This window comes from Nonomuraea sp. N2-4H, from assembly GCF_045291505.1.
Lineage (GTDB): Bacteria > Actinomycetota > Actinomycetes > Streptosporangiales > Streptosporangiaceae > Nonomuraea > Nonomuraea fastidiosa.
The window spans coordinates 4088458-4203800 of record NZ_CP147987.1 but is presented as its reverse complement, the minus strand read 5'-3'; the positions used below and the strand labels follow the sequence as shown (position 1 = coordinate 4203800).

Annotated in this window: 95 protein-coding genes and 1 pseudogene (2 of these 96 only partly in view); 40 read left to right on the top strand and 56 right to left on the bottom strand. The window is 72.7% G+C overall.

Features of this window, described 5'->3' with window-relative positions:
- On the top strand, positions 1 to 943 hold the 3' portion of the coding sequence (gene pgi, locus WBK31_RS19475; protein WP_364053419.1) for a glucose-6-phosphate isomerase. Its footprint begins 689 nt before the window's first position; 943 of the gene's 1632 nt are visible here — the last part of the coding sequence; its start codon lies beyond the left edge, outside the window; it ends in the stop codon at positions 941 to 943.
- A gap of 1 nt (position 944) precedes the next feature.
- Positions 945 to 2408: a glucose-6-phosphate dehydrogenase gene (gene zwf / locus WBK31_RS19470; RefSeq protein WP_364053416.1), complete on the top strand. Its 1464-nt coding sequence runs from the start codon at positions 945 to 947 to the stop codon at positions 2406 to 2408.
- A 369-nt stretch (positions 2409 to 2777) separates the two neighbouring features.
- On the opposite strand, the gene WBK31_RS19465 is transcribed toward zwf, so the two are convergent.
- Both WBK31_RS19465 and WBK31_RS19460 read right to left on the bottom strand, forming a co-directional pair.
- Positions 2778 to 3122, bottom strand: a complete 345-nt coding sequence (locus tag WBK31_RS19465) for a spore germination protein GerW family protein (RefSeq protein WP_364053413.1) — start codon at positions 3120 to 3122, stop codon at positions 2778 to 2780.
- Between the two features lie 196 nt (positions 3123 to 3318).
- Positions 3319 to 3441 carry a hypothetical protein gene (locus WBK31_RS19460; RefSeq protein WP_364053410.1) on the bottom strand — a complete coding sequence of 41 codons (123 nt, stop codon included), beginning with the start codon at positions 3439 to 3441 and terminating at the stop codon, positions 3319 to 3321.
- A 495-nt stretch (positions 3442 to 3936) separates the two neighbouring features.
- On the opposite strand from WBK31_RS19460, the gene WBK31_RS19455 reads away from it, so the two are divergent.
- Positions 3937 to 4563 carry a LysE family translocator gene (locus WBK31_RS19455; RefSeq protein ID WP_406675358.1) on the top strand — a complete coding sequence of 209 codons (627 nt, stop codon included), beginning with the start codon at positions 3937 to 3939 and terminating at the stop codon, positions 4561 to 4563.
- A 171-nt stretch (positions 4564 to 4734) separates the two neighbouring features.
- Here WBK31_RS19455 and WBK31_RS19450 read toward each other — a convergent pair whose 3' ends face one another.
- The 3 genes from WBK31_RS19450 to pulA all read right to left on the bottom strand — a co-directional run bounded on the left by WBK31_RS19450 (position 4735) and on the right by pulA (position 9415).
- On the bottom strand, positions 4735 to 5457 hold the full coding sequence (locus WBK31_RS19450; RefSeq protein ID WP_364053404.1) for a VIT1/CCC1 transporter family protein: 723 nt from the start codon (positions 5455 to 5457) through the stop codon (positions 4735 to 4737).
- Positions 5458 to 5972: 515 nt separating this feature from the next.
- Complete coding sequence (locus tag WBK31_RS19445) at positions 5973 to 6653, bottom strand: hypothetical protein (protein WP_364053401.1); 681 nt, start codon at positions 6651 to 6653, stop codon at positions 5973 to 5975.
- Positions 6654 to 6781: 128 nt separating this feature from the next.
- Positions 6782 to 9415 (bottom strand): pullulanase-type alpha-1,6-glucosidase, encoded by a 2634-nt coding sequence (gene pulA / locus WBK31_RS19440; protein ID WP_406675508.1) that lies wholly within the window; start codon positions 9413 to 9415, stop codon positions 6782 to 6784.
- Between the two features lie 319 nt (positions 9416 to 9734).
- Here pulA and WBK31_RS19435 point away from each other — a divergent pair, with 319 nt between their 5' ends.
- From WBK31_RS19435 to WBK31_RS19410, 6 genes are all read left to right on the top strand, one after another.
- Complete coding sequence (locus WBK31_RS19435) at positions 9735 to 12332, top strand: hypothetical protein (RefSeq protein ID WP_406675357.1); 2598 nt, start codon at positions 9735 to 9737, stop codon at positions 12330 to 12332.
- Between the two features lie 57 nt (positions 12333 to 12389).
- Complete coding sequence (locus WBK31_RS19430) at positions 12390 to 14627, top strand: hypothetical protein (protein WP_406675356.1); 2238 nt, start codon at positions 12390 to 12392, stop codon at positions 14625 to 14627.
- A gap of 63 nt (positions 14628 to 14690) precedes the next feature.
- On the top strand, positions 14691 to 18083 hold the full coding sequence (locus WBK31_RS19425) for a phosphodiester glycosidase family protein (protein WP_406675355.1): 3393 nt from the start codon (positions 14691 to 14693) through the stop codon (positions 18081 to 18083).
- A gap of 250 nt (positions 18084 to 18333) precedes the next feature.
- On the top strand, positions 18334 to 19479 hold the full coding sequence (locus WBK31_RS19420) for an amidohydrolase family protein (RefSeq protein WP_364053386.1): 1146 nt from the start codon (positions 18334 to 18336) through the stop codon (positions 19477 to 19479).
- Between the two features lie 149 nt (positions 19480 to 19628).
- Positions 19629 to 21014 (top strand): M20 family metallopeptidase, encoded by a 1386-nt coding sequence (locus tag WBK31_RS19415; protein WP_406675354.1) that lies wholly within the window; start codon positions 19629 to 19631, stop codon positions 21012 to 21014.
- 168 nt (positions 21015 to 21182) lie between these two features.
- Positions 21183 to 24071 carry a glycoside hydrolase family 2 TIM barrel-domain containing protein gene (locus WBK31_RS19410; protein ID WP_406675353.1) on the top strand — a complete coding sequence of 963 codons (2889 nt, stop codon included), beginning with the start codon at positions 21183 to 21185 and terminating at the stop codon, positions 24069 to 24071.
- 258 nt (positions 24072 to 24329) lie between these two features.
- Here WBK31_RS19410 and tuf read toward each other — a convergent pair whose 3' ends face one another.
- Positions 24330 to 25499 carry an elongation factor Tu gene (gene tuf / locus WBK31_RS19405; RefSeq protein WP_364053378.1) on the bottom strand — a complete coding sequence of 390 codons (1170 nt, stop codon included), beginning with the start codon at positions 25497 to 25499 and terminating at the stop codon, positions 24330 to 24332.
- Positions 25500 to 25769: 270 nt separating this feature from the next.
- Positions 25770 to 27065, bottom strand: coding sequence for a UDP-glucose dehydrogenase family protein (locus tag WBK31_RS19400; RefSeq protein WP_378788220.1), 1296 nt, complete (start codon positions 27063 to 27065; stop codon positions 25770 to 25772).
- Positions 27066 to 27442: 377 nt separating this feature from the next.
- Between WBK31_RS19400 and WBK31_RS19395 the strand changes: the two genes are divergently transcribed.
- From WBK31_RS19395 to WBK31_RS19365, 7 genes are all read left to right on the top strand, one after another.
- Positions 27443 to 29311, top strand: a complete 1869-nt coding sequence (locus WBK31_RS19395; protein ID WP_406675352.1) for a S9 family peptidase — start codon at positions 27443 to 27445, stop codon at positions 29309 to 29311.
- Entirely contained in the window at positions 29272 to 30600 is a 1329-nt protein-coding gene (locus WBK31_RS19390; protein ID WP_406675351.1) for a serine hydrolase domain-containing protein, read from the top strand. Before WBK31_RS19395 ends, WBK31_RS19390 begins: the two co-directional genes overlap by 40 nt.
- A 14-nt stretch (positions 30601 to 30614) precedes the next feature.
- Positions 30615 to 32249, top strand: a complete 1635-nt coding sequence (locus WBK31_RS19385) for a PucR family transcriptional regulator (RefSeq protein WP_406675350.1) — start codon at positions 30615 to 30617, stop codon at positions 32247 to 32249.
- Positions 32250 to 32339: 90 nt separating this feature from the next.
- The gene (locus tag WBK31_RS19380; protein WP_406675349.1) at positions 32340 to 33914 is read left to right on the top strand and encodes an ABC transporter substrate-binding protein; all 1575 of its coding nucleotides are present in this window, start codon (positions 32340 to 32342) and stop codon (positions 33912 to 33914) included.
- Positions 33911 to 34852 (top strand): ABC transporter permease, encoded by a 942-nt coding sequence (locus tag WBK31_RS19375; RefSeq protein WP_364053360.1) that lies wholly within the window; start codon positions 33911 to 33913, stop codon positions 34850 to 34852. Before WBK31_RS19380 ends, WBK31_RS19375 begins: the two co-directional genes overlap by 4 nt.
- Complete coding sequence (locus WBK31_RS19370; protein WP_364053357.1) at positions 34852 to 36675, top strand: dipeptide/oligopeptide/nickel ABC transporter permease/ATP-binding protein; 1824 nt, start codon at positions 34852 to 34854, stop codon at positions 36673 to 36675. Before WBK31_RS19375 ends, WBK31_RS19370 begins: the two co-directional genes overlap by 1 nt.
- The gene (locus WBK31_RS19365; protein WP_378788230.1) at positions 36672 to 37337 is read left to right on the top strand and encodes an ABC transporter ATP-binding protein; all 666 of its coding nucleotides are present in this window, start codon (positions 36672 to 36674) and stop codon (positions 37335 to 37337) included. The genes WBK31_RS19370 and WBK31_RS19365 overlap by 4 nt, the downstream gene beginning before the upstream one ends.
- Here the strand turns inward: WBK31_RS19365 and menC are convergent.
- The 11 genes from menC to WBK31_RS19310 all read right to left on the bottom strand — a co-directional run bounded on the left by menC (position 37327) and on the right by WBK31_RS19310 (position 47759).
- Positions 37327 to 38427, bottom strand: coding sequence for an o-succinylbenzoate synthase (menC, locus tag WBK31_RS19360; protein WP_364053351.1), 1101 nt, complete (start codon positions 38425 to 38427; stop codon positions 37327 to 37329). The genes WBK31_RS19365 and menC overlap by 11 nt on opposite strands.
- Complete coding sequence (locus WBK31_RS19355) at positions 38424 to 39188, bottom strand: GNAT family N-acetyltransferase (protein WP_364053348.1); 765 nt, start codon at positions 39186 to 39188, stop codon at positions 38424 to 38426. Before WBK31_RS19355 ends, menC begins: the two co-directional genes overlap by 4 nt.
- A 176-nt stretch (positions 39189 to 39364) precedes the next feature.
- Positions 39365 to 40528, bottom strand: a complete 1164-nt coding sequence (locus WBK31_RS19350; protein ID WP_406675348.1) for a cation:proton antiporter — start codon at positions 40526 to 40528, stop codon at positions 39365 to 39367.
- On the bottom strand, positions 40486 to 40950 hold the full coding sequence (locus WBK31_RS19345) for a cation:proton antiporter (RefSeq protein WP_406675347.1): 465 nt from the start codon (positions 40948 to 40950) through the stop codon (positions 40486 to 40488). The genes WBK31_RS19350 and WBK31_RS19345 overlap by 43 nt, the downstream gene beginning before the upstream one ends.
- Before the next feature lie 394 nt (positions 40951 to 41344).
- Positions 41345 to 42529 carry a M24 family metallopeptidase gene (locus WBK31_RS19340; RefSeq protein ID WP_406675346.1) on the bottom strand — a complete coding sequence of 395 codons (1185 nt, stop codon included), beginning with the start codon at positions 42527 to 42529 and terminating at the stop codon, positions 41345 to 41347.
- The gene (locus tag WBK31_RS19335) at positions 42526 to 43428 is read right to left on the bottom strand and encodes an ABC transporter ATP-binding protein (protein WP_406675345.1); all 903 of its coding nucleotides are present in this window, start codon (positions 43426 to 43428) and stop codon (positions 42526 to 42528) included. Before WBK31_RS19335 ends, WBK31_RS19340 begins: the two co-directional genes overlap by 4 nt.
- A 2-nt stretch (positions 43429 to 43430) precedes the next feature.
- Positions 43431 to 44204 (bottom strand): ABC transporter ATP-binding protein, encoded by a 774-nt coding sequence (locus WBK31_RS19330; RefSeq protein ID WP_364053336.1) that lies wholly within the window; start codon positions 44202 to 44204, stop codon positions 43431 to 43433.
- Complete coding sequence (locus WBK31_RS19325; RefSeq protein ID WP_364053333.1) at positions 44201 to 45079, bottom strand: ABC transporter permease; 879 nt, start codon at positions 45077 to 45079, stop codon at positions 44201 to 44203. The genes WBK31_RS19330 and WBK31_RS19325 overlap by 4 nt, the downstream gene beginning before the upstream one ends.
- Positions 45076 to 46101: an ABC transporter permease gene (locus WBK31_RS19320; protein WP_364053330.1), complete on the bottom strand. Its 1026-nt coding sequence runs from the start codon at positions 46099 to 46101 to the stop codon at positions 45076 to 45078. The genes WBK31_RS19325 and WBK31_RS19320 overlap by 4 nt, the downstream gene beginning before the upstream one ends.
- A gap of 75 nt (positions 46102 to 46176) precedes the next feature.
- Complete coding sequence (locus WBK31_RS19315; protein ID WP_378790224.1) at positions 46177 to 47133, bottom strand: ABC transporter substrate-binding protein; 957 nt, start codon at positions 47131 to 47133, stop codon at positions 46177 to 46179.
- A complete protein-coding gene (locus WBK31_RS19310; RefSeq protein WP_378788239.1) occupies positions 47103 to 47759 on the bottom strand; it encodes an ABC transporter substrate-binding protein in 657 nt (218 codons plus the stop codon). Before WBK31_RS19310 ends, WBK31_RS19315 begins: the two co-directional genes overlap by 31 nt.
- Positions 47760 to 47848: 89 nt before the next feature.
- Here WBK31_RS19310 and WBK31_RS19305 point away from each other — a divergent pair, with 89 nt between their 5' ends.
- Positions 47849 to 48508 carry an Lrp/AsnC family transcriptional regulator gene (locus tag WBK31_RS19305; protein ID WP_364053324.1) on the top strand — a complete coding sequence of 220 codons (660 nt, stop codon included), beginning with the start codon at positions 47849 to 47851 and terminating at the stop codon, positions 48506 to 48508.
- A gap of 415 nt (positions 48509 to 48923) precedes the next feature.
- On the opposite strand, the gene WBK31_RS19300 is transcribed toward WBK31_RS19305, so the two are convergent.
- The gene (locus WBK31_RS19300) at positions 48924 to 49259 is read right to left on the bottom strand and encodes a hypothetical protein (protein ID WP_378788243.1); all 336 of its coding nucleotides are present in this window, start codon (positions 49257 to 49259) and stop codon (positions 48924 to 48926) included.
- A 660-nt stretch (positions 49260 to 49919) separates the two neighbouring features.
- Between WBK31_RS19300 and WBK31_RS19295 the strand changes: the two genes are divergently transcribed.
- A complete protein-coding gene (locus tag WBK31_RS19295; protein ID WP_364053318.1) occupies positions 49920 to 50702 on the top strand; it encodes a hypothetical protein in 783 nt (260 codons plus the stop codon).
- Between the two features lie 656 nt (positions 50703 to 51358).
- Positions 51359 to 51874 (top strand): hypothetical protein, encoded by a 516-nt coding sequence (locus WBK31_RS19290; RefSeq protein WP_378788245.1) that lies wholly within the window; start codon positions 51359 to 51361, stop codon positions 51872 to 51874.
- Positions 51875 to 52003: 129 nt separating this feature from the next.
- Here WBK31_RS19290 and WBK31_RS19285 read toward each other — a convergent pair whose 3' ends face one another.
- The 5 genes from WBK31_RS19285 to WBK31_RS19265 all read right to left on the bottom strand — a co-directional run bounded on the left by WBK31_RS19285 (position 52004) and on the right by WBK31_RS19265 (position 57575).
- Positions 52004 to 53716, bottom strand: a complete 1713-nt coding sequence (locus tag WBK31_RS19285; RefSeq protein WP_378788247.1) for a CotH kinase family protein — start codon at positions 53714 to 53716, stop codon at positions 52004 to 52006.
- 10 nt (positions 53717 to 53726) lie between these two features.
- A complete protein-coding gene (locus tag WBK31_RS19280; RefSeq protein WP_364053309.1) occupies positions 53727 to 54404 on the bottom strand; it encodes a DUF4956 domain-containing protein in 678 nt (225 codons plus the stop codon).
- Between the two features lie 5 nt (positions 54405 to 54409).
- On the bottom strand, positions 54410 to 55315 hold the full coding sequence (locus WBK31_RS19275) for a polyphosphate polymerase domain-containing protein (RefSeq protein ID WP_364053306.1): 906 nt from the start codon (positions 55313 to 55315) through the stop codon (positions 54410 to 54412).
- A 65-nt stretch (positions 55316 to 55380) separates the two neighbouring features.
- Positions 55381 to 56862, bottom strand: coding sequence for a sensor histidine kinase (locus WBK31_RS19270; protein ID WP_378788249.1), 1482 nt, complete (start codon positions 56860 to 56862; stop codon positions 55381 to 55383).
- Positions 56862 to 57575: a response regulator transcription factor gene (locus WBK31_RS19265; RefSeq protein ID WP_378788251.1), complete on the bottom strand. Its 714-nt coding sequence runs from the start codon at positions 57573 to 57575 to the stop codon at positions 56862 to 56864. The genes WBK31_RS19270 and WBK31_RS19265 overlap by 1 nt, the downstream gene beginning before the upstream one ends.
- Positions 57576 to 57657: 82 nt before the next feature.
- Between WBK31_RS19265 and WBK31_RS19260 the strand changes: the two genes are divergently transcribed.
- Positions 57658 to 58446, top strand: coding sequence for an aminoglycoside phosphotransferase family protein (locus tag WBK31_RS19260; RefSeq protein WP_364053297.1), 789 nt, complete (start codon positions 57658 to 57660; stop codon positions 58444 to 58446).
- Here WBK31_RS19260 and WBK31_RS19255 read toward each other — a convergent pair.
- From WBK31_RS19255 to WBK31_RS19245, 3 genes are all read right to left on the bottom strand, one after another.
- Positions 58424 to 59224: a carbohydrate ABC transporter permease gene (locus tag WBK31_RS19255; protein ID WP_406675507.1), complete on the bottom strand. Its 801-nt coding sequence runs from the start codon at positions 59222 to 59224 to the stop codon at positions 58424 to 58426. The two genes, WBK31_RS19260 and WBK31_RS19255, sit on opposite strands and share 23 nt — an antisense overlap.
- A gap of 102 nt (positions 59225 to 59326) precedes the next feature.
- Positions 59327 to 60226 carry a sugar ABC transporter permease gene (locus WBK31_RS19250; RefSeq protein WP_364053291.1) on the bottom strand — a complete coding sequence of 300 codons (900 nt, stop codon included), beginning with the start codon at positions 60224 to 60226 and terminating at the stop codon, positions 59327 to 59329.
- A gap of 8 nt (positions 60227 to 60234) precedes the next feature.
- On the bottom strand, positions 60235 to 61554 hold the full coding sequence (locus WBK31_RS19245) for an extracellular solute-binding protein (protein ID WP_364053288.1): 1320 nt from the start codon (positions 61552 to 61554) through the stop codon (positions 60235 to 60237).
- A gap of 414 nt (positions 61555 to 61968) precedes the next feature.
- Between WBK31_RS19245 and WBK31_RS19240 the strand changes: the two genes are divergently transcribed.
- The 6 genes from WBK31_RS19240 to WBK31_RS19215 all read left to right on the top strand — a co-directional run bounded on the left by WBK31_RS19240 (position 61969) and on the right by WBK31_RS19215 (position 71014).
- Entirely contained in the window at positions 61969 to 64416 is a 2448-nt protein-coding gene (locus WBK31_RS19240) for a glycoside hydrolase family 3 N-terminal domain-containing protein (protein ID WP_364053285.1), read from the top strand.
- Entirely contained in the window at positions 64400 to 65419 is a 1020-nt protein-coding gene (locus WBK31_RS19235; protein ID WP_364053282.1) for a LacI family DNA-binding transcriptional regulator, read from the top strand. The genes WBK31_RS19240 and WBK31_RS19235 overlap by 17 nt, the downstream gene beginning before the upstream one ends.
- Before the next feature lie 430 nt (positions 65420 to 65849).
- A complete protein-coding gene (locus WBK31_RS19230) occupies positions 65850 to 66920 on the top strand; it encodes an NAD(P)-binding domain-containing protein (protein ID WP_378788258.1) in 1071 nt (356 codons plus the stop codon).
- Positions 66921 to 67459: 539 nt separating this feature from the next.
- Complete coding sequence (locus WBK31_RS19225) at positions 67460 to 69208, top strand: DJ-1/PfpI family protein (protein WP_406675344.1); 1749 nt, start codon at positions 67460 to 67462, stop codon at positions 69206 to 69208.
- Between the two features lie 115 nt (positions 69209 to 69323).
- Complete coding sequence (locus WBK31_RS19220) at positions 69324 to 70838, top strand: serine/threonine-protein kinase (RefSeq protein WP_406675343.1); 1515 nt, start codon at positions 69324 to 69326, stop codon at positions 70836 to 70838.
- The gene (locus WBK31_RS19215) at positions 70829 to 71014 is read left to right on the top strand and encodes a hypothetical protein (protein ID WP_406675342.1); all 186 of its coding nucleotides are present in this window, start codon (positions 70829 to 70831) and stop codon (positions 71012 to 71014) included. The genes WBK31_RS19220 and WBK31_RS19215 overlap by 10 nt, the downstream gene beginning before the upstream one ends.
- A 714-nt stretch (positions 71015 to 71728) precedes the next feature.
- Here the strand turns inward: WBK31_RS19215 and WBK31_RS19210 are convergent.
- The 3 genes and pseudogenes from WBK31_RS19210 to WBK31_RS19200 all read right to left on the bottom strand — a co-directional run bounded on the left by WBK31_RS19210 (position 71729) and on the right by WBK31_RS19200 (position 74308).
- Positions 71729 to 71914 carry a hypothetical protein gene (locus WBK31_RS19210; protein WP_378790286.1) on the bottom strand — a complete coding sequence of 62 codons (186 nt, stop codon included), beginning with the start codon at positions 71912 to 71914 and terminating at the stop codon, positions 71729 to 71731.
- A gap of 90 nt (positions 71915 to 72004) precedes the next feature.
- Positions 72005 to 73257: pseudogene (locus WBK31_RS19205) on the bottom strand (sugar ABC transporter ATP-binding protein); the annotation flags it as partial.
- A gap of 250 nt (positions 73258 to 73507) precedes the next feature.
- A complete protein-coding gene (locus WBK31_RS19200) occupies positions 73508 to 74308 on the bottom strand; it encodes a DeoR/GlpR family DNA-binding transcription regulator (RefSeq protein WP_364053267.1) in 801 nt (266 codons plus the stop codon).
- Positions 74309 to 74472: 164 nt separating this feature from the next.
- Here WBK31_RS19200 and WBK31_RS19195 point away from each other — a divergent pair, with 164 nt between their 5' ends.
- The 5 genes from WBK31_RS19195 (at position 74473) to WBK31_RS19175 (ending at position 81690) form a co-directional block, all read left to right on the top strand.
- Entirely contained in the window at positions 74473 to 76998 is a 2526-nt protein-coding gene (locus WBK31_RS19195; RefSeq protein WP_364053264.1) for a PA14 domain-containing protein, read from the top strand.
- Positions 76999 to 77156: 158 nt separating this feature from the next.
- Positions 77157 to 78224: an ABC transporter substrate-binding protein gene (locus tag WBK31_RS19190; protein ID WP_364053261.1), complete on the top strand. Its 1068-nt coding sequence runs from the start codon at positions 77157 to 77159 to the stop codon at positions 78222 to 78224.
- Positions 78211 to 79776, top strand: coding sequence for a sugar ABC transporter ATP-binding protein (locus tag WBK31_RS19185; protein WP_364053258.1), 1566 nt, complete (start codon positions 78211 to 78213; stop codon positions 79774 to 79776). Before WBK31_RS19190 ends, WBK31_RS19185 begins: the two co-directional genes overlap by 14 nt.
- Complete coding sequence (locus WBK31_RS19180; protein ID WP_364053255.1) at positions 79769 to 80740, top strand: ABC transporter permease; 972 nt, start codon at positions 79769 to 79771, stop codon at positions 80738 to 80740. Before WBK31_RS19185 ends, WBK31_RS19180 begins: the two co-directional genes overlap by 8 nt.
- A complete protein-coding gene (locus WBK31_RS19175) occupies positions 80737 to 81690 on the top strand; it encodes an ABC transporter permease (RefSeq protein WP_364053252.1) in 954 nt (317 codons plus the stop codon). The genes WBK31_RS19180 and WBK31_RS19175 overlap by 4 nt, the downstream gene beginning before the upstream one ends.
- A gap of 87 nt (positions 81691 to 81777) precedes the next feature.
- Here the strand turns inward: WBK31_RS19175 and WBK31_RS19170 are convergent, their stop codons facing one another.
- From WBK31_RS19170 to WBK31_RS19125, 10 genes are all read right to left on the bottom strand, one after another.
- Entirely contained in the window at positions 81778 to 82692 is a 915-nt protein-coding gene (locus WBK31_RS19170; protein WP_364053249.1) for a pirin family protein, read from the bottom strand.
- A 23-nt stretch (positions 82693 to 82715) separates the two neighbouring features.
- Positions 82716 to 83837: an MBL fold metallo-hydrolase gene (locus tag WBK31_RS19165; RefSeq protein ID WP_364053246.1), complete on the bottom strand. Its 1122-nt coding sequence runs from the start codon at positions 83835 to 83837 to the stop codon at positions 82716 to 82718.
- A 395-nt stretch (positions 83838 to 84232) separates the two neighbouring features.
- A complete protein-coding gene (locus WBK31_RS19160) occupies positions 84233 to 84943 on the bottom strand; it encodes a DUF3152 domain-containing protein (protein WP_364053243.1) in 711 nt (236 codons plus the stop codon).
- A 115-nt stretch (positions 84944 to 85058) separates the two neighbouring features.
- On the bottom strand, positions 85059 to 86459 hold the full coding sequence (locus WBK31_RS19155) for an NAD(P)/FAD-dependent oxidoreductase (RefSeq protein WP_406675341.1): 1401 nt from the start codon (positions 86457 to 86459) through the stop codon (positions 85059 to 85061).
- Between the two features lie 91 nt (positions 86460 to 86550).
- On the bottom strand, positions 86551 to 87483 hold the full coding sequence (locus WBK31_RS19150; RefSeq protein WP_364053237.1) for a zinc metalloprotease: 933 nt from the start codon (positions 87481 to 87483) through the stop codon (positions 86551 to 86553).
- Positions 87484 to 87621: 138 nt separating this feature from the next.
- A complete protein-coding gene (locus WBK31_RS19145) occupies positions 87622 to 90360 on the bottom strand; it encodes a sugar-binding protein (protein ID WP_406675340.1) in 2739 nt (912 codons plus the stop codon).
- Positions 90361 to 90375: 15 nt separating this feature from the next.
- Positions 90376 to 91176 carry a carbohydrate ABC transporter permease gene (locus tag WBK31_RS19140; RefSeq protein ID WP_364053231.1) on the bottom strand — a complete coding sequence of 267 codons (801 nt, stop codon included), beginning with the start codon at positions 91174 to 91176 and terminating at the stop codon, positions 90376 to 90378.
- Complete coding sequence (locus WBK31_RS19135; protein ID WP_364053228.1) at positions 91173 to 92051, bottom strand: sugar ABC transporter permease; 879 nt, start codon at positions 92049 to 92051, stop codon at positions 91173 to 91175. The genes WBK31_RS19140 and WBK31_RS19135 overlap by 4 nt, the downstream gene beginning before the upstream one ends.
- Positions 92048 to 93445 carry an extracellular solute-binding protein gene (locus tag WBK31_RS19130; RefSeq protein ID WP_364053225.1) on the bottom strand — a complete coding sequence of 466 codons (1398 nt, stop codon included), beginning with the start codon at positions 93443 to 93445 and terminating at the stop codon, positions 92048 to 92050. The genes WBK31_RS19135 and WBK31_RS19130 overlap by 4 nt, the downstream gene beginning before the upstream one ends.
- A 3-nt stretch (positions 93446 to 93448) precedes the next feature.
- Positions 93449 to 94663 carry a PfkB family carbohydrate kinase gene (locus WBK31_RS19125; protein WP_406675339.1) on the bottom strand — a complete coding sequence of 405 codons (1215 nt, stop codon included), beginning with the start codon at positions 94661 to 94663 and terminating at the stop codon, positions 93449 to 93451.
- A 131-nt stretch (positions 94664 to 94794) separates the two neighbouring features.
- Between WBK31_RS19125 and WBK31_RS19120 the strand changes: the two genes are divergently transcribed.
- Both WBK31_RS19120 and WBK31_RS19115 read left to right on the top strand, forming a co-directional pair.
- Entirely contained in the window at positions 94795 to 95553 is a 759-nt protein-coding gene (locus tag WBK31_RS19120; RefSeq protein ID WP_364053218.1) for a DeoR/GlpR family DNA-binding transcription regulator, read from the top strand.
- A gap of 10 nt (positions 95554 to 95563) precedes the next feature.
- The gene (locus tag WBK31_RS19115; RefSeq protein ID WP_364053216.1) at positions 95564 to 96904 is read left to right on the top strand and encodes a 6-phospho-beta-glucosidase; all 1341 of its coding nucleotides are present in this window, start codon (positions 95564 to 95566) and stop codon (positions 96902 to 96904) included.
- Between the two features lie 62 nt (positions 96905 to 96966).
- On the opposite strand, the gene WBK31_RS19110 is transcribed toward WBK31_RS19115, so the two are convergent.
- Positions 96967 to 97614, bottom strand: coding sequence for an SDR family oxidoreductase (locus WBK31_RS19110; RefSeq protein WP_406675338.1), 648 nt, complete (start codon positions 97612 to 97614; stop codon positions 96967 to 96969).
- A 23-nt stretch (positions 97615 to 97637) separates the two neighbouring features.
- Here WBK31_RS19110 and WBK31_RS19105 point away from each other — a divergent pair, with 23 nt between their 5' ends.
- Positions 97638 to 98330, top strand: coding sequence for an HAD family hydrolase (locus tag WBK31_RS19105; RefSeq protein ID WP_406675337.1), 693 nt, complete (start codon positions 97638 to 97640; stop codon positions 98328 to 98330).
- A 62-nt stretch (positions 98331 to 98392) separates the two neighbouring features.
- A complete protein-coding gene (gndA, locus tag WBK31_RS19100) occupies positions 98393 to 99817 on the top strand; it encodes an NADP-dependent phosphogluconate dehydrogenase (RefSeq protein WP_406675336.1) in 1425 nt (474 codons plus the stop codon).
- A 4-nt stretch (positions 99818 to 99821) separates the two neighbouring features.
- Here the strand turns inward: gndA and WBK31_RS19095 are convergent, their stop codons facing one another.
- From WBK31_RS19095 to WBK31_RS19085, 3 genes are all read right to left on the bottom strand, one after another.
- Entirely contained in the window at positions 99822 to 100616 is a 795-nt protein-coding gene (locus WBK31_RS19095; protein ID WP_364053205.1) for a thioesterase family protein, read from the bottom strand.
- Positions 100617 to 101462: 846 nt separating this feature from the next.
- The gene (locus tag WBK31_RS19090; protein ID WP_406675335.1) at positions 101463 to 101813 is read right to left on the bottom strand and encodes a VOC family protein; all 351 of its coding nucleotides are present in this window, start codon (positions 101811 to 101813) and stop codon (positions 101463 to 101465) included.
- Between the two features lie 67 nt (positions 101814 to 101880).
- Positions 101881 to 102546 (bottom strand): L-2-amino-thiazoline-4-carboxylic acid hydrolase, encoded by a 666-nt coding sequence (locus tag WBK31_RS19085; RefSeq protein WP_406675334.1) that lies wholly within the window; start codon positions 102544 to 102546, stop codon positions 101881 to 101883.
- 236 nt (positions 102547 to 102782) lie between these two features.
- On the opposite strand from WBK31_RS19085, the gene WBK31_RS19080 reads away from it, so the two are divergent.
- The 4 genes from WBK31_RS19080 to WBK31_RS19065 all read left to right on the top strand — a co-directional run bounded on the left by WBK31_RS19080 (position 102783) and on the right by WBK31_RS19065 (position 104943).
- A complete protein-coding gene (locus WBK31_RS19080) occupies positions 102783 to 103889 on the top strand; it encodes a helix-turn-helix domain-containing protein (RefSeq protein ID WP_406675333.1) in 1107 nt (368 codons plus the stop codon).
- A gap of 297 nt (positions 103890 to 104186) precedes the next feature.
- The gene (locus WBK31_RS19075; protein ID WP_364053193.1) at positions 104187 to 104618 is read left to right on the top strand and encodes a type II toxin-antitoxin system PemK/MazF family toxin; all 432 of its coding nucleotides are present in this window, start codon (positions 104187 to 104189) and stop codon (positions 104616 to 104618) included.
- Positions 104615 to 104749, top strand: a complete 135-nt coding sequence (locus WBK31_RS19070) for a hypothetical protein (RefSeq protein WP_406675332.1) — start codon at positions 104615 to 104617, stop codon at positions 104747 to 104749. Before WBK31_RS19075 ends, WBK31_RS19070 begins: the two co-directional genes overlap by 4 nt.
- Positions 104746 to 104943, top strand: coding sequence for a hypothetical protein (locus WBK31_RS19065; RefSeq protein WP_406675331.1), 198 nt, complete (start codon positions 104746 to 104748; stop codon positions 104941 to 104943). The genes WBK31_RS19070 and WBK31_RS19065 overlap by 4 nt, the downstream gene beginning before the upstream one ends.
- Positions 104944 to 105062: 119 nt before the next feature.
- Here WBK31_RS19065 and ptsP read toward each other — a convergent pair whose 3' ends face one another.
- Genes ptsP through WBK31_RS19025 form a run of 8 tightly spaced genes read right to left on the bottom strand, consistent with a single transcriptional unit; the run spans position 105063 to position 111612 of the window.
- The gene (gene ptsP / locus WBK31_RS19060; RefSeq protein WP_364053187.1) at positions 105063 to 106718 is read right to left on the bottom strand and encodes a phosphoenolpyruvate--protein phosphotransferase; all 1656 of its coding nucleotides are present in this window, start codon (positions 106716 to 106718) and stop codon (positions 105063 to 105065) included.
- A complete protein-coding gene (locus WBK31_RS19055) occupies positions 106711 to 106992 on the bottom strand; it encodes an HPr family phosphocarrier protein (RefSeq protein WP_364053184.1) in 282 nt (93 codons plus the stop codon). The genes ptsP and WBK31_RS19055 overlap by 8 nt, the downstream gene beginning before the upstream one ends.
- 11 nt (positions 106993 to 107003) lie before the next feature.
- The gene (locus WBK31_RS19050) at positions 107004 to 108008 is read right to left on the bottom strand and encodes a zinc-dependent dehydrogenase (protein ID WP_364053181.1); all 1005 of its coding nucleotides are present in this window, start codon (positions 108006 to 108008) and stop codon (positions 107004 to 107006) included.
- Positions 108005 to 108430, bottom strand: coding sequence for a PTS sugar transporter subunit IIA (locus WBK31_RS19045; protein WP_364053178.1), 426 nt, complete (start codon positions 108428 to 108430; stop codon positions 108005 to 108007). Before WBK31_RS19045 ends, WBK31_RS19050 begins: the two co-directional genes overlap by 4 nt.
- The gene (locus WBK31_RS19040) at positions 108423 to 108731 is read right to left on the bottom strand and encodes a PTS lactose transporter subunit IIB (protein WP_364053175.1); all 309 of its coding nucleotides are present in this window, start codon (positions 108729 to 108731) and stop codon (positions 108423 to 108425) included. Before WBK31_RS19040 ends, WBK31_RS19045 begins: the two co-directional genes overlap by 8 nt.
- A 3-nt stretch (positions 108732 to 108734) precedes the next feature.
- Complete coding sequence (locus tag WBK31_RS19035; RefSeq protein WP_364053172.1) at positions 108735 to 109844, bottom strand: PTS mannitol transporter subunit IICB; 1110 nt, start codon at positions 109842 to 109844, stop codon at positions 108735 to 108737.
- Between the two features lie 32 nt (positions 109845 to 109876).
- A complete protein-coding gene (gene pfkB, locus WBK31_RS19030) occupies positions 109877 to 110854 on the bottom strand; it encodes a 1-phosphofructokinase (RefSeq protein ID WP_378788282.1) in 978 nt (325 codons plus the stop codon).
- Complete coding sequence (locus tag WBK31_RS19025) at positions 110851 to 111612, bottom strand: DeoR/GlpR family DNA-binding transcription regulator (RefSeq protein WP_406675330.1); 762 nt, start codon at positions 111610 to 111612, stop codon at positions 110851 to 110853. Before WBK31_RS19025 ends, pfkB begins: the two co-directional genes overlap by 4 nt.
- Before the next feature lie 102 nt (positions 111613 to 111714).
- Here WBK31_RS19025 and WBK31_RS19020 point away from each other — a divergent pair, with 102 nt between their 5' ends.
- Entirely contained in the window at positions 111715 to 112611 is an 897-nt protein-coding gene (locus WBK31_RS19020; protein WP_406675329.1) for a hypothetical protein, read from the top strand.
- 93 nt (positions 112612 to 112704) lie between these two features.
- Here WBK31_RS19020 and WBK31_RS19015 read toward each other — a convergent pair whose 3' ends face one another.
- From WBK31_RS19015 to def, 4 genes are all read right to left on the bottom strand, one after another.
- Positions 112705 to 113073, bottom strand: a complete 369-nt coding sequence (locus tag WBK31_RS19015; protein WP_364053160.1) for an MmcQ/YjbR family DNA-binding protein — start codon at positions 113071 to 113073, stop codon at positions 112705 to 112707.
- Between the two features lie 75 nt (positions 113074 to 113148).
- On the bottom strand, positions 113149 to 114642 hold the full coding sequence (locus tag WBK31_RS19010) for a pyridoxal-dependent decarboxylase (RefSeq protein WP_364053157.1): 1494 nt from the start codon (positions 114640 to 114642) through the stop codon (positions 113149 to 113151).
- Complete coding sequence (locus tag WBK31_RS19005) at positions 114635 to 115285, bottom strand: helix-turn-helix domain-containing protein (protein WP_364053154.1); 651 nt, start codon at positions 115283 to 115285, stop codon at positions 114635 to 114637. The genes WBK31_RS19010 and WBK31_RS19005 overlap by 8 nt, the downstream gene beginning before the upstream one ends.
- Before the next feature lie 7 nt (positions 115286 to 115292).
- On the bottom strand, positions 115293 to 115343 hold the 3' end of the coding sequence (gene def, locus WBK31_RS19000) for a peptide deformylase (RefSeq protein WP_364053151.1). It continues 483 nt past the right edge of the window; only the last 51 of its 534 coding nucleotides appear in the window; the start codon falls outside the window, past its right edge; its stop codon occupies positions 115293 to 115295.

Here is a 115343-nt window from a genome sequence, read left to right as displayed (position 1 = left end):
CGAGGACGCCGTCGCCAAGCACTTCGTCGCCGTCTCCACCAACGCCGCCAAGGTGCAGGAGTTCGGCATCGACACCGCCAACATGTTCGGCTTCTGGGACTGGGTGGGCGGCCGCTACTCCTACGACGGCGCCATCGGCCTGTCCCTGATGATCGCCATCGGCCCCGAGCGCTTCCGCGAGATGCTCGACGGCTTCCACACCATCGACGAGCACTTCCGCACCGCGCCGTTCAAGGAGAACATGCCGGTGCTGATGGGCCTGCTCGGCATCTGGTACACCGACTTCTTCGGCGCCGAGACCCGCGCCGTGCTGCCCTACAGCCAGCGGCTCCACCGCTTCCCGGCCTACCTGCAGCAGCTCACGATGGAGTCCAACGGCAAGTCCGTACGCGCCGACGGCACCCCCGTCACCGCCACCACCGGCGAGATCTTCTGGGGCGAGCCGGGCACCAACGGCCAGCACGCCTTCTACCAGCTCCTCCACCAGGGCACCCGGCTCGTGCCCGCCGACTTCATCGGCTTCGCCGAGCCCTATGAGGACCGCGAGGGCATGCACGACCAGCTCACCGCCAATCTGCTGGCCCAGACCTCCGCCCTGGCGTTCGGCAAGACCGCCGAGGAGATCGCCGCCGAGGGCACCGCGCCCGAGATCGTGCCCCACAAGGTGATGCCGGGTAACCGGCCCACCTCCACGATCCTCGCGCCCAAGCTCACCCCGTCCACGCTGGGCCAGCTCGTCGCGCTCTACGAGCACATCGTGTTCGTCGAGGGCACCATCTGGGGCATCGACTCCTTCGACCAGTGGGGCGTCGAGCTGGGCAAGAAGATGGCGCTCGACCTGGCGCCCGCGCTGGTCTCCGACGAGCCGCCCACCTCCTTCCCCGACACCTCCACCGAGCAGCTCATCCGCCGCTACCGGGCGCTGCGCGGAAGGCGCGTCTGACATGGGAACCGGTCAGGCGGCCCCCGGCTCGGGGGCGACCGGCCAGGCGGGCCCGGCCTCGGGGGAGGCCGGGCAGGCGCGGGTGACCTCGGCCGGATCTGGTCGTGCGGGGGCGCTGGTGCTGTTCGGCATCACCGGCGACCTCGCGCACAAGATGCTGCTGCCGGCCCTCTACCGGCTGACCGCCGCCGGTCGGCTCGACCTGCCGATCGTCGGCGTCGCCAAGACCGACCTCGACCTCGACGGGCTGCGCGAGCGCGCCCGCGAGACATGCGGCGGGGTGCGCGACGCGGCGTTCGACCGGCTGGCCGGCAACCTGCGGCTCGTCGCCGGCGACTACGGCGACCCCGCCACCTTCACGCGGCTGCGCGACGAGGTGGCGGGCATGGGCTTCCTCGTCCACTACCTCGCCGTGCCGCCCGCCCTGTTCGCCCCCGTCGCCGAGGGGCTGGCCGGGGTGGGGCTCAACCGCGACGCCCGGCTGGTCGTGGAGAAGCCGTTCGGCCACGACCTCCAGTCGGCGCGCGAGCTCAACGACCAGCTGCTCAGGCACTTCGACGAAGACCACCTGCGCCGGGTCGACCACTTCCTCGGCAAGGAGCCGGTCGAAGACCTCATGGTCTTCAGGTTCGCCAACATGCTGCTCGAGCCCATCTGGAACCGCTCGTACATCCGCAGCGTGCAGATCACCATGGCCGAGGACTTCGACGTACGCGACCGAGGGGCCTTCTACGACGCCAACGGCACCGTACGCGACGTCGTGCAGAACCACCTGCTGCAGCTGCTCGCCCTGCTCGCCATGGACCCGCCGCCGTCCACCGACGCCCGGGCCACGCTCGACGAGAAGTGGCGGGTGCTGCGGGCGGTCAAGACCATCGACCCGGCCGACGTCGTACGCGGCCAGTACACCGGCTACCTCGGCACCGAGGGCGTGCGGCCCGGCTCCACCACCGAGACCTTCGTCGCCCTGCGCGCCTACATCGACAACTGGCGCTGGGCCGGCGTGCCCTGGTGCATCCGCTCCGGTAAGGCCATGCCCATGACCGACCTGGAGGTCGTCGCCGAGCTGCGCCGGCCGCCGGTCACCATGTTCGACGACGCCCATGCGCCCGCCAGCCCCAACCTCATCCGGTTCCGGCTGCAACCCGACGCCGGGGTGACCTTCGACCTGCTGGCCAAGGAGCCAGGCAAGCAGCGCACCCGGCCGGTCCCGGTCAGTGTCGACTTCACCAAGGAGTTCGGGCCGATGGACGCCGCCTACGAACGCATCCTCGCCGACGCGGTGAGCGGCGATCCGCGCAGGTTCCTCAGATTCGACCTGGTGGAGGAGGCGTGGCGGATCGTCGCGCCGGTCCTCGACATGACGGAGCCGCCGTTGCCGTACGAACCGGGCACCTGGGGCCCGGCCGCCGCCGCGAAGATCGCCCCGGGCGGCTGGCACGAAATCTCCAACAGCTTCGACTGACGACCGATCACCCGCCCCGCACCGGGCACGGGGCCGCCGGGTCCGGTGCGCGGGCTGATCGAACCGCTGGGCGAGGATCTACCGCACGCGTCGCGGATGGGCCGCCGACTGGTCCGTCGTGCATGGGCCCCTCCCTGATGTGCCGTGCATGAGGGCTGGCGGTCGGTCGCGCAACGGGGTGCGGAATCGTCGACATGGCATGATCGGTGGGTGGCCGCCGAGCCCGCCGACAGCGTCGGTAGAGCGCCATCGGCGGGGCGGTGCGTGTGCCGGCGGAGTCGTTCAGAGCGCGGCGCCCGGAGTGGAGCGCGGCGCCCGGAGTGAAGCGCGGCGCCCGAAGAGACGCCGCCCTGCCAACGCGCCAGGGTGTCAGTGCTTGCGGCGGCGCCTCTTCAGGATCGAGCGCAGGGTCAGCAGCAGAACGACCGCGACGAACTGGCCGCCGATGACGATGCGGTTGACGTCGACCGCAGGGCGCCAGGAGACCTCACCGTCCTTCAGGACGAAGACGCCTGCAGGACTGGCGCCGAAGCCGAAGCCCCCGCCGCCACCACCGCCGACCTCGCCCTTCTCGCCCTTGCCTGCGCCCTGGCCCCCGCCGCCGCCCTGAGCGACCCTGGCGACCGGGATGACGACGATGTCGCCGTGCCGGACCGGTTCGCCGAAGACCCGGCTCACCGTCGCGGTGTCTTTCGACTTCTCGACCAGTTCCATGATGTCCATCCCTCCATCGTCTCCCCAGGACGCCACCCCGTCGAACCTGGGACGCCGCGCGTCGAACACCGCATGCCAGGCGGATCGAGCCATCGGGCGCCGTCGCCGAAGTGGTGGCAGACGCCTACTTCGCCGCCGCCCACCCCGCGCCGGCGGCGTGCGAACGCGCAGCCGCCTGCGGTCACGCCGCCTGCGGTCACGCCGCCTGGGCCACGGCGATTCCGCCCACGGCGGCGGCGCGCACGGTCACGCCGCCCACGCTCGTGGCGCCCACGGTCACGCTGCCCACGCTCGTGGCGCCCACGGTCGCGGCGCGCATGGGTCGCGGCGCCTGCGGCCAAGGCGGTCAGGGCCACGGCGCCCACGGCCAAAGCGCGCACGATTACGGCGGTCAGGGCCTCAACGTCCGCCACCCCACGCGCCTTCGGGGCGGTTGGCCACGACTTCAATCCCTATCGCCCTGCTCGATGGCGGCTTCGACGCGATAGGCGCTGTTTCCTCCCCTCCCTCGTTCCGCCCTCGTCTGGGGCGGAGTGGGATGCAGTGGGGCAGTGGGCGTCTGCGCCTTCTCACCTGAGCCCCAGGGCTAGTGCTTGGTCGTCACCATGCCACGAGCACGCTGAGGGGCGCAGAGGGGGACGTCGATGCTTCCCGGCGCGGGTGTTGCGGGGTTCGGCGCGGAGATAAGGGCCGGTGCAGAGACGAGAGCCGGTGCAGAGACGAGAGCCGGTGCGGAGACGAGAGCCGGTGCGGAGACGAGGGGCGGTGCGGAGACGAGGGGCGGTGCCGGGGCGAGGGTCGTAGGGTGAGTGGTATGTCGGCGGTAGCGGAGATTGTGGCGTTTGGCGGCGTGGTGATGCTCGGGGCGATGTCGCCCGGCCCTGACTTTGCCGTGGTCGTGCGGCGTTCGGCCGTCTCGGGGCGCGTGCACGGCATGGCGGCCGCTGCCGGGATCGCCCTGGGCGTCTTCGCCTGGGTGGTCGCCGCCGCCACGGGTGTCGCCGCGCTGCTCGCGGCGTCCGCAGCCGCGTTCACCGTTGTCAAGGTGGTCGGCGCTGCCTACCTGCTCTACCTCGGCATCCGGTCGCTGCGCGCGGCCTGGCGCGGTGGCGGCACCCTTCAGCGGGACGTGGCGGACGCGGGCGGGCGAGGGCCGGGGGCCGCGTTCATGGAAGGTTTTCTCACGAACGTGCTCAACCCGAAGGCCGCGCTGTTCTTCGTGGCGCTGGTGCCGCAGTTCCTCGGGGCCGGGGTGCCGGTGGCGGCGCTCTCGGCGGTGGCGCTGGTGGGGACCGTGGCGTGGTTCCTGGTGGTGGCGAACGTCGTGGGAGCGCTGCGCAAGTTGTTCGCCCGGCCGAACGTGCGGCGCGCGATCGACGGGTTGACCGGCATCGCGCTCGTCGCCCTGGGGCTCAAGCTGGCCACCACCACTCGCCCCTGAACCGCCCTAACGCCTCGCCCCCTGAACCGCAGTGACGCCTCACCCTCTGTACCGGGCGTGACGCCTCGCCTCTTGAGCCGCTATGGCGCCGCCCCTCCATCTCTGCCCCGCCGTCTCCGCGCCGCCTTCCGGCGCTTGCCCTAGAGGAGGCTCGGCTGATGTAGAGCGGGGTCAGGCGATGGTGACGCCTAGGAGGTGGCCCAGGCCGAAGGTCACGGAGGCGGCGCCGACGCCCAGGGCGAGCTGCCGCAGGCCGCCCAGCCACCACGGACGTGCCGTCATCACCGCCACGACGGCCCCGAACCCGAACAGCGCCAGCACGCTCACCACCAGCGCCACCATCAGCCCGGACGCCCCGAACAGGAACGGCACCAGCGGCACCAGCGCTCCGGTGGCGAAGGCGCAGAACGACGATCCGGCGGCCACGTACGGGGACGGCAGGTCGTCGACGTCCACCCCGAGCTCTTCGCGGACGTGCACCCGCAGCGCCTGCTCGGGGTCCGCGGACAGCCCGTCGGCCACCCGTTCGGCCAGCTCGGCGTCGAGCCCGCGCGACCGGTACAGCGCCGCCAGCTCGGCCCGCTCTCCGTCCGGGTTGCGGGCCAGCTCGCGGCGCTCGACCGCGATCTCCGCCCGCATCAGCTCGGTCTGGGACTTCACGGACGTGTACTCGCCCGCCGCCATGGAGCACGCCCCGGCGATCAGCCCCGCGAAACCGGCGAGCACCGCCCCCTGCCCGGCCCCCGCCGCGCCGACCACTCCGGCGATCAGCGCGAAGTTGGACACGAGCCCATCCATCGCCCCGAACACCGCCGGCCGCAGCCACCCACCGGTCACGTCCCGGTGGCTGTGGTGCGCCTCGGGGGAGTGGGGACGAGCGAGCTCGATGGTCATACCTTTTCCTCCCCTTTTGGATCTCTCGCCTTGAATGTGACATAGGCGGCGCAAGATCCGCAACGAAGGAGAGGCTTGCCTGACCTGCGGCATTAGGGCTGATTGTCGCTCTACGCGCTCGCAAAGTCTCTCAAGGTGATCGGGGTCGGAGTGCGCGGCTGAACGTGAGCGGGCAGCGGCGAGCGGGGGCCTAGGGGCCGCTGAACGGCGGTTTTGCGCACGCGGGCATGGCGCGCCTGGCCGGACGGGGGTGGAGAGAAGCAGGCGCTCCCAGGCGGTGCGCCTGGCCGGGTGAAGTGGCGGGTGCGACCAATGTCACCCCGCCGGCCGCGCCCTGGGGCGGCTGAGCGCGCGGGTTCAGCCCGGGAGTGGCGCGGTGCGGACGGGGGTGGCCAGGCTGCGGCTGAATGGTCGGCCGTGGTCCGGGCCGGCTTGCGGTGCTTGCGGGCCGGCGCATGGCAGCGAGCATGACGGCGGCGGGCATGGACCCCGGGCCCCGGGCGACCCCGGAAAGGTCAGGCGTGGGCCGGGGTTCGGGCCGGGAGGTCGATCAGGGTGGTGGGCTGGGGCCGGGAGGGACGGATGAGGGCGGTGCACTCCTCGATCGTCTCCTCCAGCAGCTTCCGCAGCAGCCCGTCGGGGTCGGGGATGCACGCCTGCACGATGCCGACCACGGCCAGCTGTACGGCGTTCGGGGCGGCGTACCGGCGGAAGCCCTTCTCGGTGATGCGGGCGGCGCGGCTGAAGCGGCGGGCCTGCTGGGCGGCGTGCGGGACCTCCGCCATGGCCTGCCGGCTGCGCTCGCTCATGCGCCCGGACGGCGCGCCGTCGAGCCTGGCCAGCATCTCCTCGGCCGCGAGCACCGACACGGCCAGCGCGAGCTGGCGTTCGGCGGCGGCCACGGGCAGCGCAGTAGTGGCGCAGCGCAGCGCGATGTGGGCGTCCACGCGCAGGTCGTCGCTGACCAGGCCGATGATGGACGGCACGAGCGGGACGAGCTTGGCGCGGTTCTCGTCGTCGGTGTTGTCGTTGACGAGCCGGGCGAGCGCGGCCAGCAGCGGGTGCGTGCAGGCCGGGTGGTCGCTCCAGCGCTCGCCGGCCAGGTAGGAGGCGAGTTCCATGAAGCAGGCGCCGCGCTTGGGGTTGCGATGCCTGCCACGGGAAAGGACCGGGAGGTGATCAAAGTGATTGTTCACGGGTGCTCCACTGCTCCACGCGATCGCCGTCTATCCAGTCTGCGCCGTCGTGCGGCTCATTGCCAGTGATGCGATGAACGTTCCCTCTACCCCGTGAGGTCACACTCCAACCCGCACTGACCGGCATTTCATGCCGGCTCGACGAAAACGGCGACCGTGCGGGCCGGGACCGTCAGCGTGCCGGTGGCCGGGTCGTACGAGGACTGCCGCACGACGGGATCGGCCGAGTTCGCCTGCACCGGGTGGAGCCGCACACCAGGCCTCGCCTGCCCCGCGGACGGCGGCATGGCCTGGGTCTGCGTCCACGGCGTGGCGTTGAACACCACCGTGACCGACCGCCACCGCTCGTCCAGGCCCGAGGTGTCCACGTGCATGGCGATCACCCCGTCGGCTGAGGCGGGGAACGTGAGCCGCCGCCGCACCTCCTCCGCCGACCCGAGCGAGAAGGCCGGCGTCGACCACCGGATGCGCAGCAGCTCGCCGAACCCGGCGCGGGCCGCGCGGATCTCCGCGCAGCCGGGCCGCAGCGCCGGATCGGCGAGCAGCGGCCGCGCGTACGGCCAGCGGGCCTCGTTGTCGCGCCGGGGAGGCAGGCCCACGCCGAAGTTGTTGCCCTGCGCGCAGTCCCACAGCAGCCGGTTGAACCAGTCGCCGGAGTCGTAGGAGTTGCGGTCGAGCGACTTCGAGCGCAGCCGCTCGCTGCCCGCGTGCACGAACACCATGCCCTGCGCCAGCACCGCCATGGCCAGCGCCAGCACCTGCATGCGCACCCGGTCGGCCATCGGCGTCTGCTGCGGCAGCTTGTACGCAAGCGCGTCGTAGAGCGTCTCGTTGTCGTGCGCGTCCACGTACGCGACCGCCTCGCCCGGCTCGGCGGCGTACCCGGCGGGCATGCCGTTGTACCAGATGTCGCGGGCCGCCCGGCCGGACGGCAGCACGTAGTCGGCCAGGCCGCCGGTGAGCCCGATCCTGATGAGGTCGGCGTAGGCGGCCAGCCGCTCCCGCTGCTGCTCGGGGCCGCCGTTGACGGGGGCGCCGTTGGGCGCGCCGGCCAGGCCGGAGCCGTAGCCCTGCACGCGCGGGTCGGCGTCGAAGGGCGCGCCGCCGCGCACCGCGTCCCGCAGCCGGTCGTTGAACGTCGCGATGCCGGTGCCCGCCATGTGGGCCTGGCTGGCCTGCAGGAAACGGGCGTCGCCGGCCACCTCGCCGAAGCTCCAGCCCTCGCCGTACAGGATGATCGACCGGCCGTCCACCCCGTCGGTCTCGGGCGTGAGCGCGTCGAGGGCGCGGCGTACGGCGAGCATGTTGGACAGCGGGTGGTGGCCCATGAGGTCGAAGCGGAAGCCGTCGACGCGGTACTGCCTGGCCCAGGTGACCACCGAGTCGACGATGAGCTTGCCCATCATCATGTGCTCGGGTGCGGTGTTGGCGCAGCAGGTGGAGGTGGCGAGCGAGCCGTCGTCGAGGCGCCGGTGGTAGTAGCCGGGCACGACGGGGTCGAGCACGGCGGTCGAGTAGGTGTGGTTGTAGACGACGTCCATGACGACGCGCAGCCCCGCCTTGTGCAGCGCGGCCACCATCGCGCGGAACTCCCGTACGCGGTTGTCCGGATCGGTCGCGTACGAGCCCTCCGGCGCCGTGTAGTGCAGCGGGTCGTACCCCCAGTTGTAGGAGTCGACGGCGGCGGTGCGGGCGATGATCTCCTGCTGCCGCTCGGAGTCGGGCGGCAGCGCGGCCAGCTCGCCCGCGGGCGGCTCGGTGCGGTCGGCGCGGCGCTCGGGGACGGTGGCGAAGTCGAACACGGGCAGCAGGTGCACGTGCGTGACCCCGTCGGCGGCCAGCCTGCGCAGCTCGCGCATCCCGGCCGAGTCGAGGGTGAAGGCCGCGTACGTGCCGCGCAGCTCCTCCGGCACGGTCGGGTCGGAGGCGGAGAAGTCGCGGACGTGCAGCTCGTAGACCACGGCCTGGTGCTGCGGCACGGGCGGCGGCGCGGCGTGCCGGTCCCAGCCGGGCGGCTTGAGCGCCGCCCTGGACAGGTGGACGAGCCTGCTGCGGCGGCCGTCGGCGGTGACGTCCACGCTGTAGGGGTCGGTGACCTCGTTCGTGACCACCGCCCCGGCCTCGGGCGAGTAGACGGTCACCAGGTACGTGTACTCCAGCCCCCACCACGCGGGCGGCCCGTGCACCGACCACACGCCGGTCTCGTCGTCGCGCTTCATGCGGTGCACCCGGCGCCCGCCCGGGCCGTACAGGGCCAGCTCGACCTTCCGCGCGGTGGGCGCCCACACCGAGAGCTTCGGGAACATCCGCCCCGACGGGCCGAGCACGGCGTCGGCGGCGCCCGCGTACAGGTCGTCGAGCACGCCCGCGATCTGCACCCCGGTCACGGCCGCGACCCCGCCCTCGGCGTCCCGCCGCACGGCCACGACCTGGCCGCGCAGCGCCTCGTGGACGAGGTCGATGTCCGCGGGGTCCACCTGGAACGCGGGATGGCCGGCCAGGTGCGGCCACCGTACGCGCTGCTGCGCGGTGAGCCTGCAGGGCAGCAGCCGGATCAGGCCGGACCCGCATTCCTGCTCGCCGTGCCGCAGCGGCACGTCGCCGGGGTGGAAGACCAGGAACGCGCCCTCCTGCGAGTTCGGGTCGCCCGGCCACACCACCGTGTCACGGTCGATCCAGTGCGCCCGGGCCTCACGCAGGCACTCGCCGTCCCTGCCGGCCGGCCGCTCCTGCGGCGCCTCCGCGTCGTCACGTCTGCGAATGATGTTCCTCAGGCTCCCCGCCCCCTCGGTGAACAGGCATCCCGCGCTTCTCCACGTCCCCCTCGCGTGTGGACGCCTCTGCGGGTCGTCGTTCCCACCTGAGTGAAAGCGAAGCGAAGCGTCCGGAAAACCTCTCCTTAGGGCCGCTTGCCGGAAGTTTCGAAAAAAGTAACGTTGACCTGGTCTTTCGCACTCCGCGCTCTTCATGCCTGCAAGGTCCGCCAAGCCCGGTGGCACGCGGGATGAGCGCGCGCGATCGCGCCAGATCGATCACTTTGTGTATTTGACCGATTACCTAAAGTGATTAGATGCTGGGTTGATGGACGGATTCATCGACGAGACCTGCGAGGGTGTGACCGAGCTGCGCGTGCACGGCGTCTCGGGCACGCCGCCGTCCGGCATCCTCGCCCACCCCCACCCCAGGCTCGTCGCGGGCGACGGCACCACCGGTTTCTACCGCCGCTGGTGGGAGGGCGGTCCGCCCTCGGGAGACCACGCCGACGTGCCGGGCGTACGCCACCGTGAGGCCTACGCCTGGGGCAACCTCACCTCAGGCGGGCGGGCCATCGCGCTGTGGCTGCTCCTGCTGCCGTTCTCGCTCGCCAACCTCGCCTACTTCATGCTGCCCAGGCCCGCCCGCGCCCGCCGGCTGCGCCACGTGACCGAGGCGGGGCAGCGGCTGTTCGCCCTGCTGCTCACCGGCACCCTGATCGGCGCGGTCACCAGGACCGCCGTCGACGTCATCGGCTGGCAGTGCACCGCCGCCGGTCGCGCCTGCGCCGCCGAGACCGCGCCCTCCTGGGTGCGGTGGCTCGCGGTCATGTGGGGTGACGAGCCGTCCAGGCGGCTGGCGGTCACGTCGCTGGTGCCGCTGCTGGTCGTGGTGCTGCTGTGGTGGCTCGCCCGGCGCACCTGGCGGCGCGACGAGAACACGCTTCCGCCTGGCGGGCCCGCGACGCCCGTACCGGCCGGTGGGCCCGCGGCGGCGGTCCCCCCTGCGGGTGGCGTCCCGGCCCCGCGCGCCCAGGCGGACGACGCCCCGCCCCCATCCGCCGCACCGGGCGGGGGCGGGGCCGCGGTCCCGGCCGCACGCACGACGAGCGCCGCGGCCACGAGCGCACGCGTGAAGGGCGCTCCAGGCACGGGCGTCTCCACCGGACCGGGGAGCGGCGCGGCGGGAACAGGTGTGCGGGGGAGTGGGGTCGCGTCGGGTCCGGGCGTTTCCGCGGGGCGGGCGAGTGTCGCGGCCGGAGTGGGCGCGCGGGCGGGCGGGGTCGCGGCGGGCGCGGGGGAGCGGGCGGGTGGCGGGCTGTTGCTGGGACGGCCGCGGCTGTGGCACGGCGGGGCGCCGGTGTGGCGGCTGCGGGTGGTGCACGTGGCGTTCGCCGTGGCCTCGATCGGGGTCGCGGTGGCCGCGCCGTTCGCCGGGACGGCGGTCGGGCTCGTGCTCACCGTCGCCAACGCGGCGGTCCTGGTGGTCGCCGCGGTGCTGGTCACGCTGCCGTGCATCGCGCGCCGGGTCGATCCGCACTCGGGACGCCGTACGCCCGTCCTGCTCGACGTCGCCTGCCGGGCGCTGCGGGTGGCGGCGCCGGTGGTGTTCCTCGCCACGGCCGGGGCCGCGCTCGCGGGCCTGCCGCCGGGCGACGGCGGCACGCTCGCCTGGCAGCTTCCCGGCGTCGGCATCGGAGCCTTCCAGTACGCGCTCACCGTCGGACTCGGCACCTTCCTCCTGATCACCACGTTCGTCCTGGTCCGCGCCGACCGCCGATCCCCCTCCGAGCCGGGGTCTCCGAGCGACGGGGAGCCGCGGGCGATGATGGGCATGGCCGCCTGGTTCTTGCTCATGGTGGCCGTGGGCAGTGCGAACGTGCTGGCGCTCGGCCTGCTGTTCTGGACCGCCGCGTTCTTCGGCGTCCCCGGCACCGCCGCCGAGCCCGGCCCGCTGGAGCGGGCGCTGCTCATCGACGACTCGGCCTGGTGGACGGCCGCGCTGGTGCCGCTGCTCGCGTTCGGCCTGCTCGCGCTCACGGGCGTGCTGTGGCTGATGCGAAAGACGGCGGCGGCCCGGCTGGCACCCGAGCTGAAGGCGTACTACGACCAGCGCGACGACGCCGAGCGGGTCGCCGCCGCGTGGGCGCTCGCCGCGCTCACCGACCGGGCCGGGCTGGTGCTCGGCGTGCTCACCGCCGTCGGCGCGGCGGGCTCCGCGGTGGTGGCCGTGCTGCACTGGCTCGGGCCGTTCACGCCGGGCGGCGGGGTGGCCGGAATGCTCGCGTCGGCGGGCAGCTGGACCATGGTGGCGGCCGTGGCGGCGCTGGTGCTGGTGGCGCGGCGTACGTACCGCGACTCGCGGCTGCGCAGGGCGATCGGCGTGCTGTGGGACATCTGCACGTTCTGGCCGCGCGCCATCCACCCGCTCGCGCCGCCCTGCTACACCGAGCGGGTGGTCCCCGAGCTGGTCTCCAGGGTGCGCAGGCTGGCCGCGACCGACCGCGACCAGGTCGTGCTGTCCGGGCACAGCCAGGGCAGCGTCATCGCCGCCGCCGTGGTGCTGCAGCTCGACCCGGCGACCCGGGCGCGCGTGCGGCTGCTCACGCACGGCTCGCCGCTGCGCCGGCTCTACGCCGCGTACTTCCCCGCCTACTTCGGTCCTGCGGGTCTTGCGGCGGTACGCGAGGCGGTGACGTGGTGCAACCTCTACCGGCTCAGCGACCCGATCGGCGGCCCGGCGTTCCGCCGCGTCGATCCCCTGGCGGGCGGGCGGCCGGACGGCGTCGACCGGTTCTGCTGGGACCCGCGCCGTCCAGGCCCCGGCGAGCCGCTGCCGGAGACGCGCTGGCACACCGCGTACTGGCTGGATCCGCTGTACGACGAGGCCCTGGACAGCTTGATCACCGTCACTCCCGCCGTCTGAGCGTCCCGCGCTGTAGGGTGGCCCGCGGTCCGAGTCGGTGAGCCATGGGGGCTGACGGTGCGGTGGGTCCTGCTACTCGTGCTGGTCGCGGGGTCGTGGGTGGTGCCTCCGGCGGGGGAGGCGGCGGCGCAGACCGTGGCTGGTCCCGCCGTGGAGTCCGGTGAGCAGGCCCGGCGTTACGAGCGGGAGGCGCCCATCGGAGCGGCTGCGCCCACCGGAGCGGTCGCGCCCACCGGGGCCGCAGCGGCGCCCACCGGAGGGGTCGCGCCGGGCGGCCGGGTGGCCTTCATCGGCGTGCCCGGCCTCATGTGGGACGACCTCGACCCGCGCGACACCCCGCGCCTGTGGGAGCTGGCCGGGCAGAGCGCGCTCGGCTCGCTCTCGGTCAAGGCCGTCGGCACCGTCACCTGCCCGTACGACGGCTGGCTGAGCGTGTCGGCGGGCGTGCGCTCGGCCGTCGGCCGCCACTGCGGGCTGCCGCCGGAGCCGATCTCCACGGGTCCGGGCGCGATCGTGCCCGAGCTGCCCGAGCTGATCGGCACCACCAACGCCGCGTTCGCCGGCACGCTGGGCAGCGCCGTGCACGCCGCGGGCGGCTGCACGGCGGCGATCGGCAGGGGCGCGGCGGTGGCGCTCGCCGACCGGGAGGGCCGGGTCGATCTGTACGCATCGGAGCCCGCCAGGCTGCCCGACTGGTCGCGCTGCCGGGTGCTGGCCGCGGACGTGGCCGCGCTCGTGCAGCCGTACCTGGTGGACGGCAGGCTGCCCCGCGAACCCGAGGTGATCTCGCCCGAGCAGCGCCGCGAGCTGGCCAGGCAGGCCGACACCGAGGTGGGCGCGGTGCTCGACCGGCTGCCCCCGGACACCGAGATCGTGCTGGCCGGCATCGGCGACCACGGCTCGGTGCCGCACCTGCGCGTGGCGATGTGGCAACGGCCGGGCACCGAGGCCGTCGCCGGCGAGGCGGGGCCGTCGATCGGGGCGGGCTCCACCATGCGCGACGACCTCGTGGTGCTGCCCGACATCACGCCCACGATCCTGAACGCGGCCGGCATCGCGCCGCCGCCCGGCGTCGTCGGGGTGTCATGGCGGCTCGGCGAGCCTGTCACGCCCGCCGACCTGGTCAGGGCCGACGTGGCGGGCACCAGCGTGCGCGGCATGACCGGCTGGTTCTTCACCGCCTTCGCGGTGGTCCAGGTGGCCTTCTACGTCGCGGCGTACCTGCTGCTGTCGCGGCGGCGGCACCTGCGCCTGGTCGGGACGGCCGCGGTGGTCCCGGCCTGCGTGCCCGTCGCCACGTACGCGGTGAACGTGCTGCCATGGGACCGCAGCCCCTACCCGGTGGCGACGCTGATCGGCGCGGTACTGGCCGTGACGGCGGTCATCGCCGCCGTGGCGCTGCTCGGCCCGTGGCGGCGCGACCCGCTCGGCCCGCCCGCCGCGGTCACCGCGATCACCGCGGGGGTGCTCGTCGCCGACCTGCTGACCGGCACGACGCTGCAGTTCAACAGCCTCATGGGCTACACCGCCGTGGTCGGCGGCCGCTATTACGGGCTGGCGAACATCCCGTTCGCGCTGCTCGTCACCTCCGTGCTCATGGGCTCGGCGGTGGCGGCCGAGCACCTCGCACGGGCCGGGCGGCGGCGCGCCGCCGTGGCCGGGGTGGTCGTGCTCGGCGTGGTGGCGATGCTGCTGGCCGGCTGGCCTGGCGTGGGCAGCGACTTCGGCGGCGTGATCGCGTTCGTGCCGGGCATCGCGGTGACCGCGCTGCTGGTCGCGGGACGCAGGGTGTCGCTGCTGAAGCTGGCCGGGTTCTGCGTGCTCGGCGGTGTGGCGGTGACGGTCATCGCCGTGCTCGACCACCTGCGCCCGCAGGAGGCGCAGACGCACCTCGGCAAGTTCGTGGGTCAGGTGCTCGACGGCACGTTCCTGCCGGTGATCGGGCGCAAGCTGGGCGCGATGCTCAACACCCTGCTCTCGCCCAACCTCATGCCGATCGTGCTGGCCGGGCTGATCTTCCTGGTCTTCGCCGTGCTGCGGCCGGGCAAGGTGAGCGCGGGCGTGGTGCCCGCGGCGTTCGCGTGGGCGCCGATGCTGCGGGCCGGGCTGCTCGGGGCACTGGCCAGCGGCGTCATCGGCATGCTGGTCAACGACTCCGGCACGGCGGTGCTGTCGATGGTGGTGGCGCTGGCGGTGCCGCTCGTGCTGCACGTCGGCGTCCGGCTGCCGGAGGTGGCCGGACAGGAGGAGCCTCCTGAAGACGCGGTGGGGGAGCGGGTCGGCCTCAAGATCTGAAATTTTCTTTTAGTTCATGCCAAAGTCTTGAAACTTATAACCACGAGCGATTGCATTCGGGTCGTGCAGACCCTCCGATTGCTGGCCGCCGCCGCGCTCGTGTTAGGCCCCGTGGCCATCGGCACGCCCGCGCAGGCCGATCCCGTCTCTCCCGCAGAGGACGCGCTCCAGGCGTCGTCCTACCCCGCTTCCTCCACACTGCTCGCCAAGGCCACCGGGAACCGGCGGCTGGAGACCGCTAAGACCACCCGGCCGGTCGCGCCCGGCATCTCGCTGACCTCGTTCGACACCTTCGACGAGCTCGGCTGGCTGCGCGCCGACGCCCTCACCGCCGACCTCGGCAGCGCCAAGGCCGACTACGTGTTCTCCGGCGAGGTGTCGAAGACCGAGCCGCTGTCCGGCCCGGCCAAGCGCAGCCGCGCGGTCGCCGCCGTCAACGGCGACTTCTTCGACATCAACAACTCCGGCGCGGCCCAGGGCATCGGCGTGCAGAACGGCACGCTCATCCAGTCGCCGATCGCCGGCCACGAGAAGGCCGTCGCGATCTCGGCCGACGGCGTGGGCCGGGTCATCGAGATGTACTTCGAAGGCACCGCCACCCCATCCGGCGGCGAGCCGATCACGCTGACCCAGTTCAACCAGATCATCCAGAAGGACGGCGTCGGGCTGTTCACCCCGCTGTGGGGCTCGTACACGCGGGCCCGCGCCGTCGAGGGCGCCACCGCCGTCGCCGAGGCCGTGCTGGTGAACGGCGTCGTCTCCGAGGTACGCGACGCCGCCGGCAGCGGCCCCATCCCCGCGGGCAGCACGATCCTGCTGGGCCGCGACAAGGGCGCCGCCGCCGTGGCCGCGCTCAAGCCGGGCGACACGGTGGACGTGACCTACCGGCCCAGGCCCTCCGACGGCGGCCCGGTCAAGGCGGCCGTCGGCGGCAACTGGGTGCTGGTCAAGGACGGCGTCGTGCAGAACTCCAGCGACCCCGCCGCCCACCCGCGCACCGCGGTCGGCTTCTCCGCCGACGGCAGGAAGATGTACCTGCTCACCGTGGACGGCCGCCAGGCCGACAGCCGCGGCGTGACGCTGAACGAGCTGGCCGCCATGATGAAGGAGCTGGGCGCGGCCAACGCGCTCAACCTCGACGGCGGCGGCTCGTCCACGATGCTGGCCCGCGAGCCCGGCTCCGCCGAGGTACAGGTCGAGAACAGCCCGTCCGACGGCGGCGAGCGCCACGTGCCCAACGGGCTCGCGCTCTACGCGCCCGAGGGCAGCGGCAAGCTCAAGGGCTTCTGGGTGGAGACCGCCTCCGACCCGGCCAAGGCGCCCGGCGTCGGACCGGTCGCCGGCGGCCGTCCGGACCGCGTCTTCCCCGGCCTCACCAGGCGGCTGACCGCCGCCGGTTACGACGAGACGTACGGACCCGCCGCCGGCACCCCGTCCTGGCGCGCCAAGCCCGCCGTGCACGGCGTCGTACGCGACGGCAGGTTCCACGCCCTGGTGCCCGGCCAGACCACGGTCACCGCCTCCCGGGGCAAGGCCCAGGGCAGCATCGAGCTGACCGTGCTCCAGCCGCTGGAGCGGCTCGGCGCCACCGCCGACCGCCTCGGCATCGCCGGCCAGGACGGCACCGCCGTGTTCGGCGTCGTCGGCTACGACCGCAACGGCAACTCGGCGCCCATCGAGCCCGCCGACCTCACCCTCAGCTACGACAAGAACCTCTTCGAGGTCACCGCCGCCGAGCACGGCTACTTCACCGTCAAGGCGCGGCAGGCCGGCGGCTCCGGGCTGATCACCGCCAAGGTCGGCAAGCTCACCACCGCCGTGCCGGTGACCGTCGGGATGGAGGACAAGCAGGTCGCCGACTTCGAGGACGCGGCGAGCTGGACGTTCTCCGCCGCCCGCGCCACCGGCTCGCTGTCGGCCGGGCCCGGCCACGACGGCGGCGGGCTGAAGCTGTCGTACGACTTCACCACCTCCACCGCCACCAGGGCCGCCTACGCCAGCCCTCCGGGCGACCTGGTGATCGAGGGGCAGCCGCAGGCGTTCGGGCTGTGGATCAACTCCACCGGCAAGGGCGAGTGGCCCAGCCTGGAGTTCTACGACGCGCTCGGCCAGTCGCAGATCCTGCGCGGGCCGTACATGACGTGGACCGGCTGGCGCTACGTCGAGTTCACCGTGCCGCCCGGCGTCAACTACCCGCTCAAGCTGCGCCGCTTCTACGTGGCCGAGACCAAGGCCGACGCGCAGTACACCAACGAGATCACGATCGACGGCCTGGTGGCCAAGGTGCCGCCCGCGGTGGAGACGCCGCCCGCACCCAAGATCACCGACCCCGTGGTCAAGGCGGACGTGGCGGACATGCCGTGGCGGTTCGCGGTCATGTCGGACGCGCAGTTCGTCGCCAGGGACCCGGACAGCGACCTGGTGAAGAACGCGCGCCGCACGCTCCGCGAGATCAAGGCCGCCAAGCCGGACTTCCTGCTCATCAACGGCGACCTCGTGGACGAGGCGTCGCCTGAGGACTTCGCGCTGGCGAAGAAGATCCTCGACGAGGAGCTGGAAGGGAAGCTGACGTACCACTACATCCCCGGCAACCACGAGGTGATGGGCGGCCAGATCGACAACTTCAAGGCCGTCTTCGGCGACACGTACCGCACCTTCGACCACAAGGGCACCCGCTTCATCACCCTGGACACCTCGCGCCTGACGCTCAGGGGCGGCGGCTTCGACCAGGTGGCGATGCTGCGCGACCAGCTCGACAAGGCCGCCAAGGACCCCTCCATCGGGTCCGTCGCCGTGGTGTTCCACGTGCCGCCCCGCGACCCCACCCCGGGCAAGGGCAGCCAGCTCGGCGACCGCAAGGAGGCCGCGCTCGTCGAGGACTGGCTGGCCGCCTTCCAGCGGGAGACCGGCAAGGGGGCCGCGTTCATCGGCGGGCACGTCGGGACGTTCCACGCCGAGCACGTGGACGCGGTGCCGTACTTCATCAACGGCAACTCCGGCAAGAACCCCGCCACCGCGCCCGGCGACGGCGGCTTCACCGGCTGGTCGCTGTGGGGCGTCGACCCGGTCAGCAAGGCCGAGGCCGAGCAGGTCAAGCGGAACTGGTTCACCGACGCGCCCACCTGGATCGGCACGCAGGTGCGCCCGCACGTGGACGAGCTGACGCTCACCGCCCCGGCGAGCGTCGCGGTCGGCAGGCCGGCCACCGTCAGCGCGTCCGTCGTCCAGGCGGGGCGGACCGTCCCCGCCGCCTACCCGGTCTCGGTCGCCTGGTCGGGCTCGCCCAACCTGCACATCGGCGACCGTACGTCGGCCAAGCCCCGGCACGTCGCCGTCCTCGACCCGGACACCGGAACGCTCACCGCGCTGCGGCCGGGCAAGGTGACGGTCGCCGTCACCGTCAACGGCGTCACCAAGAAGGCCGAGGTGGCGCTGACCGCCAGGGCCGCCGCCTGACCCTTTTCCCGCTCCGCAGGCCCCTGGGAACCCGCTCCCGGGGGCCTGCCCCGCGTCCGGGAGCGGGGTGGCGACGAGTTCTGCACACCGGGCAGGGCCTGCCCGCGTCCGGCGGCGGGGCTGTGCCGGACCTCGGGGTCCGCCCACCCGTCCGTCCCGCGCCCGGCTCGCGGTCGTGCGTGTCCGCGTGTCCGCCTGCGCAGAGCGGGTACGAGATCGTTTTGGCGCCGTCTGATCGAGAGGACCGCCGATGTCGATGGAGCTCGAACTCGTGCCCGCCGGGCTGGCCCATGCCCTTGAGGACCTGCTGCTGGTCGATCACCACGTGCACGGGGCCACCTCGCACGACCTGTCGCGCACCGCGTTCGAGGACCTGCTCGGCGAGTCCGACCGGCCGGTGCCCGACTGGATGACCCGCTTCGACTCCCAGCTCGGGTTCGCCGTGCTGCGTCACTGCGCGCCGGTGCTCGGCCTCGAACCGTTCTGCCCGCCGGAGGAGTACCTCGCCAGGCGGGCCAGGATCGGCGCGAAGGAGGTCAACAGGCTGCTGCTCGGCGCCTGCGGCGTCGGCCACTTCCTGGTGGAGACCGGCTACCGCGCCGAGGAGCTGCTGGGGCCGTCCGGGATGGCGCAGGCGAGCGGGGCGCCCGCCGACGAGATCGTGCGGCTGGAGATGGTGGCCGAGCAGCTCGCCGGGTCGGGGTGCGCGGCGGCCGACTTCGCTGAGCGGTTCGCCGAGGCCCTGTGGGAGCGTACGCGCTCGGCTCGCGGGCTCAAGACCGTCGCCGCCTACCGGTGCGGGCTCGACTTCGACCCGGCGCGGCCGACAGCCACCGAGGTGGCGGAGGCGGCCGGGCGGTGGTTCGAGGAGGGCGGGCGGCTGCGCGACCCCGTGCTCGTCAGGCACCTCATCTGGACCGGGATCGACCGGGGGCTGCCGCTGCAGTTCCACATCGGCTACGGCGACCCCGACGTCGATCTCAGGCGCTCCGACCCGCTGCTGCTGCGCGGCCTCATCGAGCTGGCCGAGCCGACCGGGGTGCCGTTGCTGCTGCTGCACTGCTACCCGTTCCACCGGAACGCGGGGTACCTGGCGCAGGCGTACCCGACCGTCTTCTTCGACGTGGGGCTGGCGGTCAACCACGCAGGGGCGCGCGCCGCGGCGCTGCTGGCCGAGAGCCTGGAGGTGGCGCCGTTCGCCAAGATCCTCTACTCGTCCGACGCGTGGGGACCGGCCGAGCTGCACTACCTCGGCGCGCTGCTGTGGCGGCGGGGGATGGCGCGGGTGCTCGGCGAGTTCGTGGCCGAGGAGGAGTGGTCGGTGCCGCAGGCGGTACGCGTCGCCACCATGATCGGCGCGGAGAACGCGCGCCGCGTCTACGGACTCGGCGGTTGATCGCCGGGATCTCCGCGTGGACGGGTATGGGACGTCCGTAAGGGACGCATGCGGACGTTGCCCCGGGACGGGCCTCCGAGGGAACGCCGCAGGCAAGGGTCGTCAGTGTCGCAGGTGTGTCGCAGGTGAGTCGCAGGTGAGGAGAGACGGTGACGGGGGCAGTACGAGCGGGCGGAGACGGGCATCGAACGGCCGGGATGGAGGCCGCGCTGCGCGCCGCCCTGCGGAAAGAGCTGCCCTCCGCCGTCGTGCTGCGCCGCGAGCTGCACGCGATGCCCCGCGTATCCGGGCATGAGGAGCCGACGCTCAAACGGATGCTCGACGCGCTGCCCGCCGGGCACGTCGAGTACGTGGCCGGCACCGGGGCCGTGCTGCGCGTCGGCGGTCCAGGAGCCGCCATAGGCGTACGGGGTGAGCTGGACGCACTGCCGATCGTCGAGCGCACCGGCGTGCCGTGGGCCGCCACGAACGGCGCCATGCACGCCTGCGGCCACGACGTGCACCTGGCGGCGGTGGTCGCGCTGGCCCGCGCGGTCGCCGCCGTCACCGCCGTCGCCTCGGGCGGCGCGGACGAGACGGCGGGAGAGGTCGTGGCCGAGGCCGCCGCCCAAGGCGCCGCGGCCGCCGCCACTGAAGCCGCCACTGAAGCCGCCGCTGGGGCCGCCGCTGAAGCCGCCGCTGGGGCCGCCGCTGGGGCCGCCGCTGGGACCGTCACTGAGGCGGTGGCGGAGGTGGCGGGCGGGCCGCCATCGCCGGCGCCGCTGCTCGTGGTGCTGCAGCCGCGCGAGGAGACGTTCCCGTCCGGGGCGCAGGACGTCGTACGGTCGGGCGTGCTGACCCGGCACGGCCTGCGGGCGATGGTCGGCGCGCACGTGCAGCCGGTGCTGGCTGAGGGCACGATCGCCTGCACGCCGGGGCCGGTCAACGCGTCCTCCGACGAGTTCCGGGTGGTCGTCACCGGGGCCGAGGGGCACGCGGCGTACCCGCATCTCACCCGCGACCCCGTCCTGGCGATGGCGCAGGTGATCGTGGCGGCGCAGCAGCTCGTCAGCCGCGCCGCAGACCCGATGGTGCCGACCGTGGTCACGTTCGGCACGGTCGCGGCGGGCACCACCCCCAACGCGGTCCCCGGCGAGGCGGTGGCCACCGGCACGCTGCGGACGATGTCGCAGCGCTGGCGCGAGGAGCTGCACGGCCGGTTCAGGCAGGTGGTCAGGGACACCGCCCGCGCGTACGGCTGCACGGCCGACGTCGAGATCCTGCCCGGCGAGCCGATCCTCATCAACGACCACGACCTGGCGCTGCGGGCGGGGGAGCGGCTGCGCGAGCAGGGCTGGACGGTGTCGGACGAGCTGCGCTCCTGCGGGGCCGACGACTTCGCCAGGTACGGCAGCGTGGCGGCGTCGCTGATGATGTTCGTGGGCGTGGACACCGAGGCCGGGCTGCACAGCCCTCGCTTCCTGCCGGACGACGAGGCGGTGGCGGCGGTCGCGGAGGCGCTGCTGGCGGGCTACCTGGCCGCCTCGCACCCCTGAGCGGCCGCGAACGATGCTCTGAAGGGCCGCGCTCCAGGACCGGGAAGCGGCGCTGGACGGCTGGGCGGACGGGTGTCGGTCAGGTCAGGAAGACGGCGCGTCAGCGTACAGTCCGGACAATGGACGCATCGCTGACGAAACAGGCGCGAACCTCTAGGCTCAGCGGCGATGGATCTCGAAACATTCACCCCCGGCTCGGGCAGGCTCGCCCCGCGCGCGGCCCTCCAGTCCGACGCCCCCGCGCTCAGCCTCAACGGCACGTGGCGCTTCCGCCTGTCACCCACCGCCGGTATCCCAGAGGACTTCGCCGACCCCGGCTACGACGACTCCGGCTGGGACGAGCTGCCCGTCCCGTCCCACTGGAACCTGCACGGCCACGGCGCCCCCGCCTACACCAACGTGGCCTTCCCCATCCCAATCGACCCGCCCCACGTGCCGGACGAGAACCCGACCGGCGACTACCGCCGCGTCTTCGACCTGCCCGAGGGCTGGCAGGGCGGGCGGCTGCGGTTCGAGGGCGCCGAGTCGTTCGCCCGCGTCTGGCTCAACGGCCACGAGCTGGGCTTCTCCACCGGCAGCCGGCTGCCGGTCGAGTACGACGCCGCTCCCTACCTGCGGCCGGGACGCAACGTGCTGGCCGTGCGGGTGCACCAGTGGTCGGCCGCCACGTACCTGGAGGACCAGGACATGTGGTGGCTGCCCGGCATCTTCCGCGACGTCACGCTCACCCGATCCACCGCCGACGTGTACGTCCGCGCGGACTACCGGGGCGGCCGCGGCACCCTCGCCTACCTCGAAGGCCCCGGCCCGCTGAGCGTCCCCGAGCTGGGCGTGACCGGCCTGGAGCCGGGCTCCGAGATCACGGCCGAGGTGGAGCCGTGGACGGCCGAGACGCCCCGCCTGTACCAGGCCGTCATAACCGGTGACGGCGAGACCGTGCGGCTGCGGATCGGGTTCAGGACCATCTCCATCGAGGACGGCGTGCTGCTGGCCAACGGCAGGCCGCTGCTGCTCAAGGGCGTCAACAGGCACGAGTTCCACCCGGAGCACGGCCGGGCGGTGCCGTACGAGACCATGCGCGAGGACGTGCTGCTGATGAAGCGGCACAACGTCAACGCGGTCAGGACCAGCCACTATCCGCCGCACCCGCGCTTCCTCGACCTGTGCGACGAACTGGGCCTGTGGGTCATCGACGAGTGCGACCTGGAGACGCACGGCTTCGGCGAGGTCGGCTGGCGCGGCAACCCCACCGACGACCCCCGCTACGCCGACGCGCTGCTCGACCGTATGCGCCGCATGGTCGAACGCGACAAGAACCACCCCAGCGTCATCATGTGGTCGCTCGGCAACGAGGCCGGCGTCGGCCGTAACCTGGCCGTCATGGCCGGCTGGACGCGCGAGCGCGACCCGTCCAGGCCGCTGCACTACGAGGGCGACCGCTCCTGCGCCCACACCGACGTCTACTCGCGCATGTACGCATCACACGCCGAGGTCGAGGCCATCGGCAAGCGCGAGGAGGACCCGCTCGACGACCCCGAGCTGGACGCGCGGCGGCGCGGCATGCCGTTCCTGCAGTGCGAGTACGCCCACGCCATGGGCAACGGGCCCGGCGGGCTGGCCGAGTACCAGGAGCTGTTCGAGCGCTACCCCCGGCTGGCCGGCGGGTTCGTCTGGGAGTGGATCGACCACGGCATCGCCCACCCGGAGTTCGAGTACGCCTACGGCGGCGACTTCGGCGAGCCCGTGCACGACTCGAACTTCGTCATCGACGGGCTGGTCTTCCCCGACAGGACGCCGTCGCCCGGCCTGATCGACCTGAAGAAGGTGTTCGAGCCGGTCCGCTTCGACTTCGACGGCGGCTCCGTCCGGATCGTGAACGGTTACGGCTTCCGCGACCTGTCCCACCTGCGGTTCGTGGCGACCGTGCAGGTGGCGGGCGAGACGGTGACCGAGCACGTCCTCGACGTGCCGCCGGGCGGCGGCGAGGTCGCGCTGCCCGTCACGGACGGTGGGCCCGAGGGCGAGCGGTGGCTCACCGTACGGGCCGAGCTGGCCGAGGACCAGCCGTGGGCTCCGGCCGGGCACGAGGTCGCCTGGGGCCAGACGCAACTCGCCCCCGCCCCTGGGACCGCTGTCCCTCAGGATCCGGCGACCGCCGCAACGACCGCTGTCGCTCAGGGCCTCGCGACCGCCGCAACGACCGCTGCCCCGCAGGACCCAGCGCCCGGCGTCGCGGGCGGACCGCAGGCGTTCACCCGCGGCGAGGACGGGCTGATCATCGCCGGCGAGTGCGCGTTCGACGCCTCCGGGCGGCTGGTGCGGCTGTTCGGGCTGGAGGTGGAGGGGCCCAGGCTCGACCTGTGGCGGGCGCCCACCGACAACGACCGGTACGGCGGGCTCGAAGGCCGCTGGCGCGCGCTCGGCCTGTACCGGCTCACCCACCGGGTGGACGAGGTCAGCGTGGGTGACGAGCTGGTCGTGCGGACCCGGGTCGCGCCGGCCGCGACCGACCTCGGGATGCGGGCGACGTACCGGTGGACGTACGACGGCGGGCTGCGCCTGGAGCTGGACATCGAACCGGAGGGCGAGTGGCCCGACCCCATCCCGAGGCTCGGGGTGGACATGACGCTGCCTGGAGAAGCCGTGGACCGGGTGACCTGGTTCGGCCCGGGCCCGGGGGAGTCGTACCCGGATACCGGGATGGCCGCCCGCATCGGCCGCTGGTCGGCCACGGTGGAGGAGCTTCAGACGCCGTACGTCTACCCGCAGGAGAACGGCCACCGCGCGAACGTCCGATGGGCCACGCTCACCGGCGCGCGGGGCGGGATCAGAGTGTCGGGCGAGCCGGCGTTCGGGCTGACCGCCCGTCGCTGGAGCACCGCCGAGCTGACCGCCGCCAGGCACCGCCCCGACCTGGTGCCGGGCGACCGGCTCCACCTCCACCTCGACCTCGCACACCAGGGCATCGGCACCGCCACCTGCGGCCCAGGCCCGCTGCCCGCCTACCACCTCCTCGCCCGCCCGGCCACCCTCCGCCTCCGCTTCACTCCGGCGTGAGGAGCCCGGCCTCGCGCGCCGGGTGAGCGCCGCCGGGTGAGCCCCGGTCGCGGGCGTCGTGACGGGCACGGTCCCTACACCTCTCAGGTGGGGGACCGCCCCGCAGCGGACACCTCGACGGCCGCCCCGGCCGGACCGGGACGGCCGTCGATCGAGGCGGGCCGCTGCGCGAGGCCGCCCCGACGGATCGGGACGGCCGGAGGGCGAGTGCGGCGCCGGTGCCGATCCGTGGGGGAGGCCCCCACGGATCGGCGGTGGTCAGGCCGCGAGTACGGTGCCGGCGCCGACCGTGAGGCCGCCCTCGCGGATGGCGAAGCCGAGCCCCTCCTCCAGCGCGACCGCCTTGCCCAGCCTCACCGACACCTCCACCGTCTCGCCGGGCGCGGCGCTCTCGACGCCGTCCGGCAGGACCAGCTCGCCCGGCACGTCCGTCGTGCGCAGGTAGAACTGCGGCCGGTAGCCGGAGGAGATCGGCTTGCGCCGGCCGCCCTCCTCCGGGGTCAGCAGGTAGACCCGGGCGGTGAACGCACCGAGCGCCCGCTGGCTGCCCGGCGCGGCCAGCACCATCCCGCGCCGCACCTGCTCGCGGCGGACCCCGCGCAGCAGCACGGCGGCGTTGTCGCCGGCCTCGCCCCGCTCCATCGTCTTGCCGAACGTCTCGACGCCGGTGACGACGGTGGTGAACCCGTCGCCGAACCCGACCACCTCGACGGTGTCGCCGACCCGGACGGTGCCGCGCTCGATGGCGCCGGTGACGACCGTGCCCCGGCCGGTGACCGTGAGCACGTTCTCGACCGGCATGAGGAACGGCGCGTCCACGTACCTGATGGGCACGGGGATGTGCTCGTCCACCGCCCGCAGCAGCTCGTCGATGGAGGCCGTCCAGGCCGGGTCGCCCTCCAGGGCGCGCAGCCCGGACACCCGCACCATCGGCACGTCGCGGTAGCCGTGCTCGGCGAGCAGCTCCTGCAGCTCCAGCTCGACCAGGTCGATCAGCTCCGGGTCGGCGCCGTCGGCCTTGTTGACCGCGACGACCAGGTGCTCGACGCCGACCCGCTTGGCCAGCAGCACGTGCTCCCTGGTCTGCGGCATGATGCCGTCGTGCGCGGACACGACCAGGATCGCGCCGTCGAGCTGCGCCGCCCCCGTGATCATGTTCTTCACGTAGTCGGCGTGGCCCGGCATGTCGACGTGGGCGTAGTGCCGGGTGCCGGTCTCGTACTCGACGTGCGAAATGTTGATCGTGATGCCCCTGGCGGCCTCCTCCGGGGTGCGGTCGATCCGCTCGAACGGCGTGTACGTCGCCTGCCCGCGCTGCGCCAGCACCTTCGTGATCGCGGCGGTCAGCGTCGTCTTGCCGTGGTCGACGTGGCCCATCGTGCCGATGTTGAGATGCGGCTTGTTGCGTACGTAGGCCTGCTTGGCCATGGTTCCCTTCCCTAGAACCTGGAGACTCAGTGACCCGTCAGGGCCGGTTCGACCTCCCCCCGCCGGGTCACTTCAGGAACTAACGGGAAGAGGTCAGCGCTCCAGGCCGTCGCAGGCACGCCCGAACGCGCCCGGCAGTGCGGGCGTCGCGAGGTGGGCGAGCGGGAACATGACGACCATAGTGCGGTGATCAGCACCGCGCCGCAACGGATTATTCCCCAGGGGCCAGGGCAGAGGCCGCCCCTGACATGGGGGCGGCCGGCCCTCAGGTCAGGGGCGCCCGACCCCCATGTACGTGTAGCCGAGCCGGCGCATCTCCTTCGGGTCGAGCAGGTTGCGCCCGTCGAACAGCACCGGCCGCCGCATGGAGGCGGCCATGCCCGCCCAGTCGGCCTCCTTGAGCTGCGGCCACTCGGTGACCACGATGGCCGCGTCGGCGCCCTCGACGGCCTCCTCGGGAGTGGCGTGGCGGGTGGTGGAGATCCACGGCTCGGCCTCGGCGGGCCTGGCCATCGGGTCCCAGCAGCGCACCTCGGCGCCCTCGGCGAGCAGCCGCCCGGCCAGCACGGTGCTGGTGGCCTCGCGCATGTCGTCGGTGCCGGGCTTGAACGTCAGCCCGAGCAGCGCCACCCGCATGCCGGTGAGCGTGCCCAGCTCGTCCTTCAGCTTCTGGATCGCGCGGCGCTTCTGCAGGTTGTTGACCTCGATGACGGCCGACAGCAGCTGCAGGTGGTAGCCGGTGTTGCTGGCGAGCTGGCGCAGTGCCTCGGAGTCCTTCGGGAAGCAGGAGCCGCCCCAGCCGATGCCGGGCCGCAGGAAGTGGGGGCCGAGCCGGTGGTCGAGGCCGACGGCGCGGGCGACCTCCTCGACGTCGGCGCCGGTCTTCTCGCACAGCGTGGCGATCTCGTTGATGAAGCTGATCTTCGTGGCGAGCAGCGCGTTGGACGCCAGCTTGACCATCTCGGCCGAGCGTACGTCCATGACGACGACCGGGCCCTCGATGCCGTGGTGCAGCTCGGCGACCAGGTTGGCGGTGGCGTCGTCCTCGGCGCCGATGACGATGCGGTCGGGGTGCATGAAGTCGCGCACCGCGGTGCCCTCGGCGGTGAACTCGGGGTTGGCGGCGTACCCGACATGGGACAGGCCCGCCTCGTCGAGCGCGGCGCGCACGCGGCTGCCGGTGCCGACGGGCACGGTGGACTTCATGACGACCGCCCGCAGGTGGGTGGCGCCCTCAAGGGAGCGCACGACCGACCACACGCGCGACAGGTCGGCGTCGCCGGAGGCGGACGGCGGGGTGTCGACGCACACGTACACGATCTCGGCGCCGTCGAGCGTCTCGGCGAGGTCGGTGGTGAAGGAGAGGCGCTCCTTGTTCCTGGCGATCATGTCGCCCAGGTCGGGCTCGTAGATCGGCACGTCTCCGGAGCGCAGCAGGGCGACCTTGTCGGGGTCGATGTCGCGGACCACGACCCGATGACCGAGCTCCGCGAGACAGGCACCGGTCACCAGACCGATGTATCCGGCACCGAACACGGCCACCTGCCGTTCCGGCGTGCGTACCATGCTTGACCATCCATTTCTCGGGGGAGATGACATGCCGGGGACCGGCGGGGGGACCTTCACCTTAACGTCCGCGGGTCATTCTCCCGGACGGGCGAGGCGGCCTGGAGCCCGGCCCGGTCGTGTCAGGCCCACTATTGCCGGGCGCAGTCGTGCCGGGCCGGTCAAGTCAGGCGCGGTCATGTCGGGCCCGGTCATGTCGGGCCCGGTCAAGTCAGGCGCGGTCATGTCGGGCCCGGTCATGTCGGGCCCGGTCATGTCGGGCCCAGTCATGTCAGGCGCAGCTATGTCAGGCGCAGTTGTGTCGGGGCACAACGGCGGGCCCGGCGTTCGTCCAGGCGGCCGAAGCAGGGCCGATGCCGGTGCCCTACGGTTCGCATATGCGACGTCTCACCCTGGACGATCTGTACGGCTTCGCCGTCCCCTCCGGCCCGGCCCTGCGCCCCGACGGCGGCGCGGTGGCGTACACGCTGACCACCGCCGACCGCGAGTCCGACGCGAACCGCTCCGAGGTGTGGCTGGCCGCGCCGGGGGCGGAGCCGCGCCGCCTGGCCGAGGGGAGCGCGCCGCGCTGGTCGCCCGACGGGCGCACGCTGGCGTTCCTGCGCCCGGTGGACGGTGTGCCGCAGCTCCACCTGCTGCCCATGGACGGCGGCGAGCCGGTGAAGCTCACCTCCGCGCCGCTCGGTGCGGGCCCGGCCGTCTGGTCTCCCGACGGCACCACGATCGCGTACGCGGGGCCGGTCGGGCCCGGCGACGGCGGGCCGCCCGACCCGCACGCGCCCGTGGTGGCCGAGCGGCTCGACTACAAGGCAGACGGCGCGGGGCTGCTGCGCGGGGTCACCGCGCACGTGTTCGTCGTGGACGTCGCATCGGGGGAGGCGACGCGGCTCACCGAAGGCGACTTCCACGCGGGCGAGCCGTCATGGCGGCCCGACGGCACCCGCCTGGCGTTCGTCGCGTCCACGGCCCCCGAGCGCGACCTGCGGCCGGACGCCGGAGTGTACGAGGTGCCCGCCGCCGGCGGCACCCCGGAGCGGCTGACCGACCCCGAGCTGCTCTGCGCCGGAGCCTGGTGGCTCGGCGACCGGCTGGTGGTGGCCGCGCAGAAGGGCGAGCCGGTCGGGCACGTCCGGCTGTTCACGCTCGGCTCCGGCGGCGCCGCCGAGGTGGAGACCGGGCTCGACCGCAACGTCATGCTCGGCCACCCCGGCTACCCCGGGGCGAACCCCGCCGTGCACGGCGGCGACCTGCTGTTCTGCGCCCGCGACCGCGGCCTGACCCGCCTCTACCGCGCCCCCGCGCACAAGCTCGTGCCGGACGACGTCAGCGTGGCGGGCGCGAGCGTCGCGGCGGGCAAGGTGGCGTACGTCGCCGCCACGCCCCGCAGCCCCGGCGAGGTCTTCCTCCTGGACCTCGCCGGATCCGCCCCCGAGCGGCTGACCCGGCACACGCCGGCGGACATCGACCCGTACGTGCCGGTCAGCCGCACCTTCACCGCCCCCGACGGCACCGAGGTCGAGGGCTTCGTGCTGCGCGACGAGAGCGTCACGGAGCCGGGCCCGCTGCTGCTCGACGTGCACGGCGGCCCGCACAACGCCTGGGCGCCCGTGCTCGACGGCTTCCACCTCTACCACCAGGTGCTGGCCGCGCGCGGCTGGACGGTACTCACGCTCAACCCGCGCGCCAGCGACGGCTACGGGGAGGCGTTCTACACGGCGACGGCCGGCGCGTGGGGCCTGTCCGACGCCCAGGACTTCCTGGCCGCCGTGGACGACCTGGTCGCGGCGGGCCTCGCCGACCGCGAACGGCTCGCCGTCACCGGCTACAGCTACGGCGGCTACATGACGTGCTGGCTGACCGGGGCGACAGGAAGGTTCAAGGCGGCGATCGCCGGGGGCGCGGTCACCGACCTGACCAGCCTGTCGGGCACCTCCGACCTGGGGATGCTGATCAAGACGTACGAGTGCGCGGGCGACCTCGCCGCCCAGTCGCCGATCACCCGCGCCGGCGAGGTCACCGCCCCCACACTCCTGCTGCACGGCGAGGACGACGACCGCTGCCCCGTCGGGCAGGCCGAGCAGTGGTTCGCCGCGCTGCGCGAGCGCCGCGTGCCGGTCCGGCTCGTGCGCTACCCGGGGGCCTCCCACCTGTTCATCCTGAACGGCCGGCCCTCACACCGGTACGACTACAACGAAAGGATCATCGCGTGGCTGGAGCAATGGATCAGCGGCGGCTCGCCGAGCTGATCGCCCGGTACGAGGTGCCCGGCGCGGCGCTGGCGTACCTGCACGACGGAGAGCTGCACGAGGCCGCCGCGGGCACGCTCAACACCGCCACCGGCGTCGAGGCCACCCCCGACTCGCTCTTCCAGATCGGCTCGGTCACCAAGGTCTGGACGGCCACCCTGCTCATGCTGCAGGTCGAGCGGGGCAGGCTGACGCTGGACACCCCGGTGTCCGAGGTGCTGCCGGAGTTCAAGGTGGCCGACCCCGAGGTCACCAAGGCCGTCACGATCCGCCACCTGCTCTCCCACACCAGCGGCATCGACGGCGACCTGTTCCTCGACACCGGCCGTGGCGACGACTGCGTGGCCAAGTACGTCGAGGCCTGCGCCGACCTGGCGCAGAACCACCCCATCGGCGTCACCCAGTCCTACTGCAACTCCGGCTTCGTCATCGCCGGCCGCGTCGCCGAACGGCTGGGCGGCAAGCGCTGGGACGACCTGCTGCGCGAGGAGATCGCCGAACCGCTCGGCCTCACCCACACCTGGACGCTGCCCGAGGACGTGTTGCGCTTCCGCGCCGCGATGGGCCACGTGGAGGGCGGCGCGCCGGCCCCGGTGTGGGGGCTGATGCGCGGCATGGGCCCCGCCGGGCTCATCTGCGCCCGCCCCGCCGACGTGGTCGCGTTCGCGCGGGCCCACCTGGAGGGCGGCCTGCTCGACGACCCGCAGGCCATGTGGGAGCCGCAGGTGGACGTGCCCAACCCGCACGGACTCGGCCGCCAGTGGGGAATCGGCTGGATCCTCGACGAGTGGAGCGGGCAACGCGTGCTCTCGCACGGCGGCAATACCATCGGCCAGCACGCCATGCTCTGGGCCGTGCCCGGAACCGGCACCGTCGTCTGCGTCGCCGCCAACGGCGGCCACTCCGGCGCCTTCACCCGCGCCGTGGCCACCGAGCTGTTCGCCGAGCTCGACGGCCTGGCCGTGCCGCAGATGCCCACGCCGCCGGAGACCCCGGTCGAGGTGGACGCCACCCCGTACGCCGGCGTCTACGAGCGGGCCGGCGCCCGCATCACGGTCACGGCCAAGGACGACGGGCCGTGGATCAGGATGGAGGCCACCGGCGCGCTCGCCGCCCTCCAGCCGGAGGCGGAGGAGCACCGCCTCATCGCCGTGCACGGCGGCGACCGGCCGTTGTTCGTCTGCAAGGCGCCCGACGCCCCCGACTGGGTCACGGTCGTCTTCTACACGCTGGCCGACGGCTCCCCGTACGTCCACGTGGGCGCCCGCGCCACCCCCAAGACGGAGTGAACTATCGTGACCCCATGAGAATCCGCCCGCGCGCCAGCCTCGGGCGGATCCTCGACGACCTCGGCACCACCGTGCTCGACGTCGCCGCCTCGCCAGGGCATCTCGACGCCGAGGTCACGGGCGTGCACATCTACGACCCCCTCGACGAGCTGATCGTGGCCGAGGGCGCGATGGTGCTCGCGGTCGGGGTGCAGGGCGCGGCCGAGATCCGCGCGCTGCTCGCCCGCGTCCCCCACGCGGCGGGCGTCGTGGTCAAGCTGCCCGTCGACGTGGACGAGCGGGTACGCGCCGCCGTGCTGGAGACCGGCGTGGCCGTGCTCGGCCTGACCAGGGCCGCCTCCTGGGCGCAGGTGGCGGCGCTGCTGCGCTCGCTGCTGGCGGAAGGCGACCTGGCCGAACCCGGGGAAGGGGTGCACGGCGACCTGTTCGCCCTGGCCAACGCCGTGTGCGCGCTGCTCGACGCGCCCGTCACCATCGAGGACAGGTCCTCGCGGGTGCTCGCGTTCTCCGGCCGGCAGGAGGAGGCCGACCAGGGCCGCGTCGAGACCGTGCTCGGCCGCCAGGTGCCCGAGCGCTACCTGCGCCTGCTCGACGAGCAGGGCGCGTTCAAACGGCTCTACCAGAGCCGCGAGCCCGTCTACATCGAGCTCCCCGACGACAGCGTGATCAACAGGGTCGCCGTGGCGGTCCGCGCGGGCGACGATATCCTCGGCTCCATCTGGGTCGCCGTGCGCGAGCCGCTCACCCCGCAGCGGCAGCGCGCGCTCGCCGACGCCGCCAAGGTCGTCGCGCTGCGGCTGCTGCACGAGCGGGCCGGCGCCGACACCCAGCGGCGGCTGCGCGCCGACCTGCTGTCCACCGTCCTCGCCGGCGGCGCCGACGCCGCCGAGGCCGCGGGCCGGCTGGGCATCGCGACCGGCAGGCTGTGCGTGCTCGCCGCCGAGCTGACCGGCCCGGCAGCCGATCCCGGCGGCCGCGCAGCAAACGCCGCCACGGATCACGCGGCCGACCACGTGCGCAGCGAGAGCGAGCGGCAGCGCTTCTGCGACGCGCTCGCCCTGCACGTCGCCGCCATCCACCCCAAGGCCGCCGCCGCGCTCGCCGGCTCCGTCGCCTACGCCGTGCTGCCCCTCACCCCCGGAGGCGGTGAGGAGGAGCGCGCCGTCCGCGTCGCCGAGAGCTTCCTCGCCAGGGTCGGGCCCCGCCACGCCGCCAACGTCGGCGTCGGCCGCCTCGCGCACAACCTCGCCCAGGTCGCCCGCTCCCGCGCCGACGCCGACCGCGCCCTGCGCGTGCTGCGCCACCGGGGCGTCACCGGGCAGGCCGCCGGCTACACCGCCGTGCACTTCGAGTCGCTGCTGCTCCAGGTCGCCGACGTGGCCGCCGCCGAGGAGCAGGCGCCCACCGGCCCCTACCAGCGGCTGCTCGAGCACGACGCCGAACACGGCACCGAGCTGGCCGCCACGCTGGGCGCGTACCTCGACGCGTTCGGCGACGTCAACCTGGCCGCCGCCCGCGTCCACGTGCACCCCAACACCTTCCGCTACCGGCTCAAGCGGCTGACCGAGATCGGCGGCCTCGACCTGAGCGACCCCGACGCCCGGCTCACCGTCCAACTCCAGATGCGCATCTTCGGACGACGGCACTAGACGGCCGCGCTTTTTCGTGCCCGGCGCCGAAGAACGGGCACCGGCGAGCCGCGAAGGTGGAGCTCACCCCCACGCTCGTCTGGAGTACCCATGAGAACACCATTCGCGGCGGGCCTCGCCGCGCTCGCCCTGCTCGCGGCCGGCTGCGGAGGGACGGGGGCGGAGGGCGGGACGGCCGGGGGCGGCACGTTCACCTACGCGCTCCCCGCCGACCCGGGCGTGCTCGACCCCGCCATGGGCGTACTCAACGTCACCAACACCACGCTCTCGCTCGCCTACGACACGCTCGTCGGCATCGACGCGCAAGGCGAGATCGTCCCCGCCCTCGCCGAGCGCTGGACGGTCGAGCCCGACAAGGTCACCTTCACCCTGCGCAAGGACGCCACCTGCTCCGACGGAGCCCCCGTCACCCCCTCCGACGTGGCCGCCAGCGTCAACCACATCACCGACCCGGACACCAAGTCGCCCATCTACGGCGTGCTCATCCCCACCGGCATGAAGGCCGAGGCCGACGACGCGGCGGGCACCGTCACGCTGTCGATGCCGAAGCCGTTCAGCTTCATCCTGGAGACCGGCCGGGCGATCTTCGTCGTCTGCGGCAAGGGCGTCGAGGACCGCTCGATCCTCGCCCGCTCCACCTCCGGCAGCGGCGCGTACCGGCTCACCGAGGCGGTGCCCGGCGACCACTACACGTTCAAGGTGCGCAGGGAGTACGCCTGGGGCGCGCCCGGCACCTCCATCAAGGACGCGCCCGAGACCGTCGTACTGAAGATCGTGCCGAACGAGCAGACCGCCGCCAACCTGCTCGTCTCCGGCGCGCTCAACGGCATCACCCTCTACGGCCCCGACCGCACCCGCGTCGAGGCCGCGCCCGGCGTCACCAAGACGATCACGCCGGTCGCCAACGGCCAGTTCTTCTACCACCAGGGCGAGGACCGGCCCACCCACGACCCCGCCGTCCGCAAGGCGCTCACCCAGGCCGTCGATCTCAAGGAGCTGGCCGGCATCGCCTCCAGCGGCACCGGCAAGCCGCCCACCGGCCTCGTCCTGCACCCGCGCCCCTGCCAGGGCGACACCGTCACCGGCCACGTGCCCGCCCACGACCCGGCGGCCGCCGCAGCCGCGCTGGACGCGGCCGGGTGGAAGCCGGGCCCCGACGGGGTGCGCGTCAAGGACGGCAAGCGGCTCACCCTGCGCTACCTGTACGCCACCACGCGCGGCGCCGGCGTCCAGGCCGCCGCCGAATACCTGGCCACCGCCTGGGGCGCGATCGGCGCCGAGGTGAAGCTGAACGGCGCCATCGACACCAAGCTGTCGGAGTCGCTCAACACCACCCAGGACTGGGACGTCGTCTGGCTGCCCATCGGCGTCACCCTGCCCAGCCAGCTCGTCGGCTTCCTGTCCGGCCCCGCCGCGCCCAAGGGCGCCAACTTCGCGCACCTGTCGAACAAGCAGTACCAGTCGCTCGTCGACGAGGCCTCGCAGGTGCCCGCCGCCGAGGGCTGCGACAAGTGGCTGCAGGCCGAGTCGGCGCTGTTCGAGGCCGCCGACATGGTGCCGGTGGTCGAGACGACCGTGCTGGAGGCCGCCAAGGGCGCCACGTACGAGATGGTCGCCGGGATGTTCGTGACCACCTCCATCCGCCTCACCCAGGGGGCTGAATGAGCCGTCGCACCGGCCTGCGGCGGCTGGTCCGCTTCCTGGTCTCGCTGGCCGTGCTCGTGGTGGCGACGTTCGCGATGATCCACCTCATCCCCGGCGACCCCGTGCGCTCCGCGCTCGGCCCCGCCGCGCCGGTGGAGCTGGTGGAGGCGCGGTGGGCGGCGCTCGGCCTGGACCGGCCGCTGCCAGAACAGCTCCTCACCTACGTCGCGAACGTCTTCTCCGGCGACTTCGGCACCTCGTTCGTCACCGGCGAGCCGGTCGGCGAGGTCATCATGGCCCGCCTGCCCAACACGCTCAGCCTGGCCCTGCTCGCCGTCCTCGTCGCCATGCTGGTCGCGGTGCCGCTCGGCATGTGGACCGCCATCCGCACCGAGAACGGCCGCAACCGGGGCACCGAGCTCACCTTCAGCGCCACCACAGGGGCGGCGGTGGCGGTGCCGGAGTTCCTGTACTCGATCGGTCTGGTGGCCGTGTTCGCCATCGGGCTCGGCTGGTTCCCGCCCGCGGGCAAGGCGGGCGCGATCACGTACGTGCTGCCGGTCGCCGCGCTCGCGATCGGGCCCGCCGCCATGATCGCCCGCATCTCCCGCGTCGAGACCCTGCGCGAGCTGGGCAAGGACTACGTGCGGCTGGCCCGCGCCAAACGGCTGCCCGCCGCCCGGCTGCACCTGCGGCACGTGCTGCCCAACACGCTCACGGCCACCCTCACCGTCGGCGGCCTGCTGCTGACCTCGCTCATCGCGGGCGGCGTGCTGGTCGAGTACGTCTTCGCCTGGCCGGGGCTCGGCCTGAAGATCGTCGAGTCGGTCACGCAGAAGGACTACCCGGTGGCGCAGGGCGTGGTCCTCGTCTACGGGGCGATCGTGCTCGTCGTGAACCTGGCCGTCGACCTGCTGCTCGGCATGCTCGACCCGACGTCCGCGATCAAGGAGACCTGATGACCTCGCTGATGGGGCGGCTGCGGCGCAACGTGCCCGGCGCGGCGGGCGCCGTCATCGTCGCCGCCATGGCCGTGCTGGCCGTGATCGGGCCGATCATGTGGGGCGCGGAGGCCGAGCGCATCGACGCCGCCGCCATCCTCCAGGGCGCCTCGCCGGGCCACCCGCTGGGCACCGACAACCTCGGCCGCGACCTGCTGGCCCGCGTCCTGGTCGCGGGACGCTACTCGCTGCTGCTTGCGCTGGCCGCCACGCTGATCGGCGCGCTGGCCGGGCTCGTGCTCGGCACGCTGCCCTCGGTGCTGCCCAGGCGCGCCGCCCGCCTGGTCGCCGGCACCGTCAACGCGCTCGTCGCCTTCCCCGGGCTGCTGCTCGCCATGTTCACCGCCGTCGTCACCGGGCTCGGCGCGCGCGGCGCGGTGCTCGGCATCGGCGCGGCCATCGCCCCCGGCTTCGCCCGGCTCACCCAGAACCTCGCCGCCACCGTCGCCGGCTCCGACTACGTCTCCGCCGCCCGCATGCTGGGCGTGCCCCGCAGCCGCATCCTCACCCGGCACGTGCTGCCCAACATCGCAGAACCGCTCATCCTGCACCTCACCCAGGCGCTCGGCAGCGCCCTGCTGGGCCTGGCCGGGCTGTCGTTCCTCGGGCTCGGCGTGCAGCCGCCGGACTTCGACTGGGGACGGCTGCTGTTCGACGGGTTCCCGCGCATCTACGTCACCCCCGAGGTGGCGCTCGGGCCCGCCGCCGCCATCGCGCTGGCCGGCATCGGCTTCAACCTGCTCGGCGACGCCCTGGCCAAGGCCGCGGCCCGCACCGCCGTGCCGCGCGGGCGCGCCGTGGCCCCCGCGCCGTCCGGGCCGCCGCCCGAGCCCGACCCCGAGGCGGTGCTGGAGGTGCGCGACCTGACCGTGACCTTCCCCGGCGGGGCGTCCCCCGTACGGAACCTGTCGCTCACCGTCGCGCCCGGCGAGATCGTCGGCCTGGTGGGGGAGTCCGGCAGCGGCAAGAGCATGACCGCCGCCGCGATCGGCGGCCTCGTGCCCTACCCGGGCGTCGTCACGTACGCGGCGCTGCGGCTCGGCGGCAAGGACGTCGCCGCCCTGTCGGACAAGGAGCTCGGCACCACGCTGGCGATGGTGTTCCAGGACCCGCTGGCCGCGCTCAACCCCGCGCTCAAGATCGGCGGCCAGCTCGCCGAGGTGGCCATCGTGCACGAGGGCGCCACCCGCGAGCAGGCCCGCCGCCGCGCCGTGGACCGGCTCGCCCAGGTGCACCTGCCCGGCCCGGAGAAGCGCGCCGCGCAGCACCCGCACGAGCTGTCGGGCGGCATGCGGCAGCGCGCCGTCATCGCCATGGGCCTCATGGGCACGCCCCGCCTGATCGTCGCCGACGAGCCCACCACGGCGCTCGACGTCACCGTGCAGCGGCAGATACTCAAGCTGCTGCGCGAGGTCGTCGAGGAGACCGGCGCGGCCACGCTGTTCATCTCGCACGACATCGCGGTCGTGGGCGAGCTGTGCGACCGGGTCGTCGTCATGTACGCCGGCCGCGTCGTCGAGGAGCTGCCCGCCGACCGGCTCGCGGACGGGGCCGCGCACCCGTACACCAAGGCGCTCATCGCGTCACTGCCGGACCTGGACACCGACCGCGACACGCCGCTGGCCGGCATCCCCGGCACCCAGCCCGCCCCCGCCGACGTCGGGCCCGGCTGCGCGTTCGCCCCGCGCTGCGAGCTGGCCACCGCCCGCTGCGCAAGCGAGCGCCCCGAACTCGCCGACCTCGGCCCCGGCCGCAGGGCCGCCTGCTGGGAGGTCAAGTGATCATCAGGAACCTGAGCGTGCGCTACGGCTCCTTCACCGCCGTGGACGACGTCACGCTGGAGATCCCCGACGGCCGGGTGGTCGGCCTCGTCGGCGAGTCGGGCTCGGGCAAGTCCACGCTCGCCAGGGCCGTGTGCGGGCTCGTCCCCCACACCGGGACGATCGAGGGGGCGCGGCGGGTGCAGATGGTCTTCCAGGACCCGTACGCGTCCCTGAACCCGCGCATGACCGTCGGCCGCACCATCGCAGAGGGCTGCGGCCCCGGCGCGGTGGAGCGGCTGCTCGGCCTCGTCAGGCTGCCCGCCGAGCTGGCCGGCCGCTACCCGCGCGAGCTGTCCGGCGGGCAGCGGCAGCGCGTCGCCATCGCCCGCGCGCTCGGCGGCGACCCCGAGCTGCTGGTGGCCGACGAGATCACCAGCGCGCTCGACGTGTCGGTGCAGGGCGCGGTGCTCAACCTCGTGCGCGGGCTGCGCGACGAGCTCGGCCTGTCGATGCTGTTCATCTCGCACAACCTGGCCGTTGTGCGCTACGTCGCCGACGTGGTCGCCGTCATGCACCGAGGCAGGCTGGTCGAGGTCGGGCCCACCGAGCAGGTCGTCGGCGAGCCCGCGCACGACTACACCCGCGCCCTGCTGGCCGCGGTGCCGCGGCTCAGAGAGTGATCCACTCCGTGGCGGTGGTGACCTCGTCCAGCACGTCCGCGATCGGCTCGACCCCGAGACCCGGCCCCGTCGGCACCTCCAGATGCCCGTCCACCAGCTCGAACGGCTCGGTGATGTCGGTGGCGAAGTAGCGGCGCGAGCCGGAGGTGTCGCCGGGCAGCGTGAAGCCGGGCAGCGCCGCCAGCGCCACGTTCGCCGCCCGGCCGAGGCCCGTCTCCAGCATGCCGCCGCACCACACCGCCACGCCGTTGGCCCGGCACAGGTCGTGGATGCGCCGCGCCTCCAGGTAGCCGCCGACCCGGCCGGGCTTGATGTTGACGATCGAGCACGAGCCGAGCGCGATCGCCGCAGCGGCGTGCTCGGCCGACTCGATCGACTCGTCCAGGCAGATCGGCGTGCGCAGCCGCTGCGCCAGCTTCGCGTGCTGCACCAGGTCGTCGTTGGCCAGCGGCTGCTCGATCAGCAGCAGGTCGAACGCGTCGAGCCGGGCCAGGCGGGGCGCGTCCGACAGCGCGTACGCGGCGTTCGCGTCCACCTGCAGCAGCAGGTCGTCGCCGAACCGCTCGCGCACCGCGCGCACCGGCTCGACGTCCCAGCCGGGCTGGATCTTCAGCTTGACCCGGACGTACCCCTCGTCGATGTAGCCCGCCACGGCGTCGAGAAGCTGCGGGATCGAGTCCATGATGCCGACCGACACCCCGCACGGCACCCGCGGCTTCGACGCTCCCAGGAACCGGCCGAACGACTCGCCCGCCGCCCGCAGCTGCGCGTCCAGGATCGCCGTCTCCACCGCCGCCTTCGCCATCCGGTGCCCCTTGATCGGCTCCAGCGCGCGGGCCACCTGGTTGGCGTCCACGTTCTGCGGCAGCGCGGGCAGCAGGAAGCGGCGGATCACCTCGGCGGAGCCGTCGACGTACTCGGAGGAGTAGAGCGGCTCGCTCATCGCCACGCACTCGCCCCAGCCCTCGGCCTCCGGCGTCACCACCCTGACCAGCAGCACGTCACGCGCCGTCTCGGTGCCGAACGAGGTGCGGAACGGCGACACCAGCGGCATCGCGATCCTGCGCAGCTCCACTCCGGTGATCTTCACAGTCTCTCCACTACGTAGTACGACTTCGCGGCGAACCCCGTCACCTCGCGGCCCTCCGCCATCAGCCCTCCCAGCACATCACGGACGGCGTGCCGCCACGCCTTGCCCGCACCGCGATCGGCCCGGCGCAGCCCCTCGATGTCGGGCGGCACCGCGACCAGCACCACCGGCGCGTCCACCGGGCCCGGCACCGGCCGCCCGCCCTCGTCGGCCAGCGCCACCACCGCGCCGTCCGGCAACGGCCTCTCGCCCGGCTCCCGCCTGGCCAGCGCCTCGACGTGCGGCGCGGTCAGCGGCCACGAGGCCAGCAGCCGGTCCGACTCGTCGCCCTGGTTGATCGCGTCCTCCATGACGCCGTAGAAGCACGGCAGGTACTCCACCGGCCGCGCGCCCAGCTTGGCGAGGTTGAAGTGGGCGTTGCGGCGGACCAGCGGATCGTAGGTCCAGGTGATGCGGGTCAGGCCGCGCTCCAGCGCCCAGCGGCGCTGGTGCTGCTTCAGCTCGAACCCGATGCCCCGCCCCGCGATCGAGCCGGTGACGTGGGAGTGCAGGGCGCCACCGGCCGCCAGGAACCCCACGGAGGCGCCGACCATGCGCCCGCCGTCGAACGCGCCGGCGACATAGCCGCCCGCGTGCGACAGCGCCCGCATCAGCTCCATCGTGATGGGCGGGTCTCCGGAGCCGAAATGCCAGATGTCGTCGAACAGCGCGTAGACGCGCTCCAACTCCGGCATCTCGTGGAGCTCCCTGACCTCGATCAACGTCTCACCTTTCCCCTCACTGAGGTTCCATGGCGACGTTATGCCATGCGGGGCCGCCCGGGATTCGTCCGGGACCACCAAGAGGGGAGCGGTCTTTCGTAGCGGAAGCTCAGCGGGCCGGCGCCGCCCGGCAGAGGAGGCCCGGCGGCCCGCGCCGGCCCGCGATCTCGCCGGGTTCAGCGCAGGCTGCGGGCGTCGAGCTGGCGCAGGATGCGCGAGATGATCGCCGGGTCGGTGTTCGGGTCGCGCCGCGCCTCCAGCACCGCCTGGCGGGCCGCCGACATCATCTCGCCCTGCACCCGCCGCAGCAGCTTCAGCCGCCGCACCCGCTGCTCGTACGCCTCACGCCGCTCCTCGTCGGCGGCCTCGGGGCTGAGCCGCACGTTCATGTCCATCAGCCGCCGCTTCAGCGCCTCCAGCACCTCCTCCGGCAGCTCCTCGGCCTCGTTGATCTCCCGCAGCCGCCGCTTGGCCGCCTTCGCCGCCTCCGTCGCCAGCCGCCTCTCCAGCGCCCGCTCGGCCGCCGTGTCCGCCTTCACCCCGAGCCTGTTCACCAGCCACGGCAGCGACATGCCCTGCACGATCAGCGTCGTCAGGATGACCGCGAACGCGATGAACACGATGATCGGCCGCTGCGGGAACGCCTGACCGCTCTCCGTCTGAAGCGGGATGGCCAGCGCCAGCGCCACCGACGCCACCCCGCGCATGCCTGACCACCACATCACCACCGTCTCCCGCCAGCTCAGCGGGATCTCGGTGTCCTCGTGGCCGGGCCCGCGCGTCTTCTTCGCCAGCCAGGCCGCGGGCAGCAGCCACACCAGACGTACGAGGACCACGACGCCCACCACGGCGGCGCTCCACCACAGCACCTCGCCCACCTGGCCGTGCACGGTGCCGAACACCGCGTGCAGCTCCAGGCCGATCAGCCCGAACGCCACCCCGACCACCAGCGTGTCCACGACCTGCCAGAACGTCGTCGATGCGAACCTGCCCAGCACGTCGTCGGCGTCGGCCATCCGCTCGCTCAGGTAGAACGACGTCGTCAGCACCGCCAGCACGCCCGAGCCGCGCAGCTCGTCCGCCAGCGCGTACGACACGAACGGCACCAGCAGCGAGACCCCCACCCGCAGCGTGGCGTCGCCGAGCCACTCCATCAGCCGCCCGCCGACCCAGCCCAGCGCCAGGCCCACGACCACGGCCACCACGGCCGACAGCACGAGCTCCGTCAGCGCGCCCGGCCATGAGAACGTGCCCGTCACCGCCGCCGCGATCGCCACGTGGTACAGCACGATCGCCGTCACGTCGTTGAACAGGCCCTCGCCCTCCAGCAGCGACACCATGCGCCGGGGCAGCCCAGCCGGCCCGCGACCGCCGTCGCCGCCACCGGGTCGGGCGGCGCCACCAGCGCGCCCAGCGCCACCGCAGCCGCCAGCGGCAGCCCGGGCACCAGCGCGTGCGCCACCGCCGCCACTGCCGCCGTCGTCACGAACACCAGCGCCACCGCGAGCAGGAAGATCGGCTGCCAGTTGGCCGCGAACTGCCGCCACGATGTGCGCTGCACGGCCGCGTAGAGCAGCGGCGGCAGCAGGAGGGGCAGCACGATGCCGGGCGGCACGTCCACGTTCGGCACGAACGGCAGGACGGCCATCAGGATGCCCAGCAACGTCATCAGCACCGGCGGCGGCAGCCCCAGGCGGTCGCCGAGCGGCACCATGAGCAGCGCCCCCAGGAGCACCAGCATGAGCAGCACCAACTGGTCCACGAACGCCCCCAAATGATCGCCCGCCCCAGCCTAATCCAGTCCCTTCCGCCCACTCCGCACCCCCTGCCGCCCTCGCACCCCCTCACCCTGGGAGGGCCTCAGCACGCGACCCCTCACTCCGAAGAGGACCTCGGCCCGCTCTCCGAGTGGACCTCGGTCCGTTACCCTCTTCGCACTCCGAAGGGACCTCGGCTCGTTACGCTCTTCGCTCTCCGAAGGGACCTCGGCTCGTTACGCTCTTCGCTCTCCGGAGGGACCTCAGCCCGTAACCCCCACTCTCCGAAAGGACCCCAGCCGGTGCGGCAGGGAGGGCGCTCGCCCACCTCGGCCCACGACGGACCTCCGGCCCGAAACCCCTCTCACCCCCGAAGGACCTCGACCCGTCCCCCGGAGGTCAGTGGCCGAGGGTTTCGAGGGTGTGGGGGAGAACCCCCAGAGGCAGGGGCCCGGAGGCGGTGCAGGCGACCACGTCGGCCACCCGGGCCCCGAAGAGATCCGGCACGTAGATCGCCAGCTCCAAGCAGAAGGTCATCCCGTCCGACAGCACGGTGTCCTCGCCGGGCCGCGGCCCCTCGTCGGGACCCAGCCCGACGCCCCGGCCGACGTGCGGGGAGGCGAAGCGGCCGTACCCGCTGCCGTCGATCACCTCGCCGACCGCCGCCGCCACCTCCGACACGGGCACGCCGGGCCGTACGGCCGCCAGCCCCGCCCGGTGCGCCTCCCGCACCACCGAGTACATCGCCTCGAAGTCCTCGGGCGGCTCGGCCACCACGAAGACCCGGGCCGCCTCCGCGCAGTAGCCGCCCCACCGCCCGCACACCGACACGGTCACCGCGTCCCCGGGGTTGATGATCCGCCCGCCGGGCACGTGGCAGGGCCTGGCCGTGTGCTCGCCCGCCGCCAAGCGCAGCGCCACCACCTCCTCGCACCCCGACTCGGCCAGCAGCAGCCGCAGCCGGCGCGCCATCTCCCGCTCGGTCGCCCCGAACCACGACAGCTCCTTGACCCGCGCGAGCACGCCCTCCGCGGCGGCCACCGCGCGCCCGATGGCGGCCACCTCGCCGGGCTCCTTGCGCAGCCGCAGCGGTGCGAGCACCGGCGACGCCGGTACGAACTCCGCCTCGATCGCCAGCCCGAACAGCTCCCGCACCCGCATCTCGGCGTCCACCCCGACCCGCCGCGCGTCCGGCGGCACCAGCAGGGCCGGGTCGCGGGTCTCGGCCGCCACGTCGGCCGTCACCACGAGGAACGCCCCCTCGCCGCCGCCCAGGAACCGGTAGTCGGGCGAGGGCCGCAGCACCAGCGCGTCCATCCCGGCCGCCGCCATCCGCTCCCGCACCGCCGCCACCCGCCCGGCCACCAGCCGCGCCGCGTCCTCGCCGGCAGGCGCGCCCGCCGCCCCGGCCCCGGACTCGCCCACCGGCCCAGCGCCCAGGCCGGGCGCGGGCTTCCGATCGAGAGCGGGCAGGTCGCCGGGCGCGGGCTCCCAGTTGAGGGCGGGCGGGTCGCCGGGCGCGGGCTCCCCGCCGGAAGCCGCCCGGCCGCCGGGAGGCGGCCCCTCGTACGGTGCCGGGGTCACTTCGGCTCGTGCAGCCAGCAGGCGACCGGCCCGAAGTCCGGCGACTTCTCCCTGCACACGTCCATCACCTTCGGACACCTCGGGTGGAACCGGCACCCGGACGGCGGTGACGCCGGATCGGGCACGTCGCCGGGCAGCTCGGCGGGCAGCACGCCGCGCCCGTCCGGCTTCGGAACGGCCGCGAGCAGCGCCTCCGTGTACGGATGCCGCGGCCGCGCCCACACCTCGGCCGTGCCGCCCACCTCGACGATCTTGCCGAGGTACATGACCGCGATCCGATCCGCGATCAGCCGCACCACCGACAGGTCGTGGCTGATGAACAGCAGCCCAGCGCCCGACTCCACGGCGAGATCCCGCATGAGCCTGGCCACCTGCGACTGCGCGGAGGCGTCCAGCGCGGAGATCGGCTCGTCGCCGATGAGCAGCCGGGGCCGCGCGGCCAGCGCCCTGGCGATCGCGATGCGCTGCCGCTGCCCGCCGGAGAACTCGTGCGGGTGCCGCCCGGCGAAGTCGCGCGGCAGGCCGACACGTTCGAGCAGGTCGGCGGGCGTGGTCGAGGTGTCGCCCGAGGTGCGCAGCCCGTCGGCGATCTGGTCGCCCACCCGCCGCCGGGGGTTCAGCGACGCGTACGGATCCTGGAACACCATCTGGATGCCGGTCAGCCTCCTGCGGCGCAGCCCGAGCGGCGTCACCGGCTGCCCCTCGAAGGAGACCGAGCCCGACGTGATCGGGTTCAGCCCGCAGACCGCGCGGGCCAGCGTCGACTTGCCACAGCCGGACTCGCCGACGAGCCCGACCACCTCGCCCGGCCGCACCTGCAGGCTGGCCCCCGCCACGGCCCGCACCACGGGACGTCCGGGCGAGCGGTGCTCCACCACCAGGTCGTCGATGGTCAGCATGCTCAGCGCACCTCCGTGTCGGGCAGCGAGTCCAGCAGCGCGCGCGTGTAGGCGTGCTCGGGCTCGCGCAGCACCCGCCCGCGCGGGCCCGACTCCACCACCAGGCCGTCCTTCATCACGCTCACCTCGTCGGCCACCGCCGACATGACGCCCAGGTCGTGCGTCACCAGCAGCACGGCCAGCCCCAGCTCGTCGCACAGACCGCGCAGCAGCCGCAGCACGCCCGCCTGCACGGTCACGTCCAGCGCCGTGGTCGGCTCGTCCGCGATCAGCACCTTGGGGGAGCAGGCCAGCGCGATGGCGATCGCGATGCGCTGCCGCATCCCGCCGGAGAACTGGTGCGGAAAGCGCCCGTACGCCTCGGCGGGCCCGGGGATGCGGACCTTGCCGAGCAGCTCGATCGCCCGCTCCCGCGCCTCCGCCTTGCCCAGCCGCAGGTGGTGGCGCATGTGCTCGGTGAGCTGGGTGCCGATGGTCAGCATCGGGTGCAGGCTGGTCGCCGGGTCCTGGAACACCATGGCGACCTCGCCGCCGCGCACCCGGTTCAGCTCCTTGGGCGGCAGCCGCAGCAGGTCGCGCTCGCCGAGCGTGATGGAGCCCGACGCCTTCGCGCCGTGCGGCAGCAGGCCGAGCACGGCCAGCCCGGTCATCGTCTTGCCCGAGCCGCTCTCCCCGGCCAGCCCGTGCACCTTGCCGGCCTCCAGCCGCAGGTCCACGCCGCGCAGGATGTCCTTGCCGCCGATCGTCACCTTCAGGCCGGCGATGTCCAGCGTCACAGGGCACGCTCCTTGATCGCGCGGGCCGTACGGGGGTCGAGCGCGTCGCGCAGCGTGTCGCCGAGGAAGTTGAACGCCAGCACCACGGTCAGGATCGCAAGACCCGGGAACGTCGCCACCCACCAGCTGTCGAACACCTCCACGCCCGACGCCACCATCGCGCCCCACTCCGGCGACGGCGGCTTGGCGCCCAGGCCGAGGAACGACAGGCCCGACAGCAGCAGCAACGCCGTGCCGATGTCGAGGGTGGCGAGCACCAGCACGGGGCCGGTCACGTTCGGCAGCACGTCCACGCGCAGCGACCGCCACACCGAAAAGCCCAGCAGCCGCCCGCTCAGCACGAACTCCCGCTCCCGCACGCCCAGCACCAGGCCGCGCGTCACCCGCGCGTACGCCGGCCAGGCCACGACCAGCACGGCCAGCACCGCGTTCGTCAGGCTCGCGCCCAGCGCCGCCGCCACCACCATGGCCAGGATCACCGTGGGGAACGCGAACACCAGGTCCGCCACCCGCATGATCGTCTCGTCCACCCAGCGGCCGAAGTAGCCGGCGCACGCGCCCAGCAGCCCGCCGATCAGCACCGACAGCGCCACCAGCAGCAGCGTCAGCGGGATCGACACGCGCGCGCCGTACATGACGCGGCTGAGGATGTCGCGGCCGAGCTGGTCGGTGCCGAACCAGTGGCCGGGCCCGGGCGCGGCCAGCCGCGGCAGGTCCTGCGCCAGCGGATCGTGCGGCGCCAGCACCGGCGCCACGAGCGCGATCACCAGCCAGGCCACCGCCAGCACGGCGCCGGTCACGGCCAGCGGCTGCCGCCACGCCTGGGGCAGCCGCCGCAGCAGTCCCCCTCGGGCCAGGGGGTCACGGCGTCTCATTGCAGCCTCACTCGGGGATCGATGACGCCGTACAGGACGTCCACGATCAGGTTGATCACCAGGTAGACCACGCCCACGACCAGGCCGACGCCCATCACGGCGGGCAGGTCGAGGGTGGTGGCGCTCTTGTACGCGTACTGGCCGATGCCGGGCCAGGCGAAGATGGCCTCCACCAGCACCGTGCCGGACAGCAGGCTGCCGAACGCCAGGCCCGCCACCGTGATCACGGGCACGAGCGCCGAGCGCAGCACGTAACGGAACAGGATCGTCCGCCCCGGCAAGCCCTTCGCCCTGGCCGCGCGCACGTAGTCCTGGCCCAGCACCTCCAGCACCGCCGAGCGGGTGAAGCGGGTCAGCAGGCCGATCGTGTAGAGCGCGAGCACCAGCGCCGGCGTGATCAGGTGGCCGACGGCGGAGGTGAAGATGTCCCAGCGTCCGGCCAGCAGCGCGTCCACGGTCGCAAGGCCGGTCACCGGCGGGGCCGCGCCGAGCGCCGCGTCCACCCGGCCGCTGCCCGGGGTGAGCTGCAGCCGGTAGAAGAAGACGTAGAACGCCACCAGCGCCAGCCAGAACGTCGGCACCGAGATGCCGATCAGGCTCAGCACCCGCAGCGTGTGGTCCGGCAGCCGGTCCCTGCGCAGCGCCGCGATCACCCCGAACGCCACGCCCAGCACCAGCGAGACCAGGATCGCCGCGCCCGCCAGCTCGAGCGTCGCCGGGACGTACTCGGCGAGGTCCTGGCTGACCGGGCGGTGGCTCTGCTGGCTGGTGCCCAGGTCGCCCTGCACCAGGCCCTGCAGGTGGAGCAGGTACTGCTGCCACAGCGGCTTGTCCAGGCCGTGATCGGCCCGCCACTGCGCCACGATGGCGGGATCGCCGAGCGCCCGCTGGCCGAGGTTCGCCGCCACGGGGTCGCCCGGCACGAGGTTCGTCAGCACGAACGTCACCAGCGTGATGCCCCACGCCATGAGCACGGCGAGCAGCACGCGCCGCACGAGGAACCGCGCCAGCGGATGCCGCACGCGCCCTTTCTCCTTGGAGCCGGCGGCGCTTCGGCCCGCCGCCGGCTCCGGGGTCTCCGACACCTGCGACGTCCCCTACTTCACGCCGAGGTCGGCGATGTCCACCGTCCACACCGGGTGGTACTCGATGCCGGTCACCGACGCGGCGGCCACGATGTTCTGGCTCGGCTGGATCAGCGGGACGAACGGGCCGGCCTCGTTCAGCTTCGTCTGCACGTCCACGTACGCGGCCTTGCGGGCGTCGTCACCGATCGCCGCGGCGGCCTTCTCACCGAGGGACTCCAGCTCCTTGGCCGCGCCCTCCTTCCAGCCGGCCCGCAGCCCCACGGTCTTGCCGGGCAGGAACGCCAGGTAGTCGCTCGGGTCGGGGTAGTCGGGGCCCCAGTACCACAGCCCCATCTCCTCCTTGCCGTTGCGGTAGTTGTCCAGCGCCGTCGTCACCGGGGCCGGCTGCAGGTCCACCGTGATGCCGACCTCCTTGAGGTTGGCCTGGATGCGCTCGGCAAGCGGCTGGAACGACAGGCCGTTCACGGTCAGCTCGCTCGGGTACTCCAGCTTCACGGCCGGGTTCGACAGGCCGCTCTCGGCCAGCGCCGCCTTGGCGCCCTCGACGTCCCGCTTCGCGGCCTGGCCGGCCGGCAGCGCGCCCAGGAGCTGCGACGGGATGACGCCCGGCGCCTGCGCCGAGCCCTCACCGGCCAGCTCCAGCAGGCCCGCGTAGTCCACGCCCTTGCGCACGGCCTCGACGAACTTCGGGTTCGTGGTGGTCTTGCTGATCGCCGGGTCCTGGTTGGCGAGCAGGAACAGCACGTTCGCCGACGGCGTCTTCTTCACCTGCAGCGTCGGCGGCATGCCGGTGACCTGGTCGCCCGACAGGTTGAGCGCGATCTGGCTGTCGCCGCGCTGCACGTTCAGCTTCTGCGTGGCGGCCTCGACGTTGCGGATGACCACCCGGTCGTAGGCGGGTTTGGCGCCGTAGTACTTGGGGTTCGCCTTCAGCGTCACCTGGCTGCTGACGTTGAAGGACTCGATCTGGTACGGGCCGAGCTGGCCGAGGAGTTGTTCAGGTACTGCTCGGCTTTGTCCTGCGGGTCCGTGGTCGCGCCGTGCTCCTTGGCGACCTTGCTGTTGATGATGCCGAGCGCCGGGTTCGGCAGGATGTACGGCAGCGCCGGGTTCGGTGACTTCGACGTCAGCGTGATCGTCGAGTCGTCCTCCTTGGCCACCTCGACACCGTCCAGCAGGAACGACGGCGTACCCTTCATGTCACGCACCCGCGTGAGCGAGAACACCACGTCGTCGGCGGTCACCGCAGACCCGTCGGCGAACGTGGCGCCCTGCTTCAGCTTGAGCGTCAGCGTCTTGCCGTCTTTCGACAGCTCGTACGACTCGGCCAGCGCCGGCACCGGCTTGGTCACATCGGCACCGTCGAACGTCAGCAGCGTCTCGTAGACCGCCTTGCCCACGATGAGCCCCGTCGGCTCGTACGTGCGGCCGGGGTCCGCGGTCTTCAGGTCGAAGGAGGTGTCGATGACGAGGGTCTTGCCCCCGGCGGCCCCCGAGGCCCCGGAGGTGGGAGTGGTGCCGCCGCTTCCGCAGGCGGCCAGGGCGAGTGCACCGGCGAGCAGCACAGCCGCCGTCTGCGAGCGGGTCGCCATGTAAGTCCTCCAAGATTGGACGTTCGGCAGAAGGATGTCGAGGATTGTGCGGCAGAACGTCCAGGCTCTGTGCGGTCGGCGAGACGTCTATGAACAGCGGTGAGGTACTAATGAGTGAAATTTCCAGAAATGGGGTCGCCGGTGGCGGTCAGCCTGGACGGATCGGAATCGGTCTCGAACTGGACGAGATCCACATGAAGATCCTCGAAGTGCTCCGCGAGAACGGCCGCATCTCCGTCTCCGCCCTCGCCGAACGCGTCGGCATCTCCCGCGCCAACGCCTACACGCGCTTCGAGGCGCTGCGCGCCGACGGCGCCATCAAGCGCTTCACCGCCGAGATCGACCACGTCAGAGCCGGGCTCGGCATCACCGCGCTGATCTTCGTCACCGTACGCCAGCAGATGTGGAAGCAGTTCAGGGCCGAGCTGGCACGGATGCCCGAGGTCGAGTACTGCGCGATCACCACCGGCCAGCACGACGCCATGATCCAGGTGCGCGTCGCCGACGTGGCCGCCGTGCACTCCATGGTGACCGACCGGCTCGCCAACATCCCCGCCGTCAAGGCCACCGAGACGGTGTTCATCCTGGACGAGGTGCTCAAGCGGCCGTACGTGCTGCCCAGCGACCGCGACCACGCCGCCCGCGCCCAGCGGCGGCCCGCTCCGGAGGCGCAAGGGGACGTGCCGCTGGGCAAGATGCGCTTCGTCGGCGCCGCCGAAGGCCGCGCCGCCCTCCGCAAGGACACCTGACCCTCGCATGGACGCCTGGGGCGGCCCCACGCCGGCCGCCCCACGTCGAACCTGCCCGCTCGCTCCGGCCCGCTCGCTCCGGCCCGCTCGCTCCGGCCCGCTCGCTCCGGCCCGCTCGATCCGGCCCGCTCGATCCGGCCCGCTCGATCCGGCCCGCTCGATCCGGCTCGCACCTCCTTACGCGGTCCTGCCGCGTCACGGAGCGGACCGCTGCCGGCCCTGCCGAGGTGGCCACCGGCCTCTTCGGGACCGTTGCCGGCACCGCTGAAGTGTCCACCGGCCTCTTCGGGGCCGGGCCGGCCACCTCGGCTCCGACGATGCCGCCACAAACCCAAGTACCGCCGGGGTGAGTGCCTGAGCCTCCCGGATCAGGTTCCGGTAGGCCAGAAACATCACATGGCCTGAAGCCGGGGTGTCAGGGCACCTCGACGCACACGCTGACATGGGGCGTGTCGTCGCCCTCGAAGCTGAACTCCTCTACCAGCCGCAGCCGCCCGTCATCGCCGGTCTCGATGCGGCTGGTGCTCTTTCCCGCCGCCTTGCCCCCGGCCACCAGGGCGTGCACGTAGGAGATCGTCACCTGGTCGCCGTCGCGCGTCCCGACGAAGCGGCCCTGGGTCACGGTGTCGCCGGTGTAGCTGCCCCACACCAGCCCGTCGTCCTCCCAGTACTCGAACCGCGTGGGACCATCGGGGTTGACCTTGCTGGCCGTCGAGCTGACCATGACGAATTTACGACCGTTGAGCTTCACACGATCCATGGTCCCGAGATTTCCGAAATTTCATCATCCGGCTGGACATCTAGTGAGCGATCCAGTCACCACCCGAACAATCCGTCCAGCCCGCCCCCGACCAACCTCCACCCCGCCACACTCCCAGTCCACCACCCGCCGCATCTTCGAACCCGCCACCCCACGGCACTTTCAAGCCCGCCGCTCCGCCACACCCTCCAGCGCGCCCTTCCATGGCGCTTTTCGAGCCCGCCCATCCACGGCACCTTCCGTCCGCCGCTTCGCCGCGCACTCCTGTCCACCACTCCACTGCGCTCTCCGTCGTCACCTCTCCCACGGGCTCCGTACCTCCGCTGAGGCCGGTGCCGGCCGCGCGCCACCTCGGCCGACCGCACGCCCCTTGTGTCCCCTTCGCAGGCCACTTCGCTCTCGCTCCGCGAACGGCCCGGACGCTCCCACCTCCACCCCACCCCCGAGATGATCACTTAGCCGGATTTTCCGTACGATTGCGGCTCAGGGTCTGGCCCAGGGATCACCCCGGGGCACGTCCCCGGGGCCTTTACTGTGGGCCCTTCCTGGCGGCTCGCCGGGGGTATGGGCTTGCCCTGGACTTTACCTTTGCGCGCCTGACGCCATCATTGCACTGTGTGATAGTAATGTGACACTGCGTATCCGAAAGAGGTGCGGGAGATCTTCATGGTGGCGTACACGCTATCGATCTTGGCGGCAGTGGGCGCTGTGGCGCTCACGGCGCTGGTGTTCAGGCGGGTCAAGAGAGCCGGCGAGGACCGCGATCCCGGCGGCCCTTCGGCCTCGCACGCCGGGGCGATGCTGTCGGCGATGTTCCTGCTCGTGTTCGCCATCGCGATCATCGTGCCCTGGACGACCGCCGACGCCGCCAGGCTCAACACCCACGCCGAGAGCCAGGCCGCCGTCGACGCCTACTGGGCCGCCGCCGAGCTGCCCGGCAGCGCGTCGGAGGAGGTGCGCCGGTCGCTGCGGGAGTACGTCGCCTTCGTGGTCAGGGACGAGTGGCCGCTCATGGCGGAAGGCAGGATGCATCCGGTCGGCGGCGAGCGCTTGGACAACCTGCGCGCCCGGGTCACCGCACTCGAAACCCGCGACGACGAAGAGACCGACGCCAAGGCCAACGTGCTCGAACACCTCAGCGCACTCTCCACCGCCCGCGCCCAGCGCACCGCCGACGCCGCCGCCCGGCCGCCGGACGGCCTGCTCTTCCTCACGATCCTCACCGGTGTCCTGGTGATCATCTTCCCGTTCCTCGCCGGGGCCAGGCCGCGGGGGCTCGCGATCCTGCCCCTGGTGGCGACCGCCGCGCTGATCGGCTTCGGCACCTACTTGACGTGGGACATCTCCCGTGCCTTCGACGGGCCTTTGGCGGTCGGGCCTGATGCGTTCAGGAGCGCGCTCGATGAGTTCGCCCGGATCGCCGGAGGTATGTGACCGTGGGAGCCAGGCGCGCGCCGCTCCTGCTGGCCACTGCCCTGATCACCGCCACCGTGACCGGCCCGGCCACCGCCGGACTCCACACCTCTCGGACGCAGAATGCCGCCACCACTTCTCGGACGCAGGATGCCGTTGCGGCATCTCGCGCCTCACAGGGTGCCGTGGCGGCTCACGCCCCGCAAGGTGCCGCGGTGGCTCACGCCTCGCAGGAGGCTGTGGCGGCTCGCGCCTCAGGGGCCGTGGTGGCTCGCGGGTCGCAGGGGGGCGTGGTGGGTCGCGGGTCGCAGGCTGCCGGGGTAGCCCCTCGATCGCGGGGCGGGTGGGCGGTCTCCCAGGTGCAGGGCGCAGGGACGGTTGCCGACACCCAGGGTGCGCAGCCGGCTGCGCAGCCGCAAGGCGCGGGGACGCTGCCTCAGGCACAAGGCCCCCGCGCGGTTCCTCGGGCGAAGGGCTCGGTCGCAGCCGGCAGCGGGGCGTCGTGGGAACGCGGTTCGCGGCGTGCGCGGGGCGCGGAAGGTACGGCGCGGGTGCGGGCAGCCGGGGTCGCGCAGGTGCCGGTGCGGGGGAGAGCGGCCGCAGCGGTGCCGGTGCCGCTGCGAGCGGGGGCGGCACAGCCTGTGCGGGTGTCGCGTCCCGTTCCGGATCCTGGACGGGTGCGGCTGCCCCGTCCCACCTCCACCCAGCCGGTGATGAAGCCCCGTCCGGTGCCGAAGACGTCCGTACGCCCACCGGCGCCGCCCAAGCGGGTCACCGTCGGGCCGAAGGTCCGGGTGCCCCGCGTGTGGGTGCAGAGCTCGCCCCGTCCCAGGGTGTCGATCTCGATGCCGCGCGCGAAGCGGAACGCCGCCCCGCAGGTCACGGTGCCTCAGGTGACGGTCTATCCGGACGGGCTGTGCGCGGGCGACGTCCACCTCGGGGAGTGCCCGCGCGGCAGGCCGGGGCCGGTGCCGAGGGCCGTGCCGGCTCCTCCTGCACCGGTCCGGGTGCCTGCGCCCGCCCCGACCCGAACGCCCACTCCCACTCCGTCCCCGACCCCGTCGGCCCGGTCGCACGCCCTGCAGATCAAGCCTGCGGAGCGGCGCCCCAACCCGCTGGGCACCGTGCTGCTCACGGTCGCCCTGGTGACCGCGATCACCTCGACCACCGCCGTCGCCTTCAGAGCCCGCTGAGCCTGCTCACTCGACGCGCCCGTCGGCGGGTGCGGGCATCGAAGAGCCGAGCGGTGATCGCACCGGGCAGTCGCAGCTCGTGCGGTGGGCACGCAGGGCGGGAGTGCCCGCCGCACGTCACACACCGGGTCAGGAGATCTGCGACTTCAGGGCCTCCGTGCGGGTGGTGAGGGTCTTGCGGAGGGCGGTCGCCTCCTGGGCCGCCTTCGCGGTGTCGGCCCCGGCGTTGCGGTTGTAGGCCGCCAGCGCCTCGTCGAGGAGCTTCGTGGCGGTGCCGCCCGCCAGCAGCTCGCGGTACAGAGCGGCGTACTCGCGCAGGTAGAGCCGCTGGAAACCGGCGTCCTTGAGGAAGCGGTCCTTCAACGTGTGCCCGGGACGCATACCGACGCCTCGGCGCTCAGGGGGCACCTGAGCCTCCCGGCCCTGCTGCTCCTGCTGGTCGGGCGCACCGGCGCGGGCGCGACGGCCGCCGAACCGCATGCCGACCGTGTCGTTCGGCCCGGCCGTGGCGTCGCCGCTGAACGCGAAGTTGAGGTCCCAGCTGATCACCTGGAACTTGGAGGTGCGCAGGTCGTACCAGAGGTAGTAGTTGCGCCCAGGCCCCGCCATGTCGTCGAAGTTCAGCATCAGGTTCTGCAGAGCGGCGTAACGGGCGAACGACTCCACGTCCATCCGCTCGGCCAATCCCTTGGAGAACTCCTCGTCCGAGGCCTCGTCCACCCACTTGATGAAGTCGATGACCGGCTGGAGGTCGCGCTGGCCCTTGAGGTTGATCTGCTTGAAGTCGTCGACGTACGCGGTCTGGTCCTCGCCCTGGTAGGTGAACTGGCTGGAGGCCAGCGACTTGTACAGGACGCCCTCGCCGAGGCGCTCGGCGTACCCCTCGTCCAGGTACTCGACCAGCAGGCGCGGCTTCGATGCGCGGCCGTTGACGGAGAACGAGGCGTACGCCGAGCGCTGGGTGGGCTCGCCCGCCGCCCCCACCATGGCGATGGCCAGCGCCTCGTTGAGCAGGGCCGACGACTGCTGCATGGCCGGGCGTACGGCGATCTGGCTGTGGCCCTGGTAGCGGCGGCCCGCCACGAACTCGTCGAAGCTGATCAGCCACGGCAGGTTCTCCGGCTCCTCGGCCTTCAGCTCAGGGGGCCGCCCGTTGCCGGGAGGCGCGTCGTTGCGGCGGCCCCGCCCGTTCTCCTGTGCCTCCCCGTTCGCCGGGGGTTGCGCGTTCTGCTGCTCCTGGCCGTTCTGCTGCGTCTGCCCATCGGCCGGTGGCTGCTCATCGGCGGGCGGCTGTCCGTCGGCGGGTGGCTGGCCGTTGGCCGGGGGCTGTCCGTCGGCGGGCGGCTGCCCATCGGCCGGGGGCTGCCCGTTGGCCGGGGGCTGCCCATCGGCCGGGGGCCGGCCGTTCCGCTGTTGCCGGCCGCCGGGCCCGGTGCGCGGGCGGGTCCGCCCCTTCCAGGTCAGCCCCTGCAGCGTCGAGTTGCCCTTGAGCCGGATCCCCACGCTCGGGATCCTGGTGCCGTCGATGGTCAGGTCCGCCTCGACGTACTTCTTCTCGCCGTCCTTGAAGTACTCGGTCAGCATGTCCTGGTAGCCCTCGTCGCGGAAGGTGAGCGTCACCTCGTGCGGCACGGAGGTGTCGAACAGCTCGCGGGTGCCGGTGAGGTCCTGGACGACGTCGCCGGTCCGTACGGTGCCGGAGGTGGTGACGTACGGCCGGATGGTCCCGCTGCCGAACACCCCCCAGCACGCCGCCAGGAACGCCGTGCACAGCGCGACGAGCTTCCAGTTGTGCCGGAGCTTGACGGGGATGCGGTGCTTGAGCCGATGCGGCTGTGCCATGACGGGGCCCTCACAGGTCGGTCTGGTCGTACCCGGTCAGGACGGTGACGTTCTGGCCGTGGTTGCGCTCGCGCAGCGCGGCGATGACGTCCGCGGGCTCGCTGCCCTTCTTGATCTTGACCGTGTACATGAGCTCGAGCAGCGCGCCGCCCCTGATCGACTCCATGCTGACCAGCTCGAACTCGTCGGTGTGGCGGATGAGCACGTCCTGGATGACGTGCGTGTAGTCGTCGTCGGACGGCACCTGCACCTTGACGACCTGCCGGCGCACGTTGAGCTGGAACCAGTTGAACCGGTGCATGATCATGATGATCAGCGAGATCGCCACGGCGGCGACCACGGCCAGCAGGTAGAACCGGGTGCCGACGGCCATGCCGACGCCCATCACCAGGAAGATGAAGCCGACGTCCCGCGTCTCCTTGATCGCGTTGCGGAACCGCACCACCGACAGCGCGCCGACCAGGGCGAACGCGCGGGCGATGTTGGAGCCGACGACCAGCATGATGAGCGAGATCAGCATGCCGAGGATGACGAGCGTCTGCACGTACGACTGGCTGTAGGAGACGTTGCGGTGCGTCGCCCGGTACACCCAGCCGATCATGGCGCTGAGCACGAACGACAGGGCCATCGCGAGCGCGATGTCGGCGACGCTGAACGTGCCCGACAGGTCCTGGAAAGAGAAGTCCATGGGAGTCACGCCTCCTTGGCGATGGTCATGGCCGGAGCGCGGCCGGGGGCGGGGCAGTCGAGGTCGAGGTCGTGGCCGGGGATGTGGAAGAGCGAACGGGGCGCCAGCCCATACGCCTCCACGCTCTGGCAGTACTTGGAGACCCGGACCACCTGGAGGTTCCGCTTGGCCGTCAGGTCGGTGAGCCAGTACGGCACCCGCTCGTTGGCCTTGACCTCCATGATCACTTTGCCGGGCGGGATGATGAACCGGTTCTCCGCGTCGGCGCCCAGGTGGAAGTCCCGGTCGCGCCCGCGCACCCGGTGGTCGAACGTCACCCGCAGGCCCACGTCGGCGCCGCGGCCCACGTACGCGTGCCGCTGGTAGCCGGTCATCGCGGTGGCCCGCAGGTCGAGACGGCAGACCAGGTCGAGCACCTCTTCGAGGAAGGCCCGCTCGGACGGCTCGTGCGCGACCATCGCGCGCCCGTCGCACAGCGCGATCGCGTCGCGGTACGGCAGCCGCACCCGGCGCTTCTGGGTGACCCGGTTGACCCGCTGCTTGATCTCCACGAAGACCGGGGTGCCGCCGGTGACCTGGAACCGGTCGCCGTAGTGGCGGATGCGCAGCTTCCTGCGGAACTTGAGGCCCTCGATCTTCTCCCAGTAGAAGCGCAGATGCCGGGTGTCGTAGTAGACGCTCCAGATGCCGTACCCGTTGTCACCGCTGTGCCGGTCGCGGTCGAGCAGCTTCTCGATCTCGGCCCGCAGTTCGCCGGCCGTGGCGGCGTCCACGAGGTACTTGATCTCGTATCGGTTGAACGCGTGCAGCTTGCTGGGGGCGCGCAGCGCGTGTCCCGCCTCGTCGTGGGGAGGGCCGGGACTGGCGGGCTGACCTGCGGAGACGGTAGGTCTGCGGAATCTTCCCAGCATGTCTCTCCTTCCGTGTCAGCCCATATGGGACCGCAACAAGCTGGGAATAATGTGTGAACGCCGCCTTACCGCTGCGGGACGGCCGGGAGCAGCACGCGGAAGGCCGTGCCACGGCCGGGGCGGCTGCGCGCCTCGATGCGGCCGCCGTGCGCCCCCACCAGGGCGGCCGCGATCGCGAGCCCCAGCCCGGTGCCGCCGCCGCGACGCTTGCGCGACGGGCCGGCGCGATAGAAGCGGTCGAAGATGCGCGGCAGATGCTCGGGGTCGATCCCCGGCCCCTCGTCGCGCACCTCGATCACGGCGACCGGCTCCCGCACGTGATCGGCCCCGGCGTGCACCACGGCCGCCGCATCATCACATGCTCCGGCCTGACCGAGCACCACGTGGACGGGCGTGCCCGGCGGCGTGTGGGTGATGGCGTTGCCCACCAGGTTGGCGAGGACGCGGTGCAGCCGGTGCTCGTCGCCGAGCACGCGTACCGGACCGTCGCCCAGCACCAGCTCCACCTCGCGCCCGGGGTCGCGCGCCCGCGCCCCGTGCACCACGTCGCCCGCGATGACGGGCAGATCCACTTCGGTCATGTCGAGCGCGCGCTCCTCGTCGAGGCGGGCGAGCAGCAGCAGGTCCTCCACCAGCACGCCCATCCGCTCGGCCTCACCCTCGATGCGGCTCAGGATGCGGGCCACGGCGGGGTCGGGGTCCGGCCTGCCGTGCCGGTACAGCTCGGCGAAGCCGCGAATGGAGGTGAGCGGCGTGCGCAGCTCGTGGGAGGCGTCGGCGAGGAAGCGGCGCAGCCGCTGCTCGGAGCGCTCGCGCTGGCGCAGGGCCTCGCTGAGGCGGCCGAGCATGACGTTGAGCGCGTGGCCGAGCCGGCCCGTCTCGGTGCGCGGGTCGCTGTCGGAGACCCGCCGGTCCAGCTCGCCGGCCGCGATGGCGGCGGCCGTGCGCTCCATCCGGGTGAGCGGGCGCAGCCCGATGCGTACCACGACCAGCGCCACCGCGCCCAGCAGGACCAGCACCAGGACGCCCGCCGCCGCCTCGATGAGCAGGAGCTGGCGCACGGTGCTCCGGTGGGACTCGAGCGAGAGCGAGACGGCGGCCCGGTTCCCGTCGTGCATGCGGACGATCATCGTGCGCCACTCGCCGTCACCCGACCTGTCGGGCACGGTGAACGGGGCGGCGGGCGGGTGTTCGAGCAGCTCGGGCGGCACGTCGGGGCCGTCGCCCGTGCCGGGCAGCCGCCGCACGACCACGCCCGACCCGGCGAACACGGTGACCCGGAACTGGGTGGGCAGCTCCACCTCGCCGCCGCGGCGCGGGGGCGGCGGCGGAGCGCCGGGCGGCGGGCCGTTGCCGAACGAGGTGGCGAACGCGGTGAGCTGGGCGTCCACGCGGGCGAGCAGCGAGCGGTCGAGCAGCAGCACCCCCGCCGCCGCGAACACCGCCAGCGCCGCCGCCGACAGCCCGAGCAGCGCGGCGAGCAGCCGGTGCCGCAGCGGCCATGCCCGGCCGCGCCGGCGCGGAGCGTCGCCGTGAGAGGCTTCCATCAGCGTTTCCGGTCCATCAGCGCCTGGTCGCGCAGCGAGTAGCCCACCCCGCGCAGCGTGTGGATCAGCGGCGTTCCCGCGGCGTCGATCTTGCGGCGCAGATAGCTGATGTACGACTCCACGATGCGGCTGTCGGCGCCGAAGCCGTGGTCCCAGACGCGGTCGAGGATCTGGGACTTGCTCACCACCCGCTCGGCGTTGATCATCAGGTAGCGCAGCAGCGCGAACTCCGTCGGCGACAGGTGGATGTGCCGTCCCGAGCGGCGCACGGCGTGGGTCTCCTCGTCCAGCTCCAGGTCGGCGTAGCGCAGCAGGCCGTCGTCGAAGGACTCCTCGCGCGACCCCGTACGGCGCAGGATGGCGCGGATGCGCAGCACCACCTCCTCCAGGCTGAACGGCTTGGCCACATAGTCGTCGCCGCCCGCCGTCAGCCCCGCGATGCGGTCCTCGACCGTGTCGCGGGCGGTCAGGAACAGCACCGGGGGACCGCCGCCGTCCGGGCGCAGCCGCTGCGCCACCGCGAAGCCGTCGAGGTCGGGCAGCATCACGTCGAGCAGGACCAGGTCGGGCCGCTGCCTGCCGACGCTCCTGAGCGCCTGCGTGCCCGACGCGGCCGTGCGGACGCGGAACCCGTTGACCTCCAGGGCGTCGAGCAGCAGCTCGCGGATGTTGGGCTCGTCGTCCACGACGAGCACCACCGGTGCTGGGTTCATGCCGCCTGTTCTACCGCGCGCCCGGGAAGACCGGGATAAAACCGCTGGTATCGCGGACTCGCCGGACGGTAGAAGGGAGGGCGTGCGGAGAAGCGAGGACGGCGAGGAGATCCTGACGGGCGGCGGCGTCAACCACGTGGTCCGCGTCGCGGGCACCGTACGCCGGCCCACCGGCCCGTGGACGCCCGCCGTGCACGCGCTGCTGCGCCACCTGGCCGGACGCGGCTTCACCGGTGCTCCCCGGGTCCACGGCGTGGACGAGCAGGGGCGCGAGGTGCTCGGCTTCGTGGCGGGGGAGACCGCCGACCACCCGCTGCCGGCGTGGGCGCGTACGGACGAGGCGCTGACCGGCGCGGCCCGGCTGCTGCGCCGCTACCACGACGCCACCGCCGGTTTCACGCCGCCGCCCGGCGCCGTCTGGTACCTTCCGCCGGTCGAGCCGGCCGAGGTGATCTGCCACGGCGACGTGGCGACGTACAACACCGTGTTCAGGGACGGCGAGCCGGTCGCGTTCATCGACTTCGACACCGCGCACCCGGGACCCCGGCTGTGGGACGTGGCCTACGCCGCCTACCGGTTCGTGCCGCTCACCGATCCCGGTCACGCGGGCGGGGCGCCGGTGGCGGAACAGGCGCGCAGGCTGGGGCTGTTCGCCGGCGCGTACGGGCTCGGCGACGACGCGCTGAAGGCGCTGCCCGATATGGCGGTGACCAGGCTGGAGCGCCTGGTCGCCTTCATGCGCGAACGCGCCGCCGCGGGCGACGCGGCCTTCGCCGGCCACGTCGCCCGCGGGGACGACCGTCTCTATGAGAGGGACATGGCGCACCTGGCCAGGCACGCCGGCGAGCTCACTTGCCGAACCCGGCGGTGAGGCCGGCGAGGAGCTGGCGGCGGCCCACCACGTACAGCACCAGGATGGGCAGGGTGGTGAGCACGACCGAGGCGAGCACCGCGGGCACGTTGATGCTGTACTGGCCCTGGAACGACCAGAGCGCCAGCGGCAGCGTGCGCTTGTCGGGGCTCTGGGTGAGCACGAGCGGCAGCAGGAAGCCGTTCCAGATCTGCAGCGCGTTGTAGATCGTCACCGTCACCACGGCGGGGCGGGTGAGCGGGAACGCGAGCTTCCAGAGCATCTCGCTCTCGGTGGCGCCGTCGATCCGCATGGAGTCGAACAGCTCCTTGGGCACGTCCCTGATGAAGTTCGACAGGACGAGCACCGACAGCGGGATCGCGAACGCGATCGACGGCAGGATCAGCGCCATCAGCGAGTCGTACAGGCCGAGCTGGATGATGATCAGGTAGATCGGGATCACCACGGCCTGCAGCGGGATCGCAAGGCCCATGAGGAACATCGAGTTCGTCCAGCGCAGCAGGCGGCTCCTGCCGCCGCGGACGATCGCGTACGCCGCCATGAAGCTGACCAGCACGGCTGGCACCACGGCGCCGACGGTCGCGATGACGCTGTTGATGAAGTACTGGATGAAGTCGGCCTCGATGACCAGGCGGTAGTTCGCCAGCGTCGGCTCGGCCGGCGGGGCGAACGGGTTCTCCTGGTAGTAGTTCGACTGCGACTTGAAGCTGGTGATGACGATCCAGTAGATCGGCACGACGACGATCACCAGCCACAGGATGCTGGTCAGGCCGGCCATCCAGTTGGGTCGTTCCTGGCTGCGCGAGACCCGGCGGCGGTGAGCCGGTCCCGCCGCGAGCGTCTCGCGCCTTTGAGCCCTGGTGGGGGCGGTGGTCATGCGTCAGGCCCCTTCAAGCTGGCTGTGGCTTTGGTCTCGGCCGCCGAGCCGGCGCAGGAACAGCGACAGGGCGAGGCCGACGAGGACGAGGATGACCGCGATCACGCTGGCCGGTCCCATGAGGTTGGCCTGGAAACCGCGCTTGTACATGTCGAGCGCGAGCACCCTGGTGGCGTCGCCGGGACCGCCGGCGGTCAGCACGAAGATCAGGTCGAACAGGGTCAGCGAACCGACCACCATCAGCGTCGACGACGTGATGATCGTGTACTTGAGCTGCGGCAGCGTGATGCTGAAGAACCTGCGCACCCGGCCGGCGCCGTCGAGCTCCGCGGCCTCGTACATCGAACGCGGGATCTGGCGCACGCCGCCCTGGTAGATCAGCGCGTGGAACGGGATGTACTGCCAGGACACCACGAAGATCACCACGCCGAAGGCGAGCACCGGCTCACCGAGCCAGTCCTGCACGAGGAAGGGGATCCCCAGGCCGGCGCCGAGACCGAAGTTCGGGTCGAGCAGCGCCTTGTACGTGATGGCCAGCGCCGCCGAGCTGAGCAGCAGCGGAATGAAGAAGATCACCGACAGCACCGCCCGGTACCGCTGGTGACCGGCCAGGAAGGTGCCCATCAGGATGCTCGCGGGCGTCTGCACCGCCCACGAGATCGCCATGACGAGGAAAGTGATCCACAGCGCGTGCGGCAGGCCGGGATCCGAGAGGATCGCGGTCCAGTTGCTGAACCCGGCGACACCGATCTCCCCGAGCCCGTCCCACTGCGCGAAGCTGAGGGCGAGCACCCCCACCAGCGGAATGAGAGCGAAACCGACGAAGAACACCAAGGCCGGGATGGTCATCCACCCGAGGGAGCCGCGCCGGCCCGCCCTGGAGGCGGGCCGGGCGGTCGTCATCACAGCGCTCACTTGCCGATGACCGCATTCATGTTGGTGGCGAACTGCTGCGGCGAGATGCTCAGCTGGAACAGCTTGGCGATGTTGTCCAGCAGCACCTCGGCGGCCGTCGGGCTGAGCGCCTGGTCCCACGACTGGGCGAAGGACTTGGCGTTGACGGCGATGTTGTAGACGAAGGTCAGGAAGTCCTTGTCCTCGGAGTTGGCGAACTCCTTGTCCGCGCCCTTGATGATCGGCACGGCGCCGGTGCCCACCCACTCCTTGACGGCCGTGTCGTCGATGAGCGCGCCGGCGAAGAACTTCTTGGCGATCTCCTTCTGCTCGGGCGTCGCCTTGGAGGAGATCGAGATGTACTGGCCGGGGTTGCCCACGGTGTTGCCGGGGTCGCCCTTGCCGCCGTCGATCGGCGGGAAGTTCATGTAGCCGAGGTTGCCGCCGGAGACGAAGTCGCCGCCGTCGGCCTTCATGCTGCCGTACGTCCAGCCGCCGTGCAGCATCATCGCGGCCTTGCCGGTGTAGAGCAGCGCCTGGTCGGCGTTGGAGTCGGCGGTGATGGAGGAGAAGCCCTTGACGAAGCCGTTCATCTTGACCAGCTTCTGGATCTCTTCCAGCGCCTTGATCGCGGTCGGGTTGGACCAGGCGTCCTTCTCACCGTCGAACACGGCCTGGAAGATCTCCGGACCGCCCATGCGGTCGAAGAGGAACTCCAGCCACATCATGTTCGTCCAGCGCGACTGGCCGCCCAGCGAGAACGGCGCGATGCCCTTGGCGTTGAACTTCGGCACCAGGTCGAGGATGTCGCCCCACGTCTGCGGCGGCTGGGCGCCGATCTTGTCGAAGGCCCGCTTGTCGTAGTAGAGCACGATCGGCTGCAGGGTCTCGCACGGCATCGCGTAGATCTTGCCGTCGATCGTCGCCGCGCCGAAGGACGAGGGGAACAGCTTGTCCTTGACGGCCGGGTTCTGGTCGAACCACTCGGTCAGGTCGTCGACCTGGCCGGCCTGCACGTAGCTGCGCAGGGTGCCGCCGCCCCAGCCCCAGATGAGGGTGGGGGCCTGGCCGGCGCCGATGGCCGTCTTGATCTTGGTCTTGTAGGCGTCGTTCTGGAAGGTCGTGCCGACGATCGTCCCGTTGGGGTTGGCCTTGTTGTGGCGCTCGATCGTCCGGGTGCGCACACCCTCCTGTGGCTGCGTCGACAGGTACCAGTACGTGGCGCTGTTGGCACCGCCACCACCGGTGGTCGCGTTGCCCGTGCCGCCACCGGCGCCGGTCTGGGTGGGTCCTGTGCCGCCGCAGGCGGCGAGTGCTGCTCCTAGGGGGACACCCATGGAGACGAGGCTGAGAAAGTTGCGGCGAGAGGTGGTTGTCCTGGACTCCACGCTGATCTCCGTACTTGAGTGCCGCGGGCTGGGGGTCGCGGCTCGTTGATCAATGGATGCGATGACCGGCGGTCGTGGATTGGCACCCTAGTGCCACTCTTCCACTCCTCCTAGTGTCAGCTCATCGAAACATTTTCGACATGACCGCGGGGGTCGCCAATCTAGGTTTCGAAAATAGTGGTGTCAAGACCTTGTCGATCAGGGAAACATCTGGCTATCTGATGTGGCGCGTGTAAGGTAGCAGCGCGCGTGCTCTTAGCTGGAGGTCTGGGACGGCGAAGGCCGCGCGCGGAGATCGGCACCGCTGTCGAAACATTTTCGAAAAGTTACGTGAAGACCGCACCTTCTTAAGGAGCGCAGTACATGACGGCTCTAGATCGGACCCCGACGGCGGATCGGGCACTGCGCCCGTGGCAGGACCCGGCGCTCGCCGTGGCCGACCGAGTCGAAGCCCTCCTTGCCGAGATGACCCTGGAGGAGAAGATCGGCCAGCTCGGCAGCCGGTGGGTCGGCAACGACATGAGTCAGGCCGAGGAACCGGAACCGGGCGCCGAGCCGCTGAACGTGGCACCCATGCAAGACGTCTTCGCCGCCTCCGGCACCATCCCGCTGGAGGAGGCGGCCCGGCACGGCCTCGGCCACCTGACCCGCGTCCACGGCAGCGCACCCGTCACCCCGGAGGAGGGCGCGGCCGAGGTCGTCCGCCAGCAGCGGATCGTGATGGAAGGCTCCAGGCTCGGCATCCCCGCCATCGTGCACGAGGAGTGCCTGACCGGCTTCACCGCCTTCGGCGCCACCGTCTACCCCGCCGCCATCGCCTGGGCCGCCACGTTCGACCCCGACCTGGTCGAGCGCATGGCCGCCGCCATCGGCCGCGACATGCGGGCCGTCGGCGCGCACCAGGGCCTGTCGCCGGTGCTCGACGTCGTCCGCGACTACCGGTGGGGACGGGTCGAGGAGACCATGGGCGAAGACCCGTACCTGGTGGCGACGCTCGGCGCCGCCTACGTCCGCGGCCTGGAGAACGCCGGCGTCATCGCCACGCTCAAGCACTTCGCCGGCTACTCCGCCTCCCGCGCCGCCCGCAACCACGGCCCCGTGCCGATGGGCCGCCGCGAGCTGCTCGACATGATCCTGCCGCCCTTCGAGACCGCGATCGCGCTCGGCGGCGCCCGCTCGGTCATGCACTCCTACTCCGAGGTCGACGGCGTCCCCGCGGGCGCCGACCCGTGGCTGCTGACCGAGGTGCTGCGCGATGAGTGGGGCTTCACCGGCACCGTCGTCTCCGACTACTGGGCCGTTCCGTTCCTCGCCACCATGCACCGCATCGCCGCCGGCACCGAGGAGGCGGGCGTCCACGCGCTCACCGCCGGCGTCGACGTCGAGCTGCCCGACACGCTCGGCTTCGGCGCGCACCTCGCCGAGCGCGTGCGCAGCGGCGAAGTGCCCGAGGAGATCATCGACAGGGCCGTGCGCCGCCTGCTCACCCAGAAGGTCGAGCTCGGCCTGCTCGACCACGACTGGACGCCCGAGAAGTCCGTCGCCGGCGCCGCCGACGTCGACCTCGACTCGCCCGCCAACCGCGCCCTCGCCAGAGAGCTGGCCGAACGCTCGATCATCCTGCTCGACGCCGGCACCGCGCTGCCGCTGCTCGGCGAGGGCCGCACCGCGCCCCGCCGCGTCGCCGTCGTCGGGCCCGCCGCGCACGACCCGCGCACGTTCATGGGCTGCTACGCCTTCCCCAACCACGTGCTGCCCCGCCACCCCGGCCTCGGCCTCGGCATCGAGGCGCCCAGCGTGCTCGACGCGCTCACCGCCGAGCTGCCCGACGCCGAGGTGCGCTACGAGAAGGGCTGCGAGGTGCGCGGCGACGACCGCTCCGGCTTCGCCGCCGCCGTGGCGGCCGCCCGCGAGGCGGACGTGTGCGTGGCCGTCGTCGGCGACCTGGCCGGGCTGTTCGGGCAGGGCACGTCCGGCGAGGGCTGCGACGCCGAGGACCTGCGGCTGCCCGGGGTCCAGGCCGACCTGCTCGCCGAACTGGCCGGCACGGGCACGCCCGTGGTCGTCGTCGTGGTCTCCGGGCGCCCGTACGCGCTGGGCGAGGTCCGCGACCGCGCCGCCGGGCTCGTCCAGGCGTTCATGCCCGGCGAGGAGGGCGGCGCCGCCATCGCCGGCGTGCTGACCGGCCGCGTCCAGCCCACCGGCAAGCTGCCCGTGCAGATCCCGCGCACGCCCGGCGGCCAGCCCGCCACCTACCTGCAGCCGCCGCTCGGCACCGACAGCCACGGCATCAGCAACCTCGACCCGACCCCGCTGTTCCCCTTCGGTTACGGCGCCTCCTACACCACCTTCGAGGTGTCGGACCTGCGGCTCAGCTCCGCCGAGGTGCCCACCGACGGCGAGTTCACCGCCACCGTCACCGTGCGCAACACCGGAGCGCGGGCCGGCGCGGAGGTCGTCCAGCTCTACATCAACGACCTCGTCGCCCAGGTCACCAGACCCGTCAAACAACTCATCGGATACGCCCGCGTCCCGCTCGAACCAGGCGCCGACGCCGAGGTCACCTTCCGGATACACGCGGACCGCACCTCCTTCACCGGGCGCGACCTGCGCCGCGTCGTCGAACCCGGCGACATCGAGGTGCTCGTCGGCACCTCGGCCGCCGACCTGCCGTGCCGCGCCGTCGTACGATTGACCGGCCAGGCCCGCCACGTCGGCCACGACCGGCGCCTCGTCACACCCGTCGAGGTGAGCGCCGGCACGGCCGCGGGGCAGTCTCGGCAAGGGGGTGCAGATGCCGCCCAGCTCTAGACGGGCCACACTCGCCACGGTCGCGGCCTCCGCAGGAGTGTCCGTCGCGACCGTCTCCAAAGTGCTCAACGGCCGCAGCGACGTCTCCCCGGCCACTCGCTCCCTGGTGCAGGAGCTGCTCCAGCAGCACGACTACGTCGCCCCCGCACCGCGCCGCGAGCAGGCCGGGCTCGGCACCGTCGAGGTGCAGTTCGACACCGACCTCAACGCCTACTCCACCGAGATCATCCAAGGCGTGATCGAGGCGGGGGCCGAGGCCGGCGTCGGCGTCGTCGTCAGCATCAGGAGAGGCGAGGCCCGCACCACCGCCTGGGCGCGCAGCCTGGTCGCCGCGGGACGGCGCGCGCTCATCGCCGTCACCAGCGAACTGACCGCAGGACAGCCCGCCGCGCTCAGCAGGGCACGGCTGCCGCTCGTCCTCATCGACCCGCTCAACCTGCCGCGCACCCGCGTGACCAGCATCGGCTCGACCAACTTCGCCGGCGGGCTGGCCGCCACCCAGCACCTGCTCTCCCTCGGCCACCGGCGCATCGCCTACATCGGCGGCCCCGCCACCGCCGCGTGCAACCAGGCGCGGCTGCACGGCTACCGGGCGGCCATGGAGGCCGAAGGGGCGCCCGTGCTGCCCGGCTACGTGCGCTCCAGCCACTTCCACTACCAGGACGGCGTCGAAGGCGGAGCCGCCGTGCTCGACCTGCCGCACGCCCCGACCGCCATCTTCGCCGGCAGCGACGAGATGGCCGTCGGCATCATGGAGGCGGCGCGGGCGCGCGGGCTGCGCATCCCCGAGGATCTGAGCATCGTCGGGTTCGACGACACCCAGATCGCCAAGGTCACCTCGCCGCCGCTCACCACCGTCCGGCAACCGCTGCGCGAAATGGGGCAGGCCGCGCTGCGGACCGCGCTGCGGCTGGCGGAAGGTGAGCGGGTGGACTCGCATCATGTGGAGCTCGCGACCGAGCTGGTCGTCCGCGGCTCCACGGCCCCGGTCCGCAAGCCCTGAGGTGTGACCGCTCACCCCGGGTCCGCCCCTCGTACCGGCCCGGAGTCTGTCACGCACGCTCTTCGTTGCCGTCCACTACTCACCCCCCGACCTCTCGTCCCCGTCCGCACCCGGCCGCCCAGCCCTTCGTCCTGGCCGCCTGCCGTCCGGGCTCCTGCCGGTTCCCGGCCCGGACCGGGCGCTCCCGGCCACGGGCCGCCCTTTCTCCCGTCGGCGCTTTCCGGCGGGGGAGGGGGAGGCGGCTCAGCGGCCGTCCTTCGCTGCACCTCCGTCCTGGCGGGGCCGGACGGGAACAGGAGTCCTCCCCGCCGCAGGCCACGGCACCCCCAGGCGCGTCCCCGCCGTGGAGAGGGGATGGACGCCCTGACGGCCATGGACGCGACGGCAAAAGGAGCGGGTGGGAAGAGGGGCGGGGCCCTGGTGGTTGAGGGTGAGCGTGGAGGAGACCGAGGTCGTCGTCATCGGGGCCGGGCAGGCCGGCCTGTCCAGCGCCTACTTCCTGCGCCGGTTCGGGTTCGAGCCCGTGGTGCTGGACGCGGGCGCGGGCCCGGGCGGGGCGTGGCGGCACCGTTCGCCCTCGCTGACGATGGACAAGGTGCACGGGGTCTTCGACCTGCCGGGCTTCCCCAAGCCGCCCGGCGGTGACGGGTCGCGGCAGGCGGCCGAGGTCGTTCCCGCGTACTACGGCGCGTACGAGCGCGCCGCCGGGCTCCACGTCGTACGTCCGGTACGGGTCACGTCCGTACGCGAGGGCGAAGCGGGACGGTTGCTGATCGAGACGGACGCGGGGGAGTGGTCCGCCGCCGCCCTCGTCAACGCGACCGGCACCTGGACCCGCCCCTACTGGCCGTACTACCCGGGCGCCGCCACCTTCGCCGGCCGCCAGCTGCACTACGCCGACTATCGGGGGCCGGCGGAGTTCGCGGGGCGGCGGGTGGTCGTCGTGGGCGGCGGCGCGTCGGCGGTGCACGTGCTGTCGGAGATCGCGGGGGTGGCCGCCGCGACCGCGTGGGTCACGCGGCGGCCACCCGAGTTCCGGGACGACGACTTCGGCGAGGACGCCAGGCGGGAGGCCGTCGCCATGGTGGAGGAGCGCGTACGCGCCGGGCTGCCGCCGCAGAGCGTCGTCGCCGTGACGGGCCTGACCTACAGCGCCGTCGTACGTGAGGCGCTGGCCAAGGGGGCGCTGCACCGGCGCCCGATGTTCCGCCGCATCACCGAGAGCGGCGTGGAGTGGGACGACGGCACGTTCCTGGCCTGCGACACCATCATCTGGGCCACCGGATTCCGGGCGGCGCTCGACCACCTCGCCCCCCTGCACCTGCGCGAGCCGGGCGGCGGCGTCCGCGTGGACGGCACCCAGGTCGTCCGCGACCCCAGGATCCAGCTCGTCGGCTACGGCCCCTCGGCCAGCACGATCGGCGCCAACCGCGCCGGACGCGTCGCCGCCCGCAACGTCCGCCGCCTCCTGACCGCCGCCTCCGCCCGCCCGGCCGCCTGAGCACGCTCGCCACATCGCGGCCTTGGGACCGCTGATTCCACGCGCCTCGCCGTCCGAGCGCGCTTGTGGCCGCCGCTCCCGGCCGACCAGCCCCCGCCGACCAGCCCCCGGCCGACCAGCCCCCGCCGACCAGCCTCCGGCCGACCAGCCTCCGGCCGACCAGCCTCCGGCCGACCAGCCTCCGGCCGACCAGCCTCCGGCCGACCAGCCTCCGGCCGACCAGCCTCCGGCCGACCAGCCGCCAGGCCGACCAGCGCCCGTCTGAGTCTCGCCGTCGCTCCACTGACGTCCCACCCGCGTCCCCACCGAGAACGCCGGAACCGCGCCCGATGCCCCACGCCACCGCTATCGGGAAATGTCCGGTGGATGTCCGGTCTATGTCCTTGTCCTGGAAGCGCAGGTCGAACACCATCCGGAGGTGACTCATATGCGCGGTGGGAAGGGGCGATCATGCGGGGCGGAACGTCAGCGGGCAGAACCCGCCATCCAGGCATCGACCAGCGGCTGAGCGCGGCTGCGCGGCCATCGGAGGCCGGGCGATGACGGAGAAGGAGACGCGCACGGGAGCGCTCCGTACGGCGGGCCGCCTCTTCTGGCACTACGCCGAGCTGGTCATCGCGGTCAACCTCGGCATGCTGCTGCTCGGCATGGCGGGCAACGCGCTGCTGCCCGCGAGCACCCGTGCCGACGTCCGGCTGCTCATCATGGTCGCCGAGATGGCCGTCGTCCCGGCGCTCTGGATGGCCGTCCGCCGCCACCGCAAGCAGGCCATCGGCGAGATGGTGGCGATCATTTTCGCGCCCTTCCTCGTCCTGTTAGTCCTGTTCTGGTTGGGCCTGCTCGGCGTCGCCCAGGTCTCGATGATCGGCCACTGGGCGATGTACATCCTCATGGCGGCCGCCGTGTTCAGGCGCCGCGACGAGTACGCCGCCCTGCCCCGCTTCACCGTCCGGGGGAAGTGGTTCAAGGGCGCGGCTTCCGTGCTGATCGTGCTGCTCATCCCGGGCGCGGTCTCGGCGGCCAGCACGATCGGCAGGTTCGGCGACATCTACGAGGCGCGCGCCGACGCCGTCTCGGTCGCGCCCGCGGCCAAGAGCCACGACCCGGCCAAGCCCACCGTGGCCTTCCTCACCGGCGGCAACGGCACCAACGCCGCCGACCTGCTCGGCCCGTACGAGGTGCTGGCCCGCACCGGCCGGTTCAATCTCTACGTCGTCTCCGCCGGCCCCCGGCTGATCCACATGACCGGCGGGCTGGACCTCGTCCCCGACATGACGTTCGACGAGCTCGACCGGCTCATGTCCGGCCAGGGCGACACCCTCGACGCCGTGATCTTCCCCGCGATGCAGACGCCTGAGCCCGCCGAGCTGGCCTCCATCAACGCCTGGGCGCGGCGGCAGTCGGCCGCCGGCGCGCTGACCGTCAGCGTCTGCAACGGCGCCCGCGCGCTGGCCCGCACCGGGCTGCTCGACGGCCGTCCCGCCACCTCGCACTGGCTGCGCATGCGCGGCCTGCGCGCCGACTTCCCCGCCGTGAAGTGGCGAAGCGGCATGCGGTACGTCGACGACGGCGACGTGATCACCGCGGCGGGCGTGCTGTCCGGCATCGACGCCGCCCTGCGCATCGTCGAGCGCCTGGCCGACGCTCCCGCGGCCCGCCAGGCGGCCGACGCCGTGCACTGGCGGCACTACTCGCCCGGCGCGCCCGCGAGCATCCCCGTACGCAGCCTCGAACTCGCCGACCTCGTCGCCCCGCTCAACTCCTCCTACCAGACCGGCCCGTCGGACATCGGCGTGCTGCTCACCGACGGCGTCGGGGAGCTGGAGCTCGCCTCGGTGTTCAACTCCTACACCGAGCAGTCCGTGGTCGGGCGGACCATCGCCGTGGCCGACGGCCCCGTCCGCTCCGAGCACGGCCTGACGTTCGTCCCCCGCGCCACCCTCGCCGCCGCGGCCACCGGGCTCGACCGGCTCCTCGTGCCCGGCCTGGACGCCGCGCGCCGCCAGGTGCCGGGCGTCGGCGATCTCCGTCCGGAGTACCTCCACACGACCGGGGAGTTCGCCTTCGACGCGGTGCTGCGCGACATCGCCCGTACGTACGACGTGGCGACGGCGAGGTTCGCCGCCAAGACGCTGGAGTACCCGGTGGTCGACGTCAAGCTGACCGGACCGGGATGGCCCTGGCTCCCGACGCTGGTCTTCGTCCTGCTCCTGCTGCTGGGCGTCGCCGCCGCCTGGACGATCACCGTGGCGATCCGCTTCCTGAGCCGCAGAAGGGCCCACGCCTAGCGGCCATACCGATCCGATCACTGTCGCCGTCACTTCCGGTGGAGGGGGTCGACACGTGTGGTGACATCGGGTTAGCGTCCTGATATAAGGATCTTTATCCGGTCAGGAGGTCTCCATGGAGGTTCCCGGCTACACAGAGATCCGGGAACTCGGGCACGGCGGAACCGGCCGGGTGATGCTCGCCGTCCGCGACTCCGACGGCTTACACGTGGCGATCAAGCACCTCTCCGGTGAGCTGCGCGAGGACGAGGCGTTCGTCGCGCGGTTCAGGGAAGAGGCGCGGCTCATCCAGGAGATCGACAGCCCGCACACGGCCCGCGTGCTCGACTACGTCGAGGGCGACGACGACGCGGTCATCGTGATGGAGCTGGTCGACGGCGTCACCCTGCGGCGGCTGCTGAGCAACGAGGGTGCGACAGGCCCGCAGGCGGCGCTGTCGGTGCTGAAGGGCTCGCTGCTCGGCCTGGCGGAGGCGCACCGGCACGGCGTGGTGCACCGCGACTTCAAGCCCGAGAACGTGATGATCACCCAGGAGGGTGAGAGCAAGCTCGTCGACTTCGGCGTGGCCGCCCGGGTCGGGGAGACGGGTGTGCTGGCGGGCACGCCCTCGTACATGGCCCCAGAGCAATGGGACGAGGCGCCGGCCGGGCCCGCCACCGACGTCTACGCCGCCACCCTCGTCTTCTACGAGTGCCTGACCGGCCACCGCGCCTTCCACGGCGAGAACATCGCCGCCCTCGCCTACCAGCACCAGCACCTGCCGCCGCCGATCGACGACATCGAGGCGCCGCTGCGCCCCCTGATCGAGCACGGCCTGGCCAAGGACCCGGCGCAGCGTCCCGAGTCGGCGCTGGCGTTCCTGGAGGAGCTGGAGGACACGGCGCGGACGGCGTACGGGAGTGAGTGGGAGGAGCGCGGCCGTGCCAGGATGGCGGCGCTCGTCGTGCCGCTGGCCGGGCTGCTGCCGAAGCCGCCCGCCGTCCCGGAGCCCGGCACGGGGACGAGCCTTTTCCACAGCGCGCTCTCGCCGGCCGGGAAGCTCGCCATGACCGGCGGCCTGGTGGTGGCGACGGCCGTGGCCGTCGTGTCGACGTTCGCGATCCTGGGCGACGCGCCCGACCCGCGCAGCGTGACCGAACCGCCGCCCGCCACCGTGGCGCTGCCCCCGCCGACGACACCCGCCCCGTCCTCGCCGTCACCGTCGCCGACCCGGGAGACGCCCACGCCCGAGCCGACGCGCACCGAGGCGTCGCCCACGGCGAGCGAGCCGACCGCGCTGACACCGGCGGTCACGTCCCCCGTCCGCCCGGTGACCAGGCCGCCCGTGGTGAGCAGGCCCACGACCCCGCCCACCACCAGGCCCACCACCCAGCCGACGACCCGGCCGACGACCCGGCCGAGCCAGCGGCCCACCACGAGCCGGCCCACCCGCGAGCCGACCCGAAGGCCGACCAGGACGAGCCGGCCCACCCGTCAGCCCACCGCGGACCCGACCACCATCCGGCCGACGCCGCCTCGCGACGACGACCCGCCCGCACCCAACCCGCCCGACACCCAAGAGCCGCCACCGCCCGTGACCAACGAGCCGGAGCAGCCCGCCGGCCGGGTCCGCTCCTGTCGGTGTCGGTGAGCGTGTCGCTCGGCGTGCCCGTACTCAGGGGCGAGAGGGGACTCCTGGACGCCGACATCGGCCTCGGCCTCGGCACCAGCCTCCTCGGCTTCGCGGTCGTCCCCGGCTCCGTGCTGCTGGGCCGCCACCTCGTCGTCCGGAGAGTCCGCAAGGGCCGCGACCGCGACCAGCAGTGACGCGGCGGCGAGACGTTCTGTGACCGCGTGGTCCGGCCGCGAAAGGGCCGGTGACCACGTGGTCCTGTGGCGAGCAGGTCCGTGATCGCGTGGCGGGGACCGCTTCGGCCGTCCCGCCACCGCACCGAGCGCGTCCGCAGTGCCGGGCGCGTCCGCAGTGCCGAGCGCGTCCACAGCGCCGGGCGCGTCCGCAGTGCCGGGCGCGCCCGGGCCCGCAGAAACGCGCGGCTTCGCGCAGCCTCGCGCCTTCGGGCGCGCGCAACCCGGTCGGGGCTGCGTCGGAACACCTTCGCGTCGTGCTGAGACGCAAAGGGGAGAGTGCGCCGCCCCCCGAGTCGCGTCCGTGGAACGCGCCGTCGTGCCGGGTTATGCCGGACGAGAGTGCGCCGTCGCGCTGAGCCGCGTGGGGTGGGAGAGGGCCGTTGCGCGGTGCCGGTCTGCGGTGGTGCGCCGTGGAGGCGGGTCATGGGTGGCTGCGTGGACCGTTGCGCGGGGCCGGGTTCGCGGTGGTGTGCCGTCGCGCTGGGCGGCGTCTGTTGCCGTCATCGTCGTGCTGGGGCGCGACACCGGGAGCGCGCCGCTGCGCCGGGCCGCGCAACAACGTGAGCACGCCTCTGCGCCGGACCCCGCGGCCGGCGGACACCTGGCGCGGCGAGCCTGTGTGTGCCCGCGAACGTGCCGTGCCGGGGGCGGGACGCCTGGCGGCCGGGGTGGTCAGTCCTTAGCGAGGGCGGCCAACAGGCGGTCTTCGGTGACCTCGGGGCCGGTGAGCTGTTCGGTGATCGCGCCGTCACGCAGCACCACCACGCTGTCGCAATTCTCCACCAGCTCGCTCACATCGGACGAGATGAGCAGGATCGCGAGCCCGTCCACGGCCAGCTCGTCGAGCAGCGCCTGCATCTCCGTTTTCGTGGCGACGTCCACCCCCCGGGTCGGCTCATCGAGCAGCAGCACCTTCGGGTGCATGGCGAGCCAGCGGGCGAGCAGCACCTTCTGCTGGTTACCGCCCGACAGCTCGCCGGCGGGCTGGCGGGGGAGACGGCCTTGATGCCGAGCCGCCGCATGAAGGTGGCGACGATGTTGTCGATCTGCGCGTCGGATACGATGCCGGCCCGCGACAGGCGGGGGAGCGCGGCCAGGGCGATGTTGTCGCGTACGGACAGGGTGGGCACGATGCCCTCGGTCTTGCGGTTCTCCGGCACCAGCCCGATCCCGGCGCGTACGGCGCTCCTGATCGACCACTTGCGCACGGGAGCACCGGCGACGGTGACCTGACCGGCGTCCACCGGCAGCACGCCGGCGATGGCGCGGGCCGTCTCGCTGCGCCCGGCGCCGAGCAGACCGCCGAGCCCGACGACCTCCCCAGCCCGCATGGCGAGCGAGACACCGTCCAGCATGTGGTGCCGGGTGAGGCCCTTGGCCTCCAGGACGGGTTCGTCGGCGGGCACGTCGGGCTCGCCCGCGGGCAGGGACGGCGCGGCGGGGTGGAAGGGGCGGCCGAGCATGAGCGAGACGAGCCGCAGCCGGTCGAGCCCGGCCAGCGGCCCGGTGTGCACGACCCGGCCGTCGCGCAGCACCGTGACCCGGTCGCAGATGCCGTACAGCTCCTCGAGCCGGTGGGTGACGTAGATGACCGAACGGCCCTGCTCGCGCAGCCGGGTCACCGCGCCGAACAGCACCTCCAGCTCGCCGTGGTCGAGCGCGGTCGTGGGCTCGTCCATGATGACCAGGCGGGCGTCGGCGGACGCGGCCCGCGCGAGCGCGACGATCTGCCGCGCGCCCTCGCCGAGCGAGCCGAGCGGGCGGCGTACATCCACCTCCAGCCCGTACGCGGCCAGCAGCTCCTCGGCTCTGGCGTGCACGGCCGCGGAGTCGATCAGCCCGAGCCGCCCGCGCGGCTCACGGCCGAGCAGCAGGTTGCGGGCCACGCTCATGGTCGGGACGAGGTTGGTCTCCTGGTGGATGGTGGCGATGCCGGCTCGCTTGGCGTCGGCGGTCCCGGCGAAGCGGACCTGCTCGCCGAGTAAGCGCAGCTCGCCGGCGTCGGGCGGGTAGACGCCCGAGAGCACCTTCACCAGGGTGGACTTGCCCGCGCCGTTGCCGCCGATGAGGGCGTGCACCTCGCCGGCGCGTACGGACAGGGAGACGTGATCGAGGGCGGTGACACCCTGGAACGCCTTGAGAACGCCAGCCACCTGCAGCACGGTTGCCTCCGCCTCGATGGTGATCGAGGAAGGAAACATTACAGTAACGGCCTTGTCACATTCGATCAGTGTGGCGATCAGAAACCGCACCGATCGGACTCGGGCGACGTGCGCGGGTAGGCCGCGCAGAATTGGGCCGCGTGCGGGGCGGGGGTGTGCCGCGCAGGATCGGGCCGCGTGCGGGGCGGGGGCGCGCCGCTCACAATCGGGCCGCGTGCGGGCGCGGGCCGATCAGAGCCGGGCGACGTGCAACCGGCTGATCAGAACTGGGCGACGTACAACCGGCTGATCAGAACTGGGCGACGTGCAGCCGCACGCCGCGCGCGCTGAGGTCGTCGAGGACCTCGCGGGGCGCGGCGTCGTCGGTCACCAGGTGGTCGATGCGGTCGGGCGCGACGGTCTGGACCATGGTGTCGACACCGATCTTGGTGTGATCGGCCAGCACCACGACCTCTTCCGCGGCCGCGGCGAGCGCCCGGTCGACGCCCGCGACCTGCATGTTGGGCGTGGACAGCCCGCGCTCGGCGGTGAGCCCGTTGCCGGAGATGAACGCCCGCCGGACCCGCAGCCCGGCCAGTGAGTGCTCGGCCGCGCTGCCGACCAGGGCGAGGATGGAGCCGCGCAGCGTGCCGCCGGTCATCATGACCTCGATGCGCGGCGAGCCGGCCAGCACCTGCGCGACCAGCAGCGAGTTTGTCACCACGGCCAGCTCGGAGTGCCTGGTCAGGCGGCGGGCGAACTCCTGCGTGGTGGTGCCCGGCCCGATCACGATGGCGTCGCCGTCCTCGACCAGCGCGGCGGCGAGATCGGCGATCGCGGCCTTCTCCGCCGACTCCAGCGAGACCTTGTGCGCGTAGCCGGTCTCGCGGGACAGCTCGCCCGGCAGGGTGGCTCCGCCGTGGTGGCGGTTGAGCAGGCCCTCGGACTCCAGGGCGCGCAGGTCGCGGCGGACGGTGACCTCGGACGAGCGGACCGCCTGGGCCAGCTCGCGCAGCGACACGGCGCCGTTGGCGCGCACCAGCTCGAGGATGCGCTGGCGGCGCTCGGCGGCGAACACGGGCCTGCGTCCGTCACTCTGCGTGTCGCTCACGAGCCGATCATAGTCGACCCGCCAACATCAGTTCACCTCTGACCGAACGCGAACGAATCTGATCGGAAATCTTGACCGGCTTGGTCCATCGGTGCTTATTTTGGTGCCTGTCAGGGTCAAAAGCTGTCCGAACCTGATCGGCGCCTTCCGAAAGGACACTCCCCGTGCGCAAGCGCCTCGCGTTGCTGCTGGCCGTGCTGACGGCCGTGTTATGGCAGCTACCGGCAACCGCCTCCGCAGGAACGGCGGCCCTCCCCGAGCGGAACGGGCTGCGCGGCGACTACTACCTGGCCTCGGGGCCGGGGCAGTTCGACTTCGCCGAGCTCAAAGCGAGCATCATCGACCCGAATCTGGAACTTCCCGACCTCAACCCCACGTTCCAGCTCCTGACCGGCAGAGAGGACGACGTCACCGTCCGATGGACCGGCCAGATCACCCCGAAATACTCCGAGACCTACACGTTCTCCATCATCGGTGACAACGGGTTCCGCCTCTGGGTGGACGACCAGCTGATCATCGACCACTGGGTGGACGACTGGGACATCGAGCAGGTCGGCACCCCGATCGCCCTGGAAGCGGGCCGCAAGTACGACATCAAGGTCGAGTACTTCGAGCACTACGGCGGCGCCCACCTGCGCCTGCGCTGGCAGAGCCCCAGCCAGCCGAAGCAGATCGTGCCCACCGAGGCGTTCACCGTGCCGGCCGACTTCCAGCCCGCCGGACCGTACGACGCCCGCGTGAACACCGCCGGCGACGCGGTGACGCTCACCTACTCGGAGCCCCTGGCCCCGCTGCCCGCCGACGCGGCCGGCAAGCTCAAGCTGACCGTCGGCAACGCCGCCTGGCCGGTCACCTCGGCCGTCCAGAAGAGCCCGGAGACCGTGGAGCTGGCGCTCGAGTACCCGATCCCGGCCAAGGCCGGCACCACCGTGCGCACCTCGTACGACGGCGAAGGCGGCATCACCTACGCCGACGGCACCCCGCTGCCCGCCTACGCCCACGCCGGCGTGGTCAACCTCTCCACGTACGTGCTCAAGACCCGCTGGACCGACAAGGTCGACAAGAACAACCCGCTGCCCGAGTACCCCAGGCCGCAGCTCGCCCGCGACCGCTGGCGCAGCCTCAACGGCGTCTGGCAGTTCGCCCCGGCGAAGGAGGGCGAGGCCGCGCCGATCGGCCGCACCCTGCCCGAGCGGATCACCGTGCCGTTCCCCGTCGAGTCGCAGCTGTCCGGCATCGGCCGGCACGAGGAGCGCATGTGGTACCGCCGCACGTTCGAGGTGCCGCGCTCCTGGAGCGGCGAGCGGCTGCTGCTGCACCTCGACGCCGTCGACTGGGACGCCACCGTCTACGTCAACGGCAAGCGCGTCGCCACCCACAAGGGCGGCTACGACCGCATCAGCGTGGACGTCACCGACGCTCTCAAGCGCACCGGCAAGCAGGAGCTGGTCGTCGGCGTGTACGACCCGACCGACCGGGGCTCGCAGCCCGTCGGCAAGCAGCGGCTCGAAGCCGGCAACATCTGGTACACCCCGGTCTCCGGCATCTGGCAGACCGTCTGGATCGAGCCGGTCGGCAAGGCCCGCGTCGACCGCGTGGACACCGTCCCCGACGTGCCCGGCCAGGCCGTGTACGTCACCGTGCACGGCACCCCCGGCACCGCCACCGTGATCGCCAAGGACGGCCGCCGCGTCGTCGGCACCGTACGGGGCAAGGTCGGCGAGAAGCTGCGCATCCCCGTACGCGACCCCAAGCTGTGGTCGCCCGAGAACCCGCACCTGTACGACCTGGAGGTCCGCCTCAAGGACGACAAGGTGACGTCCTACTTCGGCATGCGCGAGATCAGCCTGTCCGGCAACCGCATGCTGCTCAACGGCAAGCCGGTCTTCCAGATCGGCCCGCTCGACCAGGGCTTCTGGCCGGACGGCATCTACACCGCGCCGACCGACCAGGCGCTGCGCTACGACCTGGAGCAGACCAAGGCCCTCGGCTACAACGCCGTCCGCAAGCACGTCAAGGTCGAGCCCGACCGCTGGTACTACCACGCCGACAAGCTCGGCCTGCTGGTCTGGCAGGACATGCCGTCGGCCTTCAAGACCGACGACAGGCAGCAGTTCGAGACCGAGCTGCGCAGGATGATCGACCAGCACAGGAGCGTCCCGTCGATCATCATGTGGGTGCCGTTCAACGAGGGCTGGGGCCAGTACGACCAGGCCCGCATCGCCGACCTGGTCAAGAGCTGGGACCCGACCCGCCTGGTGAACAACATGAGCGGCGTCAACTGCTGCGGCGCCGTGGACGGCGGCAACGGCGACGTCAAGGACTTCCACATCTACCCGGGCCCCGGGAACCCCGGAAAGCCGGAGGGCACCCGCGCGACCGTGCTCGGCGAGTACGGCGGCCTGGGCCTGCCGGTCGTCGGCCACACCTGGTCCGGCGGCGGCTGGGGCTACGCGGTCGAGCCGAACCCGCAGGCCCTCACCGACCGGTACGTGGGCATGATCGAGGAGCTGGAGCGGCTGCACGCCTGTGAGCAGCTCAGCGCCGCGATCTACACCCAGACGACGGACGTCGAGACCGAGATCAACGGCCTCATGACGTACGACCGGGCCGTCACCAAGCCCGACGTCAAGCGCCTCCACGACGCCCACAAGCGGCTCACGAGCGCGATCAACCCGCCCTGCAGCTGAACCCCCCGCGCGCCCGGACCCCGTCGGACGGGCACCGTCGGACGGGCACCGTCGGACGGGCACCGTCGGACGGGCACCGTCGGACGGGCACCGTCGGACGGGCACCGTCGCACGGGCCCGGGCGCGCACCGGCAGGACCTGATAAGAAGGGAACCGCGATGACCCCCCATCTCCGGACGGCCGCGCTGGCTCTGGCCGTCCTCCTCACCGCGACGGCCTGCGCGAAAGCGGAGGAGCCGCAGAGCGCACCCGCCCCCACCGGCACGGCGGGCCGGCAGGTCGTCCAGTCGCCCACGGGCACGGCCGGCCCCACCTGCACGCTGGAGCAGTTCGGCGGCACCACGTTCGACCTCAAGACGGCGACGGTGGGCTTCTCCCAGTCGGAGAAGGAGGCCAACCCGTTCCGCATCGCGGAGACCAAGTCGATCAAGGACGAGGCGGCCAAACTCGGCATCACCCACCTCAAGGTGACCAACGCCCAGTCGCAGTTCTCCAAGCAGATCACCGACGTGCAGCAGCTCATCGCGCAGGGCGTGCAGCTGCTCGTCATCGCGCCGCTCAACTCCGACGGCTGGGAGCCGGTGCTCCAGCAGGCGGCGGCCAAGAAGATCCCCATCATCACGGTCGACCGCAAGATCAACGCCAAGCCGTGCAGCGACTACCTGACGTTCATCGGCTCCGACTTCTACGAGCAGGGCAAGCGCGCCGCCGACCGGATGATCGAGGCGCTCGGCGGCAAGGGCAAGGTGGCCATCCTGCTCGGCGCCCCCGGCAACAACGTCACCACCGAGCGCACCAACGGCTTCAAGGACCGCGTCAAGGAGAAGGCGCCGGACATCACGATCGCGTTCGAGCAGACCGGCGAGTTCGCCCGTGAGAAGGGCCAGCAGGTCACCGAGCAGCTCATCCAGTCCAACCCCGACATCAACGGCATCTACGCCGAGAACGACGAGATGGCGCTCGGCGCGGTGACGGCGCTCAAGGGCGCGGGCAAGGAACCGGGCGACATCAAGATCGTCTCGGTGGACGGCACCCGCAGCGCCGTGCAGGCCATCGCCGACGGCTGGCTGCACGCCGTCATCGAGTCCAACCCGCGCTTCGGGCCGCTCGCCTTCGAGACCGCGCAGAAGTTCCTCGACGGCGAGCCGATCCCCGACAAGGTGATCATCTCCGACCGCGACTACGACACCACCAACGCCAAGGACTCCCTCGGTGAGGCGTACTGACTTGGCCGAGCAGACCGACGAACCGGTACTCGAGGCGCGCGGGATCAGCAAACGCTTCCCCGGCGTCCTCGCGCTCGACGGCGTGTCCCTCGCCCTGCGGCCGGGCGAGGTGCACGCCCTCGTCGGCGAGAACGGAGCCGGCAAATCCACCCTGATCAAGGTCTTCACCGGCGTCTACCGCCCCGACGAGGGCCGGCTGCTCTACAAGGGCGAGCCCGCCTCCTTCGGCACCCCCATGGAGGCGCAGCGGGCCGGCATCTCCACCATCTACCAGGAGGTCAACCTCGTCCCCATGATGTCGGTGGCCCGCAACCTGCTGCTCGGCCGCGAGCCGCGCGGCAGGTTCGGCGTCATCGACACGGCCGCCATGTACGAGGAGGCCGAGCGGGTGCTGGCCGGCTACGGCGTCGAGACCGACGTGCGCCGCCCGCTGCGCACGCTCGGCGTCGGCGCCCAGCAGATGGTGGCGCTGGCCCGCGCCGTCTCGGTGGACGCCCGCGTCGTCATCATGGACGAGCCCACGTCATCGCTGGAGCCGCGCGAGGTCGAGACGTTGTTCGGCGTCATCAGGCGGCTGCGCGACAGCGGCATCGCCGTCATGTACGTCAGCCACCGCCTCGACGAGCTGTACGCCGTGTGCGACCAGGTCACGGTGCTGCGCGACGGCCGCCTCGCGCACACCGGGCCGCTCGCCGAGCTCGACCGGCTGAAGCTGATCTCCCTCATGCTGGGCCGCGACCTCGACGAGGTCCGCTCCGGGGGCATGACCCGCTTCTCCCGCGACCGCTCCAGCGAGAACCGGCAGGGTGACGGCACGCGCACGCCCGTGGTCGAGGCCCGCGGGCTCACCCGCAAGCACGTCCTCGACGGGGTGAACGTCAGCGTCGAGCCCGGCGAGGTCGTGGGGCTCGGCGGCCTGCTCGGCGCGGGCCGTACCGAGACCGCCAAGGCCATCGTCGGCGCGCTCCCGCTCGACGGCGGGCAGGTCCTGGTGGCCGGGATGCCGCTGCGCGGCGGCTCCACCGCCGCCGCCATCAAGGCCGGCGTCAGCCTGCTGCCCGAGGACCGCAAGGCCGAGGGCATCATCCCGACGCTGTCCGTACGCGAGAACATCGCGCTCGCCGCCCTGCCCTCGCTCGGCAGGGCAGGGGTGGTGTCGGAGGCGAAGATCGACCGGGTGGTCGAGATCTTCATGCGGAGGCTGAGGATCAAGGCCGCATCACCGCACCAGCTCGTCTCCGAGCTGTCCGGCGGCAACCAGCAGAAGGTGCTGCTGGCCCGCTGGCTGGCCGTCCGGCCCAAGGCGCTGCTGCTCGACGAGCCGACCCGCGGCATCGACGTCGGCGCCAAGGCCGAGGTGCAGGCGCTGATCGACGAGCTGGCCCAGGAAGGGCTGGGCGTGCTGCTCATCTCCTCCGACCTGGAGGAACTGGTCGAGGGCGCCGACAGGATCCTCGTGCTGCGCGAGGGCGCGGTCGTGGGCGAGCTGTCCGGCGACGAGGTGACCGAGGAGAAGATCATGGCGACGATCGCGGAGCAGAGCGATGGCTGAGCTGACCTCCAGGGGGAGCGCCCGGGTCGCCGTGCTCAAACCCCAGGTGTACGCGTGGGTGCAGGACTACGGCGTGTACGCGGCCGTCCTCGTGCTGCTGCTGTTCAACGTGCTGTTCACCCCGCACTTCCTCGACGCGTCCAACTTCCGCACCCAGCTCGTCCAGGTCACCCCCGTCGTGATCGTCTCGCTGGGCATGGCGCTGGTCATCGGCACCCAGGGCATCGACCTGTCGGTCGGCTCGGTGATGGCGCTCGCCGCCGCGCTGACCGTGCTCTACCTCGGCTACGGTTGGCTGCCCGCCGTCCTCGTGGCGGTGATCGGCGGCGCCGTCGTGGGGGCGGCGGGCGGCGCGCTGGTCGCCTACGTCGGCGTGCAACCCATCGTGGCCACGCTGGCGCTGCTGGTCGGCATCCGCGGCCTGGCCAACGTGCTGGTGCCGCAGCTCGTCGAGTTCCGCAACCCCGGTCTCATCGCGCTCGGCAGCAGCTCCGTCGCCGGCATCCCGGTGATCGTGATCATCGCGGCGGCGCTCACCGTGATCGTGCTGTTCGTGGTGCGGCGTACGACGTTCGGCCGGCAGGTCGTCGCCATCGGCGGCAACCGCTCGGCCAGCGAGCTGTCCGGCCTGCCCGTCAAGCGGGTGCTGCTGACCGTCTACGTGATCTCCGGGCTGCTCGCCGCCCTGGCCGGCGTGCTGGCCACGGCCCGGTTGCAGGCGAGCGACCCCACCTCGCTCGGCCTGTTCATCGAGCTGTCGGCGATCACCGCCGTCGTCGTGGGCGGCACGCCGCTGACCGGCGGGCGGATCAGGGTGCTCAGCACGGTCATGGGCGCGCTGCTCATGCAGCTGCTGTCGGCCACGCTGATCAAGCACAACCTCCCGCAGTCATGGACCCAGATGGTCCAGGCGGTCATCATCCTGGCCGCCGTCTACGCCACCAGGAAGCGGGGGACCCGATGAACCGCGAACAGGTGAGCCGGCTCATCCAGCAGCACGGCGCTGTCATGGTGCTGGCCCTGCTGGTCGTCGTGGGCAGCCTGGCCTTCGACTCCTTCGCCACGGCGGGCAACGCCGCCAGCGTCGTCGTCTCCTCGTCGTTCCTGGCGATCATCGCCATCGGGATGACGTTCGTGATCATCAGCGGCGGCATCGACCTGTCCGTCGGGTCGCTGTTCGTCCTGGGCGGCGTGCTCGCCGCCTACGGCTCCCAGTACGGCCTGCTCGTGGCGCTGCTGCTGCCGCTCGCCGTCTGCGGGGTCGTCGGGCTGCTGCAAGGGCTGGTCATCGCACGTACGGGGATGGCGCCGTTCATCGTCACCCTGGCCGGGCTGCTCGGCGTGCGCGGGCTCATGCTGGCCATCTCCGACGAGGGCGCCACCACCTACCTCGTCGAGGACCCCGCGTTCGCCGCGCTCGGCCAGGGCGGGATCCTCGGCCTGACCTGGCCCGTCTACATCACCGCCCTGCTCGCGCTGCTCGCCATGGTGCTGCTGCAGCGCACCGGATTCGGCCAGAACGTCTACGCCATCGGCGGCAACGAGCAGGCGGCGGCCCTGATGGGCGTGCCCGTCGCCCGTACCAAGGTGTACGTGTACGTCATGTCGGGCCTGCTGGCCGGGCTGGCCGGCGCGCTCAACGCCGCCCGGCTCTCCTCCGGCGTCACCATCCTCGGCATCGGCCTCGAACTCGACGCCATCGCCGCCGTGGTGATCGGCGGCACGCTGCTGACCGGCGGCGCCGGCGGCATCACCGGGTCGGTGGCCGGGGTGCTGCTGCTCGGCGTCATCCAGAGCCTCATCAACCAGGTGGGGAACCTGACGTCGGCGTTCCAGCAGGTGGTCAGCGGCGCGTTCCTGGCACTCGTGGTGGTGGCGCAGCGCCTGCTCAGCAAGGCACAACGCCTCACCTGACGGCTGCGGGGCCGCGCGGCCCGCAGCCCGAGATGGTGGGGACGGCCCGCTGGACCTGTCCGCCCAGGGCACCCCGGCGGTGGGTCCTCAGCGGACGCGGCCGCGCGGCTTGAGCCGCGTGCCGGGCAGGACGGGCGCGGGCAGCGGCTCCCCGTCGAAGCCTTCGACGACGCCGAACCCCTCGCCCTCCATCCACTCCTTCCGGTACGCGGCCACCTCCTCGTGGGAGCGGCCGACGAAGTTCCACCACATGACGATCTCCTCGCCGAACGGCTCGCCGCCGATGAGCAGCACCCGCCCGCGCCCCGCGAGCCGGATGGAGGTCCGGCCCGGCGGCAGGTACACCAGCGCGCCGCGCTCGGCCCCGGCCACCTCACCGTCGAACAGCAGCAGCCCGTGCTCGAACCCCGGCTCGACCGGCACCTCGGCCTCCCCCTCGACGTCCAGTTCGGCGCCGACGAGCGGGGAGTAGGCGGTGGCGGGCGAGGTCACCCCGCCGAGCGTGCCCATGATGACGCGGGCGCGGAAGCCGGGCCCGGCCAGCCCGGGCAGCTCGGGGTGGTGCTCGAAGCCGGGCGCGACCTGCCGGTGCGCATCGGGCAGCGCCACCCACAGCTGCACGCCGTGCAGCGTCGTCTGCGGCGACTCCTCGGAGTGCGAGATGCCGCGCCCCGCCGTCATGAGGTTGAGCTGCCCGGGACGGATCTCCTGCAGCGAGCCGATGCTGTCGCGGTGCAGCACCTCGCCCTCGACCAGCCAGCTCACGGTCTGCAGGCCGGTGTGCGGATGCGGCGGCACCCGCATGGTGGCGACCTGCGGCCCGTAGGCGTCGACGAAGCACCACGCGCCGATCATGCGGCGGTGCTTGTGGGGGAGGGTCCTGCTGACCAGCATCGCGCGGGGACCGCCGAGCGGCACCTCGCGCCCGGTCAGCACCTCGCGCTCATCGGCCGCACCGGCGCCGCAGCGGATCTCGCGCGGCTCGCGTTCCAGATTGCTCACATCCGAACCCTATGCCGGGGTGCTCAGGTGAGCATCTCCCACCAGCCCTCGACCGTGGGCGCGGCCGAGACGTCCACGGCCTCGCCCGGCCGCGGCACCGCGATGCGCACGTCGCGCGCCTTGGCCTCGCGCCACAGCCGGTCGACGGGCTCCGCCCACGGGTGCAGGGCGAGCGTGAACGTCGCCCAGTGCACCGGCAGCAGCAGCTTGCCGCCCAGGTCGAGGTGGGCGTTGACGGCCTCCTCCGGGTTCATGTGGATGTCCGGCCAGGCCGGGCTGTAGGCGCCGATCGGCATCAGCGTCAGGTCGAACGGGCCGTGCTTGCTCCCGATGCCCTTGTAGCCGTCGAAGTAGCCCGAGTCGCCCGCGTAGAACACCCGTTTGGTCGGACCGGCCACCACCCAGGAGCCCCATAGCGTGTCGTTGCGGGTCAGGGTCCGGCCGGAGAAGTGGCGGGCCGCCGTCGCGACGAAGCGCAGCCCGCGTACCTCGGTCTCCTCGTCCCAGTCCAGCTCGATGATCCGGTACGCCGCCACGCCCCACCGCTCCAGGTGCGCCCCGATGCCGAGCGGCACGATGAACGGCGCCTTCTGCGTGCGGTTGAGCGTCTGCACGGTCGCCATGTCGAGGTGGTCGTAGTGGTCGTGGGAGATCGCGATCGCGTCCACCTCGGGCAGCTCGTGCAGCTCCACCGGCACCGGGTGGTGCCGCTTCGGGCCGACGAGCTGCGAGGGGGAGACCCGGCGGCTCCACACCGGGTCGAACAGCACCCGGCGGCCCTCGATCTCCACCAGCGTGGAGGCGTGGCCGTACCAGATCGCGCGCACGCCGTCGGCGGGCGGCGCGTCGGACGGCGGGATGCGCAGCGGAACGGGACCTGCGGGGCGCCGCTGGGAGCGGTCGGTGGCGAGCTCGCCGAGCATGCTCACGGGCGGCCCTGACGGCACGGTCGCCGGCTCGGACATCGTGTTGACGAACGCGCCGTCCCTGAACTGCGGCGAGCGCCGGATCCGCGCCGCCCGGTCCGGCCCCGACGCCAGCGGCCGCATGCCCAGCTCGGCGGGAACCTCGCGCAGCGCCCAGCCGGCCGCGGCCAGGACCGCGCCGCCCGCGAGGATCCGCCGTGCCGTCCGCATCCCTGCCATCGCTCACACTCCCCTGGAAAGTTCTCGCGTCCCGATCGGCGGGACTCCCCGATGTTTCCGCTTCTACGATATATCGCGATAGGTCAGACGGTCGTGATCGCTCAACCGGCGATGACCGGGAACCGGCCGCCGCCGGCGCCCCCCGCGCTTCCTGGCGGCGTACGGCGTTGCCGGGCCCCGTCACCGAAGCGGCGACTCGTCCGGTTGATGGAAACCTATCGGTAGCTTCGGCGCCAGGGAACGCCGCCCCCGCCCGCCACGCGGCGTTGCCTGCTCACCGCCCCCGCCAGGCCCCGCTCGCCGCGCGGCCTCCGGGGCGCTGCCCTCGCCATCGCCCGGCCCGCTACGCGGCTTCGGCAGCCCCGCCGGCATGCGCCACCGGCCCCGGTGCGGAGCTAGCGGCGCTTGTCGTGGTCGCCGTGCGGGTACGGCCAGGGGTTGGGGCGGCAGCGGCCGAGCGACTTCGACTGCTGGACCATCACCGGCGCGAGCCTGCCGGGGCCGGGACAGCGCCGGTGACCGTGGCCAAGCGCGTGGCCGACCTCGTGGTTGATCAGGTAGCGCCGGTACGCGGCCAGGTCGCCGCCGTACTGCGGGACGCCCTTCGCCCACCGCAGCGCGTTGATGACCGAGCGGCGGCCGTTCCAGCAGGACAGCTCGCCGCCGGTGCGCAGCGGCAGGCACTGGCGGATGGTCATGCGCGGGCTGGACAGCGCGACGCGCACCCGTACCGGGCCGTGGTCCACGCGCTGGAAACGGGCCCAGCCGCGGACGTCGTTGAGCGTGCGGTGCACCTCGGCGGCGAACGCGAAGGGATCGAACGGCAGCCCCCGCTCCACCTCCACCAGGTAGCGCACGAGCGCGCCCCGTCCACGCCTGGCCCGGTCGGACCCGGGGACGACGGCGTACCGGCCCGAGGCGGAGTGCGGCACCCGGACCTCCTGCTCGGGCGCGCGTCCGCGATGGCGGGGCGCCAGCGGCTTGGGTGCGGGAGCCGCGGAGGACGGCGGGGGACTGGCGGACGGAGACGGGGGCGCGACCGCCTTCGGGTCCGCACAGCCGGCGAGCACCACGAGCAGCAGCAGGAGCAGTGCGAGCAGCGGCAAGGCGGCCTCCCCACGACGTCACCGGTGGGGAGGTATCCGATCTTACGTTGCTGCTTGTCGTACTTGACGGGCAGGGTGGCTTATCGCGCTCAGTGACCGATTTTGGGGCCCGATGTCAGGGGCTTCTCGGTGGCAGGTACGGCGTGATGTCGATCGGCGGCCGCTCACCGAGCACCAGCGCGGCGGCGATCTCGCCGGCGAACGGGCCGGCCGTCAGCCCGTACGCGCTCAGCCCCGTCGCCACCACCACCCGATCGGTCACCGGCCCGATCAGCGCCGGACCGGGAGCGTAGACCGGGCGCAGGCCGACCCGGGTCTCCGACACCGTCGCACCGGCCAGCCCCGGAGCCACCCTGAGCCCCGCCTCGATCACCTCGTCGAGCCCGCCGACCGTGACGCGCGGCGCGAACCCGACGTCCTCCACCGTCGCGCCGATCACCACCCGCGAGTCGGGGAAGCCCAGCAGGTACGGCCCCTGCCGGGGCAGGATGATCGGCCACCACGCGGTGTCCACACCCTCCAGCGTGGCGTGCAGGATCTGGCCGCGCCGCGGGAAGACCGGCAGCTCGACGCCCAGCGGCAGGCACACCTCACCGGTCCACGCCCCGGCCGCCACGATCACCCTGTCCGCCTCGATCGGCACGCCCTCGCCCGTCGGTGTCTTGCAGACGCCGGGCATCGAAGGCGCGGAGGCGACCGGCGCCGACTGCCGCCACGAGTCACCGCCGCCGGCGGCTTCGGCCGCTTCCCGCCCACCTGCCGCCGGCCTCTCAGCCTCCGGCCGGGCGGCTCCCCGCCGGTCCGTTTCCGCGCCCTCCGTCCCCGGGCGAGCCGCCTTCTGCGCCGCCGTCTCGGATGCGTCCGTCCCGGCAGCAGCGGAACCGGCGGCCCCGGAGACAGCAGCCGTGTCCCCGGGAGAAACGGCCCGGGAAGAGGCTGGAGAAGCGAGAGGCCCGCCGGGCTGATCCTCGGTGGGGTGCAGCAGGACCTGACCGCCGGGGGTCAGGGTGGCGGTGCCCGTACGGACCTCGGCGCCTCTGGCCACGGCCGCCGCGAGCAGCGCGTCGCGTACCGAGCGGCCGTCCACCCTGGCCGCGCCCGGTACCAGCAGCGCGCTCAGCGTGTCGGACAGCGGCGGGAACAGCTCGACGGGGGTCGGGACGTCCACGACCTCGCCCATCTCGGGCGCGCCCGCGTGGCGGCGGCGCAGCAGCGCCCGCACCGGCTCCAGATCGACCGGGTCCTCGGCCACCAGCAGCGCGCCCACCTTGGCGTAACCGATGTCCTCGCCCAGCTCCTCGACCAGGCCGGGGTAGTGGCGCGCGCCCTCGCGGGTCAGGCGGTACCAGTCGTCGTCCTCGGGGTGGTCGACCCACGGGCAGACGATGCCGGCGCCCGCCTGCGTCGCCTCACCGGGGAAGCCGCCGTCCACGACGGTCACCGCCGCGCCCCTGCGGCTCAGGTGGTAGGCCGCGCCGGCGCCCACGATGCCGCTTCCGATCACCACAACACGCATGCTCCCCATGTTCGCAGCCGGGGTGAGCAGCACTGACGACCGGGCCCGGCGACTTGCCATGCGGATGACCTACGCGGGCCGGCCACCTGCGTCAGCTGGGGGCGGCGGCGCGCATGCTTTCCCGCAGCCGCGGCGTCAGGAAGGACGAACGCGGCCCGGCCAGCGCCGAGTCCATCCGCTCCGCCTGGCCCTTGGTGAACATGAACATGGCCGCGTCCTCGACGTAGTCCATGTAGTTCATGAACATGTCCCCGTGGGGCGCGTTGCCGCAGCTCACCTGGGGGAAGGACGGCGCGCCGTGGTTGGGGCCGGCCTGGTTGGGGGTGTCGTCGACGAAGTCGCTGCCCGAGCAGCCGTCGCCGTCGTCGCCCCAGATGTGGCGCAGGTTGAGCCAGTGGCCGACCTCGTGGGTGGCGGTCCTGCCCCCGTCGTACGGGGCCGCCGCCGTGCCGGTGGTGCCGAACGCGGAGTGCCGGATGACGATCCCGTCGAGCTCGGGCGGCCCGCCGGGGAAGGCGGCGTAGCCGAGCGCGTCGTCCAGCTCGCACACCCAGATGTTGAGGTAGCGGTCGGCGGGCCAGGCGTCGGAGCCGCCCCGGGCGGTGAACTTGACCCGGTCATCGGTGGAGAAGCCGGTGACGTCCGTCGAGACGCGCACGACGCCGGTGGCGGGCGAGCCGTCAGGGGCGGTCTCGGCCAGGCGGAACTCCAGCCGGGCGTCGGCCACGAGGTCCCGCCACACCTGCGGCACCTTGCTCACGTCGGGGTTGGCCCGCCGGAAGTCGGCGTTGAGCACCTCGAGCTGGCTGTCGATCTGCTCCTGCCCGATGTCCTGCTCAGGGCTGTGGTGGACGACGTGCACCACCACGGGGATGGTGACGACCTCCTCCCTGCCGGGCGCCCTGGCGGTCCTCCTGGCGAACGTCTCGTTCTCGATGGCGGCGAGGGCGAGCGCGTAGCGAGGCGATGAGGCGAGCAGGCGGCGATGGACGGGCATGGTCGCGCACCGGTCGAGTCCGGGCATGGGGGCTCCCTTTCGTGCGCGCGCGGCGGAGAGGGGAACGCCGCACGGGGGGGACGTTGGCTCCTGCACATCTACCCGGATTGTAGTCGGACAATCACAGAAAGTGACGACAGGAGCCGGCGTCCCCCTGAGCAGGGCTCAGCGCAGCGGGGCCGATGCCGCCGCCGTGCCGCCGTCGCGGGCCGCCCAGCCCGCCAGCACGGTCGCGCCCTCGCCCGGGATGCGGGTCACCGGCACGGTGACGGTGGTGACCCCCTTGCGGGAGATCTTCACGACCTCGCTCCCGGCCGTGCCCTCGGCGTCGCGGACGAACAGGTGCGCCTCGCCGGGCTCCCCGGCCTGCAGCCGCACCCGTACGGAATCACGCCCACTCGACGCGGACACCACACGCGCAGCAGGGTCGGCGGCCGGCGCGCCCGCGGGCGGCACGTTCACCCGCACCGACTGCTCCAGCGTCTGCGGCGAGTCCAGGCTGGACAGCGCCGTGTCGGGGATCACCGGCTCGGGCGGCGTGACAGGCCGGTCGGCGGGCGGCTGGTAGCCGGGCAGCCTGGCCACGCCCCACCGGTACGGGTCGCCCTGCACCCCGCCCCACGTCGACCAGCCGATACGGGTCTGGCCGGTCTTGTCCTGGGTGTCGGAGTCGTACACGAGGATGTTCAGCCCCAGGTGCTCCGGATCGACCGCGCCGGGCAGCACCTCCATCGGGATCGACATCTCCACCGTGTACTCGCCGTCACCGGTCGTGGACGCCACCTTCATGCCGGGCGCGGTCTCCTCGCCGGGGCCCTGGCGGTTGTCGGCGTCCCGCAGGAAGCACGGCGGCCCCTCGGCGGTGACCGGCAGGACCGCGGTCTTGAACGTGGTGGAGGTGTTCTCGGACGCGCCGCGCGGGTCGAGCGTGACCTCCACCGCGTCGGTACGCCAGTGCCGCTTGCAGTCGGAGGACTCCAGCGCGGTGCCGAGCACGTCGTCCTTCACGTGCACCAGCACGTACAGCGTGTCGTCGTGCCAGGCGAGCTTGGCCGTGCCCGAGCAGTCGGCCGCCGACGCGCACTCGCTGCCCTCCCACCGGCGGGAGATGTCGAGCGTGTCACCGGTGTACTCGCCGTCGCCCTCCGCGCCGTCCACGGCCGGCGCGGTCTCGGCCTGCGGCACCGTGGTGGCCGGGACCAGTTCGAGCGCGGGCCTGGTGACGGCCGAGCCGCCGCCGTCGATCGTCGTGGTGATCGTGTACGCGTAGTCACCGCCCTCGTTGGAGGTCTTCAGCGACGGGTCGGAGTTGGTCACCTTGAACGGCACCGTCACCGACTCGCCCGCCGCCAGGTCCTCGAACGGCGCCTCGGTGCGCTCGGCGGTGAATCCGCCGGGCAGGTCGATGCGCACGGTGCCGGAGCGGGTCTCGGAGCCGACGTTGGTGACGACCACGCCGACCTCGCGGCTGCCGCCCGACGGCAGCGTGAGCACCGGCTGGACGATGCCGCCGAGCTGCGGCACGCCGACCTCGGCTGTCCACTCCTCGTACTGGGCGACCTGGGGGAGCGGCTGCTGCGCGGCGCGTACGGGCGGGCTCACCTCGACCTGCCGGTCGGTGTAGCCGCCGCCGTTCTCGGTGGTGAGGGTGGCCGCGACGCGCACCCGGCCCGGCTCGGCCTGCGCGGGCGGCGTGACCGTGAACGTGGCCTTCGCCGTCTGCCCGGCCCGCACCCGTCCGAGGTCGCCCGAGCCGGTGACCTGCCAGCCCTCCGGCATCCGCAGCGCCACCGTGGAGCGGCCGAGCCGGTCCCGCTGCGGCGCGCTCACCTCGGCCTCGACCGTGAACGCGGCGCCCGGCCGCACGTCGAAGTCGCTCGTGCGCAGGAAGAACCGCGTGCCGAGCGGCACGCCGCCCTTGGGCCTGGTCAGCGCGCCGTCCAGGATGTTCGCAGGCGCCGCGGCGGCCGCGCTGCCCGGCTCGGGGAACGGCACCCGCGCGTCCACCTGGGTGAAGAAGTCGCAGCCGAGCTGCTGCGGGTCGGACGGCACGTCGGGGAAGCCGGCCCAGCCCTGCGAGGCGTACTGGCGCTGCGCCTCACGCTCGATCGCCGCCCACGTCTTGCCCTGGCGCGCCGAGGTGCGGCCGCTCCAGACGCCGAAGACGTTCTGCGCCGGGTTCGCCGGCTTGTACGTCGACGAGCACGCCTCCCCGGGCTGGCCGGTGCCGCGCGCCCCGCTGGTGAGCAGCCGGGCGGGCGCGAACGGCTTCAGCCCTTCCTTGGTGATCTGCTCGGGGAACCTCTTCGGGTCGGCGGCCGCGTAGAAGGCGGCGATCGCCAGCCTGGCCGCCTCCTGGTGGTTGCCGTGGTTGCCCGGCGTCGGCGCCGGGTCCATGGTGAGGATGATCTCGGGCCGGGTCTGGCGGACGACCCTGACCACCTTCTCCAGCGTGTCGCCGCCCCACACCTGGTCGGTCAGCGGCGCGCTCACCGTGTAGTAGAAGTCGACGTCGTCGAGGTTGAACACCTCGCGCACGCCCGCCTTGCCGACGGCGGAGCGCTCCTCGGCCTCGCGCAGCAGGCCGAGCGCCGGGCCCTCCTCGGGCCCGACCGCGTTGCCGCCGCCCTCGCCCCTGGTGACGGTCACCACGCCGGCGCGCACGCCGTGATCCTCGTTCCACTGGCCGAGTGTGGACAGCGTGCCCGACTCGTCGTCGGGGTGCGCGCCGACGAACAACGCGTCCAGATCGACGGGCGTCTTGCCTGGACGCTCGTGAACAGCCGATGGGGGAGCGGCCGCCGACGCCGGGAGTGCGGGCGTGACGCCGAGGACGAGCGCGGCCGCGGCCAGCGGCGCGGTCACCGCGGTCCGCCGCCGCGCTACGGATCTTGTGATGGGCATCGAACCTCCGGGGGGTTACTCGCGGACCGCCCCCTGGAGCAGTCCGCGGACGAAGTGGCGCTGGAGGAACAGGTAGAAGACGACGACGGGCGTGGCGACGATGACCGATCCGGCCGCGAGCAGCGTGAAGCCGGAGGTGTACTGCCCCTGGAAGAACGCCAGGCCGAGCGGCGCGGTGCGCAGCGACTCGCTGGTCACCATGATCAGCGGGATGAGGAACTCGTTCCACGTCCACATGAACACCAGCAGCGTCAGCGTGACCACCGCGGGCCTGGCGGGCGGCAGCAGCACCTGCCACAGGATGCGCCAGCTCGACGCGCCGTCGATGCGGGCCGCCTCCACGATCGCCCGGCTGGAGGTCAGGAAGTAGGCGCGCATCCAGAACGTCCCGAACGCCACCGACAGCGCGACCTGCGGCAGCGTGATCGACCAGAACGTGTCGATGAGCCCCAGCGAGCGCAGATCGAAGTAGAGCGGCACCGCCACCGCCTCGCTCGGCATCATGATGCCCAGCATGAACAGGTAGAACAGCACCGTACGGCCGCGAAAACGCATGGTGCCGAAGGCGTACCCGCTCATGATCGACAAAATCACGCTGACGACCACCACGAACGCCGACACCGCGAGGCTGGTGCGCAGATAGGAGTCGAACCGGCCGATCTCCCACGCCGCCGCGAAGTTCCCCAGGCCGGACGTGCCGCCGCTGTCGGCCGGGCCGAGCGCCGCCGACAGGATCACCACGATCGGGTAGAGCGCGAACGCGGCGAACACCGTCAGGATGACGTAGTTCGCCACCCGCTCACCGCGCGAGATCACGACAGCCTCCTGTCCGCGAAGCGGTTGACCCCGAACGACACGATGAAGATCAGCACGGTCAGCGTGACCCCGATGGCCGCCGCCGAGCCGACCTGCCCCAGGCCGAAGGCCCGGTGGTAGACCTCGTAGGACGGCACCGAGGTGGAGTCGCCGGGCCCGCCGCGGGTGGTGACGTACACCAGGTCGAAGGTGCGCAGCGCGGCGATCACCGTCAGCGTCAGCGCCACCGCGATCTCCGCGCGCACCGACGGCAGCGTGACCGCGAAGAACTCGCGCACCGCGCCCGCGCCGTCGAGGCGGGCCGCCTCGTACAGCTCCGACGGCACCCGGCTCATCCCGGCCAGCAGCAGCACCGTCACCAGGCCCGTCTCGAACCAGGTGCCCACCACGCCCACGGCGGGCAGCGCGAACGTGTAGTCGCCCAGCCAGCCGCGGGTCAGCGAGTCCAGCCCGAGCGCGCTGAGCAGGGAGTTGAGCGAGCCGTCGGGGGCGTACACGCGCCGCCAGGCCACCGCCACCACGACCATCGCGATGACCTGCGGAAGGAACACCACCGTGCGGAAGAAGCCGAGGCCGCGCACCTTGGCGTGGTTCAGGATCGCGGCCAGCGCGAGACCGATGACCAGCGGGAACACCGCGTAGAAGACGACGAGCACCAGCGCGTGCGCGAACGCCGCGCGCAGCCCCTCGTCGGTCACGATCGCGAGGTAGTTGTCCAGCCCCGCCCAGGTGCCGACCGACAGCCCGTCCCAGTCGTACAGGGAGAACTGCACGGCCCGCCCGATCGGGAACAGCAGGAACGCCGCATAGATCACGAAGGCGGGCAGCAGGTAGAGGTAGGCGACGCGGCGGGGTTCCCCGGGCGGTCGGGTCATCCTCCGTTGCTCTCGACGAACGAGGTGTAGTCCTTCTCCAGCTTCTCCAGGAACTCCTGCGGCGTGGCCTTCTTGGCGAGGAGGTCCTGCAGCGCCGCGCCCAGCGTGTCGGCGAACGTCGGGGTGGCGTAGTCGAGGTAGGGCACCAGCCCGTCCTTCTCGGTGGCCGTGCCGAACGCGGTGAACACGTCCTGCTGCGGACCCTCCTTCACGCTCTGCGCGGAGGTGTCGGCGACCGGCAGGTTACCGGTCTCGGTCAGCACCTTCATGGCGTCGGCGCTGGTGATGAAGTCGATGTACGCCGCCGCCGCGTCCGGGTTCCTGCTCTTGGACGTCACCGCGAACGGCAGCCCCGTGCCGCCCGTCGCCACCGGCGGGGCGTCGGCCGTCGCGCCCGGCGGCAGCATGAAGCCCAGGTCGGAGCCGAGCGCCTTGTCCAGGTCGGCGAGCAGCCACGTGCCGGCGATGAGGAACACGCCCTCGCCCTTGCCGAACGCCTGCCAGGAGGCGTCGTAGCCCTGCCCGTTGAAGCCCTTGGCGAAGTAGCCCTTGTCCACCCAGCTCACCAGCTGCTCGGCGGCCTTGAGGTTCTCCGGCGAGGTCCAGGACGCGCCCTTCTTGCCGAAGGCCAGCGTGCTGATCTGCTCCTTCGGCACCTCGCGGCCCTGCACGGTGCCGAACACGTGCACCGCCGGCCACTTGTCGAGGTTGCCGAACTGCAGCGGCACCTCGCCCTTCGCCTTCGCCGTCTCCAGCGCCGACTCGAACTCGGCCCACGTCGCCGGCGGCTTCAGGCCCAGCTTGCCGAGCTTGGCCTTGTTGTAGAAGATGCCGACGACCTCGCCGACCTGCGGCAGACCGTACAGGTTGCCCTCGCCGAACACCTTGCCGTCGGCGGTGTAGCGCGAGTAGCGCAGCACCGACTCGGGGTAGCGCTGCTTCCACCCGTAGGCGTCGGCGTAGGCGTCCAGCGGCAGCAGCTGCCCCGCCTTGACGAACGCGCCCATCGACGAGCGGCCGTTGTTGGCCTCCACCACGTCGGGCGGCTCGTTGCCGCTCAGCGCCAGGCGCAGCGTGGTGTTGAGGTCGTCGAACGAGCGGGAGACCCGGTTGAGCTTGATGTTGGGGTACTTCTCCTGGAACGCCTTGTTGAGCCGCTCCATCTGCGCCGCCTGGCCGCCGCGCACCTCCTGGTCCCACACGGTCAGCGTGACCTGGCCCAGCTGGGCGGGGTCGGTGCGCACCGCCGAGGCCGACGGCTGCGGCGGCGACGAGGCGGGAGGGGCGGAGGAGCCGGGCGCGCACCCGGCCAGAACCCCGGTGAGGGTCAGAGCGCCGGCGGCGAGCAGGGCGAAGGCTCTCGAACCGCGCGGTCGTCGCGTCGGGGCGGTCATGCGTTACTCCTTCTGGACAGGGGCGCGAGGCGTGTCCGGTTCGTCACCCTCGGGCGAGGGTCGCGGCGCTTCCGGCCGCTGCCCGGAAGCGGGGGGTGCCATGCCCACGTCGGCGTACCGGGCGATGGTGGCGGCGGCCCGGCGCACCGCTCCCACCGGGTCGGTGGGCACCAGCCGGTCGAGGAAGGCGTAGCGGCGGGCCAGCGAGCTGCCGTACGCGCCGCCGTGCGGGGCGGCCTCGCGCACCTCGTGCCACCAGTCGGCGATGTCGCCCCAGCCCGGCGCGGCCAGCGAGCCGCCGAACTGCTGCACCGCGAGCCCGGCGCACAGCTCGGCGAACGCCAGCCGGTCGTCGAGCGGCCAGCGACACAGCGTACCGAGCACGAGTCCGGCGCCGAACACGTCCCCCGCGCCGGTCGGGTCGAGCGCCGTCACCCGGGGCGCCGGCACGAACGCCTCCTCGCCCGTCGTGGAGTCGATCGCCATCGCCCCGTTGGCGCCGTCGGTCACCACGGCCAGGGGCACCTTGTCGGCGATCGCGTACAGCGCGTCGCGCGGCGTCTCCGTACCGGTGTAGGCCATCGCCTCGGTCGCGTTCGGCATGAACGCGTGGCAGTTCTCGAGCTGGTCGAGCACCGAGCGCGACCAGGCGCCCGACGGGTCCCAGCCCACGTCGGCGAAGATCAGCGCGCCGTCGCGGGAGGCCAGCTCCGCCCACGAGCACGGCGCGTCGGGCGAGCCGAGCGGCTCGTCGGGCGACAGCGTCGCGATCACCGCGCGCGAACGCGGCGGCTTGCCGATCATCTCGTTGGCCGGCATCGGCGCGGGATGCCCGTGGGTCACCATGCTGCGGTCGCGGTGCACGGCCATCGACACCGTCACCGGCGAGTGCCAGTGCTCGAAGCGGCGCGAGCGCGACAGGTCCACCGACTCCTGCTCCTCGAGGGTGCGCCAGCAGAAGTCGCCGTAGTCGTCATCGCCGAACGCGGCCGCCAGCGACGTGCGCAGCCCGAGCCGGCTCGTCGCGATGGCCAGGTTGGCGATGCCGCCGGGGCACGAACCCATGCCCTCGGCCCAGATCTCGGTGCCCGCCGCGGGCATGGCGGGCAGGCCGGTGAAGATGATGTCGAGAAAGACGGTGCCCGCCAGGAAGACATCGAACTGCGGGGCATCGGGGCTGCGCTCACCGGCAAGAGGGTCGTACGCCTGGACAGACACGGGAATAAGTCCTCCTCGACACACCAGGTTCTGCGCAATCTTGCACGTTTGCTCGCACTCTGCAAGTGCTCGCGCACTCGTTTGGCGCAAGTTGCTTACTTCTGCGCGTTTTTGAATGTTAGACTCCCGGCGTGCTCCAGCGCCTCCGGCATGCCGAGATCATGCGCCGCGTCCGCGACTCGGGCGCCACGAGCGTGCGCGATCTCGCCAGTCAGCTCGGCGTGAGCCCGTCCACCATCCGCAGGGACCTCGAGGTGCTCGACCGCGACGGCACCCTGCGGCGCGTCAGGGGCGGCGCCCTGGCCACCGTCGACGCCGACGCCGACCGGCCGTTCTCCGAGGTCGCGGCCACCGACGAGCAGGACAAGGAGGCCGTGGCCGCCCGCGCGGCCGAGCTGGTCGGCGACGGCGACGTCGTCCTGCTCGACATCGGCACGACCACCATGCGGCTGGCGCGCAAGCTGCGCGGCCGCCGCGTCACCGTGGTCACCTCCAGCCTGGCCGTGCTCGACGTGCTGCGCTCCGACCCCGCCGTCGAGCTGCTGCTCCTCGGCGGCATGGTGCGCCGGCCCTACCACTCGCTCGTCGGCGTGCTGACCGAGGCGGCGCTCGCCCAGGTTGTCGCCGACCGGGTGTTCCTCGGGGCGAGCGGCGTACGTCCGGACGGGCAGCTCGTGGACACCACGCTCGCCGAGGTGCCGCTCAAACGGGCCATGATCGCCGCCGCCGGGCAGGTGGTGCTGCTTGCGGACCGGCACAAGTTCCCCGGCACCGGCGCGCTGCGCGTGTGCGGTCCTGAGGACGTCGATGTGCTGGTCACGAACGAAGGCGCCGACGAGGCGACGCTGCGCGCCTGCGCCGCCGCCGGCGTCGAAGTGCTGCTCACGTGAAAGGCTGAGGATGAGACTGGCCGTACTCGGCGGCGGGGGCTTTCGCGTCCCGCTCGTCTACGGCGCGCTGCTGCGCGACACCGCCAAGCCCCGGGTGGAGGAGGTGGTGCTCTACGACGTCTCGCCCGAACGGCTTGAGGCGATCTCCCACGTGCTGCGCGGCCAGGCCGCGGGGCACGACGACCCGCCTCGCGTGCGCGTCACCACCGACCTCGACGAGGCGCTCACCGGAGCCGACTTCGTCTTCTCCGCCATCCGCGTGGGCGGCCTGGCCGGGCGCACCGCCGACGAGCGGGTGGCGCTCGAACTCGGCCTGGTCGGCCAGGAGACCACCGGCCCAGGCGGCATCGCGTACGGGCTGCGCACCGTGCCCGTCGCCGTACGGGTGGCCGAACGCGTCGCCGCCCGCGCGCCCAAGGCGTGGGTCATCAACTTCACCAACCCGGCCGGCATGATCACCGAGGCCATGCGCGGCGTGCTCGGCGACCGCGTCATCGGCATCTGCGACTCGCCCATCGGGCTCATCAGGCGGGCGACCGGCGCGCTCGGGCTCGACCCCGCCCGCGTCTCGCCCGACTACGTCGGCCTCAACCACCTCGGCTGGCTGCGCGGGCTCCAGCACGACGGCCGGGACGTGCTGCCCGACCTGCTCGCCGACGACGCCGCGCTGCACCGGGTGGAGGAGGCCAGGCTGCTCGGCCCCGACTGGGTGCGGGTGCTCGGCGCGCTGCCCAACGAGTACCTGTACTACTACTACTTCTCCCGGCAGGCGGTGGCCGCCGGCGCCGGGCGCACCCGCGGCGAGGCGCTGCTGGAGCAGCAGGAACGCTTCTACGCCGCCGTGCGCGAGCGGCCGGAGGACGCGCTGAACGCCTGGCGGCTGGCCCGCAAGGAGCGCGACGAGTCGTACATGGCGGAGGCGCGCGAGGCCGCCGACGCCGGCGAGCGCTCGGCCGAGGACCTGGAGGCCGGCGGGTACGAGGGCATCGCGCTCGCCCTCATGGCCGCCATCTCCAGAGGTGAGCCCTCGACGATGATCCTCAACGTGCGCAACGGCTCGGCCGTGCCGGGCCTGCCCGACGACGCCGTCGTCGAGATCCCCTGCGCGGTGGACGGCTCCGGCGTCCGTCCCCTGGCCACCAGGCCGCTGCCCGGCCGCTTCCTCGGGCTCATGCAGCAGGTCAAGGAGGTGGAGCAGACCGCCATCCAGGCCGCGCTCACCGGGTCGTCGCGACTCGCGGTCGCCGCGTTCGCGCTGCACCCGCTGGTCGACTCGGTGCCGACGGCGCACAAGCTGCTCGACGGCTACCGCGCCCGCATCCCCGAGCTGGCCGCCGTCTTCCCCGGCTGAGCACGCAACCGCCGGGGGACTCCCGGTTCATCGGCCGCCCCAGCCGGGGCGTGCCGGACGGCTTACAGGGCTGCGACGGCCTCCCCGATGGGGGTGTCGCCGGAGACGAGTTCGAGCGTGCGACCGGCCGTTCCCGGACTCGCCAGCAGGGCGACGATGACGGCCGCCACGTCGTCGCGCGGCACCGCGCCCCGCGGCACCTCGGGGGCCAGCAGCACCCGGCCCGTGCCCGGCTCGTCGGTGAGGCGGCCGGGCCGCAGGATCGTCCAGTCGAGGTCGCGGCGGCGCAGGTCCTCCTCGGCCTCGGTCTTGGCCTTGATGTAGGCGGCCCACACCTCGTCGCTGCCCGGCGCGGGCGGCTTGCCCGTACCCATGGCGGAGATCTGGACGAAGCGCCGTACCCCGGCCCGTTCCGCGGCGTCGGCCATCAGCACGGAGGCGGCCCGATCGACGGTGTCCTTGCGCGCCGCCCCGCTGCCCGGACCGGCCCCGGCCGCGAACACCACGGCGTCGGCCCCCTCGACGATCCCGGTGACCTCATCGACGCCCGCGCGCTCCAGGTCGCACACCACGCCCTGGCCCCCGGCGGCCTCGACGTCGGCGACGTGCGCCGGGTTGCGTACCAGGCCGACCGCCTGAGACTCCGGCGCGAGCCGGGCCGCCAGCCGCAGCGCGATCTTCCCGTGTCCACCCGCGATGATGATCCGCATGTCGGCCATGGTGTCATGGACGCATGCGTGACTTCCCGCAGGCTCCCACCGCGGCGTTTCTGTTCGACCTCGACGGCACCCTGATCGACAGCGTCTACCAGCACGTGGTGGCCTGGCGGCAGGCGCTGTCCGGGATGGGCATCGACCTGTCCGTATGGCGGATCCACCGGCGCATCGGCATGAGCGGCGGATTGTTCGTCAGCGCGCTGCTGCGCGAGACCGGGCTCAAGCTGTCCAGAGAGCAGATCGACGAGCTGCAGACCCACCACGCCGAGGCGTACGAGCAGCAGGCACACTCCGTCAGGCCGCTGCCCGGCGCGGTCGAGCTGCTGGGCGAGCTGACCGAGCGGGGCGTGCCGTGGGCCATCTGCACCAGCGGCTACGCCCGCACCGCCCGGCTCGCGCTGGGCCTGCTCGGGCTCCCTGGTGACACGCCGATGGTCACCCGCGACATGGTGCGCAGGGCCAAGCCCGACCCCGACCTGTTCCTCGCGGGCGCGGCCTTGGCCGGCGTCGATCCCACGCACGCCATGGTGGTGGGCGACAGCGTCTGGGACCTGCTCGCCGCCCGCCGGGCGGGGGCGCTCGGCATCGGGGTGCTGTCCGGCGGGTATGGCAGGGACGAGCTGGAGCGTGCGGGGGCCTTCCGGGTGTACGCCGACCCGGCGGACATGCTGGACCGGCTCGACGAGCTCGGTGTGCGCCAGAGCGACTGACGGGAATATCCCCGCGAACCGCCGGGCTTGATGTTGCGTATTCCCCACAGAGGAGCTGACTAATGGACTTGGCAGACATCGGCGTCACCGGCCTGGCGACCATGGGGCGTAACCTGGCCAGGAACCTGGCGAGGCACGGCTACACCGTCGCCGTGCACAACCGTTCCTACGGCCGCACCGAGCAACTCGTGAAGGAGTTCGGTGACGAGGGCGCGTTCGTGCCCGCGAAGGAGATGGCCGACTTCGTTGCCTCGCTGAAGCGGCCACGCCGGGCGATCATCATGGTGAAGGCCGGCGCCGGCACCGACGCGGTGATCGAGCAGCTCGCCGAGCTGATGGAGCCGGGCGACATGATCGTCGACGGCGGCAACGCGCATTACGAGGACACCCGCCGCCGCGAGGCCGCGCTGCGCGAGCGCGGCCTGCACTTCGTCGGCACCGGCATCTCCGGCGGCGAGGAGGGCGCGCTGAACGGCCCGAGCATCATGCCCGGCGGGTCGAAGGAGTCCTGGGAGGCGCTCGGCCCGATCCTGCAGGACATCGCGGCCAAGGTCGACGGCGTGCCGTGTGCCGTGCACGTCGGTCCCGACGGCGCCGGGCACTTCGTGAAGATGGTGCACAACGGCATCGAATACTCCGACATGCAGCTCATCGCCGAGTCCTACGACCTGCTGCGCCAGGCCCTGGGCGCCACCCCGGCCGAGCTCGCCGAGGTCTTCAGGGAGTGGAACAGGGGCGACCTCGACTCGTACCTGATCGAGATCACCGCCGAGGTGCTCGACCAGGTCGACGCCGAGACCGGCAAGTCGTTCGTGGACATCGTGGTCGACCAGGCCGAGCAGAAGGGCACCGGCCGCTGGACCGTGCAGAGCGCGCTCGACCTGGGCGTGCCTGTGACCGGCATCGCGGAGGCCACGTTCGCCCGCGCCCTGTCCGGCCACCCCGAGCAGCGCGCCGCCGCCCGCTCCCTGCGCGGTCCGAACCTGTCCGGCGTCGGCGGGCGCGAGCTGATCGAGGACGTCCGCCAGGCGCTGTACGCCTCCAAGATCGTCGCGTACGCCCAGGGCTTCGACCAGATGGCCGCCGCCTCCAAGGAGTACGGCTGGGACCTCGACCTCGGCGCCATGGCCACCATCTGGCGTGGCGGCTGCATCATCAGGGCCAAGTTCCTCGACCGGATCAGGGCGGCGTACGACGCGAACCCGAACCTGCCGACGCTGCTCGCCGACCCGAGCTTCGCCGGGGCGCTCGAGGCGGCCCAGGAGTCGTGGCGGCGCGTGATCACCACGGCGGTGCAGATCGGCGTGCCGACGCCCGGCTTCTCCTCGGCCCTGGCCTACTACGACGGGCTGCGCCGCGACCGCCTCCCGGCGGCGCTGGTGCAGGGACTGCGCGACTACTTCGGCGCGCACACCTACCGGCGGGTGGACAAGGAGGGCACCTTCCACACCGACTGGTCCGGCGACCGCACGGAACGTCCGGCGTAGCCCGCTACCCGGCGCTGGGCGGCTTCGTCATGGCGGAGCCGTTGGCGAGGGCCGTCACCACGCAGAAGCCGAACGGCCCGGCGGCGTCGTGCACGGTCACCTGACCGGTCGCGACGCCGCCGTCGCTGACGTGGCCGGTGCTCTCCATACCGATGAGGTCGCCCTCGGGCGGCCTGGCCAGGGTCAGCGTGTAGTCGGCGTTGATGAACCGCAGGCCGTCGGCCTGGGAGTTGCTGAGCGGGCTGGCGAAGTCGGCGGCCAGCGCGGCCCGTACGATCGGGGTCAGCGGTTCGTCGTCCACCAGCGCGAACCGCTCGCGCATCCACACCCGGCCCGGCCCCGGAGCGCCCCACTGCGTCACCCGCCACAGGTCGAACGGCGGCGTCCACGGCCCGTTCGCCTCAACCGGCGGTCCTTCGGGCGGCGGCACGTCCCAGGCGGGCGTGACCAGCGACCGCTCACCGCCGGGCTGCTCGCCCTCCCGCAGCAGCACCGCACTCGCCCGCGCGATGACACCCTGGGCGGTGGAGATCGTCGCGTCCGCCACGCGGATCCTGCGGCCGTCTCTGACCAGGGAGGTCTCGACGGTGACCGGCAGCATCGGGCTGTTGCGGAACAGATCGACGGTCAGCCGGGCGAAGCGCAGGCCAGGCCGGGCGTGCCGCTGCTCGATCGCGCGTGCGGCCAGACCGCCGAGCAACCGGCCGTGCAGCATGCCGGGGGACCAGGGACCACGGGCGTGCGGCGCGGGGACGTACTCGTCCCGCTTGAGCGTGAAGAACGCTGACTCTGACGACACAGAACGAAATTCTAGAGCAAGGTGCGCGCGTGAGATCGCTCGCCGCCGGATGAGCGGCTACCGGCTACCGGCGGCGCAGCCGGCGAACGAGCGTGGCATTGCGGCCGGAATGTGGCCTGTAGGGCTCCTAGCCTGCCGCGCATGCCATCGCTCATCGACGACCACGTCCTCGACATCGCCCAGGACGAGCTCGACGACCTGCGCGAGCGCCTCGCCGGCACCCGCTGGCCGGACGCGCTCGACGCGCCGCCATCCAGGGCACCAGGCCGCAGACCCTCTCCTACGCGCTCACCGACTCACCGGCCGGGCTGCTCGCCTGGAACCTGGACGCGTCCGCCTCCCGGGGCCGGGACGTCGGCGGGCTCGACCCGGGCGACATCCTCACCAACGTCGCCCTCTACTGGTTCACCGGCACGGCGGGCTCGGCAGGCCGCCTGTACAAAGAGAGCCTGCCCGACTAGGCCCCGCCCGCCGCCCCCGATCCCACGCCGACCGGCATCGCGGTCTTCCCCGGCGACACGACCGTGCGGCGGTACGCCGAGCGCGTGCACAACGTCGTGCACTGGTCGGAGTTCGAGCGCGGCGGCCACTACGCCGCCGTCCAGGCTCCCGACCTGCTCGCCGACGACATCAGGACGTTCTTCGCGAAGCTGACCTGACGGGCCGGGCCGGCCGCTGCGGCTGCCCGGCCGTCCGGCGAACGCGAATGCCCGCACGCGGCGGGGCCGTTGACCGGCGACGCGAGCACCCGCGCGACCGAGCGGCTGGGACAGGGGCGAACGCCCGCGCGGTGGCCGGGCCGCTGGGCTCGGGTAGGGACCGCCCCCAGCGGCCCGGCCATGCCGTCTAACCGGCGGCCATGATGCAGAACGGATGCCCCTCGGGATCGACGAGCACCGTCCAGCCGTCACCGCCAGGCTGGAACTCCGGCACCGTCGCACCCAGCGCGACCAGCTCCTTCTCGGCCGCCTCGACATCGGGCACGGTGAGGTCGAGGTGCGCGTGCTTGCCGCCACCCGGCCACCCCGGCCCTTGATAGCCGTCGATCCGCTGGAACGACACCGAGACCGGGCCGCCCTCGAGCGACGCGAAATCGGCGTCGCCCGTCTGCTTCCAGCCGGTCGCCTTGGCGTAGAAGCCGGCGAGGGCGACCGGGTCGGCGCAATCGAACACGATGGACGAAATGTTCGCTGTCATGGAGCCCAGCGTGCCGGGGGAGCGGCGGCCCGGTCTTGAACATCCTTGCGGCCCTCGGACAGTGGCCTCAGCGGGTGCGGACGAAGTGGAACGGGCAGTGCGTACCGCCCGTCCCGATGGTGGTGCGGCGCTCGAATCGGAAGCCGTGCCGGTCGGGCGCGATGGCCTCGATCCAGTTCGCGTCGAACGCGCACATGACCGGAGTCAGCTCCGGCGCCCCGTTGGCGAGCAGGACATCGTGGTAGAAGCACCGGCGCACCTCGACGTGGTAGCGCTCGCCGTCGTCGACCGGCCGGGCGAAGACGAACCCCTTGCCGAACGCGTGCTCCTCACGCGACTTGCTCAGCTCCACCATGGCCTGGAACGCGTCCTGCGCGCCGTCCAGCATCGCCCGGGTGCCCTCCTTGAGGGAGTCGCCGAGCGGTTCGATGAAGGCCGCGCGTACGGCGGCGATCGCCTCTTCCCTGCCCAGCCTGGGCGAGAGGACCTCGTACGCGGCGACCAGAGCCAGGGTCATGCGCAGGTTGTGGCGGGCAGGCTCATCGACGATCAGATGCGCGTTCGCCGCTTCGAGCTCGTCCTGACGCGCCCGCATGGCGGCGGTGAGAGGCGCGTACTCGGGCAGTGCAGTGGCGAGGTGCTGGTAGAAGGCGCCCAGCAGCAGCGCCGTGTCGCGCTCCGGATCGGGGATGTAGTGGTCGGCGCCGGTGAGTCCGAACGGGTCGGTGGACATGCGGTTCCTTTCGTGTACGGCTCGGCGCGTACACGACCGCGATCCCGCCTGGAGGCACGACCGGCCGTGCTCGCGACCGAGCGAGCAGGCCAGCGCACTCCACCGACCGACCAGGCGCTGACAAGCTGTTGTCGATGTGTCGCCGCCCAGTTTGGCACGAGCCCGGCGATCACGTCCACGGCCGCCGAGGCTGCGACGGGGCGGAATTGTCGGAGGCGGTGGCTAACGTTTCCGGCGTGCGTTCGTCAGTGTCTCTGGCCTCCGGTCCCGGGTTCCGGCTCGACGTCGTGACCTGCGTCGACGATCACCGCCGGTGGTCGGCTCCCGAGGTGAGCGACCGCTATCGGGTGGTGCTGGTGCGGCGGGGCGTGTTCCGGCGGATGACGCGCGGGCGGGCCGTCGTCAGCGACCCGACGATGGCCTACATCGGGCTGCCCGGCGAAGAGGAACGCTTCGCCCACCCGGCGGGCGGCGACGTCTGCACCTCCCTGTCCCTGTCGCCCGGTTTGTGGCGTACGCTCACCAGCGCGATGCCGCTCCACGACGGCGCCCGTACGTCCGGCGACTCCGGCCCAGCCTTCGCGGCGCCGGCGTTCTACGTGGACGCCCGCCTCGACCTCGCCCACCGCCGCGTCCTCAGGGCGGCCCGCGACGGCGACATCGCGTACGAGCTGCCCGAGACCCTGATGCTCCTCCTCCGCGCCGCCCTCGCCCCGGCCACGTCCGCTGGTGATGGCGCTCCGTCCCACGTCACAGCGGCGCCTACCCGGCGCACCGCCGCAGGGCCGGGCGCGCAGGCCGGTCCGCGCGGCGAAGCCCCGGCGATGACCTCTGCACAGGTGGCGGGGCGGACGCACGCAGCATTGACCCCGTCGCAGGCGCCAAGGAGGGAGGACGCGGTGACCGCGTCTCGGGTCGCTGGACGGAAGGACGCGGGGGTGACTTTGTCCCGGGCAGCGGGGCGGATGGACGCGGGGGTGACTTTGTCCCGGGCTGCGGGGCGGATGGACGCGGTCGGCATCGTTGGGGCCGCCCGTGAGGCGTTCGCCGCCGACGTCCCGGAGACCGCCACGCTCACGTCGCTGGCGGCCTACCTCGGCGTGTCCCCCTACACGCTCAGCCGCGCCTTCACCCGCGAGCTGGGCGTCTCCCTCACCCACTACCGCAACCGAGTGCGCGTCGGAAGGGCGCTCGACCGGCTCGAAGACGGCGCGCCGAGCCTGGCCGAGCTGGCCGCCGACCTGGGCTTCGCCGATCAGGCCCACCTCACCAGGACCATCCGCCGCCACGTCGGCCACACACCGACGGCGGTGCGCCGCCTGCTCGGCGCCCGGCTACCGTGACGGTCCCGGCTCGCGAGCATCATCGGTGGTCGCCTTCGGCGCAGCTGCGTTCCGTGGCGGCGGTCGGCCGCACGTCTGCGACTGTGTCGGCTGCTGTCCGCGCGGGAGCCACGTGCCGGCGCCTGTTGCGGTTCGGCTCTTGCAGGAGGCCCTGTCCATTCGGAGGTGTCGTCATCGGGCCGGTGCGTGGCGTCTCCTGCGGGCAGGCGAGCAGAGGGCGCGAGCTTCCGGGGCGATGCCGTGGTCGTGCGGCGGGCGGGGTGGATTTTCGGAGGGTGCGCGCCGTAAGCTCCCCCAATGCGTGATCTAGGTGAGGACCCCCGCCCCGCCCGGGGCGCCGTACGTGAGGTCTACGACGTGCGCGGCGCCGCCACTCTGGCGTACTCTCCCGACCTCGACGGCCTGGCCGACCCGGGGGAGATCGTGTGGGCGTGGGTGCCGTACGAGGAGGACCCGTCCCGGGGCAAGGACCGGCCGCTGCTGGTCGTGGGACGTGCCGGGCGGCGGTTGCTCGGCATGATGCTGTCCAGCAAGGGCGACGACGGCCCCGAGTGGCTGGAGCTGGGACGGTGGGGGAACGACGACCGCGTCTCCTACGTCCGCCTCGACCGGGTCTTCGAGCTCGACGAGGACGACATCAGGCGCGAGGGCGCGGTGCTGGACGGTGAGCGGTTCGCCAGGGTGGCGGCCCGGCTGATGAAGCTGCACGGCTGGAAGGTGGGCAGGTGAGGTTCTCGCCTGCGGCCCGGTCGTTCGTGGCGGGGCTGCTGGTGAGCAACAGCGCACCCCACCTGGCCACGGCCGCCACGGGACGCCGCCACCTCACCCCGCTCGCCAGCCGCGCTCCGGGCCGGGCGTGAACCTGGTGTGGGGGCTGGCCAACCTGGTCGGCGGGCTCGCGCTGCTGCGCTCGGCGGCCAAGACCGGGCGTCCGGGCGATGCCTGGGACGGGCGGCTGGTCGCGTTCGAGGGCGGGTGCGTGGCGTTCGCGGCCTGGATGGCCGCCACCGAACGCCTCACGCACATGAATCACAAGGAGCGGTCCGCCGATTGACCGGTCTTCGGTGGCCGTGCCCCCCCACGACGTCCACGACCGCCGCGCCTCACACGGTGAGCCGTCCCGCCCGGACCGCCCTGCTCCCAGGTTTGAGCCGACCGGGCGGGACGGTCAGGTCATTCCAGGGCGGCTCGCGCGCGTTCGCGGCATTCGGCGAGCGTCAGGCCGGCCAGGGCCTCCCGTACGGCGGGGACGCACACCGGCGCCATGGACAGGCTGGTCACCCCCAGCCCCACCAGCAGCGGCGCGAGGAGCGGGTCGCCCGCGGCCTCCCCGCACACCCCCACCGGCTTGCCCGCCTCCTGCCCGGCCCGCGCGCACATCGCGATCAGCTCCAGCAGCGCGGGCTGGCGCGGGTCGAGGATGTCGGCGAGGGCGGAGTGCTGGCGGTCGGCGGCGAAGGTGTACTGGGCGAGGTCGTTGGTGCCGATGCTGAGGAAGTCGACCTCCTGCAGCAGGCGGTGTGCGCGCAGCGCCGCCGCCGGGACCTCGATCATGACGCCCACCTTGGCGATGCCCTTGGCCCTGGCGCGGCGGGCGAACGCGCCGGCCTCCGCGACCGTGGTGACCATGGGCGCCATCACCCAGGGTTCGGTGCCGGTGCGGCGGGCGGCCTCGGCGATGGCGTCGAGCTGGGTGTCGAGTACGTCGGGCAGCAGCCGGTCCACGCGCAGGCCGCGTACGCCGAGCGCCGGGTTCTCCTCGCGCGGCAGGCCGAGGAAGGGCAGCGGCTTGTCGGTGCCCGCGTCGAGCGTGCGCACGATGACGCTGCCGCTCCCCGCGAACACCTCGGCGTACGCGCTCACCTGCTCCTCATGCGACGGCGCCTGCTTACGGTCGAGGAACAGGAACTCCGTCCTGAACAGTCCGACACCCTCGGCGTCCGGCCGCAGGTCGGCGGCCGAGCCGATGTTGAGCAGCAGCCTGACCGGGTGACCGTCGGCGGTCTTGCCCGGCCCTGAACCGGCGGCGAGCCTGGCCCTGCGTGCCTGTTCGGCCTCGGTGACCGCGGCCGCCTCCGCCTCGGTGAGGCCGACGGCGATCTCGCCGGTGGTGCCGTCCACGCCGACGACGGTGCCGTCCTGAAGGTCCATGACGCCCTTGCAGGCCACCACGGCGGGCAGACCCCGGGCGCGGGCCAGGATCGCGGTGTGGCTGGTGGGCCCGCCGCGCTCGGTGACCAGCGCCAGCACGTCGTCGCCCAGCCCCGCCGTGTCGGCGGGGGAGAGGTCGTCGGCGGCCAGCACGTACGGGTGGCCGGGGTCGGGCAGGCCCGGCATGGGCAGACCGAGCACCGACGCGACGGCGCGGTGCTTGAGGTCGTCGAGGTCGGCGGCGCGTTCTGCCAGGTAGCCGCCGAGCGCGGCCAGCGCCTCGCGGTGCTGGGCGAACGCGGCGTCGAGCGCGTGGGCGGCGTCCACGCCCGAGGCGGCCCTGGACTCGGCGTCCTCGCGCAGCATCGGGTCCTCGCAGATCATGGCGAGCGCTTCGAGGATCTCGGACGCCTCGCCGCCGGCCTCCGCCGCCCGCCTGTTCAGGTCCTGGGCCACCGCCTCCAGCGCCTTGCCGACCGCGGCCACCTCCGCCGAGGGGTCGCCGACGGCGCGCGGCGCGGGCAGCGCGGGCGGGCCGGCCATCCGCAGCACCGGCCCGGCCGCCCGTCCCTGGCTCACACCGAGCCCGGCCAGCCGCCCCGCGCTCCCTTTCCACTCCCCCTCCCCGGCATCGGGGGACGGTGACGCGGGGACGGGCGGGGCGGTGTCGTCACGCATCGGGGGCCTCTTCCGCGTCGAGGTCGCGCGCCAGCAGCGCCGCCAGCGCGTCCAGCGCCTCCTCGGCGCCCGGCCCGTCGGCCTCCAGCGTGACCTCCGTGCCCTTCACGGCCCCCAGCGACAGCACGCCCAGCATGCTCTTGGCCGGTACGGCCTTGTCACCGGCGCGGATCGTCACCGGCACGCCCGCCTTGGCCGCCGCCTGCACGAACAGCTTGGCGGGGCGGGCGTGCAGGCCGCTGGCCGAGGCGACGACCACCGTACGTTGTGCCATGGCAGGACCTCCTAGGGCTCGATGGTGACCTTGATGGCCTCGCCCCGGCTGACCAGGTCGATGCCGTCCAGCACCCGCGGCAGCGGCAGCCGGTGCGTGATCAGGTCGGACACCACCACCGACCCTTCGGCGACCAGCTTCAACGCCTGGGCGTTGTTGGCGGGGCTGGAGCCGTTCGCGCCGACGATGGTCAGCTCGCGGTAGTGAACGAGGTTGGAGTCGAGCGAGATGATCGGGTTGTCCTTGGGCAGCCCGCCGAAGAAGCTGATGCGGCCCTGCCTGGCCGCCATCCGCACCGCCTGCTCCTGGGCGGCCCCCGAGGCGGCCGCGGTGATGACGACGTCCGCGCCGCGCCCGCCGGTCAGCTTCAGCACCTGCTCGACGGGGTCGCTGTCGATGGCGGCGTCGGGGCGTACGAGCTCGGCGGCCATGGCCAGGCGCTCGGCGTTGACGTCCACCAGGAACACCCGGTTGGCGCCGCGCGCCCGCGCCAGGCGGACGTGCAGGCAGCCGATGGGCCCCGCGCCCATGACCACGACGTCGTCGCCGGGCCCCACGCGGGCCAGCGTCTGGCCGTTGATCACGCACGCCAGCGGCTCGGCGACCGACGCCTCGGCGAAGCCCACCCCGTCGGGGATGGCGTTGACGCCGTCGACGGCGAGCACCTTGGCCGGGACGATCATGTACTCGGCGAAGCCGCCGTCGTAGTGGTAGCCCATCGACTCCTGGTTCGGGCAGACGGTGAGCCGCCCGCGCCGGCACTCGCCGCAGGTACCGCACGGGATGGCGGCGATCACCTGCACGCGCGCGCCGGTGTCGACGACCTCGCCGGCGATCTCGTGGCCCATCACGCGCGGCGGCACGATGTGGTGGTGGCCGAACTTGAAGATCTTGGCGTCGGTGCCGCACGTCGAGCAGTTGCGTACCCGGATCTTCAGTTCGCCCGGACCGGCGACCGGCTCGGGCGCCTCTTCGATCCGGATGTCGCCTGGCGCGTGGAAACGCGCGACCTTCATGTCAGCTCCTTCATCACCTGGGAGACCTCGGTGGCCTCCCGCAATGTCCGCGCCCTGCCGGGGTCGAGCAGGATCTCGGCGAGCGCCGCCAGCAGCGGCACGTGCCCGTCGTCCTTGGCCGCGATGCCGACGCAGAGCGTCACCTGCTCGCCGTCCCAGTCGACGCCGTCGGGGAAGCGCACCACGCAGATCGCGTCGCGCTTCACGGCCTCCTTGGAGGCGTTGGTGCCGTGGGGGATGGCGACGCCCTCGCCGACGTAGGTGGAGATCGAGCGCTCGCGTTCGAGCATCGCCTCCACGTACGACTCGGCGACCGCTCCCACCTCGACCAGCGCCCGCCCGCACCGGCGGATGGCCGCGGTGCGGTCGGGGGCGCTCTCGTGCAGCAGCACGGCCCGCGGGTCGAGCAGGCCGTCACGCATCGACCGTGCCGCCGTTCTTGATGGTGTTCACGAGCTTGGTCACCGCCGGGTCGCCGAGGAAGATCTGGAACGGGATGAGGACCTTACCCGGGGCGGCCGCCCTGGCACGGGCCGCCAGGCCGGAGTGGCAGACGATCACGTCGGCGTCCTCGGGGATGTTGTTGACCGGGGTGTGCTCCACGGTCACGCCCGTGTCCTTGAGCTGCTTCTTGAGCTGGGAGGCGAGCATCACGCTGCTGCCCATGCCCGCGTCGCAGGCCACGATGACCTTGCGGATGTCCTTGCTGTCGATGCCGGCCATGGCTCAGCTCTCCTTCTGAGTGGTTTCTACGATTTCGGCCTCTTGCGCCGCGCCGGGCTGGGCCTTCTCGCCCCTGCCGAAGCCGAGCAGGAGTGCGGCGATGACGAACGAGACGCCGGTCGCCACGAGGATCCCCAGGCTGGAGCCGAGCCAGCCGCCCTTGGGAGTGACCGCGATGTAGGCGAAGATGCTGCCGGGCGACGGGGTGGCGACCAGCCCGGCGCCGGTGATCATGAAGGTGAAGACGCCGGCCGCGCCGCCCGCGATGACGGCCAGGATCAGGCGGGGCTTCATGAGCACGTACGGGAAGTAGATCTCGTGGATGCCGCCGAAGAAGTGGATGATCATCGCGGCGGGGGTGGTGGGCCGCATGGCGCGCGGGCCGAAGAGCAGGAACGCCAGCAGCAGGCCGAGGCCGGGTCCGGGGTTCGACTCCAGCATGAACAGGATCGACTTGCCGCTCTCCGCCGCCTCGGCGACGCCGAGCGGGCTGAGCACGCCGTGGTTGATGGCGTTGTTGAGGAACAGCACCTTGGCCGGCTCGATGAGCACGGACGCGATCGGCAGCAGGTTGTTGGTGATCAGCCATTCGACGGCGTCGCCCGCCGCGCTGGTGACGGTCTGCATGACCGGGCCGATGGCGTAGTAGCCGACGATGGCCATCGCGCCGCCGACGATGCCTGCCGAGAAGTTGTCGACCAGCATCTCGAAGCCGGCCTTGGTCCGCTGCTCCGTGAACTTGTCCACATATTTCAGGACCAGCGCGGCCAGCGGGCCGATGATCATGGCGCCGAGGAACATCGGCTTGTCCGTGCCCACCACGACGCCCATCACCGCGACCGCGCCCACGACGGCTCCGCGCTGATCGTGCACCATCCGCCCGCCGGTATAGGCGATGAGGACCGGAAGCAGGATGCGGATGATCGGGTCGACCATCTGGGCGAGCGACTCGTTCGGCAGCCAGCCGGTCGGGATGAACAGCGCGGTGATGAGACCCCAGGCGATGAACGCGCCGATGTTCGGCATGATCATGCCGGCCAGATGGCCGCCGATGCGCTGGATGGTGGCCTTGACCCCGGTTCCGGTGACCGGGGGTGTGTAGGTGTCGGCCATGGGAGGTGCTCCTTTGGAGGATGAGCAGGAGATCAGCCGGGTTGCGGGAGTGCCGCGGGTACGGCGGTGGAGAGCGGACGTTCGGGGTCGGGCCGGCACACGGTGACGGCGTCGATGTCGATGTGGGCGGGGCCCGGCATGCGGCTGCCGGGCTGCTGGACGGCGGCGGCGCCCCAGGCGAGCGCCTGCGCGAGCGCGCCGGGGCCGCTGCCGCCCGCGGCGAGGAAACCGGCGAGCATGGCGTCGCCCGCGCCGACCGAGCTGCGCGGCACGGCGGCGGGGGCCTCGCCGTACCAGGTGCCGGCCTCCTCGACCAGGACGGCGCCGTCGGCGCCCAGGCTGGCAAGCACTGTACGCGCTCCCGCCGCGCGCAGCTCGCCCGCCGCCGCGACCACGTCGCCCAGGCTCCCGATCGGCATGCCGGTGGCCGCCGACAGCTCCTCCAGGTTGGGCTTGACCAGGTCGGGAGCGGCATCGAGCGCGTACGACAGCGCGGGCCCGCTGGTGTCGATCGCGACGTGGATGCCGGCCCCGGCGAAACGGCGGCACAGCGTGGCGTAGACGTCGGCCGGCACCTCGGGCGGCAGGCTGCCGGAGGCGACCACCCAGTCGGCGCCCTGGCCGCCGGAGTGCGCCGCGTCCAGCACGGCCTCGGCGATCGTGTCGAGCTCGGCGGGCGACAGCGCCGTGCCGGGCTCGTTGATCTTGGTGACGGTGCCGTCCGGCTCGGCCAGCGTGACGTTCGACCTGGTCGCGCCGGACACCGGCACGGTCACCATGTCCAGCCCCTCGGCGGCCAGCAGGCGGACGAGCTGCCTGCCCTCGTCGCCGCCGTACGGCACCACCGCCCGGCTCGCCACCGCGTTGGCGAGCAGCGCGCGCGAGACGTTGACCCCCTTGCCGCCGGGGTCGAGGTGGGCGGTGGCGGCGCGGATGACCGTGCCCCGGTCGAGCGAGGAGATCTCGATCGTGCGGTCGAGGCTGGGATTGAGCGTCAGGGTGACGATCACGCCCTGATCACCTCCGGTCCTGCGGCGGCCACGTCGGCGGCCTGGGCCACGTCGAGGCCGGTGTCGGTGATCACCACGTCGATCTCGCTCAGCTCGGCGAACGTCGCCAGGTAGGTGTTGCCGAACTTCGTGTGGTCGGCCAGCAGCACGCTGCGCTGCGCGGCCTTGACCATGGCCCGCTTGATCGCCGCCTCGGCCGGGTCGGGCGTGGTCAGGCCGCGGGTCAGCGAGCAGCCGTTGGTCGCCATGAACGCGACGTCGACGTTGAGGTGGGCCAGCGGGCGCAGCGCCCAGTCGTCCACGGTGGCCAGCGTCTTGCCGCGCAGCCGGCCGCCCAGCATGATCACGTGCAGGTTGGCGCGCGCGGCCAGGGCGGTGGCCAGCGGCGGCGAGTTCACCACGACCGTCAGCTCCCGGTCGGCCGGCAGCACCTTCACCAGGCGGCCCGTGGTGGTGCCGGCGTCGATGATGATCGATCCGTCCTCGGGCAGCTCGGCCAGCGCGGCCTTGGCGATGCGTTCCTTCTCGGCCGTCATGACCTCGTCGCGGGTGGCCAGCGCGGGCTCGAACCCCAGCCGCTCGACGGAGATCGCGCCCCCGTGCACGCGGCGCAGCACGCCCGCACGCTCCAGCGCCGTCAGGTCGCGGCGGATCGTCTCTGTGGTCACGTCGAGCTCGGCGGCCAGCGTCACCACGTCGACGCGGCCCGCGGCACGCGCACGTCGCAGGATCTCCTGCTGCCGCTCCTCGGCGTACATGATGTTGATTCACCGCCGTTTCGTGTTGGTTTCATCTGTGTTTATACCCGCTTAGTTGGGCAGGTCAAGGGTGTACTGGGGAGATCTGGTAGTTATAGGCGGATGCGAACCAAGGTCCTGGGATCCCTGCTCCTCGCCGGCACCCTCACCGCCGCGATCGCGACACCCGCGAAGGCCGCCGCCGCGCCCCGAGTCCCCGCGGGCACCACCGCGGCGTGGGTGGTGTTCGACCGTCAGGCAGGGAAGTTCGTCGCGCTGCGCAACGCGCACCGCAAGTACCGCTCCGCCTCCGTCGTCAAGATCCTCATCGCGATCGACTACCTGGAGGGGCGCAGGACCGTGCCCCCCGCCGACGCCAAGCTGCTCAAGATCATGCTGCGGTCCAGCGACGACGACGCCGCCTCCGCGCTCTGGGACCGGCTCGGCAAGGGGCAGATCATCGTGCGGCAGGCCCGCAGGCTCGGCCTGTCCGACACCACCCCGCCGCCCGCGTCCAAGCCCGGGTTCTGGGGCTACACCTCGCTCAGCGCGTACGACATCGTGCGCACGTACCGCTACCTGCTCGACAAGGCCGAGCCCCGGGTCAGGGACACCATCCTCGGTCACCTGCGCAAGGCCACGCCGTGCGGCACCGACGGCTTCGACCAGACCTTCGGCATCCCCGACGGCGTGCCCAAGCCGCACGCCGTCAAGCAGGGCTGGTCGGGCTTCGGCACCAGACCGCCCGCGCCGTGCACGGGCAACGCCAACCACGCCGCCGGTACCGCCGCCGCGGGCGGGGCCGTGGGGGCGCCCATCTCGTGGGTCGCGCAGCGGGCCACCGGCTCGGGCGTGCCCGACTACGGGCGGCCGGTGCTGCACACGACCGGGCTGGTGGGCCCTGGCGAGCGGTACGTGATGGCGGTGCTCACCGCCCACCCGGTCGGCGGCACGTGGAACGCCTCGGTCAAGCGCATCACCACACTGACCCGCGACCTCTACCGCTCGATCACCCGCTGATCCCGCCGCCGGGCGTCCTGTCCTATGGGGCGGGTGGGTGGCCGGTCGCCAGGGTCTCGCTCACGCGCTGGCACCGCCGCCTCGCCGCCCCCGTCAGGGCTTCGTTCCGCCGGAGAGGGCGGCGGCGCGTTCCTGTTCGAGGCGGACCTTCTTCGGTACGCACATCCGCCACGCCTCCAGCACCAGCTCGCGCATCTCGTCGGGATCGAGCGCGGCCACGCGCGCCTCCACCCAGTTGAAGCGCATGTCCGGCTCCCGGGGCAGGAGGAACTTGTCGGGCTCGGCGGCCACCAGCGCCGCGCGCTCCTCCTTCGGAAAGCCGAAGCCCATGATCGTCTCGTCGCGCGAGAACGCCACGTAAACGATCCTGCCCACCCGGAACTTGATCCGGTCGCGGATGAGATGTTCGCTCGTGCGCGGCAGCGTGAGCGCGAACCGGCGGACGTCCTCGACGGTGACCACGCCGCCAGGCTACTCCGCCCAGAGCCCGCGCCCGCAGCGCCTCCAAGAGCGATCGCTAGAGCTCCCGCAGCTCGTCTACAGGACCTTGGCGGCCAGCCTGATCTCCTCGAGCAGCACTTCGAGGTCCGCCTCCGTGGTGTCCGGGTGCAGGAAGCAGGCGCGCAGCGCGTCCCGCCCGCCCAGCCGGGTGCCGGTGATGAACGCGTTGCCGCGCACCTGCACCGCGTACGGCAGCGCCCGGTTGAGCGCGTCGAGATCGCGATCGCGCGGCGTGTGACGGAAGGCCGCGATCGAGGTGGTCACGGGGGCGAGCAGCTCGAAGTCGGGCGCCTGCTCGACCATCGCGGCGAGCGTGCGCGCCAGCCCGGAGGTGTGCTCCACGAGCCGCTTGATGCCGGCCCGGCCCAGGTGCGACATGGTCGCCCAGGTCTTCAGCGCGCGGAACGGGCGGGTCTGCTCCGGTCCGTACTCGGCGAACCAGCCCAGCTCGCCCGCGTTCTCGTCCACCAGGTACGACGGCACCAGGCTGAACGCCGCCCGCGCCGCCCCGGGATCGCGCAGCAGCGCGCACCCGCAGCCCACCGGCACGCCCAGCCACTTGTGCGGGTCGAGCGCCAGCGAGTCGGCCCGGTCGAGCCCCCGGTAGTGCGGTGCGGCGTCGTCGGCCAGCACGCCGAGCGCCCCGTAGGCCCCGTCCACGTGGAACCAGATTCCGTACGCGGCGGCCACGTCGGCGATCTCGCCGAGCGGGTCCACCGCGCCGGAGTTCACGGTGCCCGCGCTGGCCGCCACGCAGAACGGCCGCAGCCCGGCGTCGAGGTCCTCGGCGATCATGCGCCGCAGCGCGGCCGGGTCCATCCGGTACGCGCCGTCCACCGGCACCTTGCGCACGTTGCGCGCGCCCAGGCCGAGCAGCTCGGCCGCCTTGCGCAGGCAGCTGTGCCCCTCCTCGGTGACGTACAGGACCATCGGCGCCCGCCCGGACAGGCCGTCGCGGCGGACGTCCCAGCCGTCGGCCAGCGCCGCCCGCTGCCGGGCCGCCGACAGGCAGATCACCGTCGCCATGGACGCGCCGCTGGTCAGCAGCCCGCCGCCGGGCGGGTGCGGGAATCCGACCAGCTCGGCGAGCCAGCGCACGACCGTGCGCTCCAGGTGCGGGCCCGCGTGGTCGCCGCCCGCGCAGCTCGGGTTGAGCGCCGCGGCCAGCGGCTCGACCAGCACGCCGGCGGGGTTCGGCGGCGAGTTCACCCAGCCGAAGAAGCGCGGGTGGCCGTTGCCCATCGGGTACGGCAGGATGTGCTCGCGCGCGTCCTCCAGCAGCGCGCCCAGCGGCCTGCCGGTCTCCGGCAGCTCCTGCCCGGCGATCCAGGCCAGCTCGTCATCGGGCACCGGCCGCCACACCGGGCGCGCGGCGAGGCCGTCCAGGTGGCCCGCCACCAGCCCGGCGGCCCGCATCCCGGCCGTACGCAGCACCTCGGCCCGCATGCCGGACGTCGGCGGCTCATCGGCCCGGACACCGGCCGTCCCCGGCTCATCGGCCCGGACACCGGATGTACGCGGCTCATCCATCGTGCGGCTCCCTCCCCGTCTCGTGCCGCCCGGCTCCGTGGTGTCCCGCCGCGCCCGAGAGACCAGGCGTCAGCTCCATGGCGAGGTAGAAGACGCAGCCGCTGCCGGGATCGCCGGCGAAGGCGTGGCGGCAGTCGCCCGGGTAGTAGGCGGAGTCGCCCGCGCCCAGCTCGTACGGCCGCCCGTCGATCGTCAGCAGCAGCCCGCCGCGCTCGACGGCGAGGTACTCGCGCGACCCCGGCGCGTGCGGCGCGAACTCGCCCGCGTCCACGCCGGGCCCGATGGTCGTGCGCATGAACTCGAACTCCACGTCGCCGAGCACCGGCGACAGCACCCGCCGCTCCCAGCCCGACGGGTCGCGCAGCACCCGCTGCTCGGCGTGCCGCAGCACCCGCACGCCGCCGTGCGCGGGCTCGTCGAGCAGCCGCGAGATGGACGTGCCCAGCGCCGTGGCCAGCCGGTCGAGCACCAGCACGGTCGGAGTCTTCGCGCCCCGTTCGACGTCGGAGACCATGCTCCTGCTGATGCCGCTCAGCTCGGCGAGCCGCTCGATGGACAGCCCGCGCGCCCGCCGCTCGTCGCGGATGCGCCTGCCCAGCTCGGCCATGGACAGGCCGCTGGACAGCACCCCTTCGCCAGTCATTCCTCCACTATAGCGATGCTTTGTCCGCTTTAATGGATTCCTGGTACGCCTTCAGCAC

What these genes read in the sequence shown, in the direction of transcription:
- WBK31_RS19005 (WP_364053154.1), bottom strand. Translation starts at nt 115,285, where the DNA reads ATGACTGGCGAAGGGGTGCTGTCCAGCGGCCTGTCCATGGCCGAGCTG.
- WBK31_RS19110 (WP_406675338.1), bottom strand. Translation starts at nt 97,614, where the DNA reads ATGCGGATCATCATCGCGGGTGGACACGGGAAGATCGCGCTGCGGCTG.
- WBK31_RS19310 (WP_378788239.1), bottom strand. Translation starts at nt 47,759, where the DNA reads ATGGCGACCCGCTCGCAGACGGCGGCTGTGCTGCTCGCCGGTGCACTC.
- WBK31_RS19165 (WP_364053246.1), bottom strand. Translation starts at nt 83,837, where the DNA reads ATGGCAGGGATGCGGACGGCACGGCGGATCCTCGCGGGCGGCGCGGTC.
- WBK31_RS19035 (WP_364053172.1), bottom strand. Translation starts at nt 109,844, where the DNA reads ATGGCCGACACCTACACACCCCCGGTCACCGGAACCGGGGTCAAGGCC.
- WBK31_RS19145 (WP_406675340.1), bottom strand. Translation starts at nt 90,360, where the DNA reads ATGCCCATCACAAGATCCGTAGCGCGGCGGCGGACCGCGGTGACCGCG.
- WBK31_RS19150 (WP_364053237.1), bottom strand. Translation starts at nt 87,483, where the DNA reads ATGCCCGGACTCGACCGGTGCGCGACCATGCCCGTCCATCGCCGCCTG.
- WBK31_RS19450 (WP_364053404.1), bottom strand. Translation starts at nt 5,457, where the DNA reads ATGACCATCGAGCTCGCTCGTCCCCACTCCCCCGAGGCGCACCACAGC.
- WBK31_RS19155 (WP_406675341.1), bottom strand. Translation starts at nt 86,459, where the DNA reads ATGCGTGTTGTGGTGATCGGAAGCGGCATCGTGGGCGCCGGCGCGGCC.
- WBK31_RS19010 (WP_364053157.1), bottom strand. Translation starts at nt 114,642, where the DNA reads ATGGATGAGCCGCGTACATCCGGTGTCCGGGCCGATGAGCCGGGGACG.
- WBK31_RS19385 (WP_406675350.1), top strand. Translation starts at nt 30,615, where the DNA reads ATGAGAATCCGCCCGCGCGCCAGCCTCGGGCGGATCCTCGACGACCTC.
- WBK31_RS19285 (WP_378788247.1), bottom strand. Translation starts at nt 53,716, where the DNA reads ATGGCACAGCCGCATCGGCTCAAGCACCGCATCCCCGTCAAGCTCCGG.
- WBK31_RS19325 (WP_364053333.1), bottom strand. Translation starts at nt 45,079, where the DNA reads ATGAGACGCCGTGACCCCCTGGCCCGAGGGGGACTGCTGCGGCGGCTG.
- WBK31_RS19275 (WP_364053306.1), bottom strand. Translation starts at nt 55,315, where the DNA reads ATGCTGGGAAGATTCCGCAGACCTACCGTCTCCGCAGGTCAGCCCGCC.
- WBK31_RS19370 (WP_364053357.1), top strand. Translation starts at nt 34,852, where the DNA reads ATGACCTCGCTGATGGGGCGGCTGCGGCGCAACGTGCCCGGCGCGGCG.
- WBK31_RS19265 (WP_378788251.1), bottom strand. Translation starts at nt 57,575, where the DNA reads ATGAACCCAGCACCGGTGGTGCTCGTCGTGGACGACGAGCCCAACATC.
- WBK31_RS19050 (WP_364053181.1), bottom strand. Translation starts at nt 108,008, where the DNA reads ATGAAGGTCGCGCGTTTCCACGCGCCAGGCGACATCCGGATCGAAGAG.
- WBK31_RS19025 (WP_406675330.1), bottom strand. Translation starts at nt 111,612, where the DNA reads ATGTACGCCGAGGAGCGGCAGCAGGAGATCCTGCGACGTGCGCGTGCC.
- WBK31_RS19280 (WP_364053309.1), bottom strand. Translation starts at nt 54,404, where the DNA reads ATGGACTTCTCTTTCCAGGACCTGTCGGGCACGTTCAGCGTCGCCGAC.
- WBK31_RS19420 (WP_364053386.1), top strand. Translation starts at nt 18,334, where the DNA reads ATGTCGATGGAGCTCGAACTCGTGCCCGCCGGGCTGGCCCATGCCCTT.
- WBK31_RS19020 (WP_406675329.1), top strand. Translation starts at nt 111,715, where the DNA reads ATGCGAACCAAGGTCCTGGGATCCCTGCTCCTCGCCGGCACCCTCACC.
- WBK31_RS19175 (WP_364053252.1), top strand. Translation starts at nt 80,737, where the DNA reads ATGAACCGCGAACAGGTGAGCCGGCTCATCCAGCAGCACGGCGCTGTC.
- WBK31_RS19075 (WP_364053193.1), top strand. Translation starts at nt 104,187, where the DNA reads ATGCGTGATCTAGGTGAGGACCCCCGCCCCGCCCGGGGCGCCGTACGT.
- WBK31_RS19435 (WP_406675357.1), top strand. Translation starts at nt 9,735, where the DNA reads ATGGACGGATTCATCGACGAGACCTGCGAGGGTGTGACCGAGCTGCGC.
- WBK31_RS19040 (WP_364053175.1), bottom strand. Translation starts at nt 108,731, where the DNA reads ATGGCCGGCATCGACAGCAAGGACATCCGCAAGGTCATCGTGGCCTGC.
- WBK31_RS19055 (WP_364053184.1), bottom strand. Translation starts at nt 106,992, where the DNA reads ATGGCACAACGTACGGTGGTCGTCGCCTCGGCCAGCGGCCTGCACGCC.
- WBK31_RS19395 (WP_406675352.1), top strand. Translation starts at nt 27,443, where the DNA reads ATGCGACGTCTCACCCTGGACGATCTGTACGGCTTCGCCGTCCCCTCC.
- WBK31_RS19380 (WP_406675349.1), top strand. Translation starts at nt 32,340, where the DNA reads ATGAGAACACCATTCGCGGCGGGCCTCGCCGCGCTCGCCCTGCTCGCG.
- WBK31_RS19245 (WP_364053288.1), bottom strand. Translation starts at nt 61,554, where the DNA reads ATGGGTGTCCCCCTAGGAGCAGCACTCGCCGCCTGCGGCGGCACAGGA.
- WBK31_RS19220 (WP_406675343.1), top strand. Translation starts at nt 69,324, where the DNA reads ATGGAGGTTCCCGGCTACACAGAGATCCGGGAACTCGGGCACGGCGGA.
- WBK31_RS19085 (WP_406675334.1), bottom strand. Translation starts at nt 102,546, where the DNA reads ATGTCCACCGACCCGTTCGGACTCACCGGCGCCGACCACTACATCCCC.
- WBK31_RS19190 (WP_364053261.1), top strand. Translation starts at nt 77,157, where the DNA reads ATGACCCCCCATCTCCGGACGGCCGCGCTGGCTCTGGCCGTCCTCCTC.
- WBK31_RS19135 (WP_364053228.1), bottom strand. Translation starts at nt 92,051, where the DNA reads ATGACCCGACCGCCCGGGGAACCCCGCCGCGTCGCCTACCTCTACCTG.
- WBK31_RS19090 (WP_406675335.1), bottom strand. Translation starts at nt 101,813, where the DNA reads ATGACAGCGAACATTTCGTCCATCGTGTTCGATTGCGCCGACCCGGTC.
- zwf (WP_364053416.1), top strand. Translation starts at nt 945, where the DNA reads ATGGGAACCGGTCAGGCGGCCCCCGGCTCGGGGGCGACCGGCCAGGCG.
- WBK31_RS19455 (WP_406675358.1), top strand. Translation starts at nt 3,937, where the DNA reads ATGTCGGCGGTAGCGGAGATTGTGGCGTTTGGCGGCGTGGTGATGCTC.
- WBK31_RS19130 (WP_364053225.1), bottom strand. Translation starts at nt 93,445, where the DNA reads ATGACCGCCCCGACGCGACGACCGCGCGGTTCGAGAGCCTTCGCCCTG.
- WBK31_RS19105 (WP_406675337.1), top strand. Translation starts at nt 97,638, where the DNA reads ATGCGTGACTTCCCGCAGGCTCCCACCGCGGCGTTTCTGTTCGACCTC.
- WBK31_RS19460 (WP_364053410.1), bottom strand. Translation starts at nt 3,441, where the DNA reads ATGCGCGCCGCGACCGTGGGCGCCACGAGCGTGGGCAGCGTGACCGTG.
- WBK31_RS19335 (WP_406675345.1), bottom strand. Translation starts at nt 43,428, where the DNA reads ATGCTGACCATCGACGACCTGGTGGTGGAGCACCGCTCGCCCGGACGT.
- WBK31_RS19115 (WP_364053216.1), top strand. Translation starts at nt 95,564, where the DNA reads ATGAGACTGGCCGTACTCGGCGGCGGGGGCTTTCGCGTCCCGCTCGTC.
- gndA (WP_406675336.1), top strand. Translation starts at nt 98,393, where the DNA reads ATGGACTTGGCAGACATCGGCGTCACCGGCCTGGCGACCATGGGGCGT.
- tuf (WP_364053378.1), bottom strand. Translation starts at nt 25,499, where the DNA reads ATGGCCAAGCAGGCCTACGTACGCAACAAGCCGCATCTCAACATCGGC.
- WBK31_RS19305 (WP_364053324.1), top strand. Translation starts at nt 47,849, where the DNA reads ATGAACAGCGGTGAGGTACTAATGAGTGAAATTTCCAGAAATGGGGTC.
- ptsP (WP_364053187.1), bottom strand. Translation starts at nt 106,718, where the DNA reads ATGCGTGACGACACCGCCCCGCCCGTCCCCGCGTCACCGTCCCCCGAT.
- WBK31_RS19255 (WP_406675507.1), bottom strand. Translation starts at nt 59,224, where the DNA reads ATGGCCGGCCTGACCAGCATCCTGTGGCTGGTGATCGTCGTCGTGCCG.
- WBK31_RS19375 (WP_364053360.1), top strand. Translation starts at nt 33,911, where the DNA reads ATGAGCCGTCGCACCGGCCTGCGGCGGCTGGTCCGCTTCCTGGTCTCG.
- WBK31_RS19400 (WP_378788220.1), bottom strand. Translation starts at nt 27,065, where the DNA reads ATGGTACGCACGCCGGAACGGCAGGTGGCCGTGTTCGGTGCCGGATAC.
- WBK31_RS19350 (WP_406675348.1), bottom strand. Translation starts at nt 40,528, where the DNA reads ATGGTGTCGCTGCTGGAGGGCGAGGGCCTGTTCAACGACGTGACGGCG.
- WBK31_RS19225 (WP_406675344.1), top strand. Translation starts at nt 67,460, where the DNA reads ATGACGGAGAAGGAGACGCGCACGGGAGCGCTCCGTACGGCGGGCCGC.
- WBK31_RS19240 (WP_364053285.1), top strand. Translation starts at nt 61,969, where the DNA reads ATGACGGCTCTAGATCGGACCCCGACGGCGGATCGGGCACTGCGCCCG.
- WBK31_RS19235 (WP_364053282.1), top strand. Translation starts at nt 64,400, where the DNA reads ATGCCGCCCAGCTCTAGACGGGCCACACTCGCCACGGTCGCGGCCTCC.
- WBK31_RS19250 (WP_364053291.1), bottom strand. Translation starts at nt 60,226, where the DNA reads ATGACGACCGCCCGGCCCGCCTCCAGGGCGGGCCGGCGCGGCTCCCTC.
- WBK31_RS19270 (WP_378788249.1), bottom strand. Translation starts at nt 56,862, where the DNA reads ATGGAAGCCTCTCACGGCGACGCTCCGCGCCGGCGCGGCCGGGCATGG.
- WBK31_RS19180 (WP_364053255.1), top strand. Translation starts at nt 79,769, where the DNA reads ATGGCTGAGCTGACCTCCAGGGGGAGCGCCCGGGTCGCCGTGCTCAAA.
- WBK31_RS19210 (WP_378790286.1), bottom strand. Translation starts at nt 71,914, where the DNA reads ATGCAGGCGCTGCTCGACGAGCTGGCCGTGGACGGGCTCGCGATCCTG.
- WBK31_RS19045 (WP_364053178.1), bottom strand. Translation starts at nt 108,430, where the DNA reads ATGCGTGACGGCCTGCTCGACCCGCGGGCCGTGCTGCTGCACGAGAGC.
- WBK31_RS19410 (WP_406675353.1), top strand. Translation starts at nt 21,183, where the DNA reads ATGGATCTCGAAACATTCACCCCCGGCTCGGGCAGGCTCGCCCCGCGC.
- WBK31_RS19465 (WP_364053413.1), bottom strand. Translation starts at nt 3,122, where the DNA reads ATGGAACTGGTCGAGAAGTCGAAAGACACCGCGACGGTGAGCCGGGTC.